Source organism: Gemmatimonadaceae bacterium (assembly GCA_020851035.1).
Lineage (GTDB): Bacteria > Gemmatimonadota > Gemmatimonadetes > Gemmatimonadales > Gemmatimonadaceae > JACMLX01.
This window is the reverse complement of record JADZDM010000012.1, coordinates 1-115,343: the sequence shown is the minus strand read 5'-3', so window position 1 is coordinate 115,343 and position 115,343 is coordinate 1. Positions and strand designations below refer to the sequence as shown.

Genomic DNA, 115,343 nt, shown 5'->3' with positions numbered 1-115,343 from the left:
CGCGCATGGCATCGCGACGGCCCTCGGCCTGCCCGTGCCGGAGCTCGCGACCATCGAGCTGCCCGACCGGTTCGGGCAGAGCGAACCCGATCCCGAGATCCAGGAGCTGCTGAAGGCCAGCCGCGGGATCAACATCGGCCTGCGGTACCTCGATGGGAGCTTCAACTTCGACCCGGTCGCGGCGCACGACGTGGTGGACAGCGCGTTCGCGTCCACGCTGGTGTGGCTGGATGCGTTCATCACCAACCCGGACCGCACCGCGCGGAACCCGAACCTGCTGGTGTGGCAGCGCAAGCCATGGCTGATCGACCACGGCGCGGCGCTCTACATGCACTACGACTGGCCGAGCGTGACCGCGGCGCGCATGACCACGCCATTCCCGCTCATCCGTCAGCACGTGCTGCTGCTGCGCACCGGCGACCTGGAAGCCGCCGACGCCGCGGCCGTCGCGGCCCTCGACGATGACGTGCTGCGGGCCATCCTGGCCACGGTGCCGGACCGGCTGCTGCTGGATCCCGTGTCCGGGGACGACTCGCCGGATGCGGCCGTCGCGCGCGACCGCTACGCGGCCTACCTGCGCACCCGGCGCGATGCATCGCGGCTCTTCACCGCGGCAGCGATCGAGGCCCGCGAGCAGCTGCGCACGGCGCCGACGCAGCCCTACACGGCGCGGCGATGAGCGACACCGCGATGCCGTACGACTTCGCGGTGCTGCGCGCCGTCCCGCACGTGCACCTGGGTGCGTTCATCCCCGTCGGCGTGCTGCTCCACGCGCGCCAGGCGGGCTTCCTCGGGCTGCTCGCGCTCACGAACGAGAGCACGCTGCGCGATCGGGTGCCGAGCGTGGACGTCGGCATGCTGGCGCGCTACCTGCGCACGATGGAACGGGTGGCCGCGGGCGACCCGCAGGCCGGCCCCATCGCCCTGGCGCCGACCTCGGAGCGGTTCCACTGGCTCACCGCGCCACGTTCCGACGTGCTGCAGGCGTCGCCGGTGCACGAAGGCCTCTGCGATGGCGATCCCGACCGCGTCCTGGCGCGCCTGTTCGCGCAGTACGTCGCCGGCTGATCCTGGTCCCGGCTCGCACCGTCCCTTCCGTCCGGTGCGAGATTTGACGGCATGACGCTCATCTCGCTCGCCGACGTCGCCATCAGCTTCGGCGCCACCACGCTCCTCAAGGATGTCACCGTCACCATCGCGCGTGGCGAACGGTGGGGGATCATCGGGCGCAACGGTGCCGGCAAGACCACGCTGTTCCAGATCCTCACCGGCACGCTCCAGCCGACGCGTGGCGCGGTGGCGCGCCAGCCCGGGCTGAAGGTCTCGCTGCTGGACCAGCACCGCGACTTTGGCACCGCGACCACGGTCTGGGAGGCCGCCGCGGCAGCGTATGCGCCTCTCATCGCACTCGAGAAGGAGCTGGCCCTGCTCGCCGAGCAGCTCGGGAGCGGCGACGAGGCGCTGATGGACCGCTACGGCCGGCTGCAGGAGAAGTTCATGCACGAGGGAGGCTACGACTTCTCCGCCCGCGTGGACAAGGTGCTGCAGGGCCTCGGCTTCGATGCCATCGAGGCGCGCACACGGCCCCTGGCAGGACTGAGCGGCGGTGAGCGCGGACGCGTGGGCCTGGCGGGACAGCTCGCGGCACCCGCGGAGCTGCTCCTGCTCGACGAGCCGACCAACCACCTCGACCTCGACACCACGCGCTGGCTCCAGACGTACCTCGGCGAGCTGGGCGAGACGGTGGTCGTGATCAGCCACGACCGCGCCTTCCTCGACGAGACCGTCGACCACGTGCTGCACGTCACCGGTGGCACCACGCATGCGTACACCGGCGGCTACTCGGCCTTCGTGAGCCAGCGCGAGGAGCGCATGCTCAGCTTCCAGCGCCAGCTCGACAAGCAGCAGAAGTTCATCGCGAAGGAGGAGGAGTACATCCGCCGCCACCTGGCTGGCGTGAACAGCTCGCAGGCCAAGGGGCGCCGCTCGAAGCTGAGCCGCCTGCCGCGATTGTCACCACCGCCCGGTGAGTCGGATGCGATGACCCTGCGGCTCGAGATCGGCGACCGCGGCGGCGACCGCGTGCTGCACACCGACAAGCTCGAGGTGACGGTCGGCGAGCGCGTGCTGCTGCGCGACGTGACGCTGACGGCGATGCGCGCCGACGTGATCGCGCTGGTGGGCCCGAACGGCGCCGGCAAGTCCACCCTCATCGCCACGCTCCTCGGCGCACGTGCGGCCTCCGGCGGGAGCGCGGGCGTTGGCGGGTCGGTCGACGCCGCGTGGTACCGGCAGGACCTGGCGCAGCTGCCCCTCGAGAAGTCCATCTACGATGCGATCCAGGCCGTGCGGCCGCTGTGGGGCCGCGGACACATCCAGGGGCACCTCGGCGCGTTCGGCTTCAGCGGCGACAGCGTGATGCGCACCATCAGCACCCTCAGCGGCGGAGAACGTGCCCGCGTGGCGCTCGCCCTGATCATGCTGCAGAAGGCGAACCTGCTGGTGCTCGACGAGCCGACGAACCACCTCGACGTCGAGAGCATCGAGGCGCTCGAGGACGCGATCGACGACTACGAGGGCACGGTGCTGCTGGTGAGCCATGACCGCGCCTTCCTGCGCGAGCTGGCGACCCGCGTCTGGTCGTTCGACGGGACGCGACTGCGCGACTTCGACGGCCCGTTCGTGGAGTGGGAGGTGGCGGAGGCGGAACGGCGCGCGAAGCTCGCCGCCGACAGTTCCGCAGCGCTGCAGGGCCGGCGTGCGCAGGAGAAGGCGAGCGCGCAGAAGGCGAAGGGCTCCGACGACCGCGCCGCCGCGGCCCGGAAGGCGGCGAAGAAGGCTGCGGACGAGGCCGAGCGTGAGGTCCTGCGACTGGAGGAGCGCGTGTCGACGGTGCAGCGCGCGCTCGAGGACGGGGACCTGTACGATGGCACGCCGGAGAAGGCACGCGAGGCGGGCCGCCTCGAGAAGGAGCTGGGGGCCGTCCAGCGGCTCCTCGACGATGCGATGACGACGTGGGCGGAACGCACGGCCGCTCTCGAGCAGGCCTGACGGGCAACCCTTTCCGGTCGGCCGGGGTCAGGCAGCAGGGTGAAACAGGGTGTGGCGCAGCGGCGTAGACCGGGCACGCCGCCGCGCCTGCCGCCTCCGTTCCGACGCGCCATGATGATCCATCCTCCCCGCCGTGACACCGACGTACCCGGCACGCTCGTGCTCCGCTGCACGCGATACCTGATCGCGCTGCTCGCCGCCCTCACCATGCTCCTGCCGGCTGGCACAGTGCAGGCGCAGGGCGCCGGCGGGGCCGACACACTGTCGGGTCGGGTCACCTCCGCCGAGACGGGCATGCCGATCAACGGCGCCGTCGTCTTCGTCACCCGCGGCCCTGACCGGCTGGTGCAGCAGGACACGGCCAACGCCGACGGCCGCTGGCGCGTGGTGTTCTCGCCGGGCACTGGCGACTACCTGGTCTTCATCGCAGCGCCGGGCGCACAGTCGTTCCGCAAGCGCGTGACGCGGGTCGCATCCGAGCGGGCGTTCGTGGTCGATGCGGTGCTGCGCGCCACCGGTGGCGCACAGCTCGCGGCGGTACGCGTGCAGGCGCAGGCCCCCCGCCCCGAACGGCCGAACCGCACCGGTGCGTTGCCGACCACCGGCAGCAACGAGCGCATTGCCGAGGGGGTCTACGGTGCCGTGAGCCCGCTGGCGGCAGGCAATCCCACCGCCATCGCGGCCACCATTCCCGGACTGGTCGTGGGCCCGAACGGCATCACCGCACTCGGCGCAGGTGGTGACCAGTCGCTGGTGACGCTCAACGGACTCGCCTCCGGCGCATCGATCCCGCGCGAGGCGCGCACGCGCACGCGCGGCTCACTCTCGAACTACGATCCCTCCATCGGCGGCTTCAGTGGCGCGCTGGTGTCCCAGGAGCTCGAGGCGGGCCGGGAGGATACGGAACGGCGCGGGAGCATCACGCTCGACGCGCCGGCGCTGCGGGCCAGCGATCCGCTCGCGCGCGCCTACGGGCTTCGTCCGACCACATTCCAGGCGTCGCTCGGACAGACCGGCCAGATCATCGACGATCGCCTGTTCTACACCGCGGCGGCGCAGCTGTCACGACGACATGCGCAGCCGGCCACGCTGCTGACGGCCCCGGGGCAGGTACTCGCGCTGTCCGGGCTCGACATCGGCGACGTGACCCTCGTGCAGCAGGGCCTGCAGTCCACCGGCATTTCGTTGACCGGCAGTGGCCAGTCGGCCGTCGTGGACCAGGTCAACCTCGTCGGCCAGCTCGACCGGACACCGCGCGGGATGCATGCCATGCGGTTCACGGGGCTCATCGACGCGCAACGTTCCACGGGAGTCGGCATCACGCCGGTGTCGCTGCCCGGTGTCGGGAGCCGCGAGCAGGTGGTGACGGCCGCCGCGCAGTTCGGTTCCGTCGCCATCCTCGGCACACGTCGACCATACCAGAACGACTTCCGCTCCTCGGTCTCGGTGCAGGCGAACCGGTATGACGCCACGTCGCGGCTCCCTGCCGGCGCCGTCCGCCTTCCCGACATCACGGGGGATCCGCTCGACCCGACGGTCGCGGTGCCCACGATCAGCTTCGGCGGCTACGGCGGCCTCACCGGCACGCGGACCAGCGCCACGTGGGAGCTGGCCGACGACCTGAGCTTCCTGCGTGGCGGCCGGACGCACCTCTTCAAGCTGCACGCCTGGAGCCGGATCGACGCGCTGCGCGACGAGACCGTGAGCGATGCGCGTGGCACGTTCAGCTTCAACACGCTCGACGACCTCGTGGCCGGCACGCCGTCTGTGTACACACGGACGCTCGCACAGCCGGCACGCGACGGGGCGACTTGGAACGCGGCGACGGCCTTCGCGCACCGGTGGGGTCCATCGCGCGTCTTCCAGCTCCTGTGGGGGGCGCGGGTCGACGCGAGCCGGTTCCTCGGCGCACCGGCACCGAATGCACACCTGGAGAGCACGCTCGGCCTCCGTACGGATCGCGTGCCGTCGAGTGTCTCGGTCAGTCCGCGACTCGGCATCACGTGGTACCTCGTGAAGGACGCCGCCGGCGGGACCATGACGCGCGCCTCGGACCTCGCCAGCCGGTCGTCGTTGCCGGTGGGGATGATCCGTGCCGGTGTCGGCGCATTCCGCGGGATCTATCGCCCAGATGTGCTGGCGAACGCCGACGGTGCCACGGGTGCGCCGGGTGCGTTCCGGCGCATCACCTGTGTGGGCAGCGCCGCGCCGACGCCGGACTGGGATGTCTACGGCACTGGCGCAGCGCCGACCACCTGTGCCGCCGGCGCACCCGGCCTGGCCGACGGGGCGCCGTCCGTCTCGCTGCTCGGCGACGCATACCGCGCCCCGCGGAACTGGCGCGCGAGCGCCGGCTGGACGTCGCGCGCGGCGAAGGTCGACTACCGCCTCGATGCGACGTACGCCCTCAACTTCGACCAGGCGAGCGTGATCGACCGCAACCTGCGCGATGCGCCCATCTTCACCCTCCCGGACGAGGGTGGCCGCGCGGTCTTCGTGCCTCGCAGCTCGATCGATGCGGGGACCGGCAGCGTCTCCGCCGCCGCCTCGCGGCTCTCAGAGTCGTTCGGGCCCGTGCTCGAACGGCGCGGCGACCTGCGCGGCCGCGCGCGCAGCGTCACGCTCTCGCTGACCCCCGACCTCTCGGACCTCAGCGGCGGAGACACGTACCTCAACCTGAACTACACCTGGGCCTCGGCGCGTGCGGCGGGCCGTGGCTTCGACTCCGGCAGTGGCGCGGACCCGCGCCGCATCGAGTGGGCCCGCAGCCCATTCGACGTGCGGCACCAGCTCATCGCACAACTGGCGCGCACCTTTCCCGCCGGGATCGGGCTGTCGCTCTTCCTCTCGATGCAGAGCGGCACGCCGTTCACGCCGATGGTCGCCGGCGACGTGAACGGTGACGGACGCGCGAACGACCGGGCGTTCATCCCGCGCGCGGGCAGCCCGGCCCTCGATGCGCTGGTCGCCGGTGCGCCGGACGCGGTGGCGCGATGCCTGCGCGCGCAAGGCGGCCAGATCGCCGCCCGCAACAGCTGCGACGGGCCATGGACCCAGTCGATGCAGCTGCGCCTCGACCTTCCCGGGCGCCTCCTCCGACTGCCGAACCGGGCGCGTGTCGCCCTGCAGTTCGCGAACCCGCTTGGCGCGATCGACCGGGCCGTCAACGGCGCGGACGGGTTGCGCGGATGGGGCACGGCATCGTTGCCGAACCCGGTGCTGCTGGTCCCGCGCTCGTTCGAGGCCACCGCGAGCAGGTTCGGGTACGACCTGAATCCCCGCTTTGGCGAGACGCGGCCGTCGCGGGTCTCGCGGCCGCTCGAGCCGTACGGGGTCACGCTCGACGTCCGGCTGAATCTCTCGGTGCCGGGTGAAGTGCAGGAACTCCAGCGCCAGATGAAGCCCGGCCGCCGCGGTGACACGCGGCCGCGCCTCAATGCCGACACGCTGATGGCCCGCTACCAGCGCAGCATGCCCAGCCTGTTCACCGGCCTGCGTGCCCTGTCCGACACGCTGCTGCTGACGGCGACGCAACAGGACTCGCTGGCCGGCGAGGAGGTCCGGTACCGGGCCGCGCTGGACACCGTCTATCGTCCGCTGGTGGTGTACCTCGCGGCGCTGCCGGACTCGTATGACGGCAAGGAGGCGCTGCAGCGGGTGCAGGCGGTGGACTCGCTGGCCTGGGAGGTGACGTACGCCACCGGGGCGAAGGCGAAGGCCGTGCTCTCGCCACTGCAGCTCACGATCCTGCCCGAGTTCCTGCGCCGCCTCATCGAGGAACCGGTCGAGTCGATGCGGCGAGATCACGTGCGGTACGAGCTGGACGTCTCACCGCAGGGCTCGAGCTTCAGCATGAGCCGCCGGTAGCACGCGTTCGCTAGCGGCCTGCCCGCCGATCCTGGCCGGCCAGCAGGCCGGCCAGGGCCGAGTCGAGGGTCGGGAGCAGGGCCGTGCCGCGCAGGCCCTTGTCCACGCGCAACACCGTGCCGTCGCGATCGATCAGCACCGCGCGTGGGAACTGCTCGGCCTGGAAGATCCTGACCGCGTCCTGCCGCGACGCGCGCGACGGCAGCACATGTTGCCACGGCATCGCGAAGCGGCTGCGCCGGAATCGCGCCACCGTTGCCGGGTCACTGTCGAACGACAGGCTCACGAGCGCGAACCCGCGCTTGCGGTGCTTCACCCAGGCCGCGTGCAGGGTGGGCATCTCCCGCACGCAGGGGCCGCACCAGGTGGCCCAGAGGTCCACCAGTGCCACCTTGCCCGCCAGCGACAGCGGAGAGATCGTCACCGTGCTGTCGTTGAGCGCAGGCCAGGCGAAGGTCGGTACGAGCCGTCCCACCAGCGGCTCCTTCGCCGCCTGGCCGCCCAGCGGGGACGCCAGCGCAGCCGCCAGCAGGAGACCGCGCACCAGCGCGGGGCATCGGCGCCTCCGCGTGCTCATGTCAGCGCACCGATGGCCGCCTCCACGGCACGGCGGAGCGTGCCGTCGGCCATGATCGTGCGCACGGCCTCGAGGTCCGGTGTCAGCACGCGATCCGATTCCAGCGGCGGCACCACGGCGCGGATGGCATCACGGGCGGCGCCGACGCCGGGGCCCGGCCGCAACGGCTGGTGGAAGTCCAGCCCCTGCGCCGCGTTCAGCAACTCGATCGCGACCACCCACGTCGCATTCTCGAGGATCATCGCGCACTGCCGGGCGCTGGTGGTCCCCATGCTCACGTGGTCCTCCTGGTTGGCGCTCGTCGGGATGCTGTCCACGCTGGCCGGATGGGCGAGCACCTTGTTCTCGCTCACGAGGCTGGCCGCGGTGTACTGGCTGATCATCAACCCCGAGTTGAGCCCGCCCTGTCGTGACAGGAACGCCGGCAACCCGCTCACCGCGGGATCGAGCATGTGCTCCACACGGCGCTCGCTGATGTTCGCGAGTTCCGCAATCGCCACCTTGGCGTAGTCCATCACCAGCGCCACGGGCTGGCCGTGGAAGTTCCCGGCCGAGATCACGGCATCATCGGCGGCGAAGACGAGCGGGTTGTCGGTCACCGCGTTGCACTCCCGCTCCACCACGGCGGCCACGTGCGTCAGGGCATCGCGGCTGGCACCGTGCACCTGCGGCATGCAGCGCAGGCTGTACGCATCCTGCAGCTTCTCGCAGTCGGCGTGCGAGGCGTGGATGGGGCTGTTGGCCGCCAGGCGTCGCAGGTTGCCGGCGGCCGCTGCGGCACCGGGATGTGGGCGCATCGCCATCACACGCGCGTCGAACGCCACCGACGTTCCCTTGAGCGCCTCCAGCGACATCGCGCCGGCGATGTCGGCGAGCGTCGCGAGTCGCATCGCGTCGTGCACCACCAGGGCGCCGATGGCGGTCATGGCCTGCGTGCCGTTGATGAGCGCGAGGCCTTCCTTCGCCTCGAGCACCACCGGTGACAGCCCGGCGCGTTCGAGCGCCAGGGCGCCGGACAGCACCTCGCCGCGGTACTCGGCGCGCCCCTCACCGATCAGGGGCAGCGCCATGTGTGCCAGGGGCGCGAGGTCACCGCTCGCCCCCACCGAGCCCTGCGACGGGATCACCGGATGCAGCCCGCGGTTCAGGCACTCCAGCAGCAGCTCGATGACCTCGATCCGGATGCCGCTGCAGCCGAATGACAATGACTGCGCGCGGAGCAGCAGCATCGCGCGCACCACCTCGGTGGACAGCGGTGTGCCCACGCCCATCGCGTGCGACACGAGGAGGTTGCGCTGGAGCTGACGCACATCGCCGGCGGCGATGCGCACGCTGGCCAGCTTGCCGAAGCCGGTGGTGACGCCGTACACGTTGCGCTCGGCGGCCACCAGCGCATCGACGTAGGCGCGGCTCTCGAGGATGCGCGGCCGGGCGTCGGTGGCGAGCTGCACGGGGGCGTGGTGTCGGGCGACGCGCACGACATCGGCGATCTGGATCGGCGCGCCGACGGTGACGCGCGCGGCAGGTGAGGTCATGACAGTTCGGTACCGGCGATGAACACGCGCTGCACGACGTCATCGCCAAGGGTGTAAGGAAGGTCGCGCCAGTCGGCGCTGCGGAGCACCAGCAGGTCGGCGCACATCCCGGGTGCGATGCGGCCGACGTCGGGCAGGCCGAGCGCCGCGGCGGCGTTGGCGGTGCAGGCCGTGAGCGATTCGGCGGGCGACAAGCCGTTGAGCCGTACGCCGAGTGCCATGGCCATCGCCATCGAGAACAACGGCGACGAGCCCGGGTTGCAGTCGGTGCCGACGGCAACGATCGCCCCCGAGTCGACCAGTGCACGGCCGGGCGCAGCAGGCAGGCCGAGGTGCAATGACACGCCGGGCAGCACCACGCCGACCGTGTTGCCCGCGGCGAGTGCCGCCACCTGGTCCGGCCCGCTGGACTCGAGGTGATCCACGCTCAAGGCGCCGTGCGCGATCGCGAGCTCGGTGCCGCCGAGGGCATGGAACTGGTCGGTGTGCGCCTTGCACGACAGTCCCGCGCGCCGTGCCGCACGCAGCACCTGGCCGGCGTCGGCCACGGAGAACGCCTCACGCTCGATGAAGATGTCCACCGCGCTGGCGCTGCCGTCGGAGGCGAGTTGCGGAATCCACTCATTGGTGGCCGCGTGCAGGTATGCCGCGCGCTCAGCGGCGTCGCGCGGCGGCAGGTGGAACAGCATCGTCGCCTCGAGACGCGCCGGCACCAGTGACCGGAGCCGGCGCACGACCTCGAGTTCGCGGCACTCGTCCTCCCAGCCGGCACCATAGCCGCTCTTGACCTCGATGGTCGTGGCACCAGCGCGCATCATGCGTTGCAGGCGCTGCGTGGCGCTGCCCACGAGCGCCTCCGTCGTCGCGCGCGACGTCTCGCCGACGGTGTGACGGATGCCGCCGCCACCGGCGAGGATTGTCTCGTATGCCACACCGCTGGCACGCGCCTCGAAGTCGGCAAGGCGATCGCCACCCCACACGACGTGCGTGTGCGGATCGACCAGTCCCGGCACCACCGCCGCACCGCCGAGATCGACCTCGTCGTGCGCCGTGCCCTGCCAGTCGCTACGTGAACCGCACCAGCTCACGTGGCCGTTGGTGATCGCGACCGCGGCGTCATGCGTGACCGACAGTTCGCCCATCGCGCCACCGCGCACGGCGCCCTTCCCCGGCACCGTGACCAGCGCCCCGATGTTGGTGAGCAGGCGCGTGGCCGACATCAGGCGCGGTCCAGTGACGGCATGTCCACTCCACGCTCGCGCACCACGCGCAACGCCGTCTCGTAGCCGGCGTCGGCATGCCGGATCACGCCCATCGCCGGATCGTTCGTGAGGCAGCGGCGCAGTCGCTCATCGGCCTCGGCGCTGCCATCCGCGACGGCGACCAGGCCGGAGTGCTGGCTGTAGCCCATGCCGACCCCGCCGCCATGATGGAAACTCATCCACGCGGCGCCGCTCGCGATGCCGGTCGCGAAGTTCAGCAGCGGCCAGTCGCTGACGGCATCGCTCCCGTCGCGCATCGCCTCCGTCTCGCGGTACGGGCTCGCCACGGAGCCGGCGTCGAGGTGGTCGCGGCCGATCACGATCGGTGCCGAGACGCGCCCGTCGCGCACCATCTCGTTGAAGAGCAGGCCGGCCTTGTCGCGCTGGCGGTAGCCGAGCCAGCAGATGCGCGCCGGCAGCCCCTGGAAGGCGATGCGATCACCAGCCCAGCCCAGCCATTGCTGAAGGCGCGCATCCTCCGGGAAGAGCTCCTTCATGGCGGCGTCGGTGGCCGCGATGTCCGCCGGATCGCCGCTCAGGGCGACCCAGCGGAACGGCCCCCGCCCTTCACAGAAACTCTCGCGGATGAACGCGGGCACGAAGCCCGGATAGCTGAAGGCGTTGGCATAGCCCGCGAGCTGCGCCTGTGCGCGCAGGTTGTTGCCGTAGTCGAACGCGATGGCACCACGCTCCTGCATCGTCACGATCGCATGCACATGGGCGACCATGGCATCGCGCACGCGGGCGAGGTAGGTGTCGGGCTGCAGGCGGCGCAGCGTGTCCACGTCCTCGTCGGCGGCGGTCACGGGGAGATAGCCGACCATCGGGTCGTGTGACGACGTCTGGTCGGTGACCAGCTGCGGCGTGAAGTTGCGCGCGACCATCTCGGGGAGGATGGTCGCGGCGTTGCCGAGCAAGCCGATGGAGAGGGCGCGTCGTTCCTGTCGCGCCGTCTCGGCGGTGCGGATCGCGTCGTCGAGTGAGGTGGCGACGACGTCGAGATACCGCGTCTCGAGGCGACGTTGGATGCGCGTGGGGTCGACCTCGATGCAGATGCTCACACCACCGGCGAGCGTGACGGCGAGCGGCTGCGCGCCGCCCATGCCACCAAGGCCGGCGGTCACGGTGATGGTGCCGGCGAGGGTGCCGCCGAAGTGGCGGTCTGCGGCGCCGGCGAACGTCTCGTAGGTGCCCTGCAGGATCCCCTGCGTGCCGATGTAGATCCAGCTCCCGGCGGTCATCTGGCCGTACATCATGAGGCCGAGCTTGTCGAGCCGGTCGAACTCCTCCCAGGTGGCCCACTTCGGGACGAGGTTGGAATTGGCGATCAGCACCCGCGGCGACATGGGGTGTGTCTCGAGCACCGCCACGGGCTTGCCGGATTGCACCAGCAGCGTCTCGTCGTCGCGGAGCCGATCGAGCGTCGCGACGATGGTGTCGAAGCTCTGCCAGTCACGCGCCGCCTTTCCCCGTCCGCCGTACACGACGAGGTCGTCGGGGCGCTCGGCCACCTCGGGGTCGAGGTTGTTCATCAGCATGCGCTTGGCCGCTTCCTGGATCCAACCCCGTGCCGTTCGCGTACCACCCCGTGCCGCCCTGATGTGTCTGGCCATCGCCGTCGTCAGTTCGTGGTGAGTTCGTCGTGAAATGCCACCGTCGTCCCGTCTGATATATCACACGCGTACCGCGATCGCACCAACGCTGCCCGCGCCCCGCATGTCTAACCTACGGACAATGGCGAGCGCGACGCACGACCTCGTAATATCACGTCACCTGCGTCCCCCTCCCGCTGCGCATCGCCCGCCTGCACAGCTTACCCGTTCTCTCCGGTCCCATCACGATGCCGATGCAACTCGCCGAAGCGGCATACGCTCGACTCCGTGGCATGATCCTCAACGGCGACCTGCCGGCCGGATCTGCGCTCACCGAAAACGCCATCGTCGAGCGGATCGAGATCGGCAAGACGCCGGTCCGCGAGGCGATGCGACGGCTCGTCCTCGAGGGACTCCTCGCCGTGACACCCCGGCTGGGCTACACCGTGACGCCGATCACGCTGTCCGACGCCGAGGACCTCTTCCAGCTCCGGTGTATCGTTGAGGTCGCCGCAGTCGAGCTCGCCTCGCCACGGCTCGGCGAGCCCGAGCTCCAGCGGCTCGAGGAGCTCAGCACCATCGGCTACGACCCCGGCGACCGTGAGTCGATCATGGTCTTCTCCGCCGCCAACGCGGAGTTCCACGAGATCATCGCCGTCGGGAGCGGCAATCGCCGACTCGCCGAGCTCGCCCTGTCGCTGATGCAGGAGAGCCGCCGTTTCATCCAGGCCGTCACCCTGACCGACGACCATGGACGCCTCGTCCAGCAGCAACACTGCGAGATCGTGGCCGCGCTGCGTGACCGGGATCCCGAGGCCGCAGCGGCGGCCGTCCGTCAGCACCTCGACGACAGTCGACTGCTGACCGTCGCGAGCCTGTCGCAGCCGGTCGGCAGCGCCGTCTGACGGCCCGCCGGCACCGTCCGGGGGGCGCCGCGCAAGCCGGAGGCCCCCTGCCCGCCGTTGCCGGCCGCTAATATTCATCGCTTCCGCAGCGGCGCCGGCGCCCTGCACCGCGTTGCGACACGCCGCCACACAGGCCGGCGGTGTCGCTCCCTCAGCGCCAGCAGGTTCACGATGAAGTGGGACGACAACGGTCCGAGCCAGGACCTCGAAGACCGCCGCGGCGAACGAGCCGGCGGTGGTGGTGGCTTCCGGCTGGGTGGCGGGCGCGTCGGCATCGGTGGGTTCCTCGTGCTGCTCGTCCTGAGCGTCGTCTTCAAGACCGACCTCACCGGCGCACTCGGCGCGGGAGGCGGAGCCCCGATGCCATCGGCTGAGCCGAGCGGCCCGCCACGGCCCCCGGCCCAGACGTCGGCGGAAGAGGAGACCCTCGTCAAGTTCATGTCCTTCGTGCTCGATGACGCGCAGGCCAACTGGGAGAAGGTCTTCACCCAGGGCGGCGCGGAGTACCGGCGCGCCCGGCTGGTGCTCTTCCGGGATGCAGTGAACACTGGCTGTGGCGCGGCCCAGTCCGCCTCCGGCCCCTTCTACTGCCCGGCTGACGAAAAGGTCTACGTGGACCTGGGCTTCTACGACGAACTCCGGCGGCGGTTCGGCGCGCCCGGGGACTTCGCCCAGGCCTACGTGCTCGCGCACGAGATCGGCCATCACGTGCAGAACGTGCTCGGGACCGAGCGCCAGATGCGGCAGATGCAGCAGCGGAACCCCGGCGCGCGCAACGAGCTCTCGGTCCGGCTCGAGTTGCAGGCGGACTGCTACGCCGGCATCTGGGGCCGGCACGCGCAGCAGCAGGGGCGCCTCCAGCCCGGTGACATCGAGGAGGCCCTCGGCGCCGCGTCAGCCGTGGGCGACGACCGCATCTCCGAGATGACGGGGAGCGCAATCCGGCCCGAGTCGTTCACGCACGGCAGTGCCGCCCAGCGCATGACCTGGTTTCGTCGCGGTTTCGACACCGGGACGGTGGACGCCTGCGACACGTTCAGCCGCTGACGTGGCGCGCCGCGGCGCTACGCGGATTGCGGCTGCAGCACGGCGGCAGCGGCGCCATCGTCGAACTCCCCTTCCCACCGCGCCATCACGACCGTCGCCAGGCAGTTGCCGACGAGGTTCACGCTGGTGCGGGCCATGTCCATCACGGCATCGACTCCGAGGATAAGCGCCACGCCCTCGAGCGGCAGCCCGAAGGTGGTCAGCGCGCCGGAGAGGATGACCAGCGATGCCCGCGGCACGGCCGCCACGCCCTTCGACGTCAGCATCAGCGTCAGCATCATCAGCAGCTGGGTCTTCAGTGGCATGTCGATGTTGGCGGCCTGCGCGACGAAGATGCTCGCCACGGCCAGGTAGAGCGTGCTGCCGTCGAGGTTGAAGCTGTAGCCCGTGGGCATGACGAACGCCACGATCCGCTTCGGCACGCCCAGCTTCTCCATTGCCTGCATGGCGCCGGGGAGCGCGGCCTCGGAACTGGCGGTGGAGAATGCCATCAGCGCCGAGGCCTTCACCTGCTTCACGAAGGCGGCGAGCGGCACCCGTGCCAGCAGCACGACGGGAATCAGGACGAGCAGGATGAAGACGGCCAGCGCACCGTAGAGCGTGAGCACGAGCTTGAGCAGGGTGAGCAGCACGGCCAGTCCCGAGCGCCCCACGGTCGCCGCGATCGCCCCGGCAATGCCGATCGGCGCGAACGCCATCACGATGCCCACGAACTTGAACATCACCTCGCTGAGTGACTCGCAGAAGTCGAGCATCACCTGGCGGGGCTTGCCCGGCACGCGCGCCAGCGCGATCCCGAAGAGGACGCTGAAGAACACGATCTGCAGCACCTCGTTCTTCGCCGCCGCCTCGAAGAAGCTCTGCGGCACGGTGTGCTCGAGCACGCCGGACAGCGTCGGGGTGGTGGTCGTGAACTCCTTGGCATCCGCCGCGTTCGCCGCGCCCAGCGAGACGCCCTCGCCGGGCTTGACGAGGTTCACCGCGATCAGGCCGACCGCGAGCGCCAGCGTGGTGACGACCTCGAAATAGATGATCGACCGCAGGGCCAGCCGCCCGACCTTCTTCATGTCGTCGCCGTGGCCGGCGATGCCGATCACGAGGGTGCTGAAGAGCAGCGGCACGATGACGGACTTGATCATCCGCAGGAAGATCGTGGACAGCAGCTTCAGGCTCTGCCCGAACTCCGGGAAGAGCCAGCCGATCAGCGTCCCGACGATCATGGAGACGATGATCCACTGCGTGAGCGACAGCTTCTTCAGGAACGACATGCGGTCTCGGTCGGTGTGGTCAGTGGGACGGGCCTTCGAGCTCCGGCACCTTGGGCAGCTCGCGGCCGGTGCGCAGGACGGAATTCCGGTATCCGTACGCGAAATAGAGCACGAGGCCGATCAGGAGCCAGATGCCGAACGCCTGCCAGGCACTCGCCGGCAGGCCGCGCATCACGTACAGGCAGGCCAGTGCGCCGCCGCCAGCCACCGGCCAGACGAAGGGCACCTTGAACGGGCGATGACGGTCCGGCTCCCGGATCCGCAGGGCCAGCACGCCGAGGCACACCAGCATGAACGCCGCCAGGGTGCCGATGTTGGTCAGGTCATACGTCGCGGCATCGTCGGCCACCAGGCCGCCGAGGGCGACGCACACGCCGGTGATGATCGTCGTCACGTGCGGCGTGCGGTACTTGGGGTGCAGCTTGGCCGCGAACGGCGGCAGCAGCCCGTCGCGCGCCATCGCGTAGAAGATCCGCGGCTGCCCGTACTGGAACACGAGCAGCACCGCCGCCATCGAGACCACGGCGCCGGCCGAGACGATCCAGCTCGCCGTGCTCAGGCCGGCCAGCGTCAGCGCCTTGGCCAGCGGATCGGCACCGAGCAGCTGCGAATACGGCACCATGCCGGTCGCGACGGCGCCGACGATCACGTAGATCAGCGTGCAGATGCCCAGCCCGAGGAGGATGCCGCGCGGCAGGTTCCGCTGGGGATCGATGGTCTCCTCGCCGGCGGTGCTCACGGCGTCGAAGCCGATGTAGGCGAAGAACACGATCGCGGCGCCCTGGTGGATCCCCTTCCAGCCATTGGGGGCGAACGGGTGGTAGTTGGCCGGGTCGATGTGCATGGACCCCACCACCACGAACAGCGTCAGCACCAGCAGCTTGATGCCGACCATCACGGCATTCGCCCGCGCGCTCTCCTTCACGCCGCGGCAGAGCAGCCATGTGATCGCCGCGACGATGAGGAAGGCGGGGAGGTTGAGGAGCACGGGAATGCCGGCGATGTGCGGGGCGTCGACGATCGCCTGCTGCACGGCCGGCACGGTGCTCTTCATCGCCTGGAAGTAGCCGTGCGTGAGCCAGATGGGCAGGTGGATCCCGAAGCCGCTCAGGAGCGAGTCGAAGTAGCCGCTCCAGGCGATCGCCACCGCCACGTTGCCGACCGCGTACTCCAGGATCAGGTCCCAGCCGATGATCCACGCGACCAGCTCGCCCAGGGTGGCGTACGAGTACGCGTAGGCACTGCCGGCGGCCGGGATCATCGCCGCCAGCTCGGCATAGCAGAGCGCGGCCAGTCCGCAGACGACGCCGAGCAGCACGAAGCTGACGACGAGCGCCGGCCCCGCACCGTACCGGACGACGGTGCCGTCCTTGAGCACCTCGCCGGCGGCGGCCGTGCCGAGGGAGGCGAAGATGCCGGCACCGATCACGGCCCCGATCGAGAGCAGGACGAGGTCACTCACGCCGAGCGTGCGCTTCATGCCCGAACTCTCGCTCGCGCCGGCGATCGGCTTCCGCTGCAGCAATGACATGGGCACCGGGTGAAACGGTTCCTGTCGGTGCACTCCCCGCGGGGGGAATGCACCGGCAGCCGTGCGGGTCACATCAGATGAACAGCGGCGCCATGACGAGCGTGATCGTGCTGAGCAGCTTGATCAGCACGTGCAGCGACGGGCCGGCGGTGTCCTTGAAGGGGTCACCCACCGTGTCGCCGACGACGGCCGCCTTGTGCGCGTCGCTCTTCTTGCCACCGAAGGCGCCGGTCTCGATGTACTTCTTGGCGTTGTCCCACGCACCGCCGGCATTGTTCAGGAAGCCAGCCATCAGGATGCCGACCACCGTCGAGATCATCAGGAACCCGGCCACCGCCTCGGCGCCGAGGCGCTCGCCCGGCGCACCGAGCCACTTGAAGACCACGCCCACGATGATCGGGAAGCTGACCACCAGCGCCCCCGGCAGCACCATCGCCCGCAGCGCGCCCTTGGTCACGATGTCCACGCAGGCTGCGTAGTCCGGCTTGTCGGTGCCGAGCATGATGCCCGGCTTCTCGCGGAACTGGCGGCGCACCTCGGTGATGACCGACTGCGCGGCCGTGGAGACGGCCTTCATCGCCAGCGACGAGAACCAGAACACCAGCATGCCGCCGAGCAGCGCCGCCACGAACACCTGGGGCTTCGACAGGTCCACGCTGAGCGGGGAGCCGGTCATGTTCTTCACCTCGTCCAGGTACGCCGAGAACAGCAGGAACGCCGCCAGTGCGGCGGAGCCGATGGCGTAGCCCTTCGTGAGCGCCTTGGTGGTGTTGCCCACCGAGTCGAGACGGTCGGTCTTGTCGCGGATCTCGGGCGGCTGCTGCGACATCTCCACGATGCCGCCGGCGTTGTCCGTGATCGGACCGAAGACGTCCATCGCGAGGATGTAGCCGGCTGTGCCCAGCATGCCCATCGTCGCCACGGCGGTGCCGAACAGGCCGCCCACCGCCACGCCGTTCTCCATCAGGCCACTGCCCTGCCCGATCATGAAGCTCGCCAGCAGCGCGATGCCGATCGTGATCACCGGCAGCACGGTGGACTCCATGCCGACCGCCAGGCCCATGATGATGTTCGTCGCCGGACCGGTGTTGCTGGCGTCGGCGATCGAGAGCACGGGACGGTACCGGTACTCGGTGTAGTACTGCGTGATGAACACGAAGGCGATGGAGGTCACGATGCCGATCACGCCACAGGCGAAGAAGCTCTTCCAGGCGTCCGGCGCCTCCGGCGTGGCGAGCAGCCACCGGCAGGCGAGGAAGAACATCACCGTCACCAGCGCGGCCGTGATGTAGTAGCCACGGTTCAGCGCATCCATCGGGTCCGCATCTTCCTTCGTGCTGACGGTCATGACACCGACCACGGAGCAGAGCAGGCCGAGCGCGCCGATGACGAGGGGGAACAGGATGCCGTTGATGCCGAAGAACTTGAACAGCGCCACGCCAAGGATCATCGCGCCGATGTTCTCGGCGGCGGTGGACTCGAACAGGTCGGCGCCGCGGCCGGCGCAGTCGCCGACGTTGTCACCGACGAGGTCCGCGATCACGGCCGGGTTGCGCGGGTCATCCTCGGGGATGCCGGCTTCCACCTTGCCCACCAGGTCGGCGCCGACGTCCGCCGCCTTGGTGTAGATGCCGCCACCGAGCTGGGCGAAGAGCGCGACGAAGCTCGCCCCGAAGCCGTAGCCCACGATCAGGAACGGGATCTTCGGCGCCCACTGCTCCGCCGTGACGCCCTCGGGGGCCAGCAGGGTGATGATGGCGAACAGGCCACCGACGCCGAGCAGCGACATCGACACGGTGAAGAGGCCGGACACCGCACCGCCGCGGAGCGCCGTCTGCAGCGCGGCGTTCAGCGACTGCATCGCCGCGCTCGCCACGCGGATGTTGGTCCGGATCGAGACCCACATGCCCATGTAGCCGGCGATGCCCGAGCTGAGGGCGCCGAGAAAGAACGACAGCGTGACGAACAGGGCCAGCACCTTCGGGTCGGACACCGGGTCCGAGGGCGTCGTGCTGCGCAGCAGCCCGTAGCCCACGAAGAGCAGCGCGGCGACCACGATCGCCAGCACCGAGATGGTCTTGTTCTGCCGCGACAGGTAGGCCTCCGCGCCTTCCTGGATCGCATCGGAGATCGCCCGCATCTTGTCGGTGCCGGTGCCCTGCGCCAGCACCCAGCGCGCGAGGAAGCCGGCAAACACGAGGGCGATCACGCTGCCCCCGATGATGATGCCGAGCAGTGAGGACTGCGAAGCGTTCATGACTGAGTCTGAGGTTGGGGGATGGTCAGGCGACGATCGACTGATTGCGGCGCGCCAGCAGCTGGACGGGACGTCCGGGCAACACCGGGAGGCGCGCCATGTTGCAGATCACGTACTGCAGGGTCACCCGGCCCGTGCCGCGGAGCAGGGCCCGCGGCAGGTTGCGCGTGGTCTCCTTCACCCCGCGGGCCGCGACGGTGACGCCGAGCCACGCCGTGCGCGGGAACAGCGAGTCGGGAAGCGGCCCGAAGGCGACCGCACCCGCAGCGATCGTGCGGGTCTGTATCACGACGAACAACGTCCACCTGAAAAGAAGGCCCATCGCTGGGCCCATCGATTGCTCGAGGAAGACATACCGGCCGCCCGCACGGGGCAACACCGCAGCCAGCTCGGCGAGCGAGAGCGCGCCGGCCATGGTCATCGCGCCGGTGAGGACCCACGCCATCAGCAGCCAGAACGGCGACGACACGGACCGCGCGATGTCGGCTGAGACGACGAAGATGCCTGCCCCGATCATCGAGCCCGCGACGAGCATCGCGCCATCCGTGCGGGTCAGTGCGGCAACGAAGCCCGGCGCGCTGAACATCCGTCCGCCCGTCGCTGGCGACGGCAGGACGGCAGCGCGACCCCCACTGGGCTTCGGCATGCGGGCTGGGCAATGAGGGTTGAGCGGTCTTCGCGCCTGCGTCGGCACGGGCAGCAGAACGCGGCAAGGTATGCACGGGATCGGCGCGGAGCCAGTTGTGAGATCCGCCACCGCAGCCCCCGCCCCGCTCCGGCGCCGCGGCTTGCGGGGCGAAACGACGAAGGGCGGTCCGCAGTGGACCGCCCTAGAGGAGAATCTCGTACCGGTAGGTGAACTTGACCGGTTGGCCGTTGGCCCGCACGGCGGGTCGGAAGCGTTGCTCCCGCAGGCTGGCGAGGAACTGATCGTCATAGCCACCGTCGCCGGATCGCGGCGCGAACTCGGCGGCCAGCACCTTCCCCGTCTCGTCCACTTCGAGCTCGATGACGATGGTCTTGCCGCGGAGCCGGCGTGGTGTGCCGTTGGGGGGCACGAACAGGGCACGCGGTGTGGGTGGATAGATCGTGGCGTTGCCACCGCCGGTGCCGGCCCCCACGCTCGATCCGGTGCCAGTGCCGACGCCAGACCCGTTCCCGCCGCCGGTGCCGGGGCCATTGCCCGGGCCAGCGTCGGTGCCGGCGCCAGCCCCCGCACCGGCGCCCGGCGCCGCGGCGGCAGGCACGGCCTCGGGCGCTGGCGTCGGCGCCGACGGGGCTGGCGTGGGTGGCGTCTCCACCGGGGGGGTCACCTCCGGCTTCTTCACCTCCGGCGGGACCGGTACCACCGGCGGCAGCACGCTCGGTGTGGTGGGTGCAGGGGGCGCGGCGGGCATCTGGTAGACCTGGATGCGTTCCGGGATGATCGGGGCACCACCGCGCCCGCCACCGCCGCCACCGGCCGCCCCGGGGCCGCCCGCGCCATCGGTGAGCGCATCGGTGATCTCGCGATGGAAGAACGCGGGCAGCAGGAGCAGCACGACGATCAGGAGGTGCGAGACCACGGCGACGACCGCACCGCGGCGTCGATTCTCCTGCAGCGCGCCCTCGGGCACGCCGATGAGCGGCCGGAGCTTCGGCCGTTCGCCGGGCTGGCGCGGGGTGACGTCTGCGTTCTGGGGGAGGCTGCTGTCGTGCATCGGCGGGGGCGAGGGGATCAGGCCTGCGATAGTACGCCTGAGTCAGGGTGAAAGGTTCGTGGCCCGCAACGCAAGTGGGCGACCAGGCCTCAGCCTGGTCGCCCACCGGCGCACCTGTCGCGCGGGACGGCTTACTGCGCCGTCTTCGGCATGTGGCCGATGACCTTCACGCCGGCGCCGCGAGCGACGTCCATGGCGAAGATCACGTCCTGGTACACGGCGTTCGAGTCGCCCTTGATGAAGATCAGCTTGTCCGGACGGGGATCGTAGATCTCCTTCAGGCGCTTGCCGAGGTTGGCCTTCGGCTGCTCTTCCGCATTGACCTTGAACTTGCCCCCTTCCATGACCGTCAGCACGATGTTCTGCGGCGGCGGCCCCGGCGGGGTGGGCTGCGGTGTCGGGTCGGGGAGCTGCACGTCGATCGTCTTGCGGGCCATCGGGACGATGACCATGAAGATGATCAGGAGCACGAGCAGCACGTCGATCATCGGCGTGACGTTGATGTCGTTCGTCAGGCCACCTTCGGAGTCCCCTGCGCTCATCGCCATTACTTCTTCCCTCCGCTCAGGTCGAGCGGGTTCGCCCCGCCCTTCGGTGAGTCGCCGGGAACGGTCGATTCGGTGCCAGGGGTCTGGTCCGTGATCAGGCCGGAGAGGCGGACGCCTCCCTTGGCAATGACGTCGAGCGCATCCTGCACCTTGTAGTACGGCAGTCCGGCGTCCGCCTTCACGTACATGATCTTGTCGATCGTGCGGGCGTCGTAGATCTGCTTCACGAGCTGCTCAAGATCCGCGTTGTTGATCGGCTTCTTGTTCAGGTAGTACAGGCCGTCCTTGTCGATGCCCAGCACCTGGTCGGCATTCTCATCCTCGGGGTGCGCCTTGATGTTCTGGCCCTTCGGCGGGGTCGCCTTGAAGCCAGCGGCAATCTGCGGCACCACGATCATGAAGATGATCAGGAGCACGAGCATGACGTCGATCATCGGGGTGACGTTGGGCTCGGCCTTGACCGAGCCCCCGCCGCCTGCGGACATCCCCATGGAGACGCTCTCTCGTTAACGGTGAGTCAGCTCGCTCAGCTGATGGGCTTCTGGCCGCCAGCCGTGGTGTTGAACTCGCGCGTGAAGCGGGAACGGCCGAACTCGCCCGAGACGCCCTTGATGAGATAGTCGATCATCTCCTTCGACGTGTACGTCATCTCGGCGGTCAGGTTGTCGATCTTGGTCTGGAAGTAGTTGTACGCCCACACCGCCGGGATGGCCACGATCAGGCCGAAGGCGGTCGTGATGAGGGCCTCGGCGACACCGGCCGAGATCGAGGCGATACCGCCCGAGCCGGAGGCGGCCATGCCCGTGAAGGCGTTCACGATGCCCATCGTGGTGCCGAGCAGACCGACGAACGGCGCGGTGGCACCCACCGTCGCGAGCACGGCGTTGCCGCGCTTCAGGCCGACGATCGTCATCAGCATCTCGCGCTCGACGGCGCGCTCCGCCGTGTTGATGTCGGAGACCGTCACCGAGCCGTCCTGGATCAGCGGACGGATCTCGCCGAGGGCGCCGCCGAGCACGCGGGCGACATGCGACTTCTTGTACGTCTCGGCCAGCTTGATCGCCTCGCCGAGGTTGTCCTCCTCGAGGAACTGGGAGAACTCAGGCGCGAACTTCAGCGTCTCGGCCTTGGCGGCGCGCAGCGACCACCACTTCGAGAACATCACGGTCAGCGACCAGATCGACATGGCGAAGAGGGTGAACACGATCCCCTTCGCGAACATGCCCATCGACTGATACAGCTCCATCATTGACAGATCCATCGGAGACTCCCAGTGCTGGTGTTGGTGAGATTGGGTGCCGGGCGAAGCCGGGGACTATCGACTGAGCGCGAACGCGAACGGCTGCTGCACCAGCATGCGGACCTTGCGGCCGCCGATCTCGGCGGGGAGGAAGCGCATGCGCGGCAGGGCCGCCCGGACTGCCTGGCCGAACGCGTCGTGCGACGCGCGCAGCACCTTGAACGACCCGAGCTCGGCCCGACCGGTGGTGTCCACGATGAACTGCACCAGGGCCTCCCCTTCCACGCCCGAGCTCTTCAGCATCTCGGGATACGCCGGTGCCACACCCGGGATCGCTGCGGCGGCCTTCTCGACCTGGAAGTCGAAATACGGCTGGTCGCTGATCACCGGACCCGTGCCACCTTCCACACCCTTCGCGATGCCGCCCTGCACGCCCTTGCCGCTGAAGTCGGCCTCGTCGGTCGCCTTGCGGCTCAGATCGACGTCCGGGATCACGTCCGGCACCTCGATCGGCGGAGTCAGGACCTGGAAGCCCTTCGGGGGCGCCACCTGTGCAACCTGCTGTTGCACCTGCTTCGGCTGCTCCTTCGGCTTCTCCGGCTCCGGCTCCTTCTTCGTCTCCGCGACGATGACCTTCTCCTCCTTCGGCTTCTCGAGCGCGTCGGCTGTCTTCTTCGTCAGCACGACGGCGGCCGCGATCAGCACCGTGTGCAGCACGATCGAGATGATCGTCCCGCCGGTGCTTCGCTGCTTCTTGGCCTTCGTTTCCAGCAATTGATCGAACATCCACCCTCTCCATTATGCCGGATGATGGTCGAACGGGACGAGTGCAAGCTCACCCCGTGACGCGACGGGCGCGACCGGACGTCCATTACGATTTGCTTAAGCGTCCGTGACGCAGGACACATCATTGCGGCGCGCATCCATCACCGCCCGGCAAGGCATGCCGGTTGCGCGCACACGGTGCGCGCGCTACCGCCGCCTCAGGCCACACGCGGCGGCGCACCGTCCTCGCGGCGCACCGCCCCCGGCAGCGTGAGCGTGAACGTGCTCCCCCGCCCGAGGCGGCTCTGCGCGGTGAGCGTGCCGCCATGCGCCTGCGCGATGTACTGGCTGATCGCCAGCCCCAGCCCGGTCCCGGCGCGGCCCGAGGCCCGCGACCGCGCACGATCCGCACGCCAGAACCGCTCGAAGATGAACGGCAGGTCCGCGGCCGCGATCCCCATCCCGGTGTCCTTCACCGTCAGCACCGCTGCGCCCTGGTCCGCCGTCAGGCTCAGCTCGATCGTGCCGCCCACGGTCGTGTACTTGATCGCATTCTCCACCAGGTTCAGCAGCAGCTGCCGCAGCCGCGGGGCGTCCCCTTCCACCGCCAGCGGCTCGCACGACGCCAGCACCACCGCGATCCCGTTCGGCTCGCCGAGGATCGTCGCCGTCTCGGCGATGTCGCGCAGGATCGCATCCAGCAGCACCACGTCGCGCACGAGGTCGAAGCGTCCCTCGTCGGCGCGGGCCAGGCTGAGCAGGCTGTTGACGAGGTCCGCCATCCGCGTCACCTCGTTCAGCGCTGCCTCGAGGTGCTCCATCTGCTCGTTCGACCCGCGCCGGGCCATCATCGCCCGCTCGATGCTGGCCCGCAGCACCGTCAGCGGGGTCTTCAGCTCGTGGCTGGCGTCCGCCGTGAACCGGCGCAACCCGCCGAAGCTGTTCTCCAGGCGCCCGATCATGGCGTTCAGCGTGCTCGTGAGCCGCGCCAGCTCGTCCCCCTGCGCGTCCGCCCCGCCGAGCCGGCGATGCAGTGACCGGCCGTCGGTGATCGCCTCCAGCTCACTGATGATCGTCGTGATCGGCCGCACCGCCACCCCGCCGATGACGTAGGCGGAGGTGCCACCCAGCAGCACCACCACCGGCGCCAGCAGCAGCATCGAGCGCAGCAGGTCGCGCCACAGCGCCTCCGTCGTCGTCGTCGAGCTGCCCGCCACGATCCGCTCGATCGGCGTCCGGGGATCGTTCTCGAGACGGGCCGAGAGGTAGATCTGGTCGGACTTCAGCGTCAGCAGTGACGCCGTGGTGCCGGCCTCGATGTCCAGCGCACTCTCCTGCAGGGACGAGAGGTCGGCCGGCGGCAGGTCGCGCGCCTTGGCCGACACGTAGACCGCACGGCCCGCGGTGTCGAGCACCAGCAGGTAGTCGGGGATGACCTCCATCGCCCCCGCCACGTCGGCCGTCAGTTGCGGCCCCACCAGCGAGTCGCGCGTGATCGTCACCGGCCCACGCAGCTCCGCCTGCGTGATGATCCGGATCGCGAGCTCGGCCTGCGAGTTCACGTACCGCTGCAGCTCGCGGTAGTAGGCCGAGTCCTTCCGCCCGATCCAGATGCCACCGGCGAAGACCACCACCGAGAGCAGCAGCGCCAGCGCGAACAGCAGCGTCACGCGCGCGCGGATCGAGCGGATCACCCCGTCACCCCTTGATCACGTAGCCGACACCACGCACGGTGCCGATCAGCTTCTGCTCGTGCGCCGCATCCACCTTCTTGCGCAGGTGCGTGATCACCACGTCGACGATGTTCGTGCCGGGATCGAAGTGATACCCCCAGGCGTACTCCGTGATCAGCGTGCGGCTCATCACTCGGCCCGGATGGCGCATGAGGTACTCCAGCACCTTGAACTCCTTCGGCGTGAGCTCGATGCGCACACCGGCGCGCGCCACCTCGCGGGTGTCGAGGTCCACCACCAGGTCGGCGATCTCGAGCCGTGGCGAGGCGAGCTGGCGCGGGCGCCGTGACAGCGCCTCGATCCGCGCCAGCAGCTCCTCGAAGGCGAAGGGCTTCGTCACGTAGTCGTCGGCACCGGCGCGAAGCGTCTGCACCTTCGCGTCCACGGCGTCCTGTGCCGTGAGCACGAGCACCGGTCGCTGGAAGCCGCGCGACCGGAGGGTCCGGAGCACCGACAGCCCGTCCTTCCCCGGCAGCCGCATGTCGAGGATGATCAGGTCGTATGCGTCGCCCTGGCCGGCCGCCCGCTCACCCGACTCGCCGTCGGATTCGAGGTCCACCGTCCACTGCTGCTCCTCGAGGCCACGCTTCACGAACTGCCCCACGATGGGGTCGTCTTCGATGACGAGAATGCGCATCAGGGGGTTCCGTCGTGCTGGAAAGTGTCGGGCATGGAGGAAAGGTGACGGGCGGAGCCGGGCGCGGCGAGGGCCGGCCGCGCCGCCTGCGGTGCGGGCCACGCCACACGACGGGGCAGCCGCACCTCGATCGCCGCCGGCCCGCGCACGGCGATCCGCACGGTGCGCCGGCTGCCATGCGCCTCCGACAGCCACTGCGAGAGTGCCGCCGCCTGCGCGGGATCGCGCGTGCGAAGCGTCACGGGCGTCCGGCCGTCCGCCGTCGCGCGGAGCAGGGTGCCGAGCACGGCGAGGAGGGCGGCATCGGGACGAGGCATGTCCGTACGCTACCGTGTCCGCCCTTCCGTGATCGCATCACGGCGCTGCCGCCATCACCACCCGGATGCGCGGCAGCGACCCCTCCGCCCTCACGCGGCCGCGATGGCCGCCAGGATCTCCGCGTTCGTGCGGCTCTTGCCGGGCGTCTCCTCGACGTGTGCCCAGCGCACCACGCCGTCCGTGTCCAGCAGGAAGTAGGCGCGGGCCGAGAAGAAGGTCTCCTCCATGAGCACGCCGAAGGCGCGGCTCGCCTCGCGCTTGAAGTCGCTCAGCAGGTCCACCGACATGTTGTGCTTGGCCTTGAATTCCTTCAGCGTCGGCACGCTGTCCACACTCACCGGCAGCACCGTCACCCCGGCCGCCGCGAAGCTGTCGTAGTCGTCGGAGAAGGCGCACAGTTCCGCGGTGCAGACCCCCGTGAACGCGAGCGGGAAGAAGGCGACGAGCACCCGTGCGCTGCCCCGGAACTGCGAGAGCGTGACCGGCTGGCCGCTGGTCGAGTTCAGGGTGAAGTCCGGGGCGGTGGCACCGACGGCGGGGACGGTCATGGAGGCTCCAGTGATGCGGGGCGGGAACGCACTGCGACGGGCGCGCCGGACCGTCATGCGGAGCGGTCCGGCAGCGAGCGCCAAAGATGCCGTACCGACACCGAAACGGCAGCCACCGGCACTCCCCGACGGGTGGGGCCGGGGGTACACTGCCCCGGACCATGTCCACCCCTGCCCCGCTCCACGGTACCACACCGACTGCCCCGCTCGCGGCCAGCAGCGGCGAGTCCGTCGGCTTCATCCTCCGACTGGGGCGTGCGCTCCACAACGCGGGGTTCTCGGCGCACCGCCTGGAGGCGACTCTCTCGGACGTGTCTCGGAAGCTGGGGCTGGAGGCGCAGTTCTTCTCGACGCCGACGTCGATCATGGCGGCCTTCGGCCCGCCGGACGCACAACGGACCCACCTCATCCGCGCCGAGCCCGGATCGACCAACCTCAGCCACCTCGCGGGGCTGGACCGCATCGCGCGCGACGTGATGTACGGGACGCTGGGGCCGGTGGACGGAACCCAGCGGATCGAGGCGCTGCTCGGCGAGCCGCCAAAGTGGGGACAGTTCCCGGTGCTGGTGGCATTCGTGATGGTCTCCGTGTCCGTTGCCACGTTCCTGAAGGTCGCCCTGCCCGACCTCCTTGGCGCGGCGCTGGTGGGGCTCCTCTGCGGTGCGATCGTGACGCGGAGCCGGAAGCACACCGAGTGGATCGACATCGAGGAGCCGCTGAGCGCGTTCGCCGTCGCGACCGTGGCCCAGCTCTTCGCGGCACTCACCGACAGCGGGGCGGGCTATGCCATCACCGTGGCGGGGCTCGTCGTCCTCCTGCCCGGGATGACCTTCACCACCGGCCTGATCGAGCTGTCCACGCGGCACCTGGCCAGCGGCACCGCCCGCCTCAGCGGCGCACTGGTGACCTTCCTGGGCCTGGGATTCGGCGTGGCACTGGGCACCAAGCTCGGCACGTTCACCGGTGACTGGCTGGTGGCGCACGACGTGGCGCTGCAGGTGGCCCACGCGGCCCTGCCCTGGTGGGTGGAGGGGGTGGGCGTGCTGGTGGCGCCGCTCTGCTTCACCGTGCTGCTGCAAGCCGACGGCAGGCAGGCGCCGTGGATCGTCCTCGCGGCATCGTGCGCCTACCTCACCTCGCGGTTCGCCGGCCGTGCGCTGGGCGACGAACTGGGCGCGTTCCTTGGCGCGCTGATCGTGAGCGCCGGGAGCACCTTCATCGCCCGGCGTCGCGACACCACGCCAATCGTGACGATCGTGCCCGGCCTGCTGATCCTCGTGCCCGGCAGCATCGGGCTCGGAAGCGTGACGAGCTTCTCGCAACAGAAGGTGATCACGGGAGTGGGCACGGCCTTCACCGTGGCGCTGATCGGGGTGTCGCTGGCGGCCGGCGTGCTGGCGGGACGCGCCGTCACGGGCGCCCTGCGACGCTCCCGCCGCGGCAGCCACGCCGGCGAGATCACGCGAACGGCGGAGTGGACCGTCTCGCGCGACTGGCGCTGAGAGTCAGCGGCGCGGCAGGGCCAGTGCGCCACGCTGCTCGCCCGGGCAGGCCTCGCGCAGGGCACCGAGCGCCGGTTCGAACCCGGTGGCGGCAAAGGTCCACGTCACCCGGCCGCGGCGCTGCGTCACGGCACTGATCCGGAGTTCCGGGACCGGCCGCAGCAGTCGGCGCTGGATGAGCTCCCGGAGGTCTGACGACGGGATGAAGGCGCCGGTGCCGGCCCGCGTGGCCTGCCAGCGCGTGTCGATCGGGCGCACCGAGTCCGAGTCGACCCGGACGCGCACGTCGGCCGCCAGGTCCGACTCGAGTTCATCGCGGGTGGTGAGGAACGCGTCGAGTTGGCGCGAGCGGCAGCGGACGACGAGTGCGATGGCCTCGGCGTCGTCGGCCAGGCTGTCGGACCGCTCACGCACCATCGCCGTCACCTCTGCCTGGCGACCGGCGCTGGCCGGCGTCTCCACCACGCGCCACTGCGCCCGGGCCGCCGCGAGGGGCAGCACCAGGCCGACGGCGAGGGTACGAACTGCGTGGCGCGGGTGTGCGATTCGCATGCGGATGGGTGGCAGATACGACAACGACCCCGGAAGGGGTCGTTGGATCCTGCAACATGGAGGTCCGGGGACTCGAACCCCGCACCTATTGCTTGCAAAGCAATTGCTCTACCAGATGAGCTAGACCCCCAGCACGCCTGATCGGCGCGTGCCGTACGATAAGCCAGTCCGGCCCGCTGATCAAGTTGTGCAGCGCGCGCGCCGGGCCACCGCGCTCCGCGCCAGCGGCGCGAGGCGACGCGGGCCCTGCATCGCCGGGGCCGTGGCCCCGCGGGGCCGCTCACGCGGCAGAAGCAAAGACGGCCCCTGCCGCGAGGCGGGGGCCGTCTTCTCAGCCCGTGAGTGACGGGTGCTACTCGTGCGCCGGCAGCGGCTCCATCGTGCGGACGTCCACCGGGATCTGTACTTCGTCACGGTACTTGCTGGTCATCCAGCTGATGCGCAGGCGCGGGAAGGCCTCGCAGAACTGGACGTAACAGGTGACCCAGATGCCAAGGTAGAGCGCCAGCATGCCGAACTCCTGCCAGCCGAACGGTGCACCATCGCTCGGAATGCCGTACAGCGAGGGGTACACCTCGATGTAACGCTGCAGGTACGTGCCAACCAGCGACAGGACGCCGAAGAGGATGTTGGTCGGGATGAACATCTTGGCGGCCTTCGAGATCAGGCCCGGGAACGGCGCGAGGAACACCAGCGTCAGGACCGTGAACGAGATCGGCAGCCACGGATCGATGAGGCGGAGCCGGAAGTAGTGCGTCTCCTCGCCGATGTTGCCGTACCAGATGATCAGGAGCTGGGCGAACGTCGTGTAGCCCCAGAACGCGGTCCAGGCAAAGCGGAGCTTGCCGAGGTCGTGGATCTGCTGGTCGCCGAGGATCTCGTCCGTGACCGGGCTGTTGAAGTGCTTGCGCCACATGAAGAACATGATGCCGAAGCTCATCAGGAAGCCGTTGATGCCGGTCATGAAGCTCCACCAGCCCCACAGCGTCGAGAAGAAGAACACGTCCAGCGCCATCGACAGGTCGTAGTGGAGCATCATCCAGCCGAAGCCGAAGATGATGGCCATCGCGACCGCGATCTTGCCCTGCTGCGAGTGCTGGTTGTGCAACTCGCGGCGCTCCTCGCCCCAGCCGGCGCGCATCCTCGCGCGCAGCCCCGACGCCCACCCTGCCCCGCCTTCCGGGAGCTGGGCCACGTCGATGCGGAGCGAGTTGTAGATGAACCAGAGCTGCAGGCCGTAGAGGACCGTGAGGATGCCGATCTCGCGCAGCGCGAAGAACGTGTGGCTGCCGAGCCACCAGACGCGCTCGGCGTTCGGCAGGACGTTCGGGTCGGCGACCCACGGGAAGATGTGCTTGCCGCCGATGGTGAGGCTGAGCACCAGGAAGAGCCACGAGACCGGCAGGAACGCGGCGTACGCTTCCATGAGGCGCGCGATCGAGCGCGACCAGCGCGCGGTCACGATCCGGAAGATCGCCACGAACATGACGGCGCCGGAGCTGATGGCGCTGAAGTACAGCCAGTTGACGTGGAAGGCGCGCCAGATGCGGTCGGGCGACATGGCGATGCCGGCGCCGAAGGCGGCGAGGCCCACCACCATCGCGGCCAGCGCCGCCGTCTTGACCCAGCCGGCGATCGGCTTCGACGTCGCCGCGATCAGGTCGGCCCTGGGCGGATAGGTCGGGTTGTGGATGCTCACTTGGTCGTCCCCTTCTTCGCCGCGGGCGCGGCGGTGGTCAGTTCACCCGCAGGCTGTGGTGCGGCGGGAGCCGCGGACGGGCGCCACATCGGCGCCGGACGCGTGGGCGCCGTGTTGGTGTAGGTGGGGATGGTCCAGCCGGTCTGCCCGGGATAGCCGAAGGCGCCGGTGGCGACGGTGCGACCGAGGCGACCCTGCAGCCCGCGCACGTAGTTCACCACGTCCCAGCGATCCGGCTCCTCGATGCGGTTGTAGCTCGGCATCACGCCGCGGCCGTTGCGCATCATGCCGTAGATGTAGCCGTCGGTGCGCGCCTTGGTCATGTCGGTCAGCAGGCTGATGCCCGGCATGCCGTACTTCGTGACAGGGCCGTTCCCGACGCCCGTGTCGCCGTGGCAGGTGGCGCAGTTCTGCTGGTAGTAGCGATGGCCGTTGTTGATCGACGAGTCGAGCTCCGCCTTGCTCAGCGAGGCTGCGTTCCGCGGGTTCACGACCACATTGAACGAGTCGAGGACGGCCGGGAAGGCGGCGTAGCTGATGGTGTAGCCCGGGGTCTGGGCGCCGGTGACCGGCACCGAGTTCACCGGCTGGCCACGGGGCGCGATGGTGTCGGCGACCGAGTCCCAGGGCTGGATCGCCGGCTGGTCGCGGAAGTCGGTGAACCACGAGCACGCACCGAGCGCCATCGGCGCCAGTGCGGTCACGGCCACGCGGAAGGACTTAGCGCTCACCGCGAACCTCCACTGCCCCATGGGCCTTCAACGTCTGTTCGAGCTCGGCGAACTTGTCCGGCGTGGCCTCGATCCAGATGCCGTAGTCGCCGTGCGTGAAGCGCGGGTCGAAGCCGAAGTTCGTCACCAGCCGCGGGATGCCGGCGTTGATGAACATGCCGGCCACCGTGCTCAGACAGCCGACCATCACGAACATCTCGAAGCCCATGATCGTGTACGGGATCCAGCTCGCGATCGCCTTGCCGCCGACCTGCAGCGCCCAGTACTGCGACGACCAGATCGAGATCCAGTAGCCGAAGGTGACACCCAGGGTGCCGCCGATGAGCGTGAAGACCCGGACCACGCTCGTCGGCGCGTCGATCGCGTCGTCGATCTCGTGCTGGATCGTGGGGGAGTAGACCGTGACCTTCGGCACCTTCCTCGCCTTCAGGTCACGGATCGCCGCGCAGACTGCATCCAGCTGCGGGAAGACTGCCAGGACGCCCTGCATCAGTGATGTCCTCCATGGTCGTGGAGCATCTTCGGGGGCACGATCTCCTTCACCTCGGCGATGGCGATCACGGGCATCTGCTTGATGAACAGCAGGAACCACATGAAGAACCAGCCGAAGGAGCCCACCAGGAAGCACATGTCGATCCAGCTCGGGACGTAGTTCGTCCACTGCCACGGCTCGAACTCGTGGCTGAGCGACGGCACCACGATCACGAAGCGCTCGTACCACATGCCGATGTTGATGATGATCGACAGGATCCAGAGCCAGGTCGGGTTGCGGCGCAGCTTCTGCGAGAACAGCGACAGCGGGAAGATCATGTTGCAGAGCAGCAGGATCCAGGCGCTCCACCACCACTGCCCGAACACGCGGTTCCAGAAGTACTCCTGCTCCGGGGCCACGCCCGAGAACCAGGCGATGAAGAACTCGGACAGATAGCCGGACCCCACCATGATCGACGTGAAGAGCACGACCTTGGCCGTGGCGTCGAGGTGGTTGAGCGTGACGTAGTGCTCGAGGTGCCACCACTTCCGGATCGGGATCAGGATGGTCCAGACCATCGCGAAGCCGGAGAAGATGGCGCCGCCGACGAAGTACGGCGGGAAGATCGTGGTGTGCCAGCCCGGCGTGAGGGCCATGGCGAAGTCGAACGACACGACCGAGTGCACCGAGAGCACCAGCGGCGTGCTGAAGGCCGCAAGGAACATGTACATCTTGGCGAAGTGGCGCCATTCACGGTCGGTGTTCTTCCACCCCAGCGAGAGCATCGCGAAGATGCGCTTGCGGATCGGGTTGGTCTCCTTGTCGCGCATGACCGCGAAGTCGGGGATCAGACCGAGATAGAGGAACGTCGTCGAGATCGTGAGGTACGTCGAGATGGCGAACACGTCCCACAGCAGCGGGCTCTTGAACTGCGGGAAGAGCAGGCGCCAGTTGGGATACGGGATCAGCCAGAAGAACTTCCACGGCCGCCCGATGTGGATGATCGGGAACAGACCTGCCGTCATCACGGCGAACACCGTCATCGCTTCCGACGCGCGATAGATCGTCGTGCGGAAGCCGGCGCGGAACAGGTAGAGGATGGCCGAGATCAGCGTCCCGGCGTGGCCGATGCCGACCCAGAACACGAACGTGATGATGTACACGCCCCACATCACCGGCGGCACGTAGCCGGCGTTGCCGAGGCCCCAGTAGATCTGGTAGGTCCAGGCCGAGGCGCCCACCAGCATCGCGAGGATCGCGAGCCCCAGGCCCATGAACCACTTCGGGCTGGGCTTGAGGGTGGCGAGGATCTCGTTGTCGACCTGCTCGAACGTGCTGACCGCGGGAACCTGGATCCCCGCCGCCGGAATGTTCGGGCGCTTGATCTTGCCCTGCACTGGCTTCGCAGTCGTCGCCATTCGGGTCAGGCCTCGACCGTGTGGTTGATCTTCTTCAGGTAGACCACGGCCGTGTAGGTGTTGAGCACCTCGAAGACGTGGTACGCTCGCTCGTCCTCCACCTGCTTCGCCACCGTCCACGCCGGATCCGCGGCGTCACCGAAGGTGATCGCCTTCGAGGGACAGGCCTGCGCACAGGCGGTGGTGAACTCGTCGCCCTGCAGCGGACGGTGCTCGAGGTCGGCGCGTGTCTCGGCCTCGCGGATGCGCTGCACGCAGAACGTGCACTTCTCCATCACGCCCTTGCCGCGGACGGTCACGTCCGGGTTGAGCTGCATCTGCATCGGCTCGGGGAACGCGTACTGGCGACGCTCCGGCTCGCCGTAGCCGAACCAGTTGTAGTAGCGGACCTTGTACGGGCAGTTGTTGCTGCAGTAGCGCGTGCCCACGCAGCGGTTGTACACCTGCACATTGAGGCCGTCCGGCGAGTGGTACGTCGCGTACACCGGGCAGACCGGCTCGCACGGGGCGTTGCCGCAGTGCTGGCACATCATGGGCACGAACCGCGTGTCGAACGCCGGGTCGAACACCGTCTCGGCCTCCGGAGCCCCCTCGAAGTACCGCTCGAGGCGGATCCACGCCATCTCGCGCCCCTTCAGGATGTTCGCACCGGGGCGCGTGTCCCACACGGTCGGCGACAGTGCCCGGCCCTGCCAGCTCGCGCCGACGGTCGGGATGTTGTTCTCGCTGTAGCAGGCGGTGACGCAGGCCGAGCAGCCGGTGCAGCGGCTCAGGTCCACCGTCATTGCCCAGCGGCGCTTGGCCATGCCACTCCAGTGCTGCTCGGAGTACATGCCCTTCGCCTTCGAGTCGGGATCGCCGAGGTCACCCTGCGCGTCGTTGGCCACCGGGCTCTTGAGGCCAGGGAGGAACTCGTGCGGCGCGCCGCCGACGAACTCGTGCTCCTGCTCACCCCACTCCTTCGGGCCCGTCGCGCCATGCTCGGCCGTCTCACCGTGATGCTCGGTGGTGGTGGCCGGCGCATGGCCCTCGCCTGCCCCTTCCTTCTTCGTCCGGCCCTCGATGAGCGCCGCCAGCGTGATCGCCTGGCCGATGCCGCGCGAATGCTGCCGGGCCGACCCCTCGGTCGTGATCAGCTCGACGTTGTCGCCGGTCTTCGTGACCTTCGCCTTCATGCTCGTGTACGCGATCGAGCCGGCCACGGCATCCGTGTCGCCACTGACGAGGTCCACGGCGTTGATGCCGACCCCCTCGGCGTAGCGGCCGTACCCGGTGAAGAACGGCACCTTCCGGTCGGCGTCCGGATCGTACTTCCGGCCCGCCTGGCTCTTGTGGCCGTAGCCGAGCGAGACGGCGATCGTGTCGGGCCGGATCCCCAGGTAGTTGTAGACGGGCAGCGTGACCTTGCCAGCCGCCGTCTCGATGGTGACCAGGTCGCCGCGCGTGACGCCAAGCTTCTTGCACGCCATCGGGTGCATCTCGACCCACGACTGCCATGCGACCTTGCTGACCGGGTCCGGCAGCTCCATCAGCCACGGCTTGTTCGCGCCGGCACCGGTGCCGAGCGTGGGCGACGGGTTGATGACGAGATGGAAGTCACCGGCGCCGGCGAACGCCGCCACCGGCTTCCGGGTGAAGTCGCCCGTCGTCCGTTCCGCCGCACGCAGCGAGGCGCCGGCGGCGACGCCCTTCGCGAGCGCCACCGTGTGTGCCGACTGGCCGCCCGGGAAGCGCGCGACGATGAACGACCGGTAGTCCTTGAGTGGATACTTCGCCGCCAGCGCCGGATCCTTCTTCGCCACGTCCATCAGCACGTCAGCGGTCGCGCGGCTCTTGAAGACCGGCTCCATCGACGGCTGCTGCAGGTGCAGCACGTTCGGCGTCGGCTCGGCATCACCCCAGCTCTCGAGGCTGTGATGATCGGGCAGCACGAGGTCTGCCAGCTCGGCGGTCTCGTCCGGCACGCTGGTGAAGGCGACCTTGAACCCGACCTTGGCCAGCCCCTCGGCGAACTTCACCGACTTCGGGAGCGTGTGCACCGGGTTCGCGCCGCGCACGAAGAGCACCGGCACCGCGCCGGCATTCATGCGCTCGGCCACGTTGTAGACGGCGGCCGGCACGTCGAGGCGCTGGTAGATGCCGAGCGGCGACGCGGGCTTGATGCTCGTGCCGACGTTGCCGAGTGCCTTGTTGTACTCCGCCACCTCGACCGCGACCGCGGCGGAGTCAGCGGCGTTGCCACCGGCGAGGAGCAGCGAGCGCCTGGCGCCCGTGATCTCGGCCTTCAGCTCCTCGAGCGTCGCCGCGGAGACGTCGGAGGCGCTGGCTGCGTCCGCGACCGACTTGCTGCCGCGCAGGAACTGGATGATCGCGAGCTCGGAGCCGGGACGCGCAGGGATCCAGGTGTCGGCATTGAGGCCGGTGAGTGACCGGCGCGCGCCGATGTAGATGGCCCGCGGGGCGCCCTCGATCTTGGCGCGGGCATCGGCCCAGGCCAGCTGCAGCGGGACGCTCGGGCCCCACCCATCGAGGAAGTCGGCACCGAAGCTCACGACCAGCGTGGCGGCGTCGAAGTCGAAGGTCGGCCAGGCCACGCCGTAGGCGGCCTTGTGTGCGGCGATCGCGGCGTGCGGCGCGTCGGCGTCGTAGCTGATGTGGGCCGGCATGCCATAGGAGGCCAGCCAGCCATCGAGGAAGGCGGGGAAGCTGCCGATCTCGTGCTGGTTGATGAACACCGCACTGGCGGCCTGCCCCTTGCTGCGCACCTCACCGAGCCTGGTGGCGAGCGTCTGCAGCGCCTCGTCCCAGGTGATGGCGGTCAGCTGTCCGTTCTTGCGTGCCATCGGGCCGCGGAAGCGGTCGGGGTTGTAGAGGCCCTGGAGCGCCGCCTGTCCCTTGGCGCAGAGGGCGCCGCGGTTGATGGCGGTGTTCGGGTTCCCCTCGACCTTGAGGGCCCGGCCGTCACGCGTCTCCACCAGGATGCCGCACGACACGGCACACTCGCGGCAGGTGCTGGCGAAGTAGTTCGACACGCCAGGGACGGTGGCATCCGGGCTGGCCACGTACGGGATCAGCTTCCGCACGTAATCCGTGTTGCACCCGGTGACGGTGGTGGCCGCCGTGGTGACACCCAGGACCTTGAGGAAGTCGCGGCGCTTGACGCCAGTGGCTCCCGACTCAGTGCTCATGCAGTAGTCCTCAATCGTGAAACACGACATGGCGTGATGCGCGCTGCATCACGCCGAGAGCGGCGGCTAGTAGTGGCAGGTGCTGCAGTCATACCGCGCCTTGCGCTCGACATGACAGTTCACGCACCAGCCCATGTTGAGCGAGGAGTACTGGAAGACCTGCGTCATCTTCTGGACCTCGCCGTGGCAGGTCTGGCAGGTGACACCGCTGTTCGCGTGGCGGGAGTGCGGGAAGTGCACGTACTCCGGCACCTTGTGCACGCGCTGCCACGGCACCGGCTGCCCCTTGGCGTAGTACTGCGCGAGCTTCTTGATCTCGGGCTTGCCGGTGGCGACGAGGGTGTGGCACCCCATGCAGGTGGAGACCGACGGGAGTCCGGGGTCCTGCGCGCGGCCGGCCGAGAAATGGCAGTAGGTGCAGTTCATGCCGAGCTTCTGCACGTGCTGCGGGTGGGGGAACTTCACCGGCTGTTCCGGGGAATAGTTCTGTGGCGAACTGGCGCCGGAGTAGGCCCACGGCCCCTTGGCCGGGTCGAGCTTGAGGCCGGAGTCCCCGGTGGTCTTGGGGAGGGCCTGGGCCTGGGTGTTGTTGCGCACCCCATCGAGGTTCAAGCCGCTCGGGCCCGAGAACGTGGGATAGGCGAGGGGGTTGGCGGCGCCCGGGGCCTGCGCCGCGTCAGCCTGGCGTGCGGTCGCGCCGCTCCAGGCCGAGAGGCCGGCCGCGATGGCGGCAACGACGAGGAACCCCGGAATCACTGCCCACTTCTTCCGCTGCGTCATTCGGTGAGACCAGTTGAAGTCCGACCCCTGCGGGACGCCCTCATGTGAAACTTTTCACAAAGTCAGGGCACATACGAGTGCAAAGAAAGCCGCACCGGGAAAATCGCGCAAGTCGTTGTCACATCGCACGGAACACGGTTCACGCCGGTCCTATTCCAAGTCGTGCTGTCACACGGACCTCGGACACGCCGGTCCGGATTCATGCGGATGCCAGCGTCCGTCACTTGCCCGACCGCCGTTGCGCCTCCGCCACGATCGCATCGCCCGACGTGATCGTGACTCCGGGCAACTGCGCCTCCGACAGCCGCCAGGTCGCCACCGGCGCCTGGATCAGCCGGAGCGGCCAGTAGCCGCCGAACACGAAACGGTCACCGCCGATGGTCGCCACCAGGTGCGCGAAGTGGTCCTCCGGCGGCCCCCAGACCCACGCCCAGTCCCAGAAGCACCGCGCCTGCTCGGCCGGCGTCAGCGACCAGTGCACCTCCTCGATCAGCTCACGGCCCGCGCCGCTCACCACCACCTGCACCCGCGCATCGGCGCGCACGATCGCCCGCACGTGCGCGGCCGTGAGGTCACCCGCAGAATCCATGGGGTGACGCTGCCGGAGGTCCTCGAACCGCACCGTCAGCTGGAGTGCGAGGCCCCGGTCCGCACAGGCCACCGCGAGCTGCGCCAGCGCCGGTGCCCCTGCCCCGATGCCGAGCTGCATCGGGTAGCTGCGCACCGAGGGTGCCCCGCGCCGCACCGCGTCATCGAGCCCGCCCTGCCACCCGGGCCAGTCCGGCCGGATGGTGGGCGACGGGAGGAGGAGACCGTCGTATGGTGCCAGCTGGGCGTACAACCAGGCGTTCGACGGGCCCGGGTCGCGATGCCACACCGCGGGCAGCGCCCCGACCCACGCCCGCGCAATCCCCTCGCGCGCCAGCACCCGCACCAGGACCTCGGCGTCGGGATGCGGCAGCTCGCGGAACGGGTAGGCCCCGATCCAGGCACTCACGTCGACCGGGAAGTGCACCGGCGTCATGGCGTGCCTCCTGCGAGCCCGAAGCTGCCCGCCGGGAAGATCCGCACGGCGTTCCGCCAGCAGACGTCGTCGAGATCCGCCTGCGGCATCCCGATCACCTCGAGCGCCTGCAGCTTGGCCAGCCCGGTGCACAGCGTGAGGTCCGCCGCCCAGAGCAGGCGCTGGGGCCCGATCGCCGCGAGGTACGCGTCGAGCATGCCGCGATCGACGCCGCTGCCGCTGGTGTCGGGGTAGACATTCGGCACGCCGCGGATCACCTCGATGGTGTGGGCCCAGTCACCGCCGCCCCCGATGTGAGCGAGGATGAAGTTCGTCCGCGGATGGCGCACGGCCAGGCGGACGAGGTCGACCGCGTCGCTGGCCTCCTGGCCGCCCCACTCGCGCTGGCGGTGCTGCCAGATGTGATGGAGCACCGGCAGGCCGTGCGCTGCCGCCGCCGTCGCCACCGCATCGACGAGTGCATCATCGGCGCGCCGGCTGGCACTCAGCTTCACGCCGATGGCTCCCGCCCTCACCCCCCGCGCGATCTCCGCCAGCGCATGTGCGGTGTGATTCGGGTTCACGTGCACGAACGCCCGCACGCGGCCAGGCTCCGCAGCGGCGATGGCATACATGGCGTCGTTGCCCGCCACGACGTCGGTGGGCGACGCGAAATAGGTCGGGGAATTGCGCCCCCAGCTGCCGAGGATCGACGCGACATGGCAGGTGATCCCCATCACCTCGCCGGCATGGAGGCGCGAGTCGTTGTACCGTGCGAAGTCGGCCCGGCTACCCGCCCAGTGGAAGTGCGCGTGCGCGTCGATGAGGTGACGAGGTGCCATGATCACTGGGTGAGCGCGCGGTGGAACGCCTCGCCGACTTCGGCGACGTCGGCGGGGAGCATGGCAGTGGTCGCGAACTGGTACGGCCCACGCTTCGCCAGCACGCCGGCCGTGCGCAGCGCCGCCAGCGTGCGATCCTCGGTGTCCTGGTCCGGCCAGCGGATGATGAACATCGCGTCGTGCCCGACGGTCCGGAGTTCGCGACCGGCATCCTGCGCCGCCCGTGCGATGACCTCCCGCAACGCCCGTCCGGTGTCCGCGAGCGTGGCACACACGGGGAGTGCGTCGTGCCGGTCGAGCACAGCGTGCGCCGCAGCGAGTGCGGTCAGCTCCGTGGCCAGTGTGCTCGAGATCCACGTGCGTTCGGTGGCCGCCATCACCTCCGCACGTCCCAGCACCGCGGCGAGCGGATAGCCGTTGGCCAGCGCCTTGCCGATCACGGTCAGGTCCGGCGCCACACCGAGCCCGGCCTGCGCGCCACCGGGATCGATCCGGAATCCGGTCTTCACCTCGTCGAAGATCAGGACCGCGCCCAGCCGGTCGCAGTGCGCGCGGAGGTCACCGAGCCAGTCCGGATCCGCCATCGTCTCGACGATCGGCTCGACGATCACGGCGGCCACCCGGTCGGCATGCCTCGCGAAGGCGTCGTGCCAGGCTGCCCGGTCATTGAAGGGCAGCGGCATGTAATCGGCATGTGCACCGACCGGTACGCCGGCGGAGTCGGACCACCAGTCGAGCCAGCCGAAATAGCCGCTGCCAAGGACCCGGTCGCGTCCGGTGTGTGTCCGCGCGATGCGGATGGCGGCGGCACACGCCTCGGCGCCGGTCTTGAGGAAGCGCACCTGCTCGGCCGACGCGATGCGCCCGCACAGGCGTTCCGCGAGGGTCACCTCGTCCACATACGAGAGGCCGGCGACCGGCCCACGCCGTGCCGCGACGGCCACGGCGTCGGAGACCCCGGGATCGGCGTAGCCGAGCGCCACCGCGCCGAGGGCGGAGGTGAGGTCGATGAGCCAGTCGCCGCCCGCGGTGCGGATGCGGCAGCCGCGGGCCTCGGTGAGGTGGGTCGGACCCTCGTGCGCCGGCCCGAACAGGCTGGCGGGGCGCTTGCTGCCGGTGGAACTGCCACCGGGGATGACGGCAGTGGCGCGCGCGCGCCAGTCGGGCGTCATGCCCCGCCGTCCGGCTCTCCGGTGGTGTCCTCGCTTCCGCCACGGTCTGCGTCCGCGTCGGAGCCGACGGGAATTCCCGGAATGCCGCTCGACGGGGGCTCGTACATGTCGCCGGCGAGGGCCGCCTTGAACGATCGGCGCGTCTCGCGCTCCAGCGTGCGCTCGACCTCGATCGCCATCGACTTGACGAGCTCCATCTCGCGGGTGGCCGGTTCGGCACGCGAGACCAGGGAGCGGACTGCGCGCATCACGTGTTCGGGGTTCCGCGTCTTGAAGAAATCGAGCAGGTCCAGGGCGCGATGGATGCGCTGGATGGTGAGCTCACGATTCTCCACCGTCGAGGCCGGCCCTTCCTTCCGGCGCCGCGGCGGCATTCGCGTGGCATCTCCGGCGGCGAGGTGTAACTCGTAGGCACCAACGAGGATAGCCTGCGCCAGGTTGAGTGACATGTGCTCGGTCGTCGGGATGCAGACGACGGCCGTACTCTGGTCCAGCGCCTCGTTCGGCAGGCCATGATCCTCGCGGCCGAAGAGCATCGCCACCGGGCCGTCGGGGACGCGCTCCAGCGCCGCCGCGGCCATCTCGCGGGGCGTGATCACCGGCCAGCGGACGGCGCGGTGCTTGCCCGCGAAGGCGTAGACGGCCACGCAGTCGTCGAGGGCGTCCCGGAGTTCGTCGACGTGCCGGATGCGGCCGGCAAGGTCGCGCGTGTTGTGCGCGATCCGCTCCAGCTTCTCGGGGTCGTAGCGCATCGGTCGCACCAGGACGAGGTCGTCGAGCCCCATGTTCTTCATCACGCGGACGGTCCCCCCGATGTTCACGGGGTCCTGCGGTTCGTGCAGGACGACGCGGATGTTGCGCAGCAGGCTCACGGATGCTCGGGTTCGAAGAGGACGCGGACGGCGCGGTCAGGAGGCTGTCGCGCTCCCCGAAGATAGGCGGTCTCCCCCTCGCGTCCGCCAAGCACGAGCTGCCCGCGACGTCGCTCGCGGCCCGGCGGGCAGTCGTTGACGCAGACGCAGAAACTGAACTCGGGGGCCGATGGCGGGCATGGCAGCGAGAACACGACCTGCACGGTGCTCCCCTCCAGCGACCAGGCAGCCTCGAGGCCGTCGAGATTGCCGTGCACGGCGGTGAGGCGGACCATGTCACCGGCCGGCACGGCGAGCGCCCCGTTCCAGGTGATGCCGTCGACCAGCGATCGCCAATGGAGCTGCACGCCATCGCTGTTCACATCGCTGAGCTCGTTGTCGAGCGGATTCTCGTCGCGGGCTGGCGCGAAGTGCGGCGGACGGTTGAACTGCGCCGCGACGGTGATGATGAGCATCCCCGCCTGCAGGCCGGTCACGAAGACCTGGGCAGTGGGCTGTCCGGCGAGGTGCCAGGGCACTTCGGTCTGGCGGTACTGGGCCTCGCCGAGCGTGATCGCCACGACGTTCTGCCGCGAGGTCCGGACGACGGCGACCGACTCACCGGCGGTGCGGGTAGCCCGCGCCGGCGCGGCAGGCCGGTCACGCACGCCGCCGAGTTCGCACGAGAATTCGTGCACTGTCACCGAATTGCGGCTGGTGCTGATGCGCCAGCCGGTCGCGGTGCGACGATGCGTCGTGACGGACTGGTCGGCGCAGGTGACGGTGATCGCACCGTCATCGACGCCGACATCGGCGATGGCGCCCGGGGAGGCAAAAACGCGCAGGCTGCGACCGGCACGGCCGGACTGGCGGAGGGCAACGAGGCCATGCGCGCTGCCGGCCGGCGGGCCGATCGTACCGGCTGACCAGAGCAGCGCGTCGGTGGCGCTCCAGATCGAGCAGGTGAACGTCAGCGCGCCGGGATCCGCGGGGCCACCGGCCGGCGAGGGCAGGCCGCGGAGCACCAGGGAACTGTGAGTGCCGGCCGGCAGCGCGGCCTGCTGCGGGTCAACCAGCCACTCGGTGCGATGGGACGGTGCGGCTGCCCACGTGATTCGCGGGTCGGCAATGCGCTGCGCCTGCATCGGCACGTCGACGACGACGTCGCGAGCCGAAGTCCAGGTGAGCTCGTCGATGACGTACCCGTCCAGCACGACTAGCGTTCGTACGAAGGTCACCGCGCTGCGCGGGTCCGTGAACTCCGCCGACACCCAGCCGGCATCAGCCTGCTCGTCGTGCGCGAGCAGCGTGCCGTGCGCCTCGCCCTGGTCACACCCATCCACCATCGGCGCGTTGTGGGCCAGGGAGCTGCGATACCATGCGAGCGTGGGCGAGGTGTAGCTGCCGGTGCCGACGTCGTCGAGCCAGCGCGACTGCCGGGTGGCGATGACGACGTTGAGCCGGTCGGGATGTCCGTGTCCGTCGCCGGGGTCGCCGTAGTCGAGCCCAACCCAGAACGCGCCAGCCCGCCGTCGGAACACCGCAAGCCCCTGCCCCTCCAGCAGTTCGGAGCGCAGCGCGGCATCCTCCAGTGGCGGCAGGGCGGGCACTGCGAGCAGCAAGGCGCGCCAGCCACAGTCGGCGCGCGTGAGCCGCAGGCCTGGCTGGTTGCGTTCCGCGTCGGCCGTGGAGTGGGCCCGCCCGGTGTCACCCGGCGACGGCCAGTCGGCATACAACATGGCGAGCGCGGCGCGCAGCGGCGGCGTGTCACGGCGCGCGAGGCCGCACTCGACCCAGTCCGCCGTCCGGTACTGGCGCAATGCCACGCCGTACTGGCTGTCACGCCGTGCGGGGAACGTGCCGTCGGGCAGCATCGTGCGGAACGGCACGGCGAACCCGCGCTCGAAGCGCTCCAGCAGTCCCGCCGGGACCCCGATGCCGGCACGCTCGGCGAGCGTCACACCGGAGAGGAGTCCGCGATGCGCGAAGAGGTGGTAGTTCTCACCCTCGTACCAGCTTCCATCGTCGTGCAGCCCCTCGCGGATCAGCGCCACCACCGACGCACCCGCGCGGTCGCGCATGGCGGCGTCATCGAGCAGGTGTGCCGAGGCGAGCAGCGCGGCAGCATGCCAGACCTGCCGGTTGCTGCGCCCCTCGTCGAACGACGCGATCAGCGCCGACGATGGCGCGACGAGCCGGTCGAGCGCCGCCGCGTGGAGGGCCGTCGCACCACCGGCGGCTGCCATGCGCAGGTCGAGCGCGATGGCGAGGTGCAGCAGCCAGATCGACTCGAGATAGGTGCTGAAGAACGGGCGCGTGGGGCCGAGTGCGTTGTCGCGGTTGGGCCACTGCAGGTAGCGCGCGGTGTACGCCTCGAGGATCGCGTCGGCGCGCCGGGCGGCGAGGTCGTCGTCGCGCAGGAACGCCAGTGCTGCCGCCCGCGTGCACTGCTCGGCGGTCCAGAGGTGCGCGTTCATCAGCCACCATTCGTGGTGCACCCTGTCGTCGTACACGGTGCCACACTGCGGACACGCATGCGCGAACGGCCGCCGCGGGTCGAACGCCAGCAGCACCGTGCAGCGCGCGCATCGCCCCCCCTGCCGCGTGAGGCGGGACTTGCCGGCCGGCACCGGCACGTCGAGCGCCGCGTGCAGTTCGCGCTGCAGCGACCCGGCGAGGCCGCCGAGCGCGTCGGGATCGCGAAGGAACTCCCGGCGCCCGCAGAGGGCTCGATGGTCGAGAAAGAGGCTCACCGGTCGGCAGGTGGTGCGAGGGTCCAGCGCGCGGCGGAGTACAGCTCACCGCGCAGGTCGATGGTCACGTGCTGCAGCCGCCGCGTGAGTCCCTGGACCCCGCGCGAGTGGAAGACCACGGTGCCCGGCACGCTGTCGGCGAGGATCCGCCGCACGCCGGCCCAGGCGGCGCGGTGGGCAACGGTGTCGGAGCTGGTCCGCAGCGTGCCGAACAACGGGCCGAGGGCGGCGGGCCTGGCGGCACCAAGTTCCAGCGCACCGCCGGCGGCGGCGGGATCGAAGAGCGCCCCGAGCTGACTGCGCGACGGATCACCGGCGACACCGGTGTACACGGCGCAGTGCGACGGAGCGCGCACGCGGGCGTTCGCCAGCAGCGCACCCATGTCCCGGGTGGCGATGCGGAGGTCGATGCCGCGGGCGCGCAGGTCGGCCTGCATGAGCTGCTCGACGGGATTGTCTCCCGTGCTCACGGTCAGCATCTCGATCACCAGCGGTGCCGCGCCGCGCCGTCTCGTGTCCTGCCCCGTACGCGTCCATCCGGCCGCGTCGAGCAGCGAATCGGCACTGGCGGGCTGCGCTGGCGTGGTGTCGGACGCGAGATCGGCGCTGGGTGCGGCACTCGGCACCCCGAACCCGCCGATGCCGGCGTCCACGATCCGGCGACGGTCGAGCGCAAGGCTGATCGCACGACGTACCCGCACGTCCGAGACAACAGCGCAGGCCGGGTTGAACAGGAGCCAGTTGCTGAAGAACGTGGGGTAGTCCAGCAGGCGCAGCGTCGGGTCACGCCGCACCAGCGCGGCGGTGGCGGGATTCACGCCGGCGATGTCGAGCGCGCCGCTCACCAGGCCGGCCACCTTCGTGGTGGCCTCGTCGATCACGGCAACGACCAGCGTGCGCGTGGCCGCGACACCGCCAAGCCGCGCCGGGAAGGTGTCCACGCGCTGCAGCACCCAGCGGCGGCCGGCGTCACGCTGCACGACGCGGTACGGGCCCGAACCGACGGGTGCGACAGTGAAGCGGTCACGTCGCAGGGCTTCCGGGGCCACGCCGTGCAGGCGGTGTTCCGGCAGGACGGGCAACTCTGCCAGCACCAGTGGTACGTCGGCCTGCGGGCGGGCGAAGGTGATGACGAGTGAGTCGCGCCCCCGGGAGTCGAGCCGGGTGATTGCCTGCAGGTCGCCACGGCGCGCGTATCCGGTGGCGGGATCCAGCGCGCGCTGGAGGGTGAAACGTGCATCGCCGGCGGTGACGTGAATCCCGTCGTGCCAGCGCAAGGTCGTGTCGACGAGCATCACGAGCTGCGTGCGGTCGGCGGACCAGCTCCACGACCGTGCTGCCCAGGGTTCCGGTGTGAGCGTGGCCGAGAGCCGCGTCAGTGGCGTGAAGACGAGATAGCGCTGCACCTGGCGCGAGAGTGGATGCACGGTGGTGAGCGGCTGCATTCCCTCGAGATCCGTGCCGGTCGCGATGACGATGGTGTCGGCAGACCGGGCGCTGCCGGCACAGGCAGCGAGCAGCATTGCCGCGGCCAGCCTTCCCGCCCGGTTGGCGGCACCACGTCCGCGGGCGATCATTGAGGCGTGGCCCACCTGCTCCGCCGCTCCGGCACCGCGCTCGTCCTGCTCTGGCTGGTCTGCACGCTGACGTTTGCGCTGGTGCACGCGGCTCCGGGTGATGCGGCGCTGCTCCTGCTGCCGCCAGAGGCGGACGCGGCGACGCTGGCGCGACTGCGCACGGAGCTTGGCCTGGATGCCCCGCTGGTGCAGCAGTACGCGCGCTGGCTCGGGAATATCGCGCAGGGCGACCTCGGGACCAGCCTCGCCACCGGACGCCCGGTGGTGGAGCGGCTGGCCGAGGCGCTGCCGGTGTCGCTGGGGCTTGGCGCCGCCTCGCTCACGCTGACGGTGCTGCTGGGCGTGCTGGTGGGCAGCACACAGGCGCGCCGCGCCGGGAGCGGCGTCGACACGGGGCTCACGATCCTGAGCACGACGCTCTACTCCGCGCCGACCTTCTGGCTCTCGCTGGCGTTCGTCGCCGCCGTCACCGTCGGCGCCTCGTCACTGGGCGTGCCCCCCGCGTGGCGCCTCCCGGCGTTCGCGATGCGTGACCCGGGGGTGCTCGATCCCTCGGCGGCGCCGCTGGACCTGTTCCGTCATGCCGTGCTGCCGGTGCTGGTGCTGACACTGACCGGGGCCGCCGGCGTGGCACGCTTCGCACGCGCCGCGATCGTCGAGGCCGCCCAGGGCGAGCATCGCCGCACGGCGCTGGCAAAGGGCGTGACGGCGACGGCGGCGTGGCGCCATCACGTCGTGCGCGTGGCGCTGCCGTCGATCGCGGCGCTGGTGGCGCTGGCGGTGCCGGGCATCGTGGCCGGCTCGGTGTTCGTGGAAGGGGTGTTCGCGTGGCCGGGCATGGGGCGGCTGCTGCTCGGTGCCGTCGCGCAGCGCGACCATCCCGTGATCCTCGCGGTGACGCTGCTGTATGCCGCAGTGGTGATCATGACGAACCTGCTCACCGACCTGCTGCTGCCACTGCTCGACCCGCGCCGGGGGCGTGCATGAGCGTCGGAATCCCGTTCCGCGTCCGCGTGTCACTGGTCGTGCTGGCCGTGCTGACGCTGGCGTGCACGCTGGGCCCGCTGCTGCAGCGGGACCCCACCGCAGTCGGCGACGTGCTGTCGCTGCGGTTCCGCGCGCCGCTGACGGCGGACGCCGGCGGGTGGCACCTCTTCGGCACCGACGCCTTCGGTCGTGACGTGCTCGGACGGCTGCTGCTCGCCGGCCGCCTGTCGCTGCTGGTGGGTGTGGCCGGCGCGGTGTTGAGCGGCGTGGTCGGCACCGTGCTCGGTGCGGTGGCCGGGTGGAGGGCCGGCGTGGCCGACACCGTGATCACCTCCGCCTCCGACACACTGCAGGCGATCCCGCGGCTGGTGCTGCTGCTGGCCTGTGCCGCGCTCTGGCGACCGGGGATCCCGACGCTGGTGACCGTGCTGGCGCTCACCGGCTGGATGGGCGTGGCGCGGCTGGTGCGCGCCGAGGTACTGGGCCTGGCGGGGCGCGACTTCGTGGCGTCGGCCACGGTGCTCGGCGCGTCATCGTGGCGGACGCTCACACGGCACGTGATCCCGAACGCGGTCGCGCCGGCGCTCGTGGCCACGACGCTCGGCATCGGCAACGCGATCCTGCTGGAGAGTGGCCTCAGCTTCCTCGGGCTCGGCGTGCAGCCGCCGGCGCCGAGCTGGGGCAACATGATCGCCGGGGGGCGCGAGCACCTCGTGACGGCACCGTGGGTGGCGCTGGCGCCGGGGCTGGCGGTGGTGGCGACGGTGACGGCGGCGACCCTCGTCGGCGACTGGCTGCAGGCGCGTGCGGCGGGGCGTTCGGCGGCGGGGTGACGCACGCCCTGCCCCGGGTGCTAGCGTTCAGCATGGCCGACAGCCTCCGCGCGTTCGCCCTGACCCTGCTGCCGTGGCATGCGACGTTCGATGCCGCCGCGCTGGTGTTCGTGGTGGCCTACCTGTCGGCGCAGGTGGCCTTCTGCCTCGCGCTGCGTCGCATGGCGATGCACATCCCCGGCCCGGAGCGGATGTGCAATCCCCTGGGACTCTGGCTGCTGGTGGTGCCGGGCCTCGGCGCGGTGGCGAGCTTCGGCATCCTGCACCATGTCTGGCACTCCGCGACCGCCGCCACAGCGGCGCACCACGTGCCACCGCCGCGCGGGGTCGTGCTGGGCTTCGTGGTGCTGTACGGCGTGAGCCGGCTCGCCATCCTCGTCCCCGGGCTGCTCGTGCCGGCGCTGCTGCTGCAGTCGCTGGCGGCCACCGGGTTCCTGCTGCGTCTCGGTGCGGTCGCGCGCCTGCTCCGCACAGAGGACATCGCGGTCGTTTGACGAGCGCGGCCCCGCAGCGGGGCTGCCGCGGTCAGCGCACGAGCAGGGTCACGACACCGTTCGGTGGCGCCTCGAACCGGATCCGGCTGCCGGTGCCGGTGAGCGCGATGCCCGGCGTCTCGTCGAGCCGGGAGAGGCGCACTTCGGATGCCGCGCGCGGGAGGTGCCACACACCGCGCACGGCGGCATCACACTGGTTGATGCAGCGCAGCACGAGCCACTGGCCATCTTCGCTGCGCCGCGCGGCACTGAAGGCGAGCCCCTTCCCCTCCAGGGTCAGCCCCTCGCAGGCATGCAGCAGCGTGCCCACGCCGCGCAGCGTGTCACCGGTGATCGGGTGCAGCACGTCGTCGGCCGTGGCCTCGAGCATCGCCTGCGCGGCATCGCGGTCGGCGGGGAGGATCACGATCGCGAAGCGCGCCTCGAATGGGCCGCGGCACTGCGCCATCGGCGTCGGCAGCGGCCAGCCGGCATGCCCGGGCCGCTCGACGACATCGCGTCGCGAGAGTTCGCCGACCGCGCGCAGCAGCGTGATCGCGAGGTGCCCGCCGGGCAGCAGCTCGTACTCGGCCAGCCCATCGCTCACGATGCCCAGTCCGTACGCCTCGCCCGTGAGGTGGAGCCAGCGATGGAGCGGCGCCGTCGGCAGGCGCTGCTCAGGGCTCCACTCGCGCGGATCGCGGTCCACATGCCGCCGCTCGATCGCACCGAACGCCGCATCGGCGATGACGCGATCGGTGTGGATGCTGCCCGGGAGCGGGAGGATCCAGCGCAGGCGATGATCCCCCGCCCGGTTGTCGCCCCGGATCGAGACCTCGATCCACTCCGCCCCCGCCTGGAGCGCGACGCCCGCCGTGACCATCACCTCGGCCGCCTCACGCGAGGGCAGGTCGCGGGCGACCGGATCGGTGGCCGGCGCGATCGCTGTCGCCGGTCGCTCGAATGCTGCCGCCAGCTCCCATTCCACCCGAAGCGGACCGCGCACCTGCATCTTCGGCGCCGACCAGTGCGACACGACCGGTGCCCCACGCAGGGACGGCGTGTAGGTGTCGCCGGCATCGGTGGTGCTCTCCAGCCAGCCCACGGCGTTCACGCGCGCCCCGGTGCCGAGGTGCGTCGCGACGAGTCCCTGCATCGTGGAGCTGATGCGCCACGCCGCACTGCTCAACTCGGTGTCGGAAGCCCGCACGCGCGACTTCACGGGCGTGGCCTGCACGAGGGCGGAGAGCTCGGCGAGCATCACCGGCTGCACGCCGTAGCCGTGCACCGGCGGCACCCAGGCCAGCACCTCGGTCACCCGCACGACGGCGTTCCGCGGGTAGTGCTGCGACGACTCGACGCGATCGAACTGCCGCGTGCGCTGCACGAGCTGCAGGTGCTCGTCACCCGACCAGCCGATCGGCGCTGCGGGCGGATTCACCCGTGCTCCCGACCGCGCGGCGCTGCCGGGACCGACGGGATCCGCGATCACGGCATCCACCAGGCGCAGGCGGGCCACGCCGCCGCGTGCCCGTGCGGCCGGATTGCGCAGCACCAGCGTGGGGCGCCAGTTCGCCTCCAGCTCCCGCTGCTGCGCGCCGTCGTACCCGACGAGGGCGCCCAGCGCATCCTCCCGCACCGCCTCGGCGAGCACACGCGCGTCGGCCCATCGCTGGTCGGCCGCGCGCGCGATGTCGTCGTGGCAGCAGCCGCAGAGCGTGTCGTGTGGCTGTGCCGAGAGGAGCATGCGCCAGGCGGCGCGCACACTGCCCTGCCGCCAGCCGCGGGTGAACCACGCCAGCGCGGCCCACGGTTCCGCCTCGCGCACCAGCAGGCGCTCGACCTGCGCGTTGGTGCGCTTCTGGTAGGCGCGGGTGGCGAAGGTGCCCTGGAGGGACCAGGTCCAGCCGCTCGAGTCGCGCAGCTCGCCGGTCACGACCGGCAGTTCGACCCCGGTGGCCGCATGCCGCAGCCGATGTGCGAACGAGGCGAGCGTCCCGGGAATCACGTCGTGCGGCTCGGCGACGCGGGCCAGCGTCGCCAGCGCCGCGCGCCGCTGCTCCTGGCGGGCGTGATGGTCGGCCCCGTTCGGCAGCAGCGCGATGCGCAGCGGATTGTTCCCCAGCACCGCGTCGCGCATGCTGCGCCAGCGGAAGCTCGCGGCAGAATCGGCGACGGGGAGCGACGCGCCGATTTCGTAGCCGGAGGGCGGGAGGTGGTACAGCACCACCCCCGCGCCGCCCGGGTGTGCCCACCAGGCGACGGTGCCATCCGGGTGCTCGGGACCGCCGAAGCCCCGCCACACGATCGCCGTGTCGAGGCCGAAGCCGTGGGCGAGCACCGGTCCTGCGCCGCTGTGCCCGAAGGCGTCCGGGGAGTAGAGGACGGGCGGAGGTGCCCCCCCGGCCTCGCGGACGGTCCGGGAGCCCTCGAGCAGGTTCCGGACGAGCGCCTCTCCGCCGGGCAGGAGCAGGTCCGGGAGCACGTACCAGGGCCCGGCCTCGATCTCACCGGCCCGGAGGGCGGCGCTCAGGTGCTCCGCACGTTCGGGGCGCATCGCGCGGTAGTCGTCGAGCACGATGGCCTGCCCGTCCAGCAGGAAGGGCAGCCCGTCGCGGTCGTCCAGCAACGCATCGACGAGGGCGGCCAGCCGCTGCTGCATCCGGCCGAGGGGGTGGTACCACTCGCGGTCCCAGTGCGTGTGGGACACCACCACCACCGTATGGGGGGCGTGGGTGTCCATGGTGGTGGGCGAGGGTGCGGTGGATCGGCGCGGCGGTGTCACGGTACGGCAGAGTAGTCGGAGGTCCCGTTGTGCGGACAGCCCGCACCGGTGATTTTCCGCCCGTCGGCGGGTGCCGTCGCGCGCCATCCGCCGCCGCATCGACGCGTCGCGGTCCGGGGCTTCCCCCGGGTCCTGGCGCGTTCTTCATGTGATTGACCCCGGACCAGATGGAATTCCTCCAGGACCTGTTCTCGCGCCTCCGTGACCTGCCGGAGCTCGTCCGCTGGGCGGGCACCGTCGGCATGATGCTGATCATCTTCTGCGAGACCGGCCTGCTGGTCGGTCTCTTCCTGCCGGGCGACTCGCTGCTCGTGACGGCCGGGCTGCTGGGCGCGACCCGCCCGGAGTTCGGCATCCACGTCTGGTCGCTCGGATTCCTGCTGATGGCGTCGGCGATCGTCGGTGACAGCGTCGGCTACCAGATCGGCCGATTCACCGGTCCCAAGCTCTTCACCCGACAGGACGGGCTGATCTTCAAGCGGAAGTACCTGCAGCGGGCCCACGATTTCTACGAGAAGCATGGTGGCAAGACGGTCATGATCGCGCGCTTCGTGCCGATCGTGCGCACGTTCGCACCGGTGCTCGCCGGCGTCGGTGCGATGCCCTATGCCCGGTTCGCGGGCTTCTCCATCTCCGGGAGCTTCCTCTGGATCTGGAGCATGCTGATGATCGGATACGGCCTCGGCAAGACGATACCCGGTGTGGCCCAGCACGTCGAGAAGGTCATCCTGGCGGTGATCCTCCTGTCGGTGATGCCGGGGGTGCTGAGCTGGTGGCGCGAGCACCGCAAGGCGAAGGCGCAGGCCTGATCGCGGCACTCCGGCCGGGCCTGCCTTGGCACCGGCACGCCCGGCACCGGGCTTAGTTTTCCTGCAGCACCCATGCCTCATTCCGTACGCTCTTCCGGAGACTCCATGGCATTCACCCTGCCAGCATTGCCGTATGCGCTCGATGCGCTCGAGCCGCACATCGACGCCACCACGATGGGCATCCATCATGGCAAGCATCACCAGGCCTACGTCACCAACCTGAACGCCGCGATCGAGAAGGCGCCAACCCTCACCGACACGCCGCTCGAGGCGCTGCTCGCCGACCTCGCCGGCGTGCCCGACGCCGTGCGCGGCGCCGTGCGCAACAACGGCGGCGGCCATTGGAACCACTCGCTGTTCTGGGAGATCATGGCGCCGCACGCCGGTGGCGAGCCGACCGGCGACCTGGGCGCGCTCGTGACCTCGACGTTCGGCGGGTACAGCGCGTTCCGCGACCAGCTCAAGGCGGCGGGCGTGGGCCGCTTCGGCAGCGGCTGGGCGTGGCTGATGCACGATGGCGGCGCACTCTCCATCACCAGCTCGCCGAACCAGGACAACCCGATCATGGACGGGAAGCGGGCGGCCGACATCCTGCTCGGCGTGGATGTGTGGGAGCATGCCTACTACCTGAAGTACCAGAACAAGCGTCCCGACTACCTCGATGCCTGGTTCAACACGATCAACTGGGCGAAGGTGGGCGAACGCTTCGCCGCGGCGAAGGGCTGAGCCGTCCCCCCCTGCTTCGTGAACGACACGATCCCCCGTCAGGCGCGCCTGACGGGGGATCGTCGCATGCGGGTGCCAGCGTGGCTCAGCGGGCGATGATGGCGTACCCGATGGCGTGGATGATCGCGAGCACGGCGGCCTTCTCCTTCTCGACCCGGCCGATCACGAAGACGCCGATCCCGACGAGCACCGAGCTCCAGATCACGAACGGGTCGGCCAGCGCCCCGAGCTTGAGCAGGAACTTGTTCGCATCGGCGGACATGAACCGCGCCACGCTGGTGGCGAAGGCGTACTTGCTGGTGACCGTGGCGGTGTCGAGGAACAGGCCCTGCACCCCGACCACGGCACGCCCCAGCACCTCCGGGAAGTTGGCCAGCACGCCGACCGTCACCCCCTGCGCGAAGTTCAGCTTCCCACCCATCATGTTCCCGAGGAGCATGATGATCACGCCGGACACCCACGCCGAGATGACCAGCATGACCGGCAGGATGTAGACGACGAGCGCCTTGAACTTGCCGGCGAACGCCTTGGCGGCCGCGACCTGCTCCGCCGTCATCTTCTGCCCGCCCTTGGCTGCCTGCTCGGCCATCGCACGCGAGAACTCCGCGTCCGCCACCGCCTCGTTGAACTGGATCGACAGGAAGTAGATCGCCACCGAGACGGCGCACAGGATGAGCAGGGGGATCCAGTACTTCCCGTCGCGGCGCCGCTCGAAGACCTGTCGTGGCGCGTAGAAGATGTCGAGCGCGTCCTCCCAGGAGCCGGCGTTCGCGGGCGCCGCCTGCACCGGCTGCGTGTCCATCGGGACCGGGTCGCTCATCGCGCTGCCTCCCCCTCGAGATAGGTGTAGCCCTCGAGGCCCGCGATGTAGTCCGCGATGAAGGCATTGGCCTCGGTGCGAGTGATGCCGCTGGCATTCTGGACCTTGCGGCGGAAGGTCGCAAGCAGGTTCGGGGCGTGGAACTGCACGTAGTTGAGGACCTCGGTGACGGTATCGCCGTGCACGATGTCGCTGACCACGTAGCGCCCGTCCTCTGCCAGCTTCACGTGCACGGCGTTGGTGTCGCCGAACAGGTTGTGGAGGTCGCCGAGGATCTCCTGGTAGGCACCGGTGAGGAAGATGCCGAGCACGTAGTCGTCGTCGTCCCGCGGCACGTGCAGCTCGAGGCTCGGCCGGCCGTTCCGGTCGCCGACGAAGCGGTCGATCTTGCCGTCGGAATCGCAGGTGACGTCCTGCAGCGTGCCCATGCGGTCGGGGCGCTCGTCGAGGCGGTGCACGGGCATCACCGGGAAGAGCTGGTCGATGGCCCAGTGGTCGGGGAGCGACTGGAACAGCGAGAAGTTGCAGAAGTAGCGGTCGGTGAGCGCGGCCTCCACCTCGGCGAGGATGTCCTCGAACTCCTCGGTGTCGTCGCGGACGAGGCGCTGCAGCCCGTTCATGATCCCGAGGTGGAGCTGCTCGGCGATCGCGAGGGAGCGCAGGTCGAGGGCGTCGGCGCTGAAGTACTGCCGGGCGCGGTCCTTGTCGAAGCTGGCGTCGTGCGCGATCTCGCGCACCTTGCGCGGCTTGAGCTCCTGGCCGCTGTGCACGGTGTGCCAGTCCTCGAGCATTTCGTGGAGCAGCGTGTGGTCGTCGTCGGTGAGCTCCGGCATCATCGGCACGGTGTTCGTCTCGACGTCGATGACCTTCACCAGCATCAGCGCGTGGTGCGCGGTGAGGGCGCGCCCGCTCTCGCTGATGAGGTTCGGCATCGGCAGCTCGTGCTCGCGACAGGCCTCGGCGATGGTGTAGACCACGTCGTTGGCGTACTCCTGCGGGGTGTAGTTGACGCTCGCCTCGGCGGTGCTGTTGGTGCCGTCGTAGTCCACGCCCAGGCCACCGCCCACGTCCACGTAGGTGACGTCCACACCCATGCGGCGCAGCTCCACGTAGAAGCGCGCGACCTCCTGCAACCCCGCCTTGATGTAGCGGATGTCGGGGATCTGGCTGCCGAGGTGGAAGTGGATGAGCTTGAGGATGTCGAGCCGGCCCAGCGCCTTCAGCTTGTCGATCAGCTTGACGAGCTGCGCGACGTTGAGGCCGAACTTGCTCTTCTCGCCGCCGCTCTGCGCCCAGCGCCCGAATCCGGCCGAGGCGAGCTTGATGCGCACGCCGGCGGTCGGGACGACGCCCAGCTCATCGGCCACCTCGAGGAGCACGTCGAGCTCGGAGAGCTGCTCCAGCACGATGAACACCCGGTGCCCCAGCTTCTGGCTGATGAGGGCCAGCCGCATGAACTCGTGGTCCTTGTAGCCGTTGCAGACGATCAGGTGGTCGGTCTTGTCGGTGAGCGCGATGACGGCCTGCAGCTCGGGCTTGGAGCCGCACTCGAGGCCGACGCCGTACGGCTGGCCGAACTCGTGGATCTCCTCCACGACGTGGCGCTGCTGGTTGACCTTGATCGGGAAGACGGTGGTGTACTTGCCGGTGTACCCGTACTCCTTGATCGACGCCTCGAACTCCTCGCTGAGCTGGTGCACGCGCGAGCGCAGCAGGTCGGAGAATCGGAGCAGCACGGGCATGGCGACCCCCTGCGCCTCGAGGTCCTGCGCCAGCTCGAAGAGGTCCACCTCGCGATCGGGGTGCTCGCGGTCCGGCCGGACGACCACGTGCCCCTTGGCGTTGATGTCGAAGTAGCCGCTGCCCCACCCCTCCACGTTGTAGAGGGCACGGGCGTCGTCGATGGTCCACGGCGTGATGGCGCCGGGCGCGGCGGGCGTCGGAAGCGGCAGGGTTGTCATGGGCGGAATTCTAGGGCATGCCGGGAGGCGGGGGTATGCTTGGCGCCTCGCCACCTGCGGGCTCAGGTGGGCAGCGCGCGGTAGCGTTGCAGGTAGCTGGTGTCGATCCGGGTCTTGAGCCGCTGCGCCCACCGCGACTCGAGCGCGACGCCGTGCCATCGGAGCAGCGCACAGCCGTCGCCGGTGCTCAGCAGCGCGAGGAAGTCCGGCTGCGGCGCGAAGTGCACCCGCGCCGTGTCGCCGCGCATGGTCGCGAGCACGTTCGCCGCCAGCACGGGTGCCATCCGCACCGCGTAGACACCGGCGCGCGCCGTGCGACCGGCATCGCGCAGCGTGACACAATCCCCCCCGCCCCAGGCGGTGCCGTCCCCGTCGAGCTGCAGCGTGCGCGATGCGAGCGGATAGCCGCCGGCGTCGCACGGCAGTCCGCTCGCGCCGAGCCAGGGGTGCGCAGCGGGCCCGGTGACCCAGGCCGTGGCACAGGTGGCGAGTGTCTCCTCCCGGCCATCCACATCGACCTCGATCGACCCGGGATGCACGCGCAGCACACGGGCGGCGCGGACGCTGATCCCACGATGGGACAGGGCCAGCGCGGCACGCTCGCGCGCTGCCGTCGCGAAGCCCGGCAGCGGGAGACCGCCGCCGGCGCCCGCATCGACGATGGTGATGCGGGGCAGGCGCCCGGCACGCATCACCCGCGCGCGGATCGCGAAGGCGATCTCCACACCCGCGGCGCCGCCACCCACCACCGTCATCGCGAGGGCAGCGCCATGTGTCGTCTCACGGATCCGCTCGTCGATCCGGGCCATCAGTGCGAGCGCCTGCACGAACGGTCGCACCGGGTGGGCGTGCGCCGGCACTCCCGGCACATCCAGGCCGGCCGGCACGCTGCCGACGTCGAGTGACAGGATGTCGTAGCCGATCGTGCGCCCGCCCCGCAGCGTGAGGCTCCGCGACCGGGCATCGAGGGCCGCAACCGCGTCGACGGCAACCGAGATGCCCGCCGCCCGTGCGATCGCGCCCACCGGGATCTCGGCCGCGGACGCCGGCTCCAGGCCCGCGATGACCGCCGGCAGCATCCCGCTGTAGTGGAACGCCGGCTGCGGGGTCACCAGCGTCACGTCCCAGCCGTCGGGAACGCCGTGCGACAGGGCGGCGAGCAGGTCGAGCTGGGCATGGCCGGCACCGGCCAGCACGAGGTGGCGGCGGCTCAGGCGACGCACCGGCGGGCGAGGGAGGATGCGGCGGCTGGCATGGCTGGAGTCTACGCACGCCATCCCGCCACCGGGGAATCGTGCGAGATTTCCCACGGCCGCGACAGCCCGGGCGAAACCACGCGCTCCCGTTTCCCGTCCTGACGACAGCACCTGATGACCAGCCTCCCCGCACCCCAGCCTGCCGATCCGACGATCCCCGACGCCGTTCGCACGGCGTTCGACATCGTGCGCCCGTTGGGCCAGGGCGGGATGGGCTCGGTCTGGCTCGCTCGCGACCGCCTGCTCGACCGCCTCGTCGCGATCAAGGTGTTGCTCACCGGCACGGCCAGCGATGCGACACGCGAGCGCTTCCTGCGGGAGGCCCGCACGGCGGCGAAGCTCAGCCATCCGCACATCGTGCCGGTGCACCGCGCCGACGAGGCGAACGGGCAGGTCTGGTTCAGCATGGGGTTCGTCGAGGGCGAGTCGCTCGGCGACCGCATCCGCGAACGCGGTGCCCTGCCGGTGGCCGACGTGGTGCGCCTGCTCCGCGAGACGGCGTGGGCCCTCGCCTACGCGCACGCCCGCGGCGTGATCCATCGCGACGTGAAGCCCGACAACATCATGATCGAGCGTGACACCGGGCGTGCGATGGTGACGGACTTCGGCATCGCGCGCGACCTGCGCACCGCCGAGGCGCGGCTGACTGCCGACGGCAGCGTGCTCGGCACGGTGTTCTACATGAGCCCCGAGCAGGCGAGCGACGACCCGCTGGACGCACGCAGCGACGTCTACTCGCTGGGGGTGGTGGGATTCCACGCACTGAGCAACCGGCTGCCCTTCGAGGGGTCGCCCAATGCGGTGCTGGTGTCGCACGTGACCAAGGCCGCACCCTCGCTTCGCAGCGTGTCGCCGATGGTGCCTGGTCCCATCGCAGCGGTGATCGACAAGTGCCTCGCGAAGGAACCGGGGAGCCGGTGGGACAGCGCGGAAGCGCTGGCGGATGCCCTCGGCAAGGCGCTGGACGAGGTGGTGACGGCCGAGCGCGGAGCGGTAGCCGCGACCGGCGGTGAGGTCATCTCGGAACGTGATGCCGCCGCCGTCTGGCAGCGCGCGGCCCAGCTGCAGGCGGAGGCCGCGCGGCGGATGGAGAAGAGCGTGCACCTCGCCGCCCCGGCGGACGGGTCGGCGACCGTGCCGACCGACACGTACCGGGTCCGCGACGTCGAGGCGGCCGCGGTCGAGGCGGGGATCTCGCGGCAGTTCGTCGCCATCGCGCTGGCGGAACGCACCGCGGCCGCGAGCCACGGTGCGGTGGCCGTCGCCGCGCTCAGCGACCGCGACGAGCGTCGCCTGACGCTGATGTTCGGCACCAGCGACCGGAGCATCAGCGCGTCACGCACACTGCGGGTGTCACCGAAGGTCGCCCTGCAGCTGATCGGGCGGGTGTTCACCGCCACACCGTTCCATCTCAAGGTGCGGGAGACGGTGAACGGCCACCCGCTGGACGGCGGCATCCTGCGCTTCGACGTGCCGAACCTGTATCAGGCCATGTCGGACGGCCGCGTGGGCAGCGGTGGTTTCAGCCGCAACGGCGCGCTGATGTACCGGTGCGCGCAGCTCGAGATCGGCGTGCTGAACGTGACGCTGAAGGCGCGCGGCACCGCCGCGGCGCCGGAGTGCGAGGTGGTCGTGACCGGGGACCTCCGCGCCGGCTATCGCAAGCAGCTGAAGGCGATCACCTGGTCGGCAATCGGGAGCGGCGGCGGGTTTTTCGGCGCCGCCATCGGCATCGGCACCAAGGTGCTGGGCGGCCTCGCGCTGGCATCCCTGCCCGCGCTGGCCATCGGCGGCCTCGTCGGCGTCGGCGCCATGTACGGCTACCGCGCCATCCTGCGGAAGGCGATGCACAAGGGGCAGGAGGAGCTCGACACGATGCTCCTGGCGCTGCAGCAGAGCTTCGAGAGCCAGGCGCTGTTCGGTGAGCTCCCGGCACCCGCCTCGGCGAATCGCCGTGATGGCGACGATGCGGCGATGCTCGCCGCCGTCGTCACCGTCGTGACGTGACCGAGCGGTCACCGGGACGGTACCTTGCGATCGACGACGGATCGCGGGCCAGTCGTTCACCGAAGAGGCGCGGAGCACTCGCATGACACCTTTCCAGCCCGGCCGCAGGACTGCGCAGGCCATCGCCGTCAGCCTCGTGCTGCTGCCTGCCGCATGCTCGTCGTCCCTCGAGCCGAGTGACGTGGGACTGCGGCTCACGTCGGCGGTGACGGTGGGCACCACGGCGCAGCAGCTCCAGGTCGCTGCCATCATCGAGAACCGCACCGACGGCACCTTCCGCAGCGCCGGCTGCCTGCGTCCCGAGCTCGTCATCGACAGCCTCACGCCTTCCGGCACCTGGGTGGTGCTCGACGCGCGCCAGCTCGACGACCTCGCCAGTTGTGCGGCGCCGTTCAACGTGGCTCCGGGCACCTCGCAGCCGTTCCAGACGGCGTTCGTGCGCAGCGACACTGCGGCCCGCTTTCCGCGAGGGGTGTCCCTCCGGCTGCGCGCCGTCCCGGTGAGCCTGGGGAACGCCCCTGCCGTCCGCTTCGCCCTGCCCTGAGGCCGGCGCGCGACGGACCGGGAACTGATCCGGGTACCTTGTCCGGGTGCGGGCGCCGCTGCCGGCACGCCCTTCCCCTGCTCCCCGCGCATGCGACGCCTGGCTGGCTATTTCCTCCGCGGACTCGTGATCATGGCGCCGCTCGCGCTCACGGTCTACGTCTGCTACTCGATCGTCACGGCCATCGACAGCTGGGTGCCGGTGGCGATCCCCGGCGTCGGCTTCGCCATCACGATCGGCCTCATCACGCTGGTCGGCGCGCTGGGCTCGAACGTGCTCGCCGATTCGCTGGTGGGCCTGCTCGATGGCGTGCTCGAGAAGCTGCCCTTCATCCGCCTTCTCTACGGCACGGCGAAGGACTTCTTCGAGGCGTTCGTCGGCGACAAGAGGCGCTTCGACACGGCCGTGATGGTCACGCTCTACCCGGGCTCGGAGGCCAAGGCGCTCGGCTTCATGACGCGGCGCGACGTGTCGATGTTCGGGCTCACCGACCATGTCGCCGTGTACCTGCCGCACAGCTACGCCTTCACGGGCCAGCTCGTGCTCGTGCCGTCGCAGCACGTGACGCTGGTGCAGGCCGGCAGCGCGGAACTCATGACGTTCATCGTCTCCGGTGGCGTGACGGAGAAGTCGAACGGGAGCGGATTCACCCCCGCGACGGGGGTGCCGCCGACGTCGCCCGACCCCGCTCCCGGCGCCGGGCGAGCGCGGTGAAGACGAGGGGGCCGGCCGCGGCGGTCGCCGCAGCCACCAGCAAGGCCCGCCCCCCGAACTCCCCCGCCTGCAGCTCCAGCGCGGAGACACCGACGAGGATCACCATCGGGCAGAGCGCCAGGAGCACCAGTCCGCCGCGCCCGATGGGGAGTCGGAACGACCCCCGCAGTGTCGGCTCGGTGCGACGGAGCCGGATCAGTGCCGCGAACTCCAGCGCGAGCGCCACGGCGTAGAGCAGCACGTCGGCCGAGATGAGTTCGGAGAACGGCAGCAGTGCGATGCCGCTGTAGAGCGTCGAGGCGAGGAGGATGGAGCGCCGCGGAACTCCACGCGTATCCGTCACCGCCAGCCAGCGCGGGAGCAGTCCATCACGCGCCACGATCAGCGGGATGCGTGAATAGGCGAGGAGCAGCGAGTTGAACATCGCCGTGGCGCTGAGCATGGCGAGCACGATGATCGCGACGGCCAGTGGCGGGCCGGCCGGCCCCGCGACCGCCCGCGCGATGTCGGGCCATCCCCCCTCGCGCCAGGTGCGCCAGTCGTCGGCGGCGAGCGCGGGCAGCAGCGGCACGAGGTAGCCCAGCGCCACCAGCGGCACGGCGAGCGCCAGCGCCCGGGGATAGGTGCGCTCGGCATCCTCGATCTCACCGCAGACGGTGCTGGCGTTGTCCCAGCCGATCCAGTTCCAGAGCGCGAGGCTGAGCCCCGTCCCAAGCGACGACCATCGCACGGGCTCCGTCGGGCCGAGCGTCGCCCATGGCGCATGTGTTATGCGCGGCAGCGCGAACAGGGCCAGCAGGCCGAAGCAGGCGAGGACGAGGATGCCGATGAGCACCGACACCCGTCCCACCGGCACGGCGCCGCGCAGGTTGAGGAGCGTGGGCACCCAGATCACCACCAGCGTCACGAGCACGATCCAGCCGCGCGTGAGGCCCGGTGCGAACGCACCGAGGTACTGGATGACGATCGCCGGATACAGCGACATCTCGACCAGCGAGTAGAGCCAGGTGCACCACGCGTTCTGGAAGCCCCAGCCGTCGCCGAATGCGCGCTGCACCCAGCGGTAGTAGCCGCCCTCGACCGGGAGCATGCTGGCCAGTTCACCGATCAGCAGCGCTTCCGGGATGGCCCAGAAGACCGGGATCACGATCAGCGCCGAGAGCGCGATGACGGGCCCGACGGTCGCGACCAGCGTCTCGAGGGTGAAGGCACCACCCGAGACGGTGAAGTAGAGGACGAAGACGAGGCCGAGGAGCCTGAGGCGCGGCGCGGGCGGTCCCGATGCGCGCGCCGCGACGGGCGCGGTGGCCTCAGCGATCAGCGGGCACCGGCGCGGGGGTGTTCGATGCTCCGGAGCTGCGACCGACGAAGCTCCTTCACGCCACCCGGCGTGGTGGTCACGACCATGAGGCGGACGATGTTGCGCACCGACGGCGCGTACCAGAAGGTGGTGACGTGCGTGCGGGCGAGCGCGGGGCTCCGCGTGCGCTTCGGCGCCTCGATGGTCTCGACCACCCAGGTGTCGAAGGTGCCGGCGGGGGTGGTGATGCGCTCGGTGTCGACGACGCGCGCGTCATACAGCCACTCGAGCTGCCCGCGCGAGGCGACGAACCGGGCGCGCTTGCCGAGGCTGAGCGGGAACAGGGCGGCGAGCGAGTCCTGGTTGTACTCGAGCGGTCGGGCGGCATTGTCGACGAAGAAGATGCCGAACCGTGCCCCGCCGCGGCCGGCGTTGTCGACGTAGCGGGTGACGAATCCTTCACCGCCGAGGATGCGGTTGGAGAAGTCGTCGTAGCGGAAGGTGGCGCCGAACTCGGGCTGCTCGAACGGGGCGGGCGGCAATGCCGGTCCCGGTGCACGCGTGCGGGCGGCAGCCTGCTGTGCGGAGAGCGTGGTGACCATGGTGAGCGAGGCGAGCACCGCGCACGTGACGGAGCGAATCGTCATCGAACCTTCCGGACGGGTTGGGGGCGAACGGGACGCGGCACCGGGACGAGGTCCCGGTGCCGCGAGAAACTACACCTGCGTACCGCTGAGTGTGCCGATCAGGCCACGTTGCGGCGACGGCGGCTGATGCCGACCAAGCCGACCAGGCCCGTGGCGAGCAGCGCGTAGGTGGACGGCTCCGGCACGACGCTCGGACCACCCGGGAGCTCGGGCGGCTTGGTGCCGCCGACGCCCTTGAAGCCATACCCGAAGACGCCCGGGCCGGCCTTGCCGGAGCATGCCGAGGAACCACCGGCACACCAGGCAGCGGTGTAGACCTCGGCGCCAACCGAGCCGAGGGCGGCCAGCAGGCCGTCGAGCGTGCCGGCTGCGCCGTAGAACGTCTGGAACGCGCGGGACTCACCGGCGGCCAGGGCGCCGAAGCTGAAGTCGAAGAACGACCCGCGATCGCGGCTCACGCTGGTCTCGAAGTTCCCGTTGCAGACAGCCGAGGAGCCGGCAATCGTGCAGCCGTTGACCGAACCGGTCATGCTCAGCGGCTGGGCCGAGAGGAAGCCGTTGTCGCCGGCGCCGATCAGGTTGGTGGCGCCCCAGCCGGAGATACGGACGTTCTCGCTGAAGGCGGTGGGCTGGATGTCCCAGTCCATCACGCGGCGGTAGACGACGTCATCGATCGTCGCAGCGCCGGTGTTGGTGATGGTGATGTTCACCTCGTACAGGTTCGGCACGCTGCTCGGCTTGTACTCGTGCGAGATCTGGAGGGTGGCACCGCTGGTCAGGCGCACCGTCGAGGTGGCCGAGGACGCGTCGCTCGTGAAGCCGATGTTCGTCAGGTTCGTCACGCCGCCGACGGCATCGTTCGCACCGCCCCACGAGGTCACGACGCCGCCGGAACGGACGCCCACGCCCCAGCCTTCACACTCACAGCCGTCGGAGGTCGACTCGTACTCCCGGGCCGGCGTGATGTAGCGGAGGCCGACGCCGGCGTTGTTCAGATGCCCCTGGGCATTGATGCCGAGCTTGACCGTGCCGTTGGAGATGATCGCCTGTCCGCCTGCAGTGCCTGCCACGAGGGCGAGGGCTGCGGCGGCAGCGGGAATCCGCATTCGCTTCAACATTGCTTCTGTCTCCTGCCCTTTCGGGCATGGGTGGGTGGTGGCGCGCCGTCAGGTCTGCGATGCGGTTCGCTCCGGCACGCCGCCGCTGTTAACACCTCAGCCCAAGGCAAGAACGGGCGCAGCATCGTGTTCCACCGGGAGTCTTTGAAAATCAACGACTTACAATGGATGTGTTCGTCTCCTGACTTGCGCCGACTCACGAAACTGCGGAGGCTGGACTACAGCTCTCGTTGCGGCCGCGCAACGCAACGCCGAACACGGCAGCGCGTCCCGGAAAAAACTGCTCACCCGTCCGGAGGGGTATTCCCATGATCTGGCACGACGGGCTGGGCCGGCGGCGCCATCAAAGGATGCGGGAATCCGGACAGAGTCCGAATTCCCGTGCCCAGGTGCAGAGGGCGCTCCCAAACGCAGCGCCGCCCGTTTACGGCGCCGCGACCCGCCCGTGTTGCGCCTCGATCCAGCTGGTGTGGTACGCCGGATCCTCGATCCCCGCCACCGCCTTCGCCACCCGCAGCGGCCGGAAGGAATCCATCATCACCGCCAGCTCGCGCGTCTCCTTCTGCCCGATGCTCGCCTCCATCCGGCCCGGGTGCGGGCCGTGCGGGATCCCGTCCGGATGCAGGGTGATCGCCCCGAACTCGATCCCCTTCCGGCTCATGAAGTCATCCGATGCATAGAAGATCAGCTCATCCGAATCGACGTTGCTGTGGTTGTACGGTGCGGGAATGGCGTTGGGGTCGAAGTCGTACGGCCGCGGGCAGAACGAGCAGATGACGAACCCGTCGCCCTGGAAGGTCTGGTGCACCGGCGGTGGCTGGTGGACGCGGCCGACGATCGGCTCGAAATCGTGGATGTTGAACGTCCATGGGTAGAAGCAGCCATCCCAGCCGACGACGTCGAACGGGTGGTGGTCCAGAATCAGCTCCTGCAGCGCGTCGTACTGCTTGACGAGGATGCGGAAGTCTCCCATCTCGTCGTACGTCTTCAGCACCCGCGGGATGCCGAAGTCGCGCTCCGAGTACGGCGCCCCCTCGATCAGCTGGCCGAACTCGTTGCGGTAGCGCTTCGGCGAGCGGACATGCCCGCGGCTCTCGTGCACGAGCAGGTTCGTCGGACTGGTGGGGTCGAGCTTCCAGCGGTGCATGATGCCACGGTGGATCACGACGTAGTCACCTTCGCGGTACGGCAGGTCGCCGAACTGGGTCTCGACGATGCCCTGCCCGCGAGCGACATACACCACCTCGTCGGCCTGGGCATTCCGGTAGAAGTGCTCGTCCGTGACATCCGGCGCCACGTAGTACATGGCGATATCGGCGTTGAACACCAGCGGCACGCGATCGAGCGTGGGACTGCCCCCCGGCGTGAGCCGCGAGGTGAACCACTTCCGGTGTTTGAGGACCTCCTCGTCCTCGGCCTCGAGCCGCATGTCACGCAGGCGGCGCACGCTGCGCACCGTGGTGGGCGGATGGATGTGGTAGAGCAGCGCCGAGGTGCCCGTGAAGCCCTCGTGGCCCATGAGCTGTTCGGAATAGATGCCGCCATCCGGACGGCGATGCACCGTGTGGCGCTTCTGCGGGACGCTGCCGAGTGAGTGATAGTAGGGCACGGAGACCTCGGGACGGCGATGGGGCAGCGCCAAACCTGCGACGCTGCCGGGGGCAAGGGTGCTACCGGACGGCGAGCGACAGGGTGCCCAGTCCCGGGGCACTGCCGCGCAGCCAGCTGCCGCTCGACACGGGAGGGGCAGGCGGTCCGGGGGCGACCGGGGGAAAGATGGCGAGGAGATCACCGGGCTGCAGCGCGTGCGACCGGAGCGCGGCCCGGGCCAAGGCGACGAACGCGCCGGGTGCCGGCGCCGGGATCACGACGCCTCGGTCGGCGGCACCGGTGTGCCCGGGTGGTGCGACTGTGGTGAGCGTGAGCGAGGCGGGCTGGCGCTGCGGCACGGCGAGGTACGGACCCGCCGCGCCGACCTGCAGGGGCGCTCCCGCCTCCCCTGCCGCCTGGGGCCAGCCCAGGACGAGTACCGTGCCGATCAGCGCGTGCGACACGGCCTCGTGATCCAGGGTCGCCCGCGCCGTCAGCACGGCCCCCACGACGGCCGCGAGCCCGACGCGGGCGAGCCGTGCCTCGGCGCGGCCGAGATGGCCACCCGGCCCCTGCAGCGTGGCAGGGTCGGCGAACAGCGGCCCCGCTTCGTGGGCGTCCCGGCGAATTGGTGCACTGTCACCGGATTTCGGGGGAAAGAGTGCACTGGGAAAGAGTGCACTGTCACCGGATTCCGGGGAAAAGAGTGCACTGTCACCGGATTGGATGTCACCGGATTGGACGTCAGCGAATTGGACGCTGCGTGCCATCGGGATGGGGGCGACGAGGTGCAGGCCCTGCACCGGCAGCCGCACGCGCGCGGCGCCGTGCACGATGGCCCCGGCGGCCTGGCGCAGCATCGGGAGCTGGTCGATCGCCTCGAGCACGTCGGTGATGCCGAGCGGCGCGAGGTCGATCACCGATGCGGCGTCGGGTGTGAGCAGGCCGACGTGCACGGCATCACGCTGCGGCGGCACGTACGACACGAGGCGCAGTGCACTCAGCGCGGGCAGCGACGCAGCCGCCGGACCGGTCATGCGCCAATGCGTGGGCGGAGGACGACCCGGCGTGTCAGAGGTTGCCGCGCAGCGCCTGCTCGCGCTCGATGGCCTCGAACAGCGCCTTGAAGTTCCCCTTGCCGAAGCTGCGGGCGCCCTTCCGCTGGATGATCTCGTAGAAGACCGTCGGGCGGTCCTGCACCGGCTTGCTGAAGATCTGCAGCAGGTACCCCTCGTCGTCACGATCCACGAGGATGCCGAGCTCCTTCAGCGGCTCGAGGTCCTCGTCGATCTGCCCGACGCGGTCGAGGAGGGTGTCGTAGTATGTGGTGGGGACGCGCAGGAACTCGATCCCGCGCGCGCGCAGCGCGGTGACGGTCCCGATGATGTCGTGCGTGATGAGCGCCAGGTGCTGCACGCCGGCGCCGCGGTAGAACTCGAGGTACTCGTCGATCTGGCTCTTCTTCTTGCCGGCGGCCGGCTCGTTGATCGGGAACTTGATGCGGTCATTGCCGCTGGCCACGACCTTCGACATCAGCGAGCTGTACTCGGTGCTGATGTCCTTGTCATCGAAGCTGATGAGGTTCCGGAAGCCCATCACGTCCTCGTAGAACTTCACCCAGCGGTTCATGTCGCCGAGTTCGACGTTGCCGACGCAATGATCCACGTACTCGAGTCCGACGGGGGCGGTGACGAGGTCCGAGCCGCGCGGCTCGTAGCCCGGCATGAAGGCACCGGTGTAGTCGCTGCGCTCGACGAGGGTGTGGACCGTCTCGCCGTAGGTGCAGAAGCTGGCGGTGACCACACGGCCGTGGGCATCCTCGCGCACCTCGGGTGCCCGCCAGGGGGTGGCACCGCGCTCGACCGCCAGCCGGAACGCCTCGCGGGCGTCATCCACCCAGAGCGCGATGTCCTTGACCCCGTCGCCGTGCCGACGCACGTGCTCGTTGATCCAGTGGGCGGGGTCGAAGGCGCTGGTGAGCACCAGCCGGATCCGGTTCTGCTGCAGGACGTAGGAGCAGGTCTCACGCTCGCCGGTCTCGGGGCCGCGGTAGGCCACGAGCTGGAACCCGAAGGCGGTGCGGTAGAAGTGCGCTGCCTGTTTCGCGTTGCCGACGAGGAACTCGACATGGTCGGTACCGTTGATCGGGAACGTGTCGTGCGTGGCCGCGTCGTCGGGCCTGGTCTGCGTCGCCATGGGTGCTCGCCTCCGGGAATGCCGCGCCGGCGGGCCGCCGCTGGGGGCGACGCGGAGCGCGACGAGGGATGTCGCGTGGTGGGGCGTCCCGCGCCGCACGATCCGGTGCGCGCGGTGGTGCCGGTCAGCAAGATAAGATACGGCGCGGCAGCCAGCGCGGACGCCGCGCAAGCTGTTCCTGCCTCCCAGCCCTGCCCCCCTCCGAGCCCGTGGCACCCATGTCCAGACGCGCCGCGCAACCCGCCAGCCGGCCGGGAAGCTTCGCACGGGGGCTCCTCGCGCTCCTGCTGGCCGGTGCGATCGTCGCGCTGCCGTGTCAGGCCCAGCGTCAGGACAAGGCGGCACCACCGCGCGGTCGTGCGGACACACTCCTCTCGGAGCTCACCGGCGTGCCGGGCTCGCCCGGCGCCGTGCTGCGGGCGACGATCGTCCGCCGGTACCTTCGCGGCACCGGTGCCGATTCGGGACTGCTGGTCCGCCAGAGTGACTTCGTGCAGCCGGACGCCGCCGGCGGAGGCGTCCGTGTCTCGGAGCGGGCCGCCGTGGACACGGCCACCGGTGCGTTCCGGCGCGGCGCCACGCGGATCACGCGCCTCACCGGCGAGCTGGTGCGCGACACGCGCACCGAGGTGGCGGGAGGGCGCATCCGGCAGGTCGCCACCACGGCGCAACGCACGGACACGACGTGGAGTGCTGGCCCGCCCGCCGGACAGGTGTTGTACGCCGTGTTCGACGACGTGCTTCGGCGGCTGCCTGCCGAGCCGGCCGGGCAAATGGCGTTCGAGGTCCTGGCGCCTGCCCCGCCCTTCTTTCAGCGGCTGGTCATCGATTCGCTCCTGCCGGCGGAGGCCGGTGGCCAGCGTCACGTCTTCGGCCACATCGAGCAGGCGGGGACCCGCATCTCGTCCATGCATGCCACCGTCGATACGGCCTCGCGCGGGGTCGAGCGCCTCGAATGGCGGCTGCCCAACGGGATCGTGAACACCGTCACCCGCCGCACCGGCCCGCCAGCCACGGGCACCCCGGACACCGGCGCGCCGGTCGAGCCAGGGGAGCTCCGGCGCCTTGCCGGTCGCTATCGGCTGGAAGGTGAACGGGAGGTGGCCTCGGAGATCCTGCTGCGCCCGGACGGACGCTTCTCGTACGGTCTCGCCTATGGAGCCGTGGACGAGTCGGCCGCCGGGCGGTGGACGGTGCGCGACGGCGCCGTGGTGCTGCAGTCGGACGGCGATCCGCAGCCGCCGTCGGTGACGCTGCAGTCTGCGACCGGTGCGCCGACGGACTCGGTCGTGATCGTGGTCGTCGACACGGCGGGGACGCCGGTCCATGGCATCGAGGTGGATGTCGTGCGCCCCCGCAGCGGCACCTCCTTCACGCTCGCACGACAGGGCCGGCACGTGGTGACGTTCGCGAAGGGAGACGCACCGACCGAGATCAGCATCGGCTACGACGTGCTGGGCTTCATGGTCGCGTTTCCGCTCGAGGGCAAGCCGCGCGCCACGTACCGCTTCGTGTTCGACCGTGGTGACCTGGGTCGCCACCGGTTCGAGGGCGCCCGCCTCGAGACCGCGACGAACCAGCTGATCCTGACCCGCAACGGTCGCCGCCTGCACTACGTGCGACGGTGACCGTCACCTGCCACACCCATGCCCTGCGTACTGCCGGGCATCCTCACCCCTCCCGGCACCATGCCCATCACCCGACGCCACCCGTGTCCTCCTGTTCGCTTCCAGACGACGATCGCGCTCCTGCTCTCGATGGCATCCATGGCTGAGGCCCAGCGCCCCGCGCCTCCGGTCGCGCCGAAGGTGCCGGTCTCCGTGACGCGGCATGGCGAAACGCTCACGGACGACTACGCGTGGTTCCGGGACCGCACCAACCCGGCCGTGACATCGCACCTCGAGGCGGAGAACGCGTACACCGCGGCCATGACCGCCCCCACGCAGCCGCTGCGCGATGCGCTCTACGCGGAGCTGGTGGGGCGCATCAAGGAGACGGACCTCAGCGTCCCGACCTTCGATGCGCCGTACTGGTACTACACCCGCACCGAGCAGGGGAAGCCGTACCCGGTCTATTGCCGCAAGCTCACGTCGCTCGAGGCGCGTGAGGAGGTGATCTTCGACCAGAACCGCGAGGCACGCGGCCGGAGCTTCTTCAGCCTCGGCGGCTTCGAGGTGAGTCCGGACCACAACCTGCTGGCCGTCCTGGTGGACACCACCGGCTACGAGGACTTCACGCTCCGGGTGAAGGACCTCCGCACCGGACGGTACCTCCGTGACCGCCGCGAGCGCCTCGGGTTCGGGCTGGCGTGGGCGAGCGACAACCGCACGCTCTTCTACATGACCACCGACAGCGCGAAGCGCGGCGACCGGGTCTGGCGGCACGTCATCGGGTTGCCGGTGCGGCAGGACGTGATGGTGCACCATGAGCCGGACGTCCTGTTCAACGTGGGCGTGCAACGCCTGCGCAGCGGGAAATTCATCACGATCTCGTCGGGCAGCTTCACCCAGGGGGAGACGCGCGTGATCGATGCCGCGCGGCCGGCACAGCCCGCGCGGCTGGTGGCGGCGCGGCGGGCGGGGGTGGAGTACGAGGTGGAGCACGGGAACGGGTGGTTCTGGATCGTGACGAACGACGCGGCCCCGAACTTCCGCATCGCCCGGGTGCGCGATGACAGCCGCGACCTCTCGGCCTGGGAGGAGTGGCTTGCGCCGCGCGCCGACGTGTTCGTGGAGCAGGTATCGGTGTTCGCCGGCCATGCCGTCACCAGTGAGCGCCGCGCGGGGCTCCGCCGTCTGCGGATCACGGATCTCGCCACCGGCGTGCCGCACGACATCGGCTTCCCGGAGGCGGCCTACGGGGTGTCGCTGGCGGCGAACCCGATGTTCGAGACCGCCTCGCTGCGCTTCACCTATTCCTCGCTGGTGACGCCGTCCACGGTCATCGACTACGACATGCGCACGCGCGACCGGGTGGTGAAGAAGCAGCAGGAGGTGCTGGGCGGCTACGATCCCACGAAGTACGGCGTCGAGCGACGGATGGCCCCCGCACGCGACGGCACCCTGGTGCCGGTGTCGATCGTCTACCGGCTGCCGCTGGAACGCGATGGACGGCGTCCGCTGCTCGAGTACGCGTATGGCTCCTACGGTGCGAACACGGAAGCCACCTTCAGCTCGAACCGCGTGTCGCTGCTCGATCGCGGGGTGATCTACGCCATCGCGCACGTGCGCGGCGGGCAGGAGATGGGGCGGGCCTGGTACGACGACGGGAAGATGCTGAAGAAGATGAACACCGTCACCGACTTCATCGACGTGGGGGAGTTCCTGGTGGCCGAGGGGTACACCGCGCGCGACCGCATGCTCGCGAACGGCGGGAGCGCGGGTGGGCTGCTGATGGGGGTGGTGGCGAACATGCGCCCCGACCTCTACACGGCGATCGTCGCCGCCGTGCCCTTCGTCGACGTGATCAACACGATGTCGGATGCCAGCATCCCGCTCACGGCGCAGGAGTGGGAACAGTGGGGCAACCCGGCGCAGGCCGCCGAGTATGCGTACATGCGCGCCTACTCTCCCTACGAGAACGTCGCGCGGCAGGCCTATCCCGCGATGCTCGTGACGAGCGGCCTGAATGACAGCCGCGTGGCGTACTGGGAACCGACGAAGTGGGTGGCCCGGTTGCGCGAGCGGAAGACCGATGCCAATCCCCTGCTCCTGCGCATGAACATGGGCGCGGGTCACGGCGGCAGCAGCGGGCGGTACGAGCGCCTGCGCGAGATCGCGTTCGACTACGCGTTCATGCTCGACCGGGTGGGGCTCTCGGGGCGCATCGTGCCCTGAGGGCGACGCCCGGCGCGCGCCGGCTCAGGAGGGCGCGGCCTCCAGCGCGCCGGAGGCCACCAGTGCGCGGAAGGCGTCCAGCGCATCCGGATTGGCGAGCGCATCGCCGTTGACCACCGGCCGCCCGTGCAGCACGTCACGCACGGCCAGCTCGGTGACCTTGCCACTCACGGTGCGCGGCAGGTCCGGCACCGCGAGAATCACCTTCGGCACGTGGTGCGGGCTGGCCTCGGCCCGCACGAGCGCCCGGATCTGCTGCCGGAGCGCCTCGTCGAGCGTGACGCCCTCACGCAGGCGCACGAAGAGCACGATGCGCACGTCCGGCGTGCCGTCGACCACCACGTCCTGTCCCACCAGCAGGCTCTCGAGCACCTCCGGCACCTGATCCACCAGCCGGTAGATCTCCGCCGTCCCGATGCGCACGCCGCCCGGATTGAGCGTGGCGTCGCTGCGCCCTAGGATCACGAGTCCGTGGTGCGGCGTGCGCTGCGCCCAGTCGCCGTGGCGCCACGCCCCGTCGTAGTGCCCGAAGTATGCGGCGCGGTAGCGTGCACCGTCGGCGTCATCCCAGAAGCACACCGGCATGCTCGGGAAGGGCCTGGTGCACACGAGTTCCCCGGGCATGCCGATGACGGGGGTGCCGTCGCCATCCCAGACCTCGACCGCCATGCCGAGCCCGAGGCACTGCAGCTCGCCGCGATGCACCGGCAACGTGGGGGCGCCGAGGGCGAAGCAGGAGAGGATGTCGGTGCCACCGCTGATGCTGCTCAGCCGCACCTCGGGTGAGATGGTGTCGCGCACCCAGTCGTACGAATGGCCGGCGAGGGGGCTGCCGGTGCTGTAGATCACCTCCAGCGCATCGAGGTCGTGCCCGGTCGATGGCTGGTGCCCGACCTTCTCCGCCATCGCGAGGAACTTCGCGCTGGTGCCGAAGTGCGTGAGCTTCTCCTCGGCGGCCAGCCGCCACAGGATGTCACTCTCGGCGGGCGGCATCGGGGCGCCGTCGTAGAGCACGACGGTGGCTCCCACGGCGAGTGCGCTGGCGAGCCAGTTCCACATCATCCAGCCGCAGGTCGTGTAGTAGAAAATGCGGCTGCTGCGTCGCAGGTCGCCGTGCAGCACATGCTCCTTGAAGTGCTGGAGCAGCGTGCCGCCGTGGCCGTGCACGAGGCACTTCGGCAGCCCCGTCGTCCCCGACGAGTACATGATGAACAGCGGATGCTCGAACGGCACCCGCGTGACCGGGAAGAGGTCGGGTGGTTCGTCGCGCCCCAGGTCGCGCCAGGCAACGGCGTCGTCGATGCCGCGGAGGGAGGGCTCCGCCTTCACGTACGGCACCACCACGAGGTGCTCGACCGACGGGAGCGCGTCGCGGATCTCGCAGGCACGCGTGAGCGTCTCGAACACCTTGCCGCCGTACCGGTAGCCGTCGGTGGTGATGAGCACCTTCGGTGTGACCTGGCCAAAGCGGTCGATCACGCCGCGGTTGCCGAAGTCCGGTGAGCACGAGGTCCAGACGGCGCCAAGCGCGGTGGTCGCGATCATGGCGATGATCGTCTCACCGACGTTCGGCATGAACGCCGCAACCCGATCGCCCTTGCGCACCCCGATCGCACGCAGCCCCTGCGTGATGCGGGAGACATCGGCGAACAGCTCCTCGTACGTCCAGCTGCGCGTCCAGCCGCGCTCCGTCCACGCGACGAGTGCCGTGCCGCGATCCCGGTGCTTCACGAGGTGCTCGGCGTAATTCAGGCGGGCGTTCGGGAACCAGTGCGGACCACCGTCCTGCGTCGGGGGCGCCATGTGGTCGAGCCCCGTGCCGGCGGGGCTGAAGGGGTCGCGCCCCTCGATGGCGGTGGCGGAGACGTCACACAGCCGGCTCAGCTCGCGCCAGAAGGTGCCCCGCTCGCGCACCGACCAGGTGTGGAGGTGCGCGTAGTCGTCACCCACGGCGGCCGCACCGTGGGCCGCGCGCATCAGGTGATGGAAGCGCGCCAGCTGGGAATGGGCGGCGTGGCGGGGGTCCGGGGTCCAGACGGCGGTCATGCCCCCCCCAGTGAGGCACGTACGCCACACAGCGGACCCATCCATTCATCGCTTGTGGTCGAGTTCGCTGAGAATCGACCAATCATTGTGGCATTCGCGCCGCACCCAGACACCGGGCGCGGTCTCGATGTTGATCCGTATGTCGCTGCGGAGCAACCGTTTAGACCATCAATGGATGAGATCGACAAAATGTTACTCCGAATGGTAGGGCTCGTCATCACCACGTTGATCGATCCCCTGCGCCACCGCGCGACGACGCGCCCTGCGGCAAGGTCTCATGTCCCATTTGCGTTCGCTGCTGACGTACATGATGTGCACTGTCGGCGTCAGCCTGCCGTCAGCGCTGGAGGCGCAGGACGATGGTGCGGCGGCGTACTCGGTCTCGGCGATTCACTTCGCGATGCCGTTCACGCAGCCGGCCCAGACGCTGATGACCGCGGCGACGGTTCGGCTGCCGCTGGACTACGACCTGGACCTGGCCACGGCGCCGGCTGCGCCAAGTTACCTGCCGGAACTGCTCGTGGCGCGTGACTCGGTGGTGCGGCGCTGGGTGGACCGCACCGACGACCCGATCCGTGTCTGGGTGCAGGGCGCGCGGGCGCTGGAGGGCTGGGATGCCGCCTTCCCCGAGATGGCACACCAGGCGCTGCGCGAGTGGACGACGGTGGGGCTGCCGGTCCGCTTCTCGGTCGTCACGGACTCGGCGGCGGCGGAAATTCACGTGCTCTGGACCGAGCGCCTGGGCCAGGACGAAAGCGGCCGCACGGTCTGGTGGAGCACGTCGAAGGGCTGGATCAGCCGCGCGCGCGTGACACTCAGCACGCACGCCAGCGACGGGCTGCCGCAGACCCCGCGCGCACTCCGCGCCGTGGCCCTGCACGAGCTGGGGCACGCACTCGGACTCTCACACACCAGCGATGCCCGAAACATCATGGCGCCCTGGGTGGAGGTGGCCGAACTGAGTGATGCCGACCGCTCGACGGCGGTTCAGCTCTACCAGCTCCAGGCCGGCCGGGTGGTGGCCGGCGCGGACGAAACGTCCCGCATGGAAACCGGCGGCCGGCAGCGCCGCGACACGACCGCACGGAACGGGACCCCCGAGTAGTCCCGGCTTCGTGGCAGGAACACGATGCCCGCTCCGGCGGGCATCGTGCGTTCCGCCACCTGCTGGCAGCGCCGTTGCGGACTCGTGGCGGGCGGCCACTCGCGCCGGCCCGCGCGGTGCGACACCGTTCGCCGATGCCTTCGACACTCCGCTCCGCCGTCACAGCCCTGGCCCTGCTTGCGCTGCCCGGCGCCGGCACACCGTCCGACCCGCCCACGCGCGCGCCGCTGCCGGTGATCATCGGGCATCGCGGCGCCAGCGGCGACCGGCCCGAGGAGACGCTCGAGTGTTACGCCCTCGCGGTGGCGATGGGCGCCGACTACATCGAGCCGGACCTCGTGAGCACGCGGGATGGCATCCTGGTGGCGCGTCATGAGAACGAGATTGGCGGCACCACCGACGTGGCGTCGAAGTTCCCGGAGCGCCGTCGTCTGGGCCGCATCGACGACGACACCGTCACCGGCTGGTGGACGGAGGATTTCACGCTCGCCGAGTTGAAGACGCTCCGGGCACGCGAGCGGATCCCGTCGCGCGGGCATGCCTACGACGGCCTCTATCAGGTGGCGACCTTCGACGAGGTGCTCGACCTCGCCGTGCGGCTGGGACGCGCGCGCGGGCGGCCGGTCGGCGTCTACCCCGAGACGAAACACGCCGCACACTTCCGCCGCATCGGGCTGCCGCTGGAGGAGAAGCTGGTGGCGTCGCTGCGCCGTGTGGGCTGGGATCGCCGCACCGCACCGGTGTTCATCCAGAGCTTCGAGATCACGAGCCTGCTCCGCCTCAGGCCGATGACGAAGGCACGGCTGGTGCAACTCGTGAACGTGACCGCGCACCCGCCCGATTCCGCCGGGGTGACGTTCGCGCAGATGCGCACACCGGCCGGCCTGCGACGGGTGCGCCGGTACGCGGACGGCATCGGGGCCGCGAAGGAGCTGGTCCTCGACGCCGCGGCAGACGGGTCGGTCGGCATGCCCTCCACCCTGGTGCGCGATGCCCATGCGGCAGGGTTGCTGGTGCACATCTGGACGATCCGCAGCGACGCACCGTTCCTGCCGGCGATGTGGCGCGGCGACGAGGCGGCAGAGCTGCGGATGTTCGCGAGGCTGGGGGTGGATGGAGTATTCACGGACTTCCCGGCCAATGCGGTGAAGGCGCTGCGGCAGTAGGGCGCATCCGCCGTGCACGCGATACACTTGCGGGCATGTGGCATCTCCTCCTTCCCCTGCTCGCACAGGTCCCTGTGGAGCGCCCGGTCCTCGAGGCCGAACATGCACGCGAGGCCGGCGCCGTGGCGCTGGTGCGTGCCACCACCAGCGGCACGCCGCGCGTGCGGGCCATGGCGGCGCGCGGCCTGGGGCGGTTGGAGAACCCGGTGCACCGGCAGGCACTGGAGCCGTTGCTGGCCTCGCCGTCGCCCCTCGTGCGGGCCGCAGCGGCCGGTGCGCTGGCGCAGATGAAGGTGGCGCGCGACTGGGCGCCGGCACTCGCCAGCGAGCGCGATGCCACCGTGCGTGCGGCGATCTACGAGGCGATCGGGCGAGGGGCACCGGTGCCACCGAACGCCGAGTCGCTGCTGGCCGGCGGGCTGCGCGAGTCGGACCTGGGTGCTCGCACCGGTGCCGCGCGGGGACTGGAGTCGCTTGTCCGGCTGAACCGGCGCACCGTCACGCCGTCGGCGGCCACGCTGACCGCACTTCGGGCGGCGTTCGCGTCCACCGCCAGCGAGGAGTTTCGCATCATCGCGCTGCTGGTGCTGAACGCCGCGCGTGCCCAGGACACCGCAACCGCGGCAGCGGCGCTGGCGGACCCGAGCCCGCAGGTGCGTCGCCTCGCCATCATCGGCACGCGGCGGTTCGTGCAGGATCCGTCGCCGCTGGTGCGGGTCGAGGCCTTCCGGTACGCGACATCCTGCGACACGCTGGCTGCCGGCCTGCGCGACACCGATGACCATGTCGCCATCACCGCCGGCCATGCCCTGATGGAACGAGGGTGCCCGTCGGCAGCGCTGTCGGCGGTGGCCGCGTCAGGCCCGAACTGGCGGCGGCGCGGCAACGCGCTCGTGGCACTCGCGCGCCGCGACACGGCGGCGGTGCGTCGCGCACTGCCGGGCACGGCCGGCGACACGGTGTGGCAGGCGCGGGCGTATGCCGCACAGGCAGCCCGCGCGATCGGCGACAGCGTCACGCTGGACGTGCTCGCGCGCGACTCGAATCCCAACGTGGCGGCGGCGGCGCTGCGGACGGCCGACGACGCCGTGCGCGCACTCCGCAGCGATCATGCGGGGCTGGTCCTGGCCGGCACCGCGCGCCTGGCCCAGGCGCCTGATCTCGCCGCGCGGCTGCCGCGCGTCGTCGGCGCGTTCAACCGGCTCACCGGCGGCGGCAGCATGACTATGCGCGATCCGCGCGAGGCGCTGCTGAAGCTCATCGGCCAGGTCCCGGACACGTCGACGAACGCGCTGCTGCGCGACGCCCTGTACGACCGTGATCCGGCCATCGCGGCGGTCGCCGCGAGCATCCTCACCGCCCGCACGGGCACGGCAGTTGCGCCCGGCACCACGGCGCTGCCGATCCCGCCGATTCCTCCCGCGCACTACATCGCAGGCCTGGCCGGCGCGCAGGCACGGATCACCATGCGCGGCCTCGGCAGCATGACACTCGCGCTCCTGACCAGCGAGGCCCCGGTGACGGTCGGCGTGTTCGCCCAGCTGGCGGAGGCCGGCCAGTACACCGGGCTCACGTTCCACCGCATCGTCCCGAACTTCGTCGTGCAGGGCGGCAGCCCCGGCGCCGACGAGTACGATGGCCGCAGCCGCGAGTTCATGCGCGACGAGCTGGGGTTCGCGCGGAACGCGCGCGGCACCATCGGCATCTCGACCCGTGGCCGCGACACCGGCGACGGCCAGCTCTACTTCAACCTCGTGGACAACGTCCGCCTCGACCGCGACTACACGGTGCTGGCGCGCATGGTGTCGGGGCTGGACGTCATGGATCGCATCCAGGAGGGGAACGTGATCGAGCGCGTCGAGATCATCCGGCGACCGCGCTGAGCGTGACGAGTCACTGACCTGCACTTCCCGACGGGTGCAGTTCGTTGCGTCCCTCGCACCTGTGCGTTGACGCCGTTCGCGGTGCAGGGTCGCTGAACGGCGTCCGCGCACAGACGCAAAGCGGGCGCAGTGTGCGCACGTGACTGCGACCTGACGGGGCGGACGTCCGGGAGTGCGGTGTGGGGTGACTACTTGACGCGCCTGCCGGACTGGATCACGACCTTCACGTCGCGCATGACCGTCATGTCTGTCAGCGGATCGCCACGGACGAGGATGATGTCCGCCATGCGGCCGGCGGCAAGCACGCCGAAGCTCGCCTCGCTGCGCAGGAATCGTGCGGGCCAGAGGGTGGCACTCTGGATGGTCTCCATCGGGCTGACGCCGAGCTCCACCCACTTCACCATCTCGCGCCAGGTGGCGTCGTTGTGGAACATGCTCGGGATGCCGGCGTCGGTGCCGATCATCATGCGCACCCCTGCCTGGCGGAGCTGCGCGAACTTCGCCGGCAGCAGCGGGATGCGGGACGGGAAGAGGGCGTAGTAGCCGAGGTGCGGGATCTGGTCGAGCGACTGCCGGATCTCGCGCCACATCGGTTCCGGCATGAACTCGTGCCACGCCGGGTCGTCGATGCGCTCGGGGAAGAGGCTGCCGGTGTGGTACATCGTGTACAGCGGCGAGATCGTCGGCGTCCAGTACAGCGCCGAGTTCCGCTGGCGGAGCGCCTGCAGGATGTCCTCGGGATACCCTGGCGCGGTGCCCAGCCCGGTGTGCTCGAAGTCATCCACGTTGTGCTTCAGCCCGACGCGGATCTCCTCCATGCGGTGTGCATGTGCCACGACCTGGCGACCGCGCCGGTGCGTGGTCTCGACCACGGCAGCCACCTCGGCATCCGTCATCTGGTCCTGGTCGATGAGCTTGATCTGGTCCACGCCGGCATCCAGCAGCGTGGTGACCTTGCGGCGCGCGTCCTCGGCACCGGTCACCCCCCAGCGGAAGGCCTCCTCGTACCGCTCGTAAGCGGCGTGCTGGATGAATGGCCCGGTGACGAACAGCCGCGGGCCCGGAATCTCTCCGCTGGCGATGCGGCGCTTGACGGAGAGGATGTCGTCGAGCCGGGCACCGAGGTCGCGCGCGGTGGTGACACCGGCCATGAGGAGCTGTCGCGCCGCGATGGGCATGACCTCGGTGGCGTCCTTCGTGCCGTACAGGTCATCCCACCGCTTGTAGTCACCGTGCCCGAGGATGTGCAGGTGCACGTGCATGTCGATCAGGCCCGGCAGCACGGTGTGCCCGTTGGCGTCGATGACGGTGGCGCCCGCCGGCACCGCCACCTCGCCCTCGCGCCCGACGCGCACGATGCGGTCACCGGCCACGAGGATCACGCCGTTCTCGATCACGGGACCGCCGTATCCATCGATGATCCGCCCGCCCACCACCGCCATGGTGACGCGCGGTGGGGCCTGGGCTCCGGCGGTGGCCCGCACGCCGGCCAGCGCGCAGAGCAGCAGTGCGACGGCGCGGCGTGCGGTGTGCATCAGCGGCTGCCCCGGCCGGCCGGACGCGCCGGTGCCGGCGCCACGCTTCGACCGAGCGCGTTCCAGTTCGCGATGGCGTTGAAGGCGAGGGCCATCGCACCCTGGTTCTGCCAGCGGTACCACGGGCGAGTGCCCATCAGGATCACGTGGCCGGCACCCACCGGGGCGTCGATCACCGCGGCCTTGCCGGTCATCTCGCCGGCGCCCGCGATCAGGCCGGAGATGAGGAGCGAGTCGGCACTGCTGGCCCATCGCACCACGACTTTCGCGCGCAGACGGTCGATCTCGGCGAGAACGGCCGGATCCACCGGCCGGCCGCCGATCCCCATCGCGGGGCCGGCCGGTGTCGCGGCCCCTGCCCCACCACCTCCACCGCCTCCACCACCGCCTCCGCCACCGGCGCCAACCTGCAGCACCGGGGCCTGCGAGAAGAACAGCGGGAAGCTGCGGCGATCGTAGCCGTAGAGCATCGGGTGTGCGGCAGTGACGACCTCACCGCGGAAGACGCCGCCTCGGGCGCGGAGCGTCGGCGTCTCGACGGCCGAGACCTGCGCATGGAAGCCCATGTCGGCGACGAAGCGCGACGTGCCGCCCTCGGTGAGCAGCAGGCCACCGCGCTCGACGAACTTCCGCAGGGCCAGCAGCCCGTCGAGTCCCATGCCGGGGCGGACGTCGTCGGTCTCGTCCACGCTGCCGAGCTGCGGCGTCTCCGCCGACTTGCGCCAGGGCACGGGCGGGCCGGCCATCGAGCGGCCATTGAGGAGGGTGGCGGCGTTGGCGCCCACGTGCGGGTAGATCACCACGTCGAAGCGATCGAGCACGCCGGGCGCCCGGATCTCCTGCTCGGAGATGCCGGTGTACGGCACGCCCAGCCGGTCGAAGGCGTAGCGCACCCACCCTTCGTCCTGCGTGGAGGTCCAGGAATGCATGATCGCGATGCGGGGCAGCGCGATGGCATGGGACGCGACGGTCACGTCACCGGTCGCCGCGGCACCCATGCCGAGTGCGGCGATCGTGCTGCGCGCCGCTGGCGCATCGCCCACGAGGAAGGTGCCGGCGGGGTACGAGCGGCCCGACACCTCGAAGGTCGAATCCGCGACGCGGACGCGCGCGCCGGCCAGCTTCCAGGGCAGGATCGACGAGCGCCAGTCGCCCAGGTGCGGCACCACCAGCGTGTTCCCGGAACCGGCCACGGTGCCGGTGACGACGGCGTCCGCCGACAGGAGGCGCATGGGGCGCGTGAGGACGGAGGCATCGGCGATCTTCAGCGTGGTCACGTGGCGCAGCAGGTCCATCGTCCAGCCCGTGTCGTCGTACGGCTGGGGATCGGTGGGCTTGAAGCTCTGCAGCGCGAGCACCGTGCGCGGGAACTGCGTGTACGGCTGGTCGAGCTTCACGACCCAGTCCCCTGCCTGCACCGTCACCGTGTCGCGGCCGGCGGTGAGCGTGAAGGCCTCACTGGCCTCGTGCACCTCGGTGCCTTGCGCACGGAACAGGTTGACCATGTCGGCCGCCTCGGCGGCGTGGCGCTGGCCCTTCGGGATCACGAAGGCGTAGGGCGCCTCGCGCCGGCCGCGCGCGATGGTGCGCTCGGCCTTGGTGACGGCGTTCTCCAGGTAGCGCTCACGGTTCTCGGCGACCGCGCGCAGGGCGACCAGCACACCCGACTGCTGGTAGTTGATGTTCGAGCGGATGCACCACCGGATGCCGTTCACAGGCGGCGACGGGCGGTACCACTGCACCGTGGTGGCCGTGGGCGGGAGCGCGACGCTGTTGACGCAATCGGCACCACTGGAGGTGTAGGTCTCGTAGAAACGGCCGATCGAGTTGTGCAGGTTGGCGATGGAGAGGCCGTAGTTCGGGGCCCAGCCGTCGTAGAACTGGTACGTGAAGACACCCGGCAGGCCGCGGCGGGTGAGCTCCGTGATCTCGGTGTAGGCGAGCTGGAACCACTCGTCGATCTGGATCGCGTCGTACTCCGTGTTGTACGGGCCCGTGCCGGTGCTGGTGTAGAGGAACGGCACCGACTCGTGCAGGTCGTGGGTGACGGTGGGACGCCAGTCGAGGAAGGCCTTGAGGAACGAGCGCGTGAGCTCGAGGGTGAGCGCCATGCCGTCGCGGTTGTTGTCGTGTGCGACGTACTTGCCCCAGTACGGCAGGCCGACGCCGGCAGTCGCCGGGAGGTTCAGCCGGCGATTCTGCTGGTAGAAGTCGATGTAGTGATCGCGGCCATCCACCTCCCACACCGGGATGATCATGGTGATCACGTTCTCCCGGATCTTCCGGATGTGCTCTCCCTCGTCCACCGCGAGGCGGTAGAGCATCTCGATCATCGCTTCCGGGCTGCCGGTCTCGGTCGAGTGGAGCGCACCGCTCAGCAGGTAGATCGGCTTGCCCTTCTTCACCAGGTCCGCGCGCTCGGCGGCCGAGAGGCCGCGCGGGTCGGTGAGCTTGCGCAGGATGGCCTTGTACTCGTCGAGGTGCGCGATGGTCTGCTCGTCGGCGACGATGGCCGCGACCATCTCACGCCCCTCCTCGGACCGGCCGAGGGAGATCACCTGGACCCGGTCACTCGCCGCATCGACGGCGCGGTAGTACTTCACCGCCTCGGTGCTGTAGGCCAGGCGGCCGATGGTGCCCGGCACGTACCCGAGCGTCTGGAACGGCGTCGGCACCGTGCGTGACGCCGGCAGGTAGTCCACCAGGTCGGTGATGAACTTGTGCTGCGGGTGCGTGGGGGTGAGCTCGAGGATGCGTGCCGTGTAGGCGGAATCGATCGCCTGCGCGCCGCGCTGCGCGGCGAGTGGCGTCGCGATCAGGGTGAGCAGGGCCGGCAGGACTGCGGCAGGAGCGAAACCGGGGAGTCGTCGCATGTGGCGGGGCTGTGGTCGGAGGTTGCGGAGAGTACGCCGCAGGCGGGACGGACGCTGATGGGTGCCGGGCGCCGGCGATCAGCGGGGGGCGACGTGCAGCTGCGCGAGCCGGACCTTCGGGATGGCGCCGGGCACGGTCCACGCGAGCGCCACACCGTCGGCGCGACGGGCCATGCGGGGGAAGCCTGTCGCACGGCCGCTGCCAGGGGCGTCGATCGTGAGCGCGGGTTCGGCGATGCCGCGTGCGTCGACCAGGCGCGCTCGCACCTCGCTGCGCGTCGGCCCCACACGCTCGATCCAGGTCACCAATGCGCTGCCGCCGTCGAGCAGCTCGACGTCGACGCGCCCCTCGGGCGCTCCCTGGTCGATCCGGACGGGGGCGCCGAAGGTGGCGCCGGCGTCCACCGAGAAGACCGCCTGCACCCGGGCGGTGTCCCGCGCGCCCGTGTACCAGACGGCCACCACCGTGTCGCCACGGGCGGAAACCGCCGGCCCGTTCACCGGGCAGCCCTTGATGATCCATCCGTCGGCGTGCAGCGGGGCCGGCGTCGTCCAGGCGCCATCGACGAATCGGATCACGCTGATGTCGCGCTCCTCGCCTTCGCTCCGGTCCCGGTACAGGACCACCGGGCCCCGGGCGGTCTGCGCCGCCGCGGTCTGGCAGCAGTCGCAGGTGCGCAGGTCGAGCAGGGCGTCGGGCGCCGCGGCGCCATCGACGGGCCACCGGCTGTGGCCGAGGCGCATGGGTGGGCCTTTTCCTTCCTCGGTCCCAGGGGGTGTCGCGCTTCCGTTGAGGAAGAGGACGTCAGCGGAGGAGTCGGCGCGCGCGAGCAGTGTCACGAAACCGTGTTCCGCCGGTACACCGGGGTCATGCGGAATGGTCGGCGCCGACCAGGTCACGCCGCCGTCACCCGAGCTGGCCAGCCGCACATCGTAGGAGTACTTGCCGGTCCCGTTACGCTGCAGCCAGTGCGCCAGCAGCCGGCCCCCCGGCAGCCTCACGACGGAGGGGAAGTCCGCCCAGTTCACGAAGAGGTCCGATGCCCGGATGACATCCTGCGGTGCACTCCAGTGACCGGCGGCATCGAGCACGGCCAGCCGCATGGCGACGGTGACGGAATCTGGGCCACGCTCGAGCCAGCTCAGGAGCACCGAGTCACCACCGGCAGGACTCACGAACGGCTCCGCGCCATTCACCATCCCGGGCGCGTCGAGCGGGGTCATCGCGAGACGCTGCGTTGGCGTTGCCACCTCGCGGGACGGTGTGCACGCGCCGGCGACGGTCGCCATGACGGCGAATGCGGCGCCGCATCGATAGTGGATTCTCATCATCTGCAGAGTGAGGGGTAGGCGTCGAAGCTGCCGCCTGGGCCGGGCCCGGTCAACGAGAATGGACCGGCGCTTCACCCGTTCGGGCTCTGGTGCGCGCCGTGCATGGGTGCGTTTGTTACGTTCTGCTCACCTTCACCGCCACCCGGTCCTGATGTCGTCCTCGCCGTCCCAGTCCCCCCTCGCGCGCCGGTCGTTCATGGCCCGGCTCGCCGCAGGGATTGCCGCTTTCAGTGGGACGACCGCGGTCGCCGCGGCGGCGGCCCCGTCCGCCGGTCCGTGGCAACCGACTCGGCACCCCCAGGACGACTGGCTCGACGAGATCCCGGGCCAGCACCGCTTCTTCTTCGATGCCCTGACGCCACTCGGCGCGGGCGAGGCGCTGCAGTTCACCACCAACTTCCTCGTCGCCAGCCGCGCGGGCTACCAGCTCGCCGATGCCGACAATGCGGTGGTGATCTGCCTGCGGCACTGGGCCACGCCACTGGCGTTCTCCGACGCGATGTGGGCGAAGTACGGTGCGGTGTTCTCGGAGCGCAGCCGGTTCCTCGACCCGAAGACGAGCGCGGCACCGACGATCAACGTCTACCTGACGAAGGGCTACGGGCTCGCGCTGCCGAACCGCGAGCACACGTTCACCGACGCCATCGGCCGGCGCGTGCAGTTCGCCGTCTGCGAGATGGCACTCCGCGCCTACGCGACGATGATCGCGCAGGCACACACGCTGCCGCTGGAGCGCGTGGTGGCCGAGTTGCGGGCGTCGGCCCACGCCGGCTCGCACTTTGTGCCGGCGGGGATCGTGGCCGTGAACCGGGCGCAGGAACGCGGCTACACGATCCAGCACATCGGGTGACGTGAGCGCTCCCACCCACCTTCCCTCCTCCCTTGGCGCGCTGACGCCGAGCGGCGCGACCGTGTCGGTGGCGCCGCCGGTGTCGCGGCGTTTCCTGATCCTCGGTCTGCTGGCGCTGGGCTACTTCGCCACGGCGCTTGGCGGCCTGGCGATCAGCCGGCAGGCAGGCAACGTGGCCACGCTCTGGCCGCCGAACGGCATGCTGGTGGCGGCGCTGATGCTCACCACGCGGAAGCGCTGGGGCGACGTGCTGCTGGCGGGCCTGCTCGGCAGCCTCGCGGCGAACATCTACAATGGCAACTCCGTGCTGGCGGCCGGTTCGATCACGCTCGCGAACCTCGCCGAGGCGCTCATCGCGGCGACGATCATCCGGCGGCGGACCGGCCAGCGGCTGCTCTTCCAGCGCTCGAGCGACGTGGTGGTGCTGATCCTCGCGTCGATCGTGGCGGCGGTGGTGGCGGGGGCGCTGAGTGCGACGTCGGCGATGCTGCTCGCACACGCGCCATTCACCACGATCTTCATCAAGTGGGTGCTGGGCGACCTGCTCGGGCTGCTGGTGGTGATGCCGATCGCGATCATCGTGCACGACCTCGTGAAGCATGGCCCGGACATCATCCTGGCGGGCCGGACGCAGGCCGAGGCGACGCTGGTGATGGCGGCGGTGGTGCTCGTGTCGGTGGCGGTGTACTCACCGCAGGCGCCACCGGTGCAGTTCCTGGTGATGCCGACGGTGCTGCTGGCGTCGTACCGCCTCGGCCCGTTCGGGGCGGCGATGTCCACCACCATCGTGGCGGTGCTCGGCTCGGTGGGCACGGCGGCGGCGGCGGCGGCGGTGGCGAGCTCCCCGTACGAGGTGACGCTGAAGGTCTTCAATTTCCAGCTCAACCTGGCCGTGCTCTTCCTGACGGCGCTGCCGATCGGGTCCGCGATGGCGCAGCGCTCGCAGCTGGAGGCGGACCTGCTGGACGAGAAGGAGCGGGCGGACCGGTATGCGGCGGACATGGCGATGCTGGTGAACGTGGACGACCTCACCGGGCTCTCGACGCGGCGGCACCTGCTGGAGGAGCTGGACCGGCTGGCGGCGGCGGCGAGGCGAGCTGAGCAGCCCTTGACGCTGGCGATGATAGATATTGACCACTTCAAGCCAATCAACGACCAATTCGGGCACGCGGTCGGGGATGCGGTGCTGATGGCGATCGGTGCCGCGTGCCGCTCGGCGGTGCGCTCGGATGACGTGATCGGCCGGCTGGGTGGCGAGGAGTTCGCGATGCTGATGCCGCTGACCGACCAGGAGTCGGCGTTCCGGATCGTGGACCGCCTGCGCGAGTCGGTGGCGGCGATCGCGATCCCGGTGAGCGACGGGCGGAACGTGTCGGTGACGATCAGCGTTGGCGTGGCAACGTTCGTGGGTCAGCAGATCGACCGGCTCCTGCTGGACGCCGACCGGGCGCTGTACGCCGCGAAGGAGATGGGCCGCAACCGCATCGTCGTGGCGGAGCGCGGCGTGGAGGTCATGTAAGGCTGCTGTCCCGGACTCCCGGTTCCCTGCTCACGTGACGAGGCGCACATGGCGGACTGGCTCGACGACATCATGGGCGGACCGGACGGCCCGTTCTCGCCGATGGACCCGATGGAGTTCAATGCCCCCGACGACCTGGTCGTGACGCTGATCGGGCACGCGGTGGTGCAGTTCCAGGCGCGTCGCGACGAGCACCTGCGCGAGCAGCCACTCGACGAGGCCGGCCACCTGTACCACCAGCAGCGCGTGCAGAGTGCGATCAACGCGCTGGCGTGGGCCCGCCGCCAGACGACGTCGACCATCCGCATCGGCCTCTACCCGATGGACGTGGACAGCGAGATCGCGATGTACGAGCAGTTGCGCGAGCTGGAGCCGAATGCCGTCGACCCCGAGCTGGCCGAGGCCGACGAGGGCAACGAACACATCGACCGGATGATGGACGAGCTGCGGCGTTCGCGCCCCGACGAGCGGCCGGAGTAGGCGCGTCACGCCTGGAGTGCACGACGGCCGGCCCCTTCCCCCGGGGCCGGCCGTCCTCGTTCCTGCGCCACCGCCACCCGGCACTGCACGCGAATCCCCCTTCGGGGGCGGTTCGCCCTGCCCGACGCACCTACCACCGTCGGGTTCATCGCGGCAGGCCGGCGATCCGGGGCTCAGCCTGCCGCGAGCACCGGCGCGGGGATCGCCGCGAGGGCGCGGTCGAGGTCCGCGAGCAGGTCGCGCAGGTCCTCGATGCCGACGGAGAGTCGGATCAGGTCCGGCGTCACACCGGCGGCCAGCCGCTCACCCTCCGTGAGCTGCTCGTGCGTGGTGGACCAGGGGTGGATGACGAGGCTCTTCGCATCACCGACGTTCGCGAGCAGCGAGAAGAGCCGCAGCGAGCCGATGACGTGGCGCGCGGCCGCTTCCTGCTCCTCGACCGTGGCGTCCTCACCCGCATTCACGCCGAAGGTGAGGACACCGCCGAAGCCGCCGGCGAGGTAGCGCGAGGCGAGCGCGAAGGTGGCGTGCGAGGCGAGGCCAGGATACTGCACCCACGCGACGGCCGGGTGGGCCTCGAGGTGCCGAGCGACCGCGAGCGCGTTGGCGGCATGCCGTTCGATGCGCAGGTGCAGCGTCTCCAGTCCCTGCAGCAGCAGGAACGAGTTGAACGGCGAGAGTGCGGCGCCGATGTCGCGCAGCAGGAGCACGCGCAGCCGCAGCGCGAAGGCGGCATTCACCGGACCATTGCCGAGGTCCACCGCCGCGAAGGCGTCGCCGAAGACGAGGCCGTGGTAGGCCGGTTCGGGCGTGGCGTAGAGCGCGGCAAAGCGCGGCGCCTTGCGCCAGTCGAAGGTGCCGCCATCCACCACGACACCGCCGATCGCCGTGCCGTGGCCACCGATCCACTTGGTCGCCGAGTGGAGGACGATGTCGGCGCCGTGCTCGATGGGGCGGCAGAGGATCGGCGTGCCGAAGGTGTTGTCCACCACCAGCGGGACGCCGGCGGCGTGCGCGACCGCGGCCAGCGCCTCGAAGTCCGGCACGTCGAGCCTCGGGTTGCCGATGGTCTCCACGTACACCGCACGGGTGCGGTCCGTGATGGCATTCGCGAAGGCCTGCGGGCCGCGCGCCGGATCCACGAAGACGGTGGTGATGCCGAGTCGCGGCAGCGTGTGCGCCAGCAGGGCGTAGGTGCCGCCGTACAGCGACGTGGACGCCACGATCTCGTCGCCGGCCTGCGCCAGGTTGAGCAGCGCGAGCGTCTGGGCCGCCTGCCCGCTGGCGGTGGCCACCGCCGCCACCCCGCCCTCGAGTGCGGCGATGCGCCGCTCGAACACGTCGTTGGTGGGGTTCATGATGCGCGAGTAGATGTTGCCGAAGGTGCGCAGCCCGAAGAGGTCGGCCGCGTGCTTCGGGTCATCGAACACGTACGACGTGGTGGCGTAGATCGGCACGGCGCGGGCGTTGGTGGCCGTGTCGGCGTGCTCCTGGCCGGTGTGCACGGCGCGCGTGCCCAGGCCGAGGGGTGCGGGGGGGGAACCGGCAGCATGGGTCGTCATGATCGCCCTCCGGGGCGAATGAGTGCTGCCGCCCGGTCAGCGAGTCGCAGTGCGGACGCGGCGCACCTCGGGGTGCACCACTCCGCATACAACAAGGCCCGGCAAGCTGGAGGCCGCCGGGCACTCGCGTTTTAGCTCGTTGTTTTGCGTGGCGGCAAGAGGCGGCAAATGACCACGTTCGTTCGATTGTGCGAGTACTGTACCCCGTGCCCTGCCGGCACGTCAAGTCCCCGCCCCGACACCCGTCACACGAGCCCGCCGATGCACGACGACCGCTACCTGTTCACGAGTGCGCGCACCGGCCTGCGCGAACTCGTGCCGTCGGATGCCGACTTCATCCGTGCGCTGCTGAACGAGCCGTCGTTCCTGCGCTTCATCGGCGACCGCCAGGTGCGGACGACGGCGGAGGCGGAGCACTTCACCGAGACGCGCTACCGTCAGGCGTACCGTGACCACGGGTACGGCCTGTGGCTCGTGGAGCGCCGTGCCGATCACGCGGTGATGGGGCTGTGCGGGTTCGTCCGCCGCGATGCGCTGCCGCACGCGGACCTGGGCTTCGCGTTCCTGCCCGCCTACGAGGGCCAGGGGTATGCCTTCGAGGCCACGCAGGCGTCACTCGCTTACGGTGCGGCGACACTCGGGCTCACGCAGGTGCTCGCGATCGTGCAACCCGACAACGCGCGCTCGATCCGCCTGCTCGAGCGCCTGGGCTTCGTCGCCGACGGCAGCGTGACGATGCCGGGAGACACACAGCCGGTCCGGCTCTACCGGACCGGCTGAGCGCGCATGCCCCGGGGACACGCGCCGACGCTTCAGCCTCAGACCTTCGCCGTCTCCTGCAGCCTGCGGATCGCAGCCTCCACCTTCACGCTGGCCGTCGCGAACCCGGACGGCGGGTCGAGCAGTGCGCTCGCCTGCTCGAACTGCTTCGCGTTGATCGCAGCCGCCACCTTCGCGGCCTCCGCGTGGAACTGTGCGTGCTGCGTCAGCAGCAGCCCGAAGGCGGTCTGTCCGGCGTAGAGTGTGCGCGCATCGCCATGCAGCCACTTGCCCAGCGCGCAGCTGTTGTCCTTGGCAATCGATGCCACGTCGAGCTGGTCACCGCAGATGATCGCCGCGCGAAACCGTGTACGCCATTGTGCATGAGCCGTGATCGCACTGTTCAGGTCCACTCTCGGTACTCCACTGGCGGCATGGGCAGGGCTGTGGCATCCGTGCGATGCCCGGTACCCTGGTTCGATCTGAGTGTCGTCCATTCAGGTGGAAGGTTGAGCCCGCTGTGGATCGAGATACATCATCTGTGCGTCGCCGTCCGGCGTGCGGACAACCGCCTGTTCCCTGAATCCGACCTTCGCGTAGCACCGGATCGCACGCGCGTTGCGCGGATCGGGGTCGACCTGGATGCGGGTGACGCCAGGCCCACAGAGTATCGTCCGCACGAAGGCAGAGATCATGGCGGTGCCAAGGCCCTGACCGAGCCTGCCGGACTCCGCGAGGAACTGGTCGATCCCGAACACACCCGGGTCGTTCTCCGCGAGCCACCAGCCGTCAGCGTGACAGTCGACGGCCCGGTAGTGCTGGATGAAGCCGATCGGCTCGCCGTCCAGCATCGCGATGAACTGGCGGCCGGGCTCCTCACCGGCGATCGACGGCCCGTAGTACTCCCGCAAGGCCTCCAGCGAGGTGTCGTCATCCCACCACTCCGCGACGTGCGGCCGGCGGACCCACGCCTGCAGCATGGGGAGGTCGTCGAGCGCGAGGGCGCGGAAGGTGATCCGGGCGATCGGCGCGGCAACGGCGTCAGTCACCGCCCCGCGCCATCTCGAGCTTGGGGTAGGTCACGCGAAATCCGCACGACTCGAACGAGCGCTGGCTGGCCGTGGACGGTGCCGTGCTGGCGCAGGCGATGTCACAGCCGGCGGTCCTGGCCGTGTGCAATCGCGCCGCGATCAGCGCCTTCTGGAGCCCGCGCCCGCGCGCGGCCGGGAGCACGGCGTCGCCCGAGAGCAGCGCGACCCCATCGACCATACCGAGCACCCCACCCGCGACCGGTTCCCCGTCCACGAAGGCCATCACGGCCGAGATGCCATCGACATCGAGCGGCATGGCGAACGGCGATGGGGACTCCCGCCACGTGTCGTTGTCGGTGAAGCCGGCGAAGACCAGCCGGTTGAAGAGGTCGGCCTGGTCGACGGGGACCGGGCGCACGTCCACTGCCGGCGGCTGCGGCGTCGTGGAATCGAGCGGACGGGAGAGGAGTTGCTGGAACTGGTGGACGCGATACCCGCGAGCGGCGAGCAGGGGCCAGAGCGATGCGTCGGCGGCGGGGCTGACCTCGAGCACCACCGGGAAGCCGCCGGCCCCCAGCACCGCCTCCACCGCCGCCAGTTCATCCTCGCGGACCGGGGCCACCAGGCCGAGCGCCTGGTTGAGCGGATGCCCCTCGCCGCGACAGTGCGCGAAGCCGCCGCCCAGCGGCATGCTCTGTCCGCCTGCGGCACGGGTCAGGCGGTCATTCTGCGCCGCCTGCGCGCGCTCGAGGCGACGGGCGAGTGCAACGAGTGCGTCCATGCGGTGCTCGGGTCGAGGGACATGGCCGCCGGCAGCCAGGCGGGCGGCCTGCGCGATCCTGCGCCGGGGCTCCCCAGGCGCACGGGCGGGGTCAGGGGCGGACGATCACCGCGATCACGATCACGAACAGCAGCAGCGTCGGGACCTCGTTGATGAAGCGGCACTGCACTTCGCTGAGGACGTACTTCCCTTCCGCGAAGCGCTTGCGCACCCACGACGCCAGGCCGTGGTAGCCCAGCAGGAACACCACTGCTCCGAGCTTGGCGTGCATCCACGGCATGCGCATCAGCGACGGATTCACGACCAGCATCGCGATCCCGAGTCCGATCGCGATCACCATCGCCGGGTTCATGATCGCCCGGATGAGCCGGCGCTCCATGACCTCGAGGGTGGCGGTCACGGTGGGATCGTCCCGTTTCTGCACGTGGTAGACGTACAGCCGGAAGATGTAGAACAGGCCGGCGTACCAGGCGATGACGGCGATGACGTGCCAGGCCTTGAGCCAGAGGTAGCCCTGCCCCGTCACAGGTTGTGGAGCTGGAACCGGCAGCGTGCGCCGCCCTGCGCCATGCACTCCACTTCCGACACGCGGACCTCGTCCGCCACGAGGACGCGGATCAGCCGCTCGAAGGTGCCGGCGTAGAAGTCACACATGGGTTGATCCTCGTGCATGTCGCGGCACATGAGGCATGACTCGAAGACCAGTTCGGGGGTCCGGGCGGCGGCGATCACCCGGAACGTCCCGCTGCCGGCGAAGGTCCAGGCGTTGGCCGACATCGCCTTGAGCAGGATCTTCAGGCCGATGCGACGCGGTGCCGCCCGGATGATCCACTGTGCGACGGAGGGGATCCGGTTCGCCAGCAGGTAGTCGGCAGTACGATAGCCTGCCTCACGCAGGACGGAAACCGCGGCCGTGGCCCCGACGCGGCGGACGAGGACCCGGACCATCCCCAGCGCCTCACGCTCGTCGACCATGTCGTGGGGCATGGTGTCGAGGGTGTAGGGCGTCCCCTCCCGCAGCACGGCCTCGGCGAATGACTGGCTGAGCCGGTCCCGCAGCACGCCCGCCACCTGGATGATGGTGTTCGGGCCGATGCGGGCCGGGGCGCCGTGCCCGGGGAGTGCCGTGGCGGACATGGCGCGCTCAGACGGCGCGGGAGAACCTGAACGTGGAACTCGTGTTGACCCGGTACGCGTCCAGTGTCGCGCAGAGGTTGCGGAGGAAGAACCGGCCGAGGGGCGTGACGCGCACCCGGTCACTCTCGAACTCCACCAGGCCATCGGTGGCGTACGCCTCGAAGCGATCGACCAGCTCGAACATGTCGCCCACGAACATGTCGAACGGCAGCTCGGCGTTGCACATGAGGTGCGTGATGGCGTCGGCACGGTTGCTGTCGTCCACCGAGCGGACGTGGCCGCGGGCGATCGACAGCTGGCCGAGGTCGATGTCGCGCTGCCACCCGCCCAGTTCCGGCGTGTTCTGCACGTACCAGCCGTTCACCTCGGAGATGGCGCTGGTGCCGATGCCGAGCAGGTTCTCGCCGACGCGGGTGGTGTAGCCCATGAAGTTGCGGTGCAGCCGTCCCGCCTCGGCGGCCAGCGACAGCGGATCGTTCGGGAGCGCGAAGTGATCGATGCCGAGCCACTCGTAGCCGGCACCGACGAACTGCTCGACGGCGTCGCGGAAGAGGGCGAAGCGGGTCACGCCGCGCGGCAGGGCGCGCTCGTCGATGCGCTTCTGCTGCGCACGCATCCAGGGTACATGGGCATAGCCGAAGCAGGCCACCCGGTCCGGCGCGAGCGAGAGGCACTCCTTCACCGTGTGTGCGAAGCTGGCCGCCGTCTGTTCCGGCAGGCCGTAGATCAGGTCGAGGTTGATGCCCCCGAAGCCGGCCGCACGCGCCATGGCGACCACGTCCCGGACCAGCGCCTCGGGCTGGATCCGCCCGATGGCATGCTGCACCACGGCGTCCAGGTCCTGGACACCGAAGCTGATCCGGCTGAAGCCCAGGGCGTGATACTGGTCGAGCTGCGCGCGGCTGACGAGCCGCGGATCCGCCTCCACCGAGCACTCGGTGCGGGCATCGATCGGAAAGGCGCCACGCAGCATCGTGAACAGCCGCTCGGTCTGGCGCTCGTCGAGGAAGTTCGGCGTGCCGCCGCCCCAGTGCATCTCGGCCACGCGGGGCGCCACGCCGATCGACTCGCTGAGGAGGTCGATCTCCACCTGCAGGCGATCGAGGTACCGGTCGACGACCTCGGCACGCCGCGTCACGGTGGCGTTGCAGCCGCAGTACAGGCAGCGCGAGGCGCAAAATGGCAGGTGCACGTACAGCGCCAGCGAGTCGGTGCTGCCGTTGAGCGTCCCCAGGTGCTGCCGCCACGCGTCGCGCGTGAAGGCGCCATTCCAGTCCGGCACCGCCGGGTAGCTCGTGTAGCGCGGCACGGAAACGTCATACCGGTCCAACAGCGCCGGATCCACCTGCGGCACGACGAACCGGCCGCCGACAGGGTCCAGGCCGTCCTCGAATGGGTCAACGCGCACGGGTCGGCTCCTCATCCAGTTTCATGTGAGTGCATGGCTCCACCGCCCGGAACCGACAGGTCACCGGTGCTGAAACACCGACAGAACATCATGCACTGCTGCACCACGAGCTTGCACTCGAATCGCCAGACATGCCATAAGGCAAAAGAACGCGGCCTGTCAGGCAACCGCTGACGGCGGCGGGCGTGGTGGTCCGGCAGGGCCTGACCTGCTCCACCGCCGGACGGCGGCGGTCAGGGTTCGGCGCGGCCCGTCGAACGGACGCTGATGGCGCGCTCGCGGCGCAGGTCGGCGAGGAGGTGATCGCGCAGGCCGTCGACGGCTCGTCCGCGGACGTTGAGGATGCCGCCGCGCGGCAGGTTGTCGAAGCGGTAGCGGCGTTCGATGACGATCCAGCAGCCGTCGGCCGTCCCGGCGACCTCGCGGTCGTTGACACTGATGACCTCGAGCGCCGCCTCGAAGAAGTGATTCGAGTAGATCTGCTTGGCGGCGATGATGGTCGTGCCGCCGAGTTCCGGCGGGGTCATGACGGCGCTGTGGGTCACGCTGAGGATGGGCCGCAACCGTGGCACCACGTCCTCGGACCAGTACAGCACGTCGGCGACGCCGGCGGGGCGTCCGCGCGGGAAGGTGCGCAAGTACGCGGCGAGCGCCGGCACGGTCTGGTTGAGGTACGCGGACTGCGCCAGGACGGCGAGGAACGCCTCGCTGGCACGCACCGGCGGCCGGTCGTCGTAGGTGGGCAGCGACGCGTTGCCATGGTCGCGGTACTCCTCCACGAAGCTCACGAGGCGACGCCTGGCGAGCGCGTTCACCTGCGCATGCACGTCCGGCGCCGACCAGTCCACCTCGTCGTGCAGCCGCTGCATGGCACTGGCGGGGAGCTTCGTCGAGCAGTCACCGGGCCGGCACTTGCGCAGGTCCTTCAGGTCCTGCGAGGTGACGGTCACGGCCTCGACGTCGGCGGCGCCGGCGGGATCGGAGAAGATGCCGAAGCGCGAGCGCGTGGGTGCGTCCAGCCATGCGCGCGTGTCGTGCACGCGGCGCAGGAACAGGTCGCGCGAGACACCGAGCCGGACTGCGCCGATCACGCTCACGTCACGCCCGTCGGTGGTGGGCAGGACTCGCACGAAGGCGCTGCCATCCTCGATCGTCGCCAGCTGTGCGGAGTCGATGCGCACGCCATGACGCAACAGCACCGTGTGCAGCGGCACGGCCTGCGGCAGCACCGGCGCCGTCAGCACGGCCGTGCACGCCAGCACGAGCGCGAGGACACGGAGGGAACCCAATCGACGCATTGCAGGAAATAATCTAGTACATCACGGCGTGCCGCGCCGGCCGGTCGCCGTGCGCATGCACTCGAGCACGCTGCGGCAGCCGCACGCGCGCGGCACCACACCACGCGGCGTGACGACATACGTTGCATTCACGGTGCAAGGCGGAGTTCGGTGTGGCGACCCGGCTTCGGTAAATACCGCCTGAGCGCGCACACGCAGCCATCCTGTGCGCCGTGGCCACGGGTCCGCCCGTCGCTGCGCATTTCCCTGAACGACGACAAGATGCCAGTGACGCTTCACAGGTGAGCAGCAGAGCCGAACGTTCGAGAGCGGAAGCAGTGGACGAGTTGCTCACCGGGCCGATCGGCGGTGAGCTGCTCGGGGCGGAACATCTCGCGGCGCGGGCGCGGGCCCTCGCGCGTGGCCAGCGCCTGGCGGCGACGCGCGGGCCACTGCGACCGGCGCGCCTCCTGGCGCGGCTGGCGCAGACCCGCGAGATCCTGCGCGATGCCCACACCCGGCTGCTGGCCGCGGCCGCCATGAACGCCGACGCCGGTCCCGCGGCGGAATGGCTGCTGGACAACTTCCACGTGGTGCTCGAGCACCTGCAGGAGGTGCGATCGAGCCTGCCCGGCGGCTACTATCGCGAGCTGCCGGAGCTGGCGAGCGGTCCGATGACGGGGTACCCGCGCGTGTACGAGATGGCGATCTCGCTGATCTCGCACACGGAAGCGCGCATCGACCTCGACAACGTGGACCTCTACGTCGAGTCGTTCCAGAGCGTGACCCCACTCTCGCTCGGCGAGCTGTGGGCCATGCCGGCGATGCTGCGCCTCGGGCTGATCGAGAGCGTCCGCCGCATGACGCTGCGGACCATGCAGCGGCTGGACGAGATCGAGCTGGCCGCCCTCTGGTCGGACCGGATCCTTGAGGCGAATGCGCGTGGCGGCACCGCGCTGCGCGATGCACTGCGCACCTTCGCCGACGCCGGCCACGAGCTCACACCGCACTTCGTGTCGCGGTTCCTGCAGCTGCTGCGGCAGGCCGAGGGCGCCTCGCCGCCGCTGGCGTGGCTGGAGCACTGGATGCGTGATGGCGGCGTGAGTCCCGACACCGCCGCCGCGCAGTCCGCCCATCGCGTGACGCTGACGCAGATCATGATGGCGAACAGCATCACCAGCCTGCGTGACATCGGGCGCCGCGACTGGCGGCACTTCGTCGAGAAGCAGAGCGTGATGGAGGCCGTGCTGCGCACCGACCCCTCGGGGCACTACGCACTCATGACCTTCGCCACCCGCGACTCGTACCGGCACGCGGTGGAGCGGATCGCCAAGGGCACCCGCCATCGCGAGGCATCGGTGGCACAGTGGGCCATCGACCTCTGCCTGCGCGCCCCGACGGTCGCGAGCGAGGTGCCGGCCGGGATCCGCGCGCACGTGGGATACTGGCTGGTGGACGAGGGGCTGCCGGAGCTCGAGGCCATCGCCGGCTACTCCCCCACCCTGCTGGAACGGATCGAGCGCGGGGTGCACACCCAGGCGAACCGCGTGTTCGTGGGTGGGCTGGCGCTGCTGGCGACACTCGCCACGCTGACGGTGCTGCTCCTGACGGAGCCCGGCATGCGGCCCTCCCTGCTCCTGCTGCTGCTGCTCGCGTTCCTGCCGGCGCTCGACATCGCCGTGACGGTCTTCAACCAGCTGATCACGGCCTTCCTGCCGCCGCACATCCTGCCGCGGCTGGACCTGGACCGCACCGGCGTGCCGGAGGCGTACCGGACGGCGGTGGTGATTCCCACGCTGTTCGGCACCGTCGACGACGTGCACGATGCGCTCGCGATGCTGGAGGTGCAGTTCCTCGCCAACCGCGAGACGCACCTGCACTTCGCGGTCCTCAGCGACTTCACCGATGCCGCCACGGAGGACCGCGAGGGTGACGCGGCCATCGTGGCGGCGGCGGTGGACGGCGTGGCAGCGCTGAACGCGCGGCATGGCCCGGAGGCGGGCGGGTCGGGGCCGTTCCACCTGCTGCACCGCCCGCGCCGCTGGAACGGGGCCCAGGGCACCTGGATGGGCTGGGAGCGCAAGCGTGGCAAGCTGGCGGAGTTCAACCGGCTGGTGGGCGGCGAGGAGACAGGGGCGTTCACCGTCCGCGCCGGCGACACCGAGGCGTTGCGCGGCGTGACGTACGTGATCACGCTCGACTCCGACACGATCCTCCCCCCCGACGCCGCACCGGCCCTGATCGGGGCGATGGCGCACCCGCTCAACCGCCCCGTCTACGATCCGGCGCGCGGCGTGCGCCGCGGCTACGGCATCCTGCAGCCACGCGTTGGCGTCGCGCTGCCCAGTTCCCATCGCTCGCGCTTCGCGGCGATCGCGTCGGGGCATCCCGGCGTGGACCCGTACTCGACGGCCGTCTCGGACGTGTACCAGGACCTGTTCGGCGAGGGCACGTTCACCGGCAAGGGGATCTACGACGTGGCACTGTTCCAGGCGGCCACGCACGGCCGGTTCCCCGAGAACATGCTGCTCTCGCACGACCTGATCGAGGGGAACTACGCCCGTGCGGGGCTGGCGTCGGACGTCATCGTGTACGACGACTATCCCACGACGTACGTGGCCTACACGCGGCGCAAGCACCGCTGGATCCGCGGCGACTGGCAGCTGTTGCCGTGGCTGCGGCGCACGGTGCCGGGGCCGGCGGGACCGGAGCGCAACCGGCTGTCGCTGGTGTCGCGCTGGAAGATCGTCGACAACCTCCGGCGCAGCACGGTGGAGCTGTCGCAGCTGCTCTTCCTGCTCGGCGGCTGGACGATCCTGCCCGGCTCGATGCTGCGCTGGACTCTGCTCGGGCTGGGCGCGATCGTCGCGCCGTGGGCGACGGCGCTGCTGCTGGCCGCCCTCCGCCCGCCGCGCGACAAGTCGTGGCGTGCCTACTACGAGGCGGTGCTCCAGGACGCCGCCGTGAGCCTGGACCAGGCGATCGTGGCGGTCGTCACGCTGCCGCACCAGGCGCTCGTGTCTGCCGATGCCATCGTGCGCACGCTCCACCGCCTGCTGGTCTCGCGACGGCACCTGCTGGAGTGGCAGTCGGCCCAGCTGGTGCAGCGCAGCGTGACCGACGTGGGGGGCGCCACCTGGCGCGCGATGCGCGGCAGCCTGGCGTTCGTGGCGGTCACGATGCTGCTCGTGACGTGGAACGGGGTCGCGCGGCAGCGGGCGATGGGACTGGAGCTGCGGTCCCTCCAGTTCGTGGCCTTCCTGATGGCGCTCCTGGTGACGGGCTGGATGCTGGCCCCCTGGCTGATGGCGCGCCTCAGCCGGCCGACGATGGAGGAACGGCGGCCGCTGACCGACGCGATGCGGGCCACGGTCGCGCAGTACGCGGCGGTGCACTGGCACTTCTTCGATGCGCTGGTGACGGCGGAGACGCACTGGCTGGCCCCCGACAACATCCAGACCGAGCCGGTGACGGTGGTGGCGATGCGCACCTCGCCGACGAACATCGGGCTGCAACTGCTGGCGACCGTGAGCGCGTGTGACCTGGGGCTCATCGCGCCGGCCGAGATGACCGCGCGGCTGGAGCGCACCATGGCGACGATGGCCACGCTGCGCCGCTACCACGGGCACTTCTACAACTGGTACGACCTCGAGACGCTGCAGGTGCTCGAGCCGCACTACGTCAGCACGGTGGACAGCGGCAACATCGCGGGCCACCTGCTGGCGCTGCGCCAGGCCTGCCTCGCCTACGGTCTGGCGGAACCGGCCCTGCAGCCGCGCCTGCTGCAGCTGGCTGGCGACGCGTGGGCGTTCGTGAACGAGATGGAGTTTTCGTTCCTCTACGACGCCGAGCGGAAGCTGTTCACCATCGGGTACCACCCCGAGAGCTTCACGCCGGACGAGTCGTACTCCGACCTCCTGGCCTCGGAGGCACGGCTGGCCAGCTTCATCGCCATCGCGCGGAACGACGTGCCGATCGAGCACTGGTTCCGCCTGGGGCGCGCGCTGAGCCGCACCGTCGGCGAGACGGCGCTGGTGTCGTGGAGCGGCAGCATGTTCGAGTACCTGATGCCGGCGCTGGTGATGCGCTCCCTGCCCCACACGCTCCTCGCGCAGACGTACGACGCGGTGATCGCCCGGCACATCGCCTACGCCCGCCTGCGCGGGGTGCCGTGGGGCATCAGCGAGAGTGCCTGGAACATCCGCGACCGCCACCAGACGTACCAGTACCGCGCCTTCGGCATCCCCGACCTCGCCCTGAAGCGCGGGCTGGCGCGTGACCTCGTCATCGCGCCGTACGCCACGGCGCTCGCAACGCTGGTGACCCCTGGCCGCGCGCTCGCCAACCTGCGCGCGCTGGAGTCGATGGGCGCGCTCGGCGACTACGGCTTCTGCGACGCGCTGGACTACACGCGGCCGGCGCCCGGCGAAAAGCTGGCCTTCGTGCGGTCGTACTTCGCGCACCACGTCGGGATGTCACTGGTGGCCTTCACGAACGTGCTCCACGCCGACATCTGGCAGGAGCGCTTCCACGCCGACGCGATGGTGAAGGCGGTGGAGCTGCTGCTGCACGAGGCCGTGCCGCGACGCCTGGTGATGCAGCCGGCGCAAGCCACGCCGCCGGATGACGTGCGGCCGCAGGTCGAGGCGGACCGGCCAGTGGTGCGCGAGGTCGACACCCAACAGGTGTCGGCCCCCCGCATCGCGTTGCTCGGGTCCGTGCCCTACACGGTGATGCTGAACCACAACGGCAGCGGATTCAGCCGCTACCGCGACATCGCCGTGACCCGCTGGCGTGCCGACAGCACCTGTGACGACGCGGGCCAGTTCTGCTACGTGCACGACCTGACCACCGGCACCACCTGGTCCACCGCCCAGCAGCCGGTCGGGCATCCCGCCGACTCGAGCCACGCCTGGCTGGCGTCGGACCGCGTCACGCTGCGCCGGATGGATGGCGACATCGAGACCCGCACCGAGATCACCGTGGTCCCGGCGGACTCCGCCGAGGTCCGGCGCGTCACCCTCACGAACTTCGGGCGCGAAGGACGCGACATCGAGCTCACGAGCTATGCCGAGGTGGTGATGAACACGCAGGCGTCGGACGCGGCGCACCCGGCGTTCTCGAACCTGTTCATGGAAACCGAGTGGCACGGGTGGTGCACCGCACTCACCGCCGCCCGGCGCCCACGCAGCCACGCGGAGGTGCCGCTCTGGTGCGTGCACGTGGTGGACGCGGGTCGCGAGCGGATCGGCGAGGTGAGCTGCGAGACGGACCGCGCCCGGTTCATCGGCCGCGGCCGCACCCTTCGCGCGCCCGCCGCGATGGCGGCCCGCGGACCACTGCCGGGCACCACCGGCCCGGTGCTGGACCCCATCCTCTCGCTGCGCACCCGCGTGCACGTGGCACCGGGCCAGTCGGTGAGCGTGGCGTTCACGACCCTCGTGGCGACCACGCGCGCCGGCGCCTTCGAGCTCGCCGGCCGCTACCACGACTCGCATGCTGCGCAGCGCGCCCTCGACTTCGCCTGGACGTCGACGCAGATCGAGCTGCGCGAGCAAGGGATCACGCCGGCCAACGCCGCCGTGTTCCAGGAGATCGCCACCCAGCTGCTCTACCTCGGTGGCTCGCTGGCGCCGCCGCACGACGAGCTGCGCCGGAGCCGTGGCTCGCAGCCGCTGCTCTGGGCGCACGGCATTCCCGGCGACCACCCGATCGTGCTGGCGACGATCGACCGGATGGAGGGGCTGCCGACGCTGCGCGAGCTGTTCGTGGCGCACCGGTACTGGCGCCAGCGCGGACTGACGGTGGACCTGGTGGTGATCAATGCCCACGCCTACGACTACCTGCAGGAGCTGCGCGACGCGATCACGGAGGCGACCGTCGCCGCCGACGATGCCTCGCTGATGGACCGAGCCGGCGGCGTCTTCATCCGTCGCCGCGAGCTGTTCGGCGCCGAGGACCTCCTGCTGCTCTCCGCCAGCGCCCGCGTCCAGGTGACCTGCGACGGGCGATCGCTGGCTCGCGTGCTCGCCAACGCGGACGCGAGCACGATCGACGTACCGACCCTCCTGCCGTCGGTGGTCACGACGCGCTCGATCGAGCGCACCACGCCCGCCACGCTGGTGCCGGCGCAGGATCGTGCCGGGCCGCTGGCCTCGATCGTCTCCGCGTTGCGTCCGCTGGTGGAGCCGCTGATGCCACGGTCCGCGCGGACCCGCACCGTGCCGGTGGCCGTCGAACGCCGCGCTCCAACGCTCCGGTTCGCGAACGGCTACGGCGGACTGGATCAGGAAGACAACTACCGCATCACCGTGGGCAACGGGCACCTGCCGCCGGCTCCGTGGGCCAACGTGATCGCCAATCCGCACGGCGGCTTCCTGGTCACGGAACGCGGCGCAGGGTGCACGTGGGCGGAGAACGCCTACTTCTACCGGCTCACCCCCTGGCACAACGATCCTGTCTGCGATCCGGTGAGCGACGCGATCTACCTGCAGGACGACGAGACCGGCGACCTCTGGAGCGCGACACCGGCGCCGGTGGACGGCGACGGCACGTATCGCGTGCTGCACGAACCGGGCGCATCGACGTTCGAGCACGACCATGATGGCGTGTGCACCACGCTGCGGCTCGGCACCCCGACCGATGCGGCCGTCAAGGTCTCGACGCTGTCCCTGACCAACACGACGGCGCACCCCCGCCGCATCACGGTCACCGCCTACGCCGAGTGGACGCTCGGTGCGCGGCGCGACAGCTCGCAGCACCAGGTGCGCACGCGGTACGTGGCCGAGCACCAGGCCATCTTCGCCTTCAACCACTTCGACCCGCTCTTCGCCAGCTGGACGGCATTCCTGTCCGTGAGCGAGCCGGTCGCGAGCTTCACGGCGGACCGCCTCGGGTTCCTGGGTCGCAACGGCCGCCTCGCCGCACCGGCCGGGCTGTCGCGGAAGGCGCTCGACGGCGCCAACGGGGTGGGACTCGATCCGTGCGCGGCGCTGCAATGCACCGTGCTGCTCGCCGCCGGCGAGACCCGCGAGGTGACCGTCTTGCTCGGCGCGGCCTCCGACGAGGGTCGCGCGCGGGACCTGCTCCGGACGCTGCGACCGGCACCCGCCGCCGCGGCGGCAATCGCCACCAGCGTCGAGGCCTGGGCGCACCGTCTCTCCGCGGTGCGGGTGACCACGCCGGACCCGGCGTTCGATGCGATGCTGAACAAGTGGGCGCTGTACCAGGCGCTCGGCTGCCGGATGTGGGCGCGCACGGGCCTCTACCAGAGCAGCGGCGCGTTCGGGTTCCGCGACCAGCTCCAGGACACGATGGCGCTCCTCCACGCCGAGCCGGGGGTGGCCCGCGAGCACATCCTGCGCGCCACCGCGCGACAGTTCGTGCAGGGCGACGTGCAGCACTGGTGGCACGCACACAGCGGGCGCGGCGTGCGGACGCGGTTCTCCGATGACCTCGCGTGGCTGCCGTACGTCGTGCATCACTACGTCACGGTCACCGGCGACAGCTCGCTCCTCGAGGAGTATGTCCCGTTCCTGACAATGCGGGAACTCGCGGAGGGCGAGCACGAGCTCTACGACCTGCCGCACCCGACGGAGGAGCATGGGAGCGTCTACGAGCATTGCCGGCGCGCGCTGCGTCGCGCCTGCACCACGGGGGCGCACGGCCTGCCGCTGATCGGCACCGGGGACTGGAACGACGGCATGAGCCTGGTGGGTGCGGAGGGCCGCGGCGAAAGCGTGTGGCTGGCCTGGTTCCTGATCCGCACGCTGCGCAGTTTCGCGGCGCTGGCAGACGCACGCGGGGACAGTCCCGAGGCAGCGTGGATGCGGGCGCAGGCGGACGCATACGCGGCGGCCGCCGAGGAGGGCGGCTGGGACGGTGCGTGGTACCGGCGCGCCTACTATGACAACGGCCGCCCGATGGGTTCCGCGTCGAGCGCCGAGTGTCGCATCGATGCCATCGCGCAGAGCTGGGCGGTGATCTCCGGTGCTGCCCCGCCGGACCGGGCGGCGCTGGCGATGTCGGCGATGCAGGACCAGCTCATCCGCGAGCACGACCGCATCATCCAGCTCCTCACGCCGCCCTTCGACAAGGGGGAGGATGATCCCGGGTACATTCGCGGGTACGTGCCGGGCGTGCGCGAGAATGGCGGGCAGTACACGCATGCGGCGCTGTGGGCCGTGCTCGCCACCGCGATGCAGGGCGAGGGCGACCGGGCATTCGAGCTGTTCGCCATGCTGAATCCGCTCACGCGCACGGACTCCGCTGCCGGTGTGGCGCGGTACAAGGTGGAACCATACGTGGTGGTGGCGGACGTCTACACGTCACCGTTGCACGTCGGGCGCGGAGGCTGGACCTGGTACACCGGGTCGGCGAGCTGGATGTACCGCGTGGGGCTCGAGTCCATCCTGGGGCTGCAGCGCGAGGGCAGCCGGCTGCGCGTCGTCCCCTGCGTACCGGCGGCATGGCCGACGTTCACCGTCGACTACCGCTTCGGCACGACGACCTACCACATCGAGGTCCGCCGGCCATCGCTCGTGCGCACGCAGGGAGCGCGGGTGACGATCGACAGCATCCCGCACCCGCAGGGCGAGATTCCGCTCGTGGACGACGGCGCGGCGCATCTCGTCGTGGTCGAGCCGCACCCGGTGGAGGGGTAGCGCGAAGACGACGAGGCCGGGGCGCTACGCGACGACCGGGTTCGACGAGGTGATCCGGCGTTCGTGCACGGACAGCTCACGCAGGAAGTGGTACGCCTGCGGCCCGGTCATCTCCGCCGGGTCGAAGGCCGTCATCCCGAGCAGCTTCAGCATGAGCTCACGACGATGCGGCGTGTACGCCTCGTCCCAGCTCACCAGCTTCATGGACCAGTCGAGGAAGCTCAGCGCCGAGATCGGCTCGGCGCTCATCACCTGCGGGTCACTGTGCCGCGGGTCGGTCACGATGCGGTTGTAGAGCCGGTTCACCTCGCCGCGCTCGCCCTCGAGCGCCTGCAGGAACACACCGGCACCGAAGCAGAGCACCCCGCAGATGTGCTGCTCCCGGTTGTGCGCGACCGCGGTCGTCCGGATGCGGAGGAGGTCCTCGTATCCGATGCCCGCGCTGGCCTTGCTCGAGTAGATCAGTCGGATGAGTTGCATGGCCCACAGTATCGGCGCTGATACGTCAGGGCTCAAGGTGATACCAGAACTGCGCACGCGGATTACGGGCCACTCATGCAGGCCGAACCCTCTGTTTACAAGACTTTCCCAACAATCAAGAACCCCGGACAAGGGACGAGCCTCGTACAGGTCAGCACACCGAATCTCATCTCCGTCACCCACATGGACGACCTTCTGCAGGACTTCCTCACGGAGAGCAACGAGAACCTGGCGAAGCTCGACAACGACATCGTCGAGCTCGAACGCACGCCGCACGACACCGCGCGACTGCACGGCGTCTTTCGCACGATCCACACCATGAAGGGCACCTGTGGCTTTCTCGGGCTGCCGCGGCTCGAAGGCGTGGCACACGCGGCCGAGAACGTGCTCGATGCGCTGCGCGCGGGCCGGCTGGAGGTGACGCCGGCGCTGATCGGCGACGTGCTCGCGGCGGTGGACTGCATCAAGGCGGTGCTCGCACGGCTGGCGGCCGACGAGGTGGAGCCGACCGGTGATGACAGCGCCCTGATCGCCACGCTCGAGCGCTGGATCGCCCCCACCGGGAGCGCCGCCGCCGCGCCGGTGCCGGACGTCCTGATCGCGCCGCTCGTCCCGCTGCCCCTGCCAGTGGTGGTGCCTTCAGCGCCGGCCGACGCGCCGACGTCCGCCGGCCGGGGGGGATGGGACGGGATCGAACGACGCGGCTCCGGTGACGGCGCCGGTGACCCGCACCACGCCGTTGCCGACAGCACACTGCGAGTCGGCATCGACGTGCTCGACAAGCTGATGAACCTCGTGGGGGAGCTCGCGCTCGGGCGCAACCAGCTGCTGCAGCTCGCCGCATCCAACGAGGAGTCACCCTTCAGCAAGCCGGTGCAGCAGCTGGACCGGGTCACGACCGAGCTGCTCGAGGCGGTGATGAAGACCCGCATGCAGCCCATCGGCAATGCCTGGACGAAGCTGCCGCGGCTGGTGCGCGACCTGTCGAACTCCAGCGGCCGGGCGATCACCCTCGAGATGCACGGCGCCGAGACGGAGCTCGACCGGCAGATCCTGCAGGCGATCACCGATCCCCTCACGCACATGGTGCGCAACTCCGCGGACCACGGCATCGAACCGGCGACCGTGCGGGTCGCCGCGGGCAAGCCGGCGGGCGGCACGATCCACCTCTCGGCACGGCACGAGGGCGGTCACGTGCTGATCGAGATCCGTGACGACGGCGCGGGCATCGACGCGAACCGGATCCGGCGCAAGGCGGTGGAACGCGGCCTGGTGCGCGCCGAGGCCGCCGATTCCCTGTCGGAGGCGCAGGTGCTGCGGCTGATCTTCGAGCCCGGCTTCTCCACCGCGGAAGTGGTCACGAACGTGTCGGGCCGCGGCGTCGGCATGGATGTCGTCCGCAGCAACATCGAGGGCATCGGCGGCACCGTCGAGCTGGCGTCCACCGTCGGCGCCGGCACCCTCGTCCGCATCAAGATCCCGCTCACGCTCGCCATCATCTCCGCGCTGCTCGTCGGCACCGCCGGCGAGACGTTCGCGGTGCCACAGATCGGGATCGTGGAGCTGGTGCGCGTGACCGAGGAGCAGGCCTCCCTCATCGAGCAGGTGCACGGCACCCGATTCTATCGCCTCCGCGACACGCTGCTCCCGCTGGTCAGCCTGCGCACCATCCTGGCGCTCGGAGACGAGGACGAGATGGACGCCTGCAACATCGTCGTCTGCCAGGTGGGCGAGGTGCGCTTCGGGCTGGTGGTGGCCGAGGTCTTCGACACCCAGGAGATCGTGGTGAAGCCGGTGGGCCGGCTGGTCAAGCACCTCAGCGCCTACACCGGGTGCACCATCACGGGAGACGGGCGCGTGATCATGATCCTCGACACCGCCGGGCTGGCCGACATGGCGCGGGTGGTGCACGATCCGCGCGCGGGCGACGGGCAGGCCGCCGCCGCGGCACAGCGCGCGCGGGATGCCGCCACGGCCCATGGCACCGAGAGCGTGCTGCTGTTCGAGGTCGGCGCGGGGGCCCTGCAGGCGGTGCCGCTCGCCCTGGTCGCACGACTGGAGGAGTTCCCGCTGTCGAGCCTCGAGGAGGCGGACGGCCAGCACGTCGTGCAGTACCGGGGCAGCCTCATGCCCATCGTCGCCGCCCGCGCGGGGATGGACATGCGCAGCATGGACCCGCGCCCGGTGATCGTCTTCAGCGACCGCCACCGGACGATGGGGCTCGCCGTGGACGCGATCCGCGACATCGTCGAGGAACAGCTCGTGCTGCAGCGGCGCGCGACGCGCGCGGGTGTGCTGGGTGTGGCCGTGCTGAGCGGCCGCGCCACGGAGGTGATCGACACCGATCACTTCCTGCGCCTCGCACACGGCGATGGCGATGTCACCGACGCCGCGGCGCGGGTGACGGCGGTGACACCATGAGCGCTGCACTGGCCGACGCCCGCACCACCACCGGGCACCAGGAGTACGTCACCTTCCGGCTGGCCGGGCAATGGTTGGGCATCCCGGTCATGGTCGTGCAGGAGGTCCTGGTGGCAATGCAGATCGCCTGCGTGCCGCTCGCCCCGGACGCCATCGCAGGGTTCCTCAACCTCCGCGGGCAGATCGTGACGGCGCTCGACCTGCGCACGACCCTGCGCATGCCGCCGCGCGAGCCGGGCGCCGCGATCATGAACGTGGTCGTCCGCCACGACGGTGAGCTGTTCGCCTTCATGGTGGACGAGGTGGGCGACGTGTTGTCGGTGGACGCCGCGGACGTGGCGCCTCCCCCACCCACGCTCGACTCCCGCTGGCGGAGTGCCTGCCTCGGCATCATCCGGCAGGAGGCCGGGCTCCTGCTGGTGCTGAACGTGCACGACGTGCTCCGCCTCGATCCGCCACCACCCTGACGGCGGCGCGACGCACACCGCCTCCCCTCCGTCGCTGCTGCAGCCAGCGCCATCCACCCATCGCACCACCCCTACCATGCCAACGAATCGCCGTCCGTCTTCGAGCCCCCGCCCCACCAAGCCGACCCGGGGCAGCCGCGCCGTGGCTCGCCCGATCACGCTGCCCGCCGACGGCGATGCCGGCGAGGTACTGCGCCTGAGCGCGGCACTCGCCGAGGCGGAGTCGAAGGTCGCCGCGATCAGCACATCGATGGCGGTGATCGAGTTCGACCTCGACGGCACCGTGCTGACGGCGAACCAGCACTTCCTCGCCCTGCTCGGCTACACGCTGGCAGAGATCCAGGGGCGCCATCACGCACTGTTCGTGGACCCGCAGCACGTCGCCTCGGAGGCGTACCGCGCCTTCTGGGCGAAGCTCAACCGCGGGGAGTCCGATGCCGCCGAGTGCAAGCGGATCGGCAAGGATGGGCGTGAGGTCTGGATCCAGGCCACCTGCAATCCCGTGCGCGACCACGCCGGGCGGGTGACCAGGGTGGTGGAGTTCTCCACCGACGTCACGCCGCTGGTGAGACTCCGCCGCGAGATGGCGCTCTACAAGCCGATGGTGGAGTCGGCGAAGGTGAACCTGATGTTCTGCGACCTCGACTTCAACATCACGTACATCAACCCGGCCTCGCTGGAGACCCTGACGCGGATCGAGGCACACCTCCCGGTGAAGGCCAGCAGGGTGGTGGGATCGTCGATCGACATCTTCCACAAGGATGCCGCACACCAGCGCGCGATGCTGGCCACCGACCGCAACCTCCCGCACAACGTGCGGATCCGCGTCGGCCCCGAGACGCTGGACCTGACGGCGGTCGCGATCTACGACGCCGGGGGATCGTACGTCGGCCCGATGGTGAACTGGTCGGTGGTCTCGGACCAGGTCCGACTGGCCGATGACTTCGAGTCCACCGTGGCGGCGATCGCGAGCGTGGTGAGCTCGTCGAGCACGGAACTCGAGGCCAGTGCCCAGGGCATGGCGGCGTCGTCCGAGGAGACCACGCGCCAGGCCCAGGCGGTCGCGGCGGCATCGGAACAGGCCACGCGCAATGTCCAGACGGTGGCCAGCTCCGCCGAACAGCTCACGGCCAGCATCCGGGAGATCGCCGGCCGGGTGCAGGACGCCTCGCAGATCTCGCAGGTCGCCGTGCGCCAGGCCGCCGAGACGACCGAGACGATGGCCAAGCTCGGCGTCTCCAGCCAGGAGATCGGGCAGGTGGTGAAGGTCATCACGTCGATCGCGCAGCAGACCAACCTGCTGGCGCTGAATGCCACCATCGAGGCCGCGCGTGCCGGCGAGGCGGGTAAGGGCTTCGCCGTGGTGGCCAACGAGGTCAAGGAGCTCGCGCGCCAGACGGCGCGCGCCACCGAGGAGATCGGCACCAAGATCGCCGGCGTGCAGGCCGAGACGGCATCGGCGGTGAGTGCCATCCGCGACATCGCGGGGGTGATCAACAGGATCAACGAGATCTCCACCACCATCGCCGGTGCCGTCGAGGAGCAGAACGCCGCCACCAGCGAGATCTCGCGCAACGTCGGCGAGGCGGCCCGCGGCACCGCCGAGGTGAGCTCGAGTATCTCGACCGTGACGCTGGTGGCCGCCGAGGGCGGGCGCACGGCCGAGAACATCCGCAGCGCGGCCGGCAACCTCTCCATCGAGTCGGAGCGCCTGAACCGGGCCGTCACCGACTTCCTCACGAAGATGCGGAGGACGTGATGAAGCGCATCCTGGTGGTCGACGACTCGGGCACCATCCGCAAGGCCATCCGGCGCATCCTCGAGCAGCTCGAGTACACGGTGACCGAGGCCGAGGACGGGGCGCAGGCGCTGCACGTGCTGGTCGCGGGGGACCCGTTCGATGCGGTGCTCTGCGACATCGACATGCCGGTGATGGACGGGCTCTCGTTCCTCACCGCCGTCGCCGGCCAGAACGCCGTGGTGCCACCGCCGATCATCATGTGCACGACACACACCTCGTTCGACAAGGTCGAGACCGCGCTCACGCTCGGCGCCTCGGAGTACATCATGAAACCCTTCGACGCCACGATCATCGGCTCGAAGCTCGGCGCCTGCGGGGTCCAGTGACCGGCACCGGCCCCACGCCGATCCGCGTCCTGATCGTCGACGACAGCGCCGTGATCCGCGGCGCACTCGGTCGCATCGTGGATGCGGAGCCGGACATGACGGTCGTCACCACCGCACCCAACGGCCGGGTCGCCCTCGACGCGCTGCGGCACACCGTGATCGACGTGGTGCTGCTGGACGTCGAGATGCCGGAGATGGATGGGCTCGCGGCACTGCCGCTCATCCTCGCGGGGCATCCCGGGGTGCGCGTGATCATGGCCAGCTCACTCACGCAGAAGGGGGCCGAGGTCACCATGCACGCCCTCGCGTTGGGTGCATCGGACTTCATCGCGAAGCCTGCCGCGCGCAGCGGCGCCGCGACGCTCGCCGCGATCAGCGCCGAGATCGCCGCGAAGATCCGCGCCGTGGGCCGCGCGCCACGCACCGGCGCGCCGCACGAGACGCTGCCGCCGGGTTCCGCCGTGCCGCGGCGCACGGAGCTGCTCGCCACCCGCCACGGCGAGGCGCGGCCACGCATCCTCGCGATCGCCGCCAGCACCGGCGGCCCGAACGCACTCGCCACCGTGCTCGGCGCCCTGCCCCTGAGCTTCGCGCTGCCGATCCTCATCACCCAGCACATGCCTGCCCTCTTCACCACCCTGCTTGCCCAGCGCCTCGAGCGCGACGCCCACCGCCGTTGCGTGGAGCCGAGCGACGGCGACCTGCTGCAGCCGGGGTGCACGTACGTCGCACCAGGGGAGTATCACCTGACGGTGCAGACGGACGAGGGACGCCCCGTCGCACGCCTCACGCAGGCACCGCCGGAGAACTTCTGCCGCCCATCGGCCGATCCGATGTTCCGGTCCATCGCCGGCATCTACGGCGCCTCGACGCTGGCCGTGGTGCTGACGGGCATGGGCGAGGATGGAATGCGCGGCGCGCGCGAGGTGCACGCACGCGGCGGCCGGGTCCTGGCGCAGGACGAGGCGACGAGCGTCGTGTGGGGCATGCCCGGTGCCGTGGCCGCGGCAGGCATCGCACACGCCATCCTCCCCCTGGACCGCATCGCGGCCGCCATCGTCTCGGAGTGCGGGCTGGCGGTTGCCGCATGATCTCCAGCGACGAATACTCGTTCCTGGCCGGGCTGCTCCACCGGCACAGCGGCCTCTCGCTCGGCGCCGGCAAGGAGTACCTGCTCGAGAGCCGGCTGCCCCCGGTGGCCGCCACGTACGGCCATGCCGACGTGAACGCGCTGGTGGCTGCGCTGCGGCAGGCGCCCCCTGCGGCCCTCGTGAAGCACGTGTGTGATGCGATGACCACCAACGAGACGCTGTTCTTCCGCGACGGCAAGCCGTTCGCGGCCCTCGAGCGGGAGATCCTGCCACAGGCGGCCGCCCGCGCGCGCGCCGAGAAGCGCCCGCTGCGCATCTGGTGCGCCGCGAGCTCCACCGGCCAGGAGCCGTACTCCATCGCGATGATCGTGGCACAGGCCGAGCGCCTGCTCGGTGGCGTGCCGGTGGAGATCACGGCCACCGACTACTCTGCGGCGGCCCTCGCAAGGGCGAAAGCCGGCGTCTACAACCAGTTCGAGGTGCAGCGGGGACTGCCAGTGACGCTGCTCGTGAAGCACTTCACGCAGGTGCCCGAGGGGTTCGCACTGAAGCCGGAGATCCGGGATCGCGTCAGGTTCCAGGAGATCAACCTCCTCGACCCCTTCCCGGCATTCTGGCAGTTCGACATCGTCTTCTGCCGCAACGTGCTGATCTACTTCGACGTCGCCACGAAGAAGGACGTGATCGATCGCATCGCGCGGACGATGGTGCGCGGGGGCTGCCTCTTCCTTGGCGGCACCGAGAGCACGCTCGGCGTGACCGACTCGGTGCTGCGCGTCCCGGATCATCCATCCGGGGTGTTCTGCCGGCCGGCCGACCTGACGCTGGTGCAGGCCGCCGCCGCGGCCTGACCACCGCGGAGGCGTTGCGGCGGCAGTGCGGCGGTGCCAGCGGCGCGCCGCGCTACTCCAGCCAGACCTCGACCTGCCGGCCGGGCTCGATCAGCGAGAAGATCGGGCGCGGGTAGAGGACCGCCTGCGAGCCCAGGTCCGCGGTGATCGCATCCAGCGGGATCTGCTCCTCGCGGATCCTCGCCACCACATCCGCGGGGATGAGCTCGATCAGCCACCGCGCACTGCGCGAGGGCAGCGAGACCATGACACGCTCCTCGCCGTCCCGCACCACGCGGACCATCAGGTTCTTCGCCGGCTCACCCGGTGGCGCGGCGCCCCGTGCGCCGAAGAGGCTGCGGACCCAGGTGTACGGGCAGGACGCCATGTGGAATGCCGGGAGGCGGGGATCGGGAGACAGCGGGACTGGCAGCGAGTGTCGGCGCCTGCACCACGTCGGAGCACCGGGCAGGCCGCCGCGCGGGCCACGGCCCGGGTCGAGTCAGGCAATGCCCGATGCCCGCCGGGGGCGTTCGGAGGCACCGTGTGGTGCAGGCCCATCGCACGCGGGCCGGCTGTCGCTGTCAGCATTCTCCGGTGACACTCACGCCTTCCGAGTCAGGAGCGAACGATGTCCACCACAACCACACTTGCGACCCCCGCGGGTGTCTTCGTGCTCGAACCCACGGTCCTGCCCGATGGGCCGGTGCTCGTCGCGACCGACACGGGGACGGAGTCCGACGGCGCGCTGCCGCTGGCCGCGTCGATCGCGTCGCGCGCCAATGCCATCCTCGTGGCACTCAGCGTGGTGGAACCGGCCGCGGTGCCGATCTACGGCGTCGACGGCATGGTCGTCTCGATGGCGCCTCCCGAGGAGGCCCTCGACACGCGCCTCGCGGCGGTGCGCGAGCAACTGACGCGCGTGCTGCACGGCGTCCACGGGACCCAGGTGCTGGTGAAGCTGGGCGAGCCGGCCCGCACGGTCGCCGAGACCGCTGCGTCGGTGCAGGCTCGCCTCGTGATCGTCGGGCGCGGGCGGCACCACGGGCTGGACCGCATGCTCGGCGGTGAGCCGGTGTTGCGCATGCTGCAGCTCGGCGATGCGCCGATCCTGGCGGTGGCGCCGACGCTCACCTCACCGCCACGCCGGGTGGTCATCGCCACCGACTTCAGCCCGTTCAGCCTGTATGCGGCCCAGGTGGCGCTCTCGGTCGCGGCGCCGGATGCGCACGTCTGGCTGCTGCATGTCGCACCGGCGTTCGACACCTCCGTGCCCTACCTGCAGGAGCGTGCCGCGCAGTATCGTGAGCAGGCGGATGCGGGGTTCCGCCAGATGCGCGACATCCTCGCGCAGGGCCGCGTCCAGTTCGAGAGCGTGGTGCTCACCGGCACCGCCACCGATGCGCTGCTGGCGTTCGCCGAGGAGCAGCGTGCGGACCTGATCGCCTCCGCCACCCATGGCTACGGCTTCATCCGCCGCATGATCCTCGGCAGCGTCGCGGCTTCGCTGATCCGGCACGCGAGCTGCTCGGTGCTGGTGGTCCCGGGCTCGGCGCGCACCATCGCCACCACCCGCGCCCGGAGCGCGCCGGATTCCCGGATCCGCGCGGCCGACACCACCGGCATGGACGCCGAGCTGGCCGCGTTCACCTCGGTGAATGCGGGCCGACGCTGTTCGGTCGAGGTGGATGACGCGGAGCTCGGGGCACAGATGCTCGGGCACGAGCTGGTGCTCGTCGGCGGCACCTTCGACCGTCACAGCGGCATCGTCTCCCTGATGTTCGGCGCGTCCGCCGCCCGCGGCCTGCACATGACGCACAACATCGCCGGTGTCACGCACATGGACGTGCAGAGCAATGCCGGCGGGGTGGACCAGGTGCTGCGGCTGCAGCACTCCGGCGGCCAGACGCTGGTGACGCTCACGTAACACGAGGCGCCGACCGCGGCGTGCTGGCCAGGTCGGATTGCCCCACACGACGGGCGACGGCGCACTGCGCTGTCGCCCGTCGTCGTTCCCGCGTGGCGCGCACGACCAGGACGCTGGCGGTGGCGCAGGCCGCAGGGCAGCTTCCCCGTGCCCCGACGCGCCCCGCCCCGCCCGCAGCCCTGGAACCACGTGTCCTTCCGCCCAGTCCGATTCGCGCTCGCCGCCGCGCTCGCGGTGCTCCCGGCCACCGCCACCGCCCAGCCATCGGCCGCGGACTCGAGCGACGCGATGATCCGACGCATGGTCGCGCGCCTCGACTTCGACCTGTACAAGGCGAACATCAAGGGCCTCACCGCCTTCGGCGACCGGCGCCAGGGGACCGACCGGAACCGCGCCGCCATCGACTGGATCGAGGCACAACTCCGGAGCTACGGCTGCACCAACACCGAACGGCTCACGTACGACTACCAACCGCCGGCGCCGGTGACGCGGCCCGCCCCGGCTCCAGCCGGTGCCGCGCTGCCGGGTGCGATCCGTCGCGAGCAGGGTGGCGGCCGGTCGCGCGGCATGCGCACGCGCACCGGCGTGAACTCCGACTCGCTGCGCCAGCCCGATGCCAGGCTCCGCGCACTCAACGCGCAGCCGAGCACGCCCGGCCCGCGGCAGGAGGTCTACTGCACGAAGGTCGGCAGCACGCGTCCCGACGAGATGTACATCGTGGGTGCGCACATGGATGGCATCGGCTGGGGTGAAGCGGCCAATGACGACGGCTCGGGCACGGCACTCGTGATGCAGCTGGCGCGGGTGTTCAGCAGCCCGGACGTCACGACCGAGCGCTCGATCCGCTTCATCCTCTGGAACAACGAGGAAACCGGGCTCAATGGCGCGCGGGCCTACGTGGCGCAGCGGCAGGCGTTGCAGGGCCAGGAGATGCCAGCCGGTTCCGGCCGGTACCCGGAGCCCAGGTGGCTCGGCATGATCCAGCACGACATGATGCTGTTCGACCATGGCATGCCCCGCGCCGACAGTTCCCTGGCCCCGGAACAGCGTCCCGAGGCCGACGTGAACATCGAGTTCCAGTCCAACTCGAAGTTCGCGGTACAGTCACAGGCACTGGCGTGGGCGCTGCATGCGGCGAACGAGAAGTTCGCGACCGACTATCCAGCGCAGGTCGGGCCCCACATGACGAACACCGACTCCGGCCCGTTCCAGGACCTCGTGGCCGCGATCAGCCTGCGCGAGAACGAGCGGGGGTCGCAGGTGGGCAGCGGGTGGGACCCACACTGGCACCAGCCGACGGACCTCTTCACGACATTCACCGACAAGGACTTCCGGCTCGGGCTGAACGCCGCGCAGACCACGCTCGGCGCCCTCGCGCAGCTCACCGGTGCCCACCTGCGCTGATGGCAGCCGTGGTGTCACCTCACGCGTGACACCACGTATCACCCATCACGCCTTGCCGAGGATGGCGAAGTCTTCCCGCGCCATGCCGGCCCGCAGCGCGTCGTCCATGTGGCCGGCGAGGGCCGCCAGCATCGGCGCCTTCGCGTCACCGAGCGTCTCGAGCATCAGGCGCAGGTCCTTGCGGGCCACCTCGAGGGTGAAGTTCGGCTCGTAGGTCCCGCTGACCATCATGGTGCCCCGCATGTTGAGCGGGCCATTGAGGTTCACCTTCGCGAGCATCTCCAGCACGCCGCGGCGCGGCACGGCCGCTGCGTCGGCCATCCGCATGATGTCGGCCAGCACCCCGACGACCGACAGCGCGCCGGCATTGCCGAAGAGCTTGTACACCGCAGCGAGGTCGGGGCGCTCACCGACGTGCCACACCTCGCCGGTCATCGGCACGAGCGCCGGGTGCACCCGCTGCACGCGCGCCGTGGGTCCGGCAACGAGGATCATGCCCTTCGCGTCGCGCGCGGCGCCGGGCCCCATCATCACCGGCGCATGCAGGTAGTGCAGTCCGGCCGCATCCAGCCTGGCGGCACGGGCGGCCACACGCGCCGGCAGGTTCGTCGTGTGGTCGATGATCACGGCATCCGGATGCAGCGCCGCCTGGAACTCGGCGATGATCGCATCCACGCTGTCGTCGTCGAGGAGCACGAGGTGCACCCGATCTGCCCCGCGCACCGCCTCCGACGGCGACTCGGCGGCCGTCGCCCCCAGCGCCACCAGCGGCTCGCACCGCGACGGCGTGCGATTCCACACCACGACGGTCGTCCCGCCACGATTCAGCATGCCCTCGGCAAAACCGCTGCCGAGCAGGCCCATCCCCAGAATTGCCACCCGCGCCATGGTCTGCGTGTCCCGTTGAGGTGATCCCGCCTGCAGCAACGCGGGAATCTACCCGACACCGACGGTCAGGCGGCCTCAATGGATGAGACTGCAAGAGATTCGCGCGCCGCGAGCCGAAACCTCCGAGGAGACATCCGTTCCGCACGGCCCGCCTTTCCACTTCAGTCACGCCTTCGCATGAAGTTCTCGAACTGGCCGATCGCGAGGAAACTCGCGCTCCTCTGCCTCGCCTTCGGCATCGTGCCGTTGGCGATTGCCTCGATCCTGACCCTGCAGCGCTCCGCCGCCGCCATCCGGGAGCGCGCGGCGGACGGCATCCAGAAGACGGCCGGCCATGTGGCCGACAAGATCGATCGCAACCTCTTCGAGCGATACGGCGACGTGCAGGCGTTCGGCTTCAACGACGTGGTCGAGGACCGCACGCAGTGGTACCGGGTCGGTGCCGCGGGCAACCGGATCGTGGACCGCACCAATGCCTACGTTGCCGCCTACGGCATGTACGTCCTTTCGACGCTGGTGGACAGTGACGGCCGGGTGATTGCCGTGAACGACCGGGACGCCGCGGGCAAGCCGGTGGCGTCTGAGCCGATCTACGCGCAGAACTATCGTGACGCGATGTGGTTCAAGTCGTGCATGGCCGGCCGGTTCTCCACGCACATGCAGTTCAGTGCCACCAGCAATGCGTCGGCCACCGGCACCGTGATCACGCCCGCCGCCCCGGATGCCGACGTGTTGCGGATCTACGGCCCGGGGGCCGCGAACGTGATCGGCTTCGCGGCGCCACTGCGCAACCGCGCCGGTGAGGCCATCGGCTGCTGGCGCAACCTCGCCACCGTGAGCCTCGTGACCGCGATGCTCGGCGACGCCGCTCGCGACCTGGCCGAGACCGGCTATCCCGGCGCCACGCTTCTCGTGGTGGACAGCACCGGCCGCAAGCTCGCGCAGGGTGGCCGTGACCTCGCGGACTCCGTGCTGGGCGTGGAACGCGGGCCTGGCGGGTCCCTGCTCCTGCTGCAGCGCGGCGAGAGCGGTCATCGGGACGCGACCATCGCCGGCAAGGCGATGGCCGTGGGGTACGCGCACCTGCGCGGCGCGCTGGGGTACCCGGGCATGAACTGGGGCGTGATCATCAGCGTGCCGCGCGACGAGATCGATGCCGCCGCCAACGTCGGCGGCCTGCGGCTGACGGTGCTGGCACTCGGGCTCGGGGTGGCCTGCGTGATCGTCATCATCGCGCTGCGCATCGGCAACGCCGTCGCGCGGCCCATCGCCCAGATGGCCAGCATCGCGCAGGACGTCGCCGTGGGGCGACTCGATCGCGAGGCACCCGTGTCGTCGGAGGACGAGATCGGCCGCATGGGCACGTCACTCAATGCCATCGTGACCGCGCAGCAGTCGCTGGCCGCCACCGCCAACAGCATCGCCGCCGGCAACACAGGTGTGTCGATCGCATGCCGCTCAGAGCAGGACGTGCTGACGCGCTCGTTCATCTCCATGCGTGACACGCTCGACGCACTGGTGCAGGAGATGCAGCAGCTCTCGACCGCGGCGCAGGCTGGCCAGCTCGACGAGCGCGGCAATGCGCAGCGCTTCGACGGCGCCTTCCGTGCCCTCGTCTCGGGCGTGAATGCCACGCTCGAAGCCGGCGCCGCGCCGGTGCGCGAGGCCCGTGACGTGCTTGGCCGGCTGGCCCAGCGCGACCTGCGCACCCGCATGCAGGGGACCTACGAGGGCGACCATGCGGCCCTCGCCATGAGCCTCAACTCCGCGATCGACGACCTGGCCGCCGCGCTGTCCGAGGTGCGCCGCGAATCCGACGGCATCCACGCCGCCGCCCAGGAGATCGCCACCGCGGCACAGGCCCAGGCCCACGGCGCCACCAAGCAGGCGGGCCTGCTGGAGTCGATGAGCGGCGACATCTCCGAACAGCGCACGCTCGGCGACAACGTGCGTGGCCGCACGAACGAACTGAACGCGCTGGTGGCCCTCACCCGCAGCGAAGCCCGGGCCGGTAACGAGCGGGTGCTGGAGGTGTCGGCGGCCCTGGCCGTGATCAACGACCGGACGATGCAGACACAGAAGATCGCGCGGAAGATGGAGGAGATCGCCGCGCAGACGAACCTGCTCGCGCTGAATGCGGCAGTGGAGGCGGCACGGGCCGGTGAGGCCGGCGCCGGCTTCGCGATCGTGGCGGAAGAGGTTCGGGCGCTGGCCCTGCGCGCAACCGAGGCGGCCAAGGAGTCGCAGGACGTGATCAACGGGACCGTCAAGAGCGTTCAGGGCGGCGTGAAGCTGGGCGACGCCGCCGTGGCGGTGCTGCAGGCCATCGAGTCCCACGCGGGCCGCGCGGTCGTCGTGGTGGATGACATCGCGGCGTCCACGGCGACGCAGTCGGATGGCCTGCTGACGATCGACACGGCGGCGGCCTCGGTCGCCAGCTACACGTCGTCGTCGGCGGCGAATGCCGAGGAGACGGCGGCCGCCTCGGAAGAGCTGTCAGCGATGTCCGGGATCCTCGCGGCGCTGGTTGGGCGATTCCGCCTCGATGCCGCGCATGCCGGCGTCGCCGTGGCGGTTTCGCAGGCCGGCGTGGACGACGAGACGGGGTGGCATGCGCCGGAGGGTGCAGCGGCGCACGTCAGGGTGGGACGCGGACGTCCGTCGCGCACTGCGCCACCACAGCGGCGCGACGCCGTGCCCGTTGCCTCGACGACCGCCGACGACGCCGCCACGCTGGCGGATTGGTGAGCGGCGCGTGACGTGGCGCACCGCAGCGGT

The 115,343-nt window shown here is 70.3% G+C and carries 88 protein-coding genes and 1 tRNA gene (1 of these 89 running past the window's edge); 34 read left to right on the top strand and 55 right to left on the bottom strand.

Translation table 11 applies throughout. The annotated features are described in order from the left end of the window. From IT355_09440 to IT355_09425, 4 genes are all read left to right on the top strand, one after another. Positions 1 to 679, top strand: the 3' portion of a protein-coding gene (locus IT355_09440) for a hypothetical protein (protein ID MCC7053480.1). Its footprint begins 161 nt before the window's first position; 679 of the gene's 840 nt are visible here — the last part of the coding sequence; its start codon lies beyond the left edge, outside the window; the stop codon is at positions 677 to 679. Continuing rightward, positions 676 to 1,068 (top strand): DUF3037 domain-containing protein, encoded by a 393-nt coding sequence (locus IT355_09435; protein ID MCC7053479.1) that lies wholly within the window; start codon positions 676 to 678, stop codon positions 1,066 to 1,068. The genes IT355_09440 and IT355_09435 overlap by 4 nt, the downstream gene beginning before the upstream one ends. Positions 1,069 to 1,119: 51 nt before the next feature. Next, a complete protein-coding gene (locus tag IT355_09430; protein ID MCC7053478.1) occupies positions 1,120 to 3,051 on the top strand; it encodes an ABC-F family ATP-binding cassette domain-containing protein in 1,932 nt (643 codons plus the stop codon). A 111-nt stretch (positions 3,052 to 3,162) separates the two neighbouring features. Beyond that, complete coding sequence (locus IT355_09425; GenBank protein ID MCC7053477.1) at positions 3,163 to 6,918, top strand: carboxypeptidase regulatory-like domain-containing protein; 3,756 nt, start codon at positions 3,163 to 3,165, stop codon at positions 6,916 to 6,918. A gap of 10 nt (positions 6,919 to 6,928) precedes the next feature. Here the strand turns inward: IT355_09425 and IT355_09420 are convergent, their stop codons facing one another. The 4 genes from IT355_09420 to hutU are packed head-to-tail and all read right to left on the bottom strand — an operon-like array spanning position 6,929 to position 11,905. Beyond that, the gene (locus IT355_09420) at positions 6,929 to 7,495 is read right to left on the bottom strand and encodes a TlpA family protein disulfide reductase (GenBank protein ID MCC7053476.1); all 567 of its coding nucleotides are present in this window, start codon (positions 7,493 to 7,495) and stop codon (positions 6,929 to 6,931) included. After that, the gene (gene hutH, locus IT355_09415; GenBank protein ID MCC7053475.1) at positions 7,492 to 9,030 is read right to left on the bottom strand and encodes a histidine ammonia-lyase; all 1,539 of its coding nucleotides are present in this window, start codon (positions 9,028 to 9,030) and stop codon (positions 7,492 to 7,494) included. Before hutH ends, IT355_09420 begins: the two co-directional genes overlap by 4 nt. Beyond that, the gene (locus IT355_09410) at positions 9,027 to 10,250 is read right to left on the bottom strand and encodes an imidazolonepropionase (protein ID MCC7053474.1); all 1,224 of its coding nucleotides are present in this window, start codon (positions 10,248 to 10,250) and stop codon (positions 9,027 to 9,029) included. Before IT355_09410 ends, hutH begins: the two co-directional genes overlap by 4 nt. After that, positions 10,250 to 11,905, bottom strand: a complete 1,656-nt coding sequence (gene hutU, locus IT355_09405) for a urocanate hydratase (protein MCC7053473.1) — start codon at positions 11,903 to 11,905, stop codon at positions 10,250 to 10,252. Before hutU ends, IT355_09410 begins: the two co-directional genes overlap by 1 nt. A gap of 272 nt (positions 11,906 to 12,177) precedes the next feature. Here hutU and IT355_09400 point away from each other — a divergent pair, with 272 nt between their 5' ends. Continuing rightward, positions 12,178 to 12,789: a GntR family transcriptional regulator gene (locus IT355_09400; protein ID MCC7053472.1), complete on the top strand. Its 612-nt coding sequence runs from the start codon at positions 12,178 to 12,180 to the stop codon at positions 12,787 to 12,789. Between the two features lie 171 nt (positions 12,790 to 12,960). Beyond that, positions 12,961 to 13,836, top strand: coding sequence for a zinc metallopeptidase (locus IT355_09395; protein ID MCC7053471.1), 876 nt, complete (start codon positions 12,961 to 12,963; stop codon positions 13,834 to 13,836). A gap of 17 nt (positions 13,837 to 13,853) precedes the next feature. Here IT355_09395 and IT355_09390 read toward each other — a convergent pair whose 3' ends face one another. From IT355_09390 to IT355_09330, 13 genes are all read right to left on the bottom strand, one after another. Then, positions 13,854 to 15,104: a cation:dicarboxylase symporter family transporter gene (locus IT355_09390; GenBank protein MCC7053470.1), complete on the bottom strand. Its 1,251-nt coding sequence runs from the start codon at positions 15,102 to 15,104 to the stop codon at positions 13,854 to 13,856. Positions 15,105 to 15,123: 19 nt separating this feature from the next. Further along, the gene (locus IT355_09385) at positions 15,124 to 16,635 is read right to left on the bottom strand and encodes an amino acid permease (GenBank protein MCC7053469.1); all 1,512 of its coding nucleotides are present in this window, start codon (positions 16,633 to 16,635) and stop codon (positions 15,124 to 15,126) included. A 73-nt stretch (positions 16,636 to 16,708) separates the two neighbouring features. Next, entirely contained in the window at positions 16,709 to 18,892 is a 2,184-nt protein-coding gene (locus IT355_09380) for a sodium-translocating pyrophosphatase (GenBank protein ID MCC7053468.1), read from the bottom strand. 25 nt (positions 18,893 to 18,917) lie between these two features. Then, on the bottom strand, positions 18,918 to 19,538 hold the full coding sequence (locus IT355_09375; GenBank protein MCC7053467.1) for an amino acid permease: 621 nt from the start codon (positions 19,536 to 19,538) through the stop codon (positions 18,918 to 18,920). Positions 19,539 to 19,722: 184 nt separating this feature from the next. Further along, positions 19,723 to 20,592 (bottom strand): hypothetical protein, encoded by an 870-nt coding sequence (locus tag IT355_09370; protein MCC7053466.1) that lies wholly within the window; start codon positions 20,590 to 20,592, stop codon positions 19,723 to 19,725. A gap of 131 nt (positions 20,593 to 20,723) precedes the next feature. Further along, positions 20,724 to 21,140 carry a biopolymer transporter ExbD gene (locus IT355_09365; GenBank protein ID MCC7053465.1) on the bottom strand — a complete coding sequence of 139 codons (417 nt, stop codon included), beginning with the start codon at positions 21,138 to 21,140 and terminating at the stop codon, positions 20,724 to 20,726. Next, positions 21,140 to 21,631: a biopolymer transporter ExbD gene (locus tag IT355_09360; GenBank protein MCC7053464.1), complete on the bottom strand. Its 492-nt coding sequence runs from the start codon at positions 21,629 to 21,631 to the stop codon at positions 21,140 to 21,142. Before IT355_09360 ends, IT355_09365 begins: the two co-directional genes overlap by 1 nt. A 35-nt stretch (positions 21,632 to 21,666) precedes the next feature. Beyond that, positions 21,667 to 22,401 (bottom strand): MotA/TolQ/ExbB proton channel family protein, encoded by a 735-nt coding sequence (locus IT355_09355; protein ID MCC7053463.1) that lies wholly within the window; start codon positions 22,399 to 22,401, stop codon positions 21,667 to 21,669. A 54-nt stretch (positions 22,402 to 22,455) separates the two neighbouring features. Then, positions 22,456 to 23,166, bottom strand: a complete 711-nt coding sequence (locus IT355_09350) for a TonB family protein (protein ID MCC7053462.1) — start codon at positions 23,164 to 23,166, stop codon at positions 22,456 to 22,458. A 197-nt stretch (positions 23,167 to 23,363) separates the two neighbouring features. After that, positions 23,364 to 24,839 (bottom strand): hypothetical protein, encoded by a 1,476-nt coding sequence (locus tag IT355_09345; protein ID MCC7053461.1) that lies wholly within the window; start codon positions 24,837 to 24,839, stop codon positions 23,364 to 23,366. A 4-nt stretch (positions 24,840 to 24,843) separates the two neighbouring features. Then, positions 24,844 to 25,515, bottom strand: a complete 672-nt coding sequence (locus IT355_09340; GenBank protein MCC7053460.1) for a response regulator transcription factor — start codon at positions 25,513 to 25,515, stop codon at positions 24,844 to 24,846. Next, the gene (locus IT355_09335) at positions 25,515 to 25,832 is read right to left on the bottom strand and encodes a hypothetical protein (GenBank protein ID MCC7053459.1); all 318 of its coding nucleotides are present in this window, start codon (positions 25,830 to 25,832) and stop codon (positions 25,515 to 25,517) included. The genes IT355_09340 and IT355_09335 overlap by 1 nt, the downstream gene beginning before the upstream one ends. A 90-nt stretch (positions 25,833 to 25,922) precedes the next feature. Then, positions 25,923 to 26,381 (bottom strand): redoxin domain-containing protein, encoded by a 459-nt coding sequence (locus IT355_09330; GenBank protein MCC7053458.1) that lies wholly within the window; start codon positions 26,379 to 26,381, stop codon positions 25,923 to 25,925. Positions 26,382 to 26,542: 161 nt separating this feature from the next. Between IT355_09330 and IT355_09325 the strand changes: the two genes are divergently transcribed. Next, positions 26,543 to 27,883, top strand: coding sequence for a threonine/serine exporter family protein (locus tag IT355_09325; protein ID MCC7053457.1), 1,341 nt, complete (start codon positions 26,543 to 26,545; stop codon positions 27,881 to 27,883). 3 nt (positions 27,884 to 27,886) lie between these two features. Here the strand turns inward: IT355_09325 and IT355_09320 are convergent, their stop codons facing one another. The 14 genes from IT355_09320 to IT355_09255 form a co-directional block, all read right to left on the bottom strand. Then, entirely contained in the window at positions 27,887 to 28,435 is a 549-nt protein-coding gene (locus IT355_09320; GenBank protein ID MCC7053456.1) for a hypothetical protein, read from the bottom strand. A 57-nt stretch (positions 28,436 to 28,492) separates the two neighbouring features. Beyond that, a tRNA-Ala gene (locus IT355_09315) sits at positions 28,493 to 28,565 on the bottom strand. Positions 28,566 to 28,787: 222 nt separating this feature from the next. Next, positions 28,788 to 30,134: a hypothetical protein gene (locus tag IT355_09310; protein MCC7053455.1), complete on the bottom strand. Its 1,347-nt coding sequence runs from the start codon at positions 30,132 to 30,134 to the stop codon at positions 28,788 to 28,790. Continuing rightward, the gene (locus IT355_09305) at positions 30,131 to 30,865 is read right to left on the bottom strand and encodes a cytochrome c (GenBank protein MCC7053454.1); all 735 of its coding nucleotides are present in this window, start codon (positions 30,863 to 30,865) and stop codon (positions 30,131 to 30,133) included. Before IT355_09305 ends, IT355_09310 begins: the two co-directional genes overlap by 4 nt. Then, positions 30,855 to 31,355 carry a DUF3341 domain-containing protein gene (locus IT355_09300; protein ID MCC7053453.1) on the bottom strand — a complete coding sequence of 167 codons (501 nt, stop codon included), beginning with the start codon at positions 31,353 to 31,355 and terminating at the stop codon, positions 30,855 to 30,857. Before IT355_09300 ends, IT355_09305 begins: the two co-directional genes overlap by 11 nt. Beyond that, complete coding sequence (gene nrfD, locus IT355_09295; protein MCC7053452.1) at positions 31,355 to 32,755, bottom strand: polysulfide reductase NrfD; 1,401 nt, start codon at positions 32,753 to 32,755, stop codon at positions 31,355 to 31,357. Before nrfD ends, IT355_09300 begins: the two co-directional genes overlap by 1 nt. Positions 32,756 to 32,760: 5 nt before the next feature. Further along, a complete protein-coding gene (locus tag IT355_09290) occupies positions 32,761 to 35,943 on the bottom strand; it encodes a 4Fe-4S dicluster domain-containing protein (GenBank protein ID MCC7053451.1) in 3,183 nt (1,060 codons plus the stop codon). Between the two features lie 66 nt (positions 35,944 to 36,009). Continuing rightward, positions 36,010 to 36,723: a cytochrome c3 family protein gene (locus IT355_09285; protein ID MCC7053450.1), complete on the bottom strand. Its 714-nt coding sequence runs from the start codon at positions 36,721 to 36,723 to the stop codon at positions 36,010 to 36,012. Positions 36,724 to 36,943: 220 nt separating this feature from the next. Beyond that, entirely contained in the window at positions 36,944 to 37,747 is an 804-nt protein-coding gene (locus IT355_09280; protein ID MCC7053449.1) for a hypothetical protein, read from the bottom strand. Further along, positions 37,744 to 38,568, bottom strand: coding sequence for an amidohydrolase (locus tag IT355_09275; protein ID MCC7053448.1), 825 nt, complete (start codon positions 38,566 to 38,568; stop codon positions 37,744 to 37,746). The genes IT355_09280 and IT355_09275 overlap by 4 nt, the downstream gene beginning before the upstream one ends. 2 nt (positions 38,569 to 38,570) lie before the next feature. Further along, a complete protein-coding gene (locus IT355_09270) occupies positions 38,571 to 39,740 on the bottom strand; it encodes an aminotransferase class III-fold pyridoxal phosphate-dependent enzyme (protein MCC7053447.1) in 1,170 nt (389 codons plus the stop codon). Then, positions 39,737 to 40,612 (bottom strand): hypothetical protein, encoded by an 876-nt coding sequence (locus tag IT355_09265; protein MCC7053446.1) that lies wholly within the window; start codon positions 40,610 to 40,612, stop codon positions 39,737 to 39,739. The genes IT355_09270 and IT355_09265 overlap by 4 nt, the downstream gene beginning before the upstream one ends. Further along, positions 40,609 to 43,344, bottom strand: a complete 2,736-nt coding sequence (locus IT355_09260; protein ID MCC7053445.1) for a heparinase II/III family protein — start codon at positions 43,342 to 43,344, stop codon at positions 40,609 to 40,611. The genes IT355_09265 and IT355_09260 overlap by 4 nt, the downstream gene beginning before the upstream one ends. Then, positions 43,341 to 44,936: a hypothetical protein gene (locus IT355_09255; protein ID MCC7053444.1), complete on the bottom strand. Its 1,596-nt coding sequence runs from the start codon at positions 44,934 to 44,936 to the stop codon at positions 43,341 to 43,343. The genes IT355_09260 and IT355_09255 overlap by 4 nt, the downstream gene beginning before the upstream one ends. On the opposite strand from IT355_09255, the gene IT355_09250 reads away from it, so the two are divergent. Genes IT355_09250 through IT355_09240 form a run of 3 tightly spaced genes read left to right on the top strand, consistent with a single transcriptional unit; the run spans position 44,928 to position 47,235 of the window. Continuing rightward, positions 44,928 to 45,908, top strand: coding sequence for an ABC transporter permease (locus IT355_09250; GenBank protein ID MCC7053443.1), 981 nt, complete (start codon positions 44,928 to 44,930; stop codon positions 45,906 to 45,908). The genes IT355_09255 and IT355_09250 overlap by 9 nt on opposite strands. Then, positions 45,905 to 46,741 (top strand): ABC transporter permease, encoded by an 837-nt coding sequence (locus IT355_09245; protein MCC7053442.1) that lies wholly within the window; start codon positions 45,905 to 45,907, stop codon positions 46,739 to 46,741. Before IT355_09250 ends, IT355_09245 begins: the two co-directional genes overlap by 4 nt. A 32-nt stretch (positions 46,742 to 46,773) precedes the next feature. After that, positions 46,774 to 47,235 (top strand): hypothetical protein, encoded by a 462-nt coding sequence (locus IT355_09240; GenBank protein ID MCC7053441.1) that lies wholly within the window; start codon positions 46,774 to 46,776, stop codon positions 47,233 to 47,235. 31 nt (positions 47,236 to 47,266) lie between these two features. Here IT355_09240 and IT355_09235 read toward each other — a convergent pair whose 3' ends face one another. Beyond that, on the bottom strand, positions 47,267 to 49,957 hold the full coding sequence (locus IT355_09235) for a hypothetical protein (protein ID MCC7053440.1): 2,691 nt from the start codon (positions 49,955 to 49,957) through the stop codon (positions 47,267 to 47,269). 209 nt (positions 49,958 to 50,166) lie between these two features. On the opposite strand from IT355_09235, the gene IT355_09230 reads away from it, so the two are divergent. Continuing rightward, positions 50,167 to 50,808, top strand: a complete 642-nt coding sequence (locus IT355_09230; protein ID MCC7053439.1) for a VTT domain-containing protein — start codon at positions 50,167 to 50,169, stop codon at positions 50,806 to 50,808. 105 nt (positions 50,809 to 50,913) lie between these two features. Then, complete coding sequence (locus IT355_09225; GenBank protein MCC7053438.1) at positions 50,914 to 51,534, top strand: superoxide dismutase; 621 nt, start codon at positions 50,914 to 50,916, stop codon at positions 51,532 to 51,534. 85 nt (positions 51,535 to 51,619) lie between these two features. On the opposite strand, the gene IT355_09220 is transcribed toward IT355_09225, so the two are convergent. The 3 genes from IT355_09220 to IT355_09210 all read right to left on the bottom strand — a co-directional run bounded on the left by IT355_09220 (position 51,620) and on the right by IT355_09210 (position 55,592). Next, positions 51,620 to 52,354 (bottom strand): YIP1 family protein, encoded by a 735-nt coding sequence (locus IT355_09220; protein ID MCC7053437.1) that lies wholly within the window; start codon positions 52,352 to 52,354, stop codon positions 51,620 to 51,622. Next, the gene (gene speA, locus IT355_09215; protein ID MCC7053436.1) at positions 52,351 to 54,315 is read right to left on the bottom strand and encodes a biosynthetic arginine decarboxylase; all 1,965 of its coding nucleotides are present in this window, start codon (positions 54,313 to 54,315) and stop codon (positions 52,351 to 52,353) included. Before speA ends, IT355_09220 begins: the two co-directional genes overlap by 4 nt. 62 nt (positions 54,316 to 54,377) lie before the next feature. Then, the gene (locus IT355_09210) at positions 54,378 to 55,592 is read right to left on the bottom strand and encodes an FAD-dependent oxidoreductase (protein ID MCC7053435.1); all 1,215 of its coding nucleotides are present in this window, start codon (positions 55,590 to 55,592) and stop codon (positions 54,378 to 54,380) included. Positions 55,593 to 55,685: 93 nt separating this feature from the next. Here IT355_09210 and IT355_09205 point away from each other — a divergent pair, with 93 nt between their 5' ends. The 3 genes from IT355_09205 (at position 55,686) to IT355_09195 (ending at position 58,836) form a co-directional block, all read left to right on the top strand. Next, a complete protein-coding gene (locus IT355_09205; protein MCC7053434.1) occupies positions 55,686 to 57,578 on the top strand; it encodes a serine/threonine protein kinase in 1,893 nt (630 codons plus the stop codon). Between the two features lie 82 nt (positions 57,579 to 57,660). After that, positions 57,661 to 58,122 carry a hypothetical protein gene (locus IT355_09200; protein MCC7053433.1) on the top strand — a complete coding sequence of 154 codons (462 nt, stop codon included), beginning with the start codon at positions 57,661 to 57,663 and terminating at the stop codon, positions 58,120 to 58,122. A gap of 90 nt (positions 58,123 to 58,212) precedes the next feature. Then, complete coding sequence (locus tag IT355_09195; protein ID MCC7053432.1) at positions 58,213 to 58,836, top strand: DUF502 domain-containing protein; 624 nt, start codon at positions 58,213 to 58,215, stop codon at positions 58,834 to 58,836. Here the strand turns inward: IT355_09195 and IT355_09190 are convergent. The 5 genes from IT355_09190 to hppD all read right to left on the bottom strand — a co-directional run bounded on the left by IT355_09190 (position 58,769) and on the right by hppD (position 65,687). Beyond that, complete coding sequence (locus tag IT355_09190; GenBank protein MCC7053431.1) at positions 58,769 to 60,355, bottom strand: APC family permease; 1,587 nt, start codon at positions 60,353 to 60,355, stop codon at positions 58,769 to 58,771. The genes IT355_09195 and IT355_09190 overlap by 68 nt on opposite strands. Positions 60,356 to 60,881: 526 nt before the next feature. After that, positions 60,882 to 61,901, bottom strand: a complete 1,020-nt coding sequence (locus IT355_09185) for a PEP-CTERM sorting domain-containing protein (GenBank protein MCC7053430.1) — start codon at positions 61,899 to 61,901, stop codon at positions 60,882 to 60,884. A gap of 424 nt (positions 61,902 to 62,325) precedes the next feature. Then, positions 62,326 to 63,510 carry a homogentisate 1,2-dioxygenase gene (locus tag IT355_09180; GenBank protein MCC7053429.1) on the bottom strand — a complete coding sequence of 395 codons (1,185 nt, stop codon included), beginning with the start codon at positions 63,508 to 63,510 and terminating at the stop codon, positions 62,326 to 62,328. Positions 63,511 to 63,571: 61 nt separating this feature from the next. Next, complete coding sequence (locus IT355_09175; protein ID MCC7053428.1) at positions 63,572 to 64,528, bottom strand: hypothetical protein; 957 nt, start codon at positions 64,526 to 64,528, stop codon at positions 63,572 to 63,574. Positions 64,529 to 64,562: 34 nt separating this feature from the next. Beyond that, entirely contained in the window at positions 64,563 to 65,687 is a 1,125-nt protein-coding gene (gene hppD / locus IT355_09170) for a 4-hydroxyphenylpyruvate dioxygenase (GenBank protein ID MCC7053427.1), read from the bottom strand. Between the two features lie 218 nt (positions 65,688 to 65,905). Here hppD and IT355_09165 point away from each other — a divergent pair, with 218 nt between their 5' ends. Next, a complete protein-coding gene (locus IT355_09165) occupies positions 65,906 to 67,315 on the top strand; it encodes a hypothetical protein (GenBank protein MCC7053426.1) in 1,410 nt (469 codons plus the stop codon). 138 nt (positions 67,316 to 67,453) lie between these two features. After that, positions 67,454 to 69,523: a S9 family peptidase gene (locus IT355_09160; protein MCC7053425.1), complete on the top strand. Its 2,070-nt coding sequence runs from the start codon at positions 67,454 to 67,456 to the stop codon at positions 69,521 to 69,523. A gap of 24 nt (positions 69,524 to 69,547) precedes the next feature. Here IT355_09160 and IT355_09155 read toward each other — a convergent pair whose 3' ends face one another. Then, on the bottom strand, positions 69,548 to 71,569 hold the full coding sequence (locus tag IT355_09155; protein MCC7053424.1) for an acetoacetate--CoA ligase: 2,022 nt from the start codon (positions 71,567 to 71,569) through the stop codon (positions 69,548 to 69,550). 277 nt (positions 71,570 to 71,846) lie between these two features. On the opposite strand from IT355_09155, the gene IT355_09150 reads away from it, so the two are divergent. The 3 genes from IT355_09150 to IT355_09140 all read left to right on the top strand — a co-directional run bounded on the left by IT355_09150 (position 71,847) and on the right by IT355_09140 (position 75,723). Continuing rightward, positions 71,847 to 72,674 (top strand): matrixin family metalloprotease, encoded by an 828-nt coding sequence (locus IT355_09150; GenBank protein ID MCC7053423.1) that lies wholly within the window; start codon positions 71,847 to 71,849, stop codon positions 72,672 to 72,674. A gap of 134 nt (positions 72,675 to 72,808) precedes the next feature. Beyond that, positions 72,809 to 73,840, top strand: coding sequence for a glycerophosphodiester phosphodiesterase (locus IT355_09145; protein MCC7053422.1), 1,032 nt, complete (start codon positions 72,809 to 72,811; stop codon positions 73,838 to 73,840). 35 nt (positions 73,841 to 73,875) lie between these two features. Then, a complete protein-coding gene (locus tag IT355_09140) occupies positions 73,876 to 75,723 on the top strand; it encodes a peptidylprolyl isomerase (GenBank protein MCC7053421.1) in 1,848 nt (615 codons plus the stop codon). A gap of 188 nt (positions 75,724 to 75,911) precedes the next feature. On the opposite strand, the gene IT355_09135 is transcribed toward IT355_09140, so the two are convergent. The 3 genes from IT355_09135 to IT355_09125 form a co-directional block, all read right to left on the bottom strand. Next, entirely contained in the window at positions 75,912 to 77,258 is a 1,347-nt protein-coding gene (locus tag IT355_09135; protein MCC7053420.1) for an amidohydrolase family protein, read from the bottom strand. Next, positions 77,258 to 80,131, bottom strand: a complete 2,874-nt coding sequence (locus tag IT355_09130; GenBank protein ID MCC7053419.1) for a hypothetical protein — start codon at positions 80,129 to 80,131, stop codon at positions 77,258 to 77,260. Before IT355_09130 ends, IT355_09135 begins: the two co-directional genes overlap by 1 nt. 78 nt (positions 80,132 to 80,209) lie before the next feature. Next, positions 80,210 to 81,421, bottom strand: coding sequence for a hypothetical protein (locus IT355_09125; GenBank protein MCC7053418.1), 1,212 nt, complete (start codon positions 81,419 to 81,421; stop codon positions 80,210 to 80,212). Between the two features lie 193 nt (positions 81,422 to 81,614). Here IT355_09125 and IT355_09120 point away from each other — a divergent pair, with 193 nt between their 5' ends. From IT355_09120 to IT355_09110, 3 genes are read left to right on the top strand one after another with little or no spacing between them, the layout of a single operon-like run. Next, positions 81,615 to 82,313 carry a hypothetical protein gene (locus tag IT355_09120; protein MCC7053417.1) on the top strand — a complete coding sequence of 233 codons (699 nt, stop codon included), beginning with the start codon at positions 81,615 to 81,617 and terminating at the stop codon, positions 82,311 to 82,313. A 1-nt stretch (position 82,314) separates the two neighbouring features. Beyond that, on the top strand, positions 82,315 to 83,832 hold the full coding sequence (locus IT355_09115) for a sensor domain-containing diguanylate cyclase (GenBank protein ID MCC7053416.1): 1,518 nt from the start codon (positions 82,315 to 82,317) through the stop codon (positions 83,830 to 83,832). A 48-nt stretch (positions 83,833 to 83,880) separates the two neighbouring features. Then, positions 83,881 to 84,312, top strand: coding sequence for a hypothetical protein (locus tag IT355_09110; protein ID MCC7053415.1), 432 nt, complete (start codon positions 83,881 to 83,883; stop codon positions 84,310 to 84,312). A gap of 173 nt (positions 84,313 to 84,485) precedes the next feature. On the opposite strand, the gene IT355_09105 is transcribed toward IT355_09110, so the two are convergent. Beyond that, positions 84,486 to 85,874 (bottom strand): O-acetylhomoserine aminocarboxypropyltransferase/cysteine synthase, encoded by a 1,389-nt coding sequence (locus IT355_09105; GenBank protein MCC7053414.1) that lies wholly within the window; start codon positions 85,872 to 85,874, stop codon positions 84,486 to 84,488. Between the two features lie 261 nt (positions 85,875 to 86,135). On the opposite strand from IT355_09105, the gene IT355_09100 reads away from it, so the two are divergent. Further along, entirely contained in the window at positions 86,136 to 86,654 is a 519-nt protein-coding gene (locus tag IT355_09100; protein ID MCC7053413.1) for a GNAT family N-acetyltransferase, read from the top strand. 38 nt (positions 86,655 to 86,692) lie between these two features. Here the strand turns inward: IT355_09100 and IT355_09095 are convergent, their stop codons facing one another. The 7 genes from IT355_09095 to IT355_09065 form a co-directional block, all read right to left on the bottom strand. Then, the gene (locus IT355_09095) at positions 86,693 to 87,046 is read right to left on the bottom strand and encodes a CZB domain-containing protein (protein MCC7053412.1); all 354 of its coding nucleotides are present in this window, start codon (positions 87,044 to 87,046) and stop codon (positions 86,693 to 86,695) included. Positions 87,047 to 87,130: 84 nt separating this feature from the next. Beyond that, positions 87,131 to 87,682: a GNAT family N-acetyltransferase gene (locus IT355_09090; GenBank protein ID MCC7053411.1), complete on the bottom strand. Its 552-nt coding sequence runs from the start codon at positions 87,680 to 87,682 to the stop codon at positions 87,131 to 87,133. Next, entirely contained in the window at positions 87,675 to 88,445 is a 771-nt protein-coding gene (locus IT355_09085; protein MCC7053410.1) for a GNAT family N-acetyltransferase, read from the bottom strand. The genes IT355_09090 and IT355_09085 overlap by 8 nt, the downstream gene beginning before the upstream one ends. A gap of 91 nt (positions 88,446 to 88,536) precedes the next feature. After that, a complete protein-coding gene (gene hemJ, locus IT355_09080; protein MCC7053409.1) occupies positions 88,537 to 88,971 on the bottom strand; it encodes a protoporphyrinogen oxidase HemJ in 435 nt (144 codons plus the stop codon). Beyond that, positions 88,968 to 89,582, bottom strand: coding sequence for a bacteriochlorophyll 4-vinyl reductase (gene bchJ, locus IT355_09075; GenBank protein ID MCC7053408.1), 615 nt, complete (start codon positions 89,580 to 89,582; stop codon positions 88,968 to 88,970). Before bchJ ends, hemJ begins: the two co-directional genes overlap by 4 nt. Before the next feature lie 7 nt (positions 89,583 to 89,589). Continuing rightward, positions 89,590 to 90,990 carry an oxygen-independent coproporphyrinogen III oxidase gene (gene hemN / locus IT355_09070; GenBank protein ID MCC7053407.1) on the bottom strand — a complete coding sequence of 467 codons (1,401 nt, stop codon included), beginning with the start codon at positions 90,988 to 90,990 and terminating at the stop codon, positions 89,590 to 89,592. Between the two features lie 233 nt (positions 90,991 to 91,223). Further along, the gene (locus IT355_09065) at positions 91,224 to 92,288 is read right to left on the bottom strand and encodes a hypothetical protein (GenBank protein ID MCC7053406.1); all 1,065 of its coding nucleotides are present in this window, start codon (positions 92,286 to 92,288) and stop codon (positions 91,224 to 91,226) included. Positions 92,289 to 92,605: 317 nt separating this feature from the next. Between IT355_09065 and IT355_09060 the strand changes: the two genes are divergently transcribed. Further along, positions 92,606 to 100,930, top strand: a complete 8,325-nt coding sequence (locus IT355_09060; protein ID MCC7053405.1) for a hypothetical protein — start codon at positions 92,606 to 92,608, stop codon at positions 100,928 to 100,930. 24 nt (positions 100,931 to 100,954) lie between these two features. On the opposite strand, the gene IT355_09055 is transcribed toward IT355_09060, so the two are convergent. After that, positions 100,955 to 101,410, bottom strand: a complete 456-nt coding sequence (locus IT355_09055) for a BLUF domain-containing protein (protein MCC7053404.1) — start codon at positions 101,408 to 101,410, stop codon at positions 100,955 to 100,957. A gap of 183 nt (positions 101,411 to 101,593) precedes the next feature. Here IT355_09055 and IT355_09050 point away from each other — a divergent pair, with 183 nt between their 5' ends. From IT355_09050 to IT355_09025, 6 genes are all read left to right on the top strand, one after another. Continuing rightward, complete coding sequence (locus IT355_09050) at positions 101,594 to 103,831, top strand: chemotaxis protein CheA (GenBank protein MCC7053403.1); 2,238 nt, start codon at positions 101,594 to 101,596, stop codon at positions 103,829 to 103,831. Continuing rightward, positions 103,828 to 104,298 carry a chemotaxis protein CheW gene (locus IT355_09045; protein MCC7053402.1) on the top strand — a complete coding sequence of 157 codons (471 nt, stop codon included), beginning with the start codon at positions 103,828 to 103,830 and terminating at the stop codon, positions 104,296 to 104,298. Before IT355_09050 ends, IT355_09045 begins: the two co-directional genes overlap by 4 nt. A 142-nt stretch (positions 104,299 to 104,440) precedes the next feature. Beyond that, the gene (locus tag IT355_09040; GenBank protein ID MCC7053401.1) at positions 104,441 to 106,057 is read left to right on the top strand and encodes a PAS domain-containing protein; all 1,617 of its coding nucleotides are present in this window, start codon (positions 104,441 to 104,443) and stop codon (positions 106,055 to 106,057) included. Continuing rightward, the gene (locus tag IT355_09035; protein ID MCC7053400.1) at positions 106,057 to 106,425 is read left to right on the top strand and encodes a response regulator; all 369 of its coding nucleotides are present in this window, start codon (positions 106,057 to 106,059) and stop codon (positions 106,423 to 106,425) included. Before IT355_09040 ends, IT355_09035 begins: the two co-directional genes overlap by 1 nt. Then, positions 106,422 to 107,516, top strand: a complete 1,095-nt coding sequence (locus tag IT355_09030) for a chemotaxis response regulator protein-glutamate methylesterase (protein MCC7053399.1) — start codon at positions 106,422 to 106,424, stop codon at positions 107,514 to 107,516. Before IT355_09035 ends, IT355_09030 begins: the two co-directional genes overlap by 4 nt. After that, positions 107,513 to 108,367 (top strand): protein-glutamate O-methyltransferase CheR, encoded by an 855-nt coding sequence (locus IT355_09025; GenBank protein ID MCC7053398.1) that lies wholly within the window; start codon positions 107,513 to 107,515, stop codon positions 108,365 to 108,367. Before IT355_09030 ends, IT355_09025 begins: the two co-directional genes overlap by 4 nt. Positions 108,368 to 108,419: 52 nt before the next feature. On the opposite strand, the gene IT355_09020 is transcribed toward IT355_09025, so the two are convergent. Next, positions 108,420 to 108,734, bottom strand: a complete 315-nt coding sequence (locus tag IT355_09020) for a hypothetical protein (GenBank protein MCC7053397.1) — start codon at positions 108,732 to 108,734, stop codon at positions 108,420 to 108,422. Between the two features lie 243 nt (positions 108,735 to 108,977). Between IT355_09020 and IT355_09015 the strand changes: the two genes are divergently transcribed. Both IT355_09015 and IT355_09010 read left to right on the top strand, forming a co-directional pair. Further along, complete coding sequence (locus IT355_09015) at positions 108,978 to 110,273, top strand: universal stress protein (protein ID MCC7053396.1); 1,296 nt, start codon at positions 108,978 to 108,980, stop codon at positions 110,271 to 110,273. A 288-nt stretch (positions 110,274 to 110,561) separates the two neighbouring features. Beyond that, a complete protein-coding gene (locus IT355_09010; protein ID MCC7053395.1) occupies positions 110,562 to 111,677 on the top strand; it encodes a M20/M25/M40 family metallo-hydrolase in 1,116 nt (371 codons plus the stop codon). Positions 111,678 to 111,722: 45 nt separating this feature from the next. Here IT355_09010 and IT355_09005 read toward each other — a convergent pair whose 3' ends face one another. Continuing rightward, positions 111,723 to 112,565 carry an NAD(P)-dependent oxidoreductase gene (locus tag IT355_09005; protein ID MCC7053394.1) on the bottom strand — a complete coding sequence of 281 codons (843 nt, stop codon included), beginning with the start codon at positions 112,563 to 112,565 and terminating at the stop codon, positions 111,723 to 111,725. Positions 112,566 to 112,742: 177 nt separating this feature from the next. Between IT355_09005 and IT355_09000 the strand changes: the two genes are divergently transcribed. Continuing rightward, entirely contained in the window at positions 112,743 to 115,313 is a 2,571-nt protein-coding gene (locus IT355_09000; GenBank protein ID MCC7053393.1) for a HAMP domain-containing protein, read from the top strand. Positions 115,314 to 115,343 lie beyond the last annotated feature (30 nt).

Coding starts and splice junctions, on each gene's coding strand:
- IT355_09320 (MCC7053456.1), bottom strand. CDS start 28,435: ATGCGAATCGCACACCCGCGCCACGCAGTTCGTACCCTCGCCGTCGGC.
- IT355_09285 (MCC7053450.1), bottom strand. CDS start 36,723: ATGACGCAGCGGAAGAAGTGGGCAGTGATTCCGGGGTTCCTCGTCGTT.
- IT355_09380 (MCC7053468.1), bottom strand. CDS start 18,892: ATGAACGCTTCGCAGTCCTCACTGCTCGGCATCATCATCGGGGGCAGC.
- hppD (MCC7053427.1), bottom strand. CDS start 65,687: ATGGCGACGCAGACCAGGCCCGACGACGCGGCCACGCACGACACGTTC.
- IT355_09160 (MCC7053425.1), top strand. CDS start 67,454: ATGGCTGAGGCCCAGCGCCCCGCGCCTCCGGTCGCGCCGAAGGTGCCG.
- IT355_09375 (MCC7053467.1), bottom strand. CDS start 19,538: ATGCCGAAGCCCAGTGGGGGTCGCGCTGCCGTCCTGCCGTCGCCAGCG.
- IT355_09175 (MCC7053428.1), bottom strand. CDS start 64,528: ATGACCGGTCCGGCGGCTGCGTCGCTGCCCGCGCTGAGTGCACTGCGC.
- IT355_09245 (MCC7053442.1), top strand. CDS start 45,905: ATGAGCGTCGGAATCCCGTTCCGCGTCCGCGTGTCACTGGTCGTGCTG.
- hutH (MCC7053475.1), bottom strand. CDS start 9,030: ATGACCTCACCTGCCGCGCGCGTCACCGTCGGCGCGCCGATCCAGATC.
- IT355_09165 (MCC7053426.1), top strand. CDS start 65,906: ATGTCCAGACGCGCCGCGCAACCCGCCAGCCGGCCGGGAAGCTTCGCA.
- IT355_09140 (MCC7053421.1), top strand. CDS start 73,876: ATGTGGCATCTCCTCCTTCCCCTGCTCGCACAGGTCCCTGTGGAGCGC.
- IT355_09435 (MCC7053479.1), top strand. CDS start 676: ATGAGCGACACCGCGATGCCGTACGACTTCGCGGTGCTGCGCGCCGTC.
- IT355_09395 (MCC7053471.1), top strand. CDS start 12,961: ATGAAGTGGGACGACAACGGTCCGAGCCAGGACCTCGAAGACCGCCGC.
- IT355_09065 (MCC7053406.1), bottom strand. CDS start 92,288: ATGCGTCGATTGGGTTCCCTCCGTGTCCTCGCGCTCGTGCTGGCGTGC.
- IT355_09410 (MCC7053474.1), bottom strand. CDS start 10,250: ATGTCGGCCACGCGCCTGCTCACCAACATCGGGGCGCTGGTCACGGTG.
- IT355_09340 (MCC7053460.1), bottom strand. CDS start 25,515: ATGCGCATTCTCGTCATCGAAGACGACCCCATCGTGGGGCAGTTCGTG.
- IT355_09370 (MCC7053466.1), bottom strand. CDS start 20,592: ATGCACGACAGCAGCCTCCCCCAGAACGCAGACGTCACCCCGCGCCAG.
- IT355_09210 (MCC7053435.1), bottom strand. CDS start 55,592: ATGGCGTGCGTAGACTCCAGCCATGCCAGCCGCCGCATCCTCCCTCGC.
- IT355_09230 (MCC7053439.1), top strand. CDS start 50,167: ATGGAATTCCTCCAGGACCTGTTCTCGCGCCTCCGTGACCTGCCGGAG.
- IT355_09135 (MCC7053420.1), bottom strand. CDS start 77,258: ATGCACACCGCACGCCGCGCCGTCGCACTGCTGCTCTGCGCGCTGGCC.
- IT355_09290 (MCC7053451.1), bottom strand. CDS start 35,943: ATGAGCACTGAGTCGGGAGCCACTGGCGTCAAGCGCCGCGACTTCCTC.
- IT355_09145 (MCC7053422.1), top strand. CDS start 72,809: ATGCCTTCGACACTCCGCTCCGCCGTCACAGCCCTGGCCCTGCTTGCG.
- IT355_09150 (MCC7053423.1), top strand. CDS start 71,847: ATGTCCCATTTGCGTTCGCTGCTGACGTACATGATGTGCACTGTCGGC.
- IT355_09045 (MCC7053402.1), top strand. CDS start 103,828: ATGAGCGCTGCACTGGCCGACGCCCGCACCACCACCGGGCACCAGGAG.
- IT355_09130 (MCC7053419.1), bottom strand. CDS start 80,131: ATGCGACGACTCCCCGGTTTCGCTCCTGCCGCAGTCCTGCCGGCCCTG.
- IT355_09010 (MCC7053395.1), top strand. CDS start 110,562: ATGATCCGACGCATGGTCGCGCGCCTCGACTTCGACCTGTACAAGGCG.
- IT355_09000 (MCC7053393.1), top strand. CDS start 112,743: ATGAAGTTCTCGAACTGGCCGATCGCGAGGAAACTCGCGCTCCTCTGC.
- IT355_09330 (MCC7053458.1), bottom strand. CDS start 26,381: ATGACCGTCCCCGCCGTCGGTGCCACCGCCCCGGACTTCACCCTGAAC.
- IT355_09220 (MCC7053437.1), bottom strand. CDS start 52,354: ATGAGCGACCCGGTCCCGATGGACACGCAGCCGGTGCAGGCGGCGCCC.
- IT355_09430 (MCC7053478.1), top strand. CDS start 1,120: ATGACGCTCATCTCGCTCGCCGACGTCGCCATCAGCTTCGGCGCCACC.
- IT355_09355 (MCC7053463.1), bottom strand. CDS start 22,401: ATGGATCTGTCAATGATGGAGCTGTATCAGTCGATGGGCATGTTCGCG.
- IT355_09005 (MCC7053394.1), bottom strand. CDS start 112,565: ATGGCGCGGGTGGCAATTCTGGGGATGGGCCTGCTCGGCAGCGGTTTT.
- IT355_09120 (MCC7053417.1), top strand. CDS start 81,615: ATGTCGTCCTCGCCGTCCCAGTCCCCCCTCGCGCGCCGGTCGTTCATG.
- IT355_09350 (MCC7053462.1), bottom strand. CDS start 23,166: ATGTTCGATCAATTGCTGGAAACGAAGGCCAAGAAGCAGCGAAGCACC.
- IT355_09280 (MCC7053449.1), bottom strand. CDS start 37,747: ATGACGCCGGTGCACTTCCCGGTCGACGTGAGTGCCTGGATCGGGGCC.
- IT355_09185 (MCC7053430.1), bottom strand. CDS start 61,901: ATGTTGAAGCGAATGCGGATTCCCGCTGCCGCCGCAGCCCTCGCCCTC.
- IT355_09125 (MCC7053418.1), bottom strand. CDS start 81,421: ATGGCGACCGTCGCCGGCGCGTGCACACCGTCCCGCGAGGTGGCAACG.
- IT355_09425 (MCC7053477.1), top strand. CDS start 3,163: ATGATGATCCATCCTCCCCGCCGTGACACCGACGTACCCGGCACGCTC.
- IT355_09110 (MCC7053415.1), top strand. CDS start 83,881: ATGGCGGACTGGCTCGACGACATCATGGGCGGACCGGACGGCCCGTTC.
- IT355_09420 (MCC7053476.1), bottom strand. CDS start 7,495: ATGAGCACGCGGAGGCGCCGATGCCCCGCGCTGGTGCGCGGTCTCCTG.
- IT355_09155 (MCC7053424.1), bottom strand. CDS start 71,569: ATGACCGCCGTCTGGACCCCGGACCCCCGCCACGCCGCCCATTCCCAG.
- IT355_09385 (MCC7053469.1), bottom strand. CDS start 16,635: ATGTCATTGCTGCAGCGGAAGCCGATCGCCGGCGCGAGCGAGAGTTCG.
- nrfD (MCC7053452.1), bottom strand. CDS start 32,755: ATGGCGACGACTGCGAAGCCAGTGCAGGGCAAGATCAAGCGCCCGAAC.
- IT355_09105 (MCC7053414.1), bottom strand. CDS start 85,874: ATGACGACCCATGCTGCCGGTTCCCCCCCCGCACCCCTCGGCCTGGGC.
- IT355_09390 (MCC7053470.1), bottom strand. CDS start 15,104: ATGTCGTTCCTGAAGAAGCTGTCGCTCACGCAGTGGATCATCGTCTCC.
- IT355_09270 (MCC7053447.1), bottom strand. CDS start 39,740: ATGACGCCCGACTGGCGCGCGCGCGCCACTGCCGTCATCCCCGGTGGC.
- IT355_09085 (MCC7053410.1), bottom strand. CDS start 88,445: ATGGACGCACTCGTTGCACTCGCCCGTCGCCTCGAGCGCGCGCAGGCG.
- IT355_09360 (MCC7053464.1), bottom strand. CDS start 21,631: ATGGGGATGTCCGCAGGCGGCGGGGGCTCGGTCAAGGCCGAGCCCAAC.
- IT355_09025 (MCC7053398.1), top strand. CDS start 107,513: ATGATCTCCAGCGACGAATACTCGTTCCTGGCCGGGCTGCTCCACCGG.
- IT355_09195 (MCC7053432.1), top strand. CDS start 58,213: ATGCGACGCCTGGCTGGCTATTTCCTCCGCGGACTCGTGATCATGGCG.
- IT355_09035 (MCC7053400.1), top strand. CDS start 106,057: ATGAAGCGCATCCTGGTGGTCGACGACTCGGGCACCATCCGCAAGGCC.
- IT355_09240 (MCC7053441.1), top strand. CDS start 46,774: ATGGCCGACAGCCTCCGCGCGTTCGCCCTGACCCTGCTGCCGTGGCAT.
- IT355_09015 (MCC7053396.1), top strand. CDS start 108,978: ATGTCCACCACAACCACACTTGCGACCCCCGCGGGTGTCTTCGTGCTC.
- IT355_09400 (MCC7053472.1), top strand. CDS start 12,178: ATGATCCTCAACGGCGACCTGCCGGCCGGATCTGCGCTCACCGAAAAC.
- IT355_09050 (MCC7053403.1), top strand. CDS start 101,594: ATGGACGACCTTCTGCAGGACTTCCTCACGGAGAGCAACGAGAACCTG.
- IT355_09365 (MCC7053465.1), bottom strand. CDS start 21,140: ATGGCGATGAGCGCAGGGGACTCCGAAGGTGGCCTGACGAACGACATC.
- IT355_09225 (MCC7053438.1), top strand. CDS start 50,914: ATGGCATTCACCCTGCCAGCATTGCCGTATGCGCTCGATGCGCTCGAG.
- IT355_09335 (MCC7053459.1), bottom strand. CDS start 25,832: ATGCCTCGTCCCGATGCCGCCCTCCTCGCCGTGCTCGGCACCCTGCTC.
- IT355_09235 (MCC7053440.1), bottom strand. CDS start 49,957: ATGGACACCCACGCCCCCCATACGGTGGTGGTGGTGTCCCACACGCAC.
- bchJ (MCC7053408.1), bottom strand. CDS start 89,582: ATGTCCGCCACGGCACTCCCCGGGCACGGCGCCCCGGCCCGCATCGGC.
- hutU (MCC7053473.1), bottom strand. CDS start 11,905: ATGGCCAGACACATCAGGGCGGCACGGGGTGGTACGCGAACGGCACGG.
- IT355_09300 (MCC7053453.1), bottom strand. CDS start 31,355: ATGCAGGGCGTCCTGGCAGTCTTCCCGCAGCTGGATGCAGTCTGCGCG.
- IT355_09100 (MCC7053413.1), top strand. CDS start 86,136: ATGCACGACGACCGCTACCTGTTCACGAGTGCGCGCACCGGCCTGCGC.
- IT355_09275 (MCC7053448.1), bottom strand. CDS start 38,568: ATGGCACCTCGTCACCTCATCGACGCGCACGCGCACTTCCACTGGGCG.
- speA (MCC7053436.1), bottom strand. CDS start 54,315: ATGACAACCCTGCCGCTTCCGACGCCCGCCGCGCCCGGCGCCATCACG.
- IT355_09325 (MCC7053457.1), top strand. CDS start 26,543: ATGTCCACCCCTGCCCCGCTCCACGGTACCACACCGACTGCCCCGCTC.
- IT355_09020 (MCC7053397.1), bottom strand. CDS start 108,734: ATGGCGTCCTGCCCGTACACCTGGGTCCGCAGCCTCTTCGGCGCACGG.
- IT355_09055 (MCC7053404.1), bottom strand. CDS start 101,410: ATGCAACTCATCCGACTGATCTACTCGAGCAAGGCCAGCGCGGGCATC.
- IT355_09200 (MCC7053433.1), top strand. CDS start 57,661: ATGACACCTTTCCAGCCCGGCCGCAGGACTGCGCAGGCCATCGCCGTC.
- IT355_09205 (MCC7053434.1), top strand. CDS start 55,686: ATGACCAGCCTCCCCGCACCCCAGCCTGCCGATCCGACGATCCCCGAC.